General features: G+C 41.6%; 86 protein-coding genes (2 of these 86 running past the window's edge). 38 read left to right on the top strand and 48 right to left on the bottom strand.

Annotated features, from left to right (window positions below; all coding sequences use genetic code 11):
* The 3 genes in view from ABJH64_RS12340 to ABJH64_RS12330 are tightly spaced (at most 21 nt apart) and all read left to right on the top strand, a layout consistent with a single transcriptional unit that may run on beyond the window.
* On the top strand, nucleotides 1-242 hold the end of the coding sequence (locus ABJH64_RS12340; RefSeq protein ID WP_348276574.1) for a YfcC family protein. It extends 1,093 nt beyond the left edge of the window; the window shows 242 of its 1,335 coding nt (coding positions 1,094-1,335); its start codon lies off the left edge, out of view; it ends in the stop codon at nucleotides 240-242.
* Nucleotides 243-263: 21 nt separating this feature from the next.
* The gene (mgrA, locus tag ABJH64_RS12335; protein ID WP_348276573.1) at nucleotides 264-1,283 is read left to right on the top strand and encodes an L-glyceraldehyde 3-phosphate reductase; all 1,020 of its coding nucleotides are present in this window, start codon (nucleotides 264-266) and stop codon (nucleotides 1,281-1,283) included.
* Nucleotides 1,280-2,467, top strand: a complete 1,188-nt coding sequence (locus tag ABJH64_RS12330; RefSeq protein WP_348276572.1) for an MFS transporter — start codon at nucleotides 1,280-1,282, stop codon at nucleotides 2,465-2,467. Before mgrA ends, ABJH64_RS12330 begins: the two co-directional genes overlap by 4 nt.
* Before the next feature lie 108 nt (nucleotides 2,468-2,575).
* Here ABJH64_RS12330 and ABJH64_RS12325 read toward each other — a convergent pair whose 3' ends face one another.
* Complete coding sequence (locus tag ABJH64_RS12325; RefSeq protein ID WP_348276571.1) at nucleotides 2,576-3,367, bottom strand: hypothetical protein; 792 nt, start codon at nucleotides 3,365-3,367, stop codon at nucleotides 2,576-2,578.
* Between the two features lie 198 nt (nucleotides 3,368-3,565).
* On the opposite strand from ABJH64_RS12325, the gene ABJH64_RS12320 reads away from it, so the two are divergent.
* The 3 genes from ABJH64_RS12320 to ABJH64_RS12310 all read left to right on the top strand — a co-directional run bounded on the left by ABJH64_RS12320 (nucleotide 3,566) and on the right by ABJH64_RS12310 (nucleotide 10,987).
* Nucleotides 3,566-4,690, top strand: coding sequence for a histidinol-phosphate transaminase (locus ABJH64_RS12320; RefSeq protein ID WP_348276570.1), 1,125 nt, complete (start codon nucleotides 3,566-3,568; stop codon nucleotides 4,688-4,690).
* Entirely contained in the window at nucleotides 4,690-5,241 is a 552-nt protein-coding gene (locus ABJH64_RS12315; RefSeq protein WP_348276569.1) for a GNAT family protein, read from the top strand. The genes ABJH64_RS12320 and ABJH64_RS12315 overlap by 1 nt, the downstream gene beginning before the upstream one ends.
* A 355-nt stretch (nucleotides 5,242-5,596) precedes the next feature.
* The gene (locus ABJH64_RS12310; RefSeq protein WP_348299608.1) at nucleotides 5,597-10,987 is read left to right on the top strand and encodes a CHAT domain-containing protein; all 5,391 of its coding nucleotides are present in this window, start codon (nucleotides 5,597-5,599) and stop codon (nucleotides 10,985-10,987) included.
* Nucleotides 10,988-10,992: 5 nt separating this feature from the next.
* On the opposite strand, the gene ABJH64_RS12305 is transcribed toward ABJH64_RS12310, so the two are convergent.
* The 18 genes from ABJH64_RS12305 to ABJH64_RS12220 form a co-directional block, all read right to left on the bottom strand.
* Nucleotides 10,993-12,552, bottom strand: a complete 1,560-nt coding sequence (locus ABJH64_RS12305; RefSeq protein ID WP_348276300.1) for a glycoside hydrolase family 99-like domain-containing protein — start codon at nucleotides 12,550-12,552, stop codon at nucleotides 10,993-10,995.
* Nucleotides 12,553-12,635: 83 nt separating this feature from the next.
* Nucleotides 12,636-13,175 (bottom strand): GNAT family N-acetyltransferase, encoded by a 540-nt coding sequence (locus ABJH64_RS12300; protein ID WP_348276299.1) that lies wholly within the window; start codon nucleotides 13,173-13,175, stop codon nucleotides 12,636-12,638.
* A 326-nt stretch (nucleotides 13,176-13,501) separates the two neighbouring features.
* A complete protein-coding gene (locus ABJH64_RS12295; RefSeq protein WP_348276298.1) occupies nucleotides 13,502-14,470 on the bottom strand; it encodes a transketolase C-terminal domain-containing protein in 969 nt (322 codons plus the stop codon).
* Between the two features lie 37 nt (nucleotides 14,471-14,507).
* Nucleotides 14,508-15,359 carry a transketolase gene (locus ABJH64_RS12290; RefSeq protein ID WP_348276297.1) on the bottom strand — a complete coding sequence of 284 codons (852 nt, stop codon included), beginning with the start codon at nucleotides 15,357-15,359 and terminating at the stop codon, nucleotides 14,508-14,510.
* 11 nt (nucleotides 15,360-15,370) lie between these two features.
* Nucleotides 15,371-15,820, bottom strand: a complete 450-nt coding sequence (gene bcp, locus ABJH64_RS12285) for a thioredoxin-dependent thiol peroxidase (RefSeq protein ID WP_348276296.1) — start codon at nucleotides 15,818-15,820, stop codon at nucleotides 15,371-15,373.
* 104 nt (nucleotides 15,821-15,924) lie between these two features.
* Nucleotides 15,925-17,799 carry a M23 family metallopeptidase gene (locus ABJH64_RS12280; RefSeq protein ID WP_348276295.1) on the bottom strand — a complete coding sequence of 625 codons (1,875 nt, stop codon included), beginning with the start codon at nucleotides 17,797-17,799 and terminating at the stop codon, nucleotides 15,925-15,927.
* The gene (locus ABJH64_RS12275; protein ID WP_348276294.1) at nucleotides 17,786-18,397 is read right to left on the bottom strand and encodes a fumarylacetoacetate hydrolase family protein; all 612 of its coding nucleotides are present in this window, start codon (nucleotides 18,395-18,397) and stop codon (nucleotides 17,786-17,788) included. Before ABJH64_RS12275 ends, ABJH64_RS12280 begins: the two co-directional genes overlap by 14 nt.
* An 8-nt stretch (nucleotides 18,398-18,405) precedes the next feature.
* Complete coding sequence (locus tag ABJH64_RS12270; protein ID WP_348276293.1) at nucleotides 18,406-19,092, bottom strand: DUF4377 domain-containing protein; 687 nt, start codon at nucleotides 19,090-19,092, stop codon at nucleotides 18,406-18,408.
* A 12-nt stretch (nucleotides 19,093-19,104) separates the two neighbouring features.
* Nucleotides 19,105-19,836 (bottom strand): SGNH/GDSL hydrolase family protein, encoded by a 732-nt coding sequence (locus ABJH64_RS12265; protein WP_348276292.1) that lies wholly within the window; start codon nucleotides 19,834-19,836, stop codon nucleotides 19,105-19,107.
* Between the two features lie 12 nt (nucleotides 19,837-19,848).
* Complete coding sequence (locus ABJH64_RS12260; RefSeq protein ID WP_348276291.1) at nucleotides 19,849-20,889, bottom strand: LD-carboxypeptidase; 1,041 nt, start codon at nucleotides 20,887-20,889, stop codon at nucleotides 19,849-19,851.
* Between the two features lie 239 nt (nucleotides 20,890-21,128).
* Nucleotides 21,129-22,211 (bottom strand): hypothetical protein, encoded by a 1,083-nt coding sequence (locus tag ABJH64_RS12255; protein ID WP_348276290.1) that lies wholly within the window; start codon nucleotides 22,209-22,211, stop codon nucleotides 21,129-21,131.
* Nucleotides 22,212-22,481: 270 nt separating this feature from the next.
* A complete protein-coding gene (locus tag ABJH64_RS12250) occupies nucleotides 22,482-23,060 on the bottom strand; it encodes a hypothetical protein (protein WP_348276289.1) in 579 nt (192 codons plus the stop codon).
* Nucleotides 23,050-23,553 carry a sigma-70 family RNA polymerase sigma factor gene (locus tag ABJH64_RS12245; protein ID WP_348276288.1) on the bottom strand — a complete coding sequence of 168 codons (504 nt, stop codon included), beginning with the start codon at nucleotides 23,551-23,553 and terminating at the stop codon, nucleotides 23,050-23,052. The genes ABJH64_RS12250 and ABJH64_RS12245 overlap by 11 nt, the downstream gene beginning before the upstream one ends.
* Nucleotides 23,550-24,407, bottom strand: coding sequence for an alpha/beta hydrolase (locus ABJH64_RS12240; protein ID WP_348299606.1), 858 nt, complete (start codon nucleotides 24,405-24,407; stop codon nucleotides 23,550-23,552). Before ABJH64_RS12240 ends, ABJH64_RS12245 begins: the two co-directional genes overlap by 4 nt.
* Nucleotides 24,408-24,581: 174 nt before the next feature.
* Complete coding sequence (locus ABJH64_RS12235) at nucleotides 24,582-25,481, bottom strand: hypothetical protein (RefSeq protein WP_348275837.1); 900 nt, start codon at nucleotides 25,479-25,481, stop codon at nucleotides 24,582-24,584.
* Between the two features lie 195 nt (nucleotides 25,482-25,676).
* Complete coding sequence (locus ABJH64_RS12230) at nucleotides 25,677-26,969, bottom strand: D-alanyl-D-alanine carboxypeptidase (RefSeq protein ID WP_348275836.1); 1,293 nt, start codon at nucleotides 26,967-26,969, stop codon at nucleotides 25,677-25,679.
* A complete protein-coding gene (locus tag ABJH64_RS12225; RefSeq protein WP_348275835.1) occupies nucleotides 26,966-27,352 on the bottom strand; it encodes a DUF423 domain-containing protein in 387 nt (128 codons plus the stop codon). The genes ABJH64_RS12230 and ABJH64_RS12225 overlap by 4 nt, the downstream gene beginning before the upstream one ends.
* 276 nt (nucleotides 27,353-27,628) lie before the next feature.
* A complete protein-coding gene (locus ABJH64_RS12220) occupies nucleotides 27,629-28,567 on the bottom strand; it encodes a GNAT family N-acetyltransferase (RefSeq protein WP_348275834.1) in 939 nt (312 codons plus the stop codon).
* 188 nt (nucleotides 28,568-28,755) lie between these two features.
* Here ABJH64_RS12220 and ABJH64_RS12215 point away from each other — a divergent pair, with 188 nt between their 5' ends.
* The 18 genes from ABJH64_RS12215 (at nucleotide 28,756) to ABJH64_RS12130 (ending at nucleotide 52,158) form a co-directional block, all read left to right on the top strand.
* Nucleotides 28,756-29,568: a polysaccharide biosynthesis/export family protein gene (locus ABJH64_RS12215; protein WP_348275833.1), complete on the top strand. Its 813-nt coding sequence runs from the start codon at nucleotides 28,756-28,758 to the stop codon at nucleotides 29,566-29,568.
* A 5-nt stretch (nucleotides 29,569-29,573) separates the two neighbouring features.
* Complete coding sequence (locus ABJH64_RS12210) at nucleotides 29,574-32,033, top strand: polysaccharide biosynthesis tyrosine autokinase (RefSeq protein ID WP_348275832.1); 2,460 nt, start codon at nucleotides 29,574-29,576, stop codon at nucleotides 32,031-32,033.
* 102 nt (nucleotides 32,034-32,135) lie between these two features.
* Entirely contained in the window at nucleotides 32,136-32,864 is a 729-nt protein-coding gene (kdsB, locus tag ABJH64_RS12205; RefSeq protein WP_348275831.1) for a 3-deoxy-manno-octulosonate cytidylyltransferase, read from the top strand.
* A 120-nt stretch (nucleotides 32,865-32,984) separates the two neighbouring features.
* Entirely contained in the window at nucleotides 32,985-33,794 is an 810-nt protein-coding gene (locus tag ABJH64_RS12200; protein ID WP_348275830.1) for a polysaccharide biosynthesis/export family protein, read from the top strand.
* A 6-nt stretch (nucleotides 33,795-33,800) separates the two neighbouring features.
* Nucleotides 33,801-36,251, top strand: coding sequence for a polysaccharide biosynthesis tyrosine autokinase (locus ABJH64_RS12195; RefSeq protein WP_348275829.1), 2,451 nt, complete (start codon nucleotides 33,801-33,803; stop codon nucleotides 36,249-36,251).
* A 971-nt stretch (nucleotides 36,252-37,222) separates the two neighbouring features.
* Nucleotides 37,223-38,221: a sugar phosphate nucleotidyltransferase gene (locus ABJH64_RS12190; protein ID WP_348275828.1), complete on the top strand. Its 999-nt coding sequence runs from the start codon at nucleotides 37,223-37,225 to the stop codon at nucleotides 38,219-38,221.
* A gap of 9 nt (nucleotides 38,222-38,230) precedes the next feature.
* Nucleotides 38,231-39,541, top strand: coding sequence for a nucleotide sugar dehydrogenase (locus ABJH64_RS12185; protein WP_348275827.1), 1,311 nt, complete (start codon nucleotides 38,231-38,233; stop codon nucleotides 39,539-39,541).
* Nucleotides 39,542-39,544: 3 nt separating this feature from the next.
* Nucleotides 39,545-40,669: a DegT/DnrJ/EryC1/StrS family aminotransferase gene (locus ABJH64_RS12180; protein WP_348299105.1), complete on the top strand. Its 1,125-nt coding sequence runs from the start codon at nucleotides 39,545-39,547 to the stop codon at nucleotides 40,667-40,669.
* Nucleotides 40,670-40,763: 94 nt separating this feature from the next.
* The gene (locus ABJH64_RS12175) at nucleotides 40,764-41,336 is read left to right on the top strand and encodes an acyltransferase (protein ID WP_348275825.1); all 573 of its coding nucleotides are present in this window, start codon (nucleotides 40,764-40,766) and stop codon (nucleotides 41,334-41,336) included.
* 1 nt (nucleotide 41,337) lies between these two features.
* Nucleotides 41,338-42,315 (top strand): Gfo/Idh/MocA family oxidoreductase, encoded by a 978-nt coding sequence (locus ABJH64_RS12170; RefSeq protein ID WP_348275824.1) that lies wholly within the window; start codon nucleotides 41,338-41,340, stop codon nucleotides 42,313-42,315.
* Nucleotides 42,316-43,569, top strand: coding sequence for an oligosaccharide flippase family protein (locus ABJH64_RS12165; RefSeq protein ID WP_348275823.1), 1,254 nt, complete (start codon nucleotides 42,316-42,318; stop codon nucleotides 43,567-43,569).
* 2 nt (nucleotides 43,570-43,571) lie between these two features.
* Complete coding sequence (locus ABJH64_RS12160; RefSeq protein WP_348275822.1) at nucleotides 43,572-44,684, top strand: hypothetical protein; 1,113 nt, start codon at nucleotides 43,572-43,574, stop codon at nucleotides 44,682-44,684.
* Nucleotides 44,671-45,993 carry an O-antigen polymerase gene (locus ABJH64_RS12155; RefSeq protein ID WP_348275821.1) on the top strand — a complete coding sequence of 441 codons (1,323 nt, stop codon included), beginning with the start codon at nucleotides 44,671-44,673 and terminating at the stop codon, nucleotides 45,991-45,993. The genes ABJH64_RS12160 and ABJH64_RS12155 overlap by 14 nt, the downstream gene beginning before the upstream one ends.
* Nucleotides 45,990-47,048 carry a glycosyltransferase family 4 protein gene (locus tag ABJH64_RS12150; RefSeq protein WP_348275820.1) on the top strand — a complete coding sequence of 353 codons (1,059 nt, stop codon included), beginning with the start codon at nucleotides 45,990-45,992 and terminating at the stop codon, nucleotides 47,046-47,048. The genes ABJH64_RS12155 and ABJH64_RS12150 overlap by 4 nt, the downstream gene beginning before the upstream one ends.
* Nucleotides 47,041-47,757: a WecB/TagA/CpsF family glycosyltransferase gene (locus tag ABJH64_RS12145; protein WP_348275819.1), complete on the top strand. Its 717-nt coding sequence runs from the start codon at nucleotides 47,041-47,043 to the stop codon at nucleotides 47,755-47,757. The genes ABJH64_RS12150 and ABJH64_RS12145 overlap by 8 nt, the downstream gene beginning before the upstream one ends.
* The gene (gene wecB, locus ABJH64_RS12140; RefSeq protein WP_348275818.1) at nucleotides 47,754-48,815 is read left to right on the top strand and encodes a UDP-N-acetylglucosamine 2-epimerase (non-hydrolyzing); all 1,062 of its coding nucleotides are present in this window, start codon (nucleotides 47,754-47,756) and stop codon (nucleotides 48,813-48,815) included. The genes ABJH64_RS12145 and wecB overlap by 4 nt, the downstream gene beginning before the upstream one ends.
* A gap of 156 nt (nucleotides 48,816-48,971) precedes the next feature.
* On the top strand, nucleotides 48,972-50,525 hold the full coding sequence (locus tag ABJH64_RS12135) for a capsule assembly Wzi family protein (protein WP_348275817.1): 1,554 nt from the start codon (nucleotides 48,972-48,974) through the stop codon (nucleotides 50,523-50,525).
* 472 nt (nucleotides 50,526-50,997) lie between these two features.
* Nucleotides 50,998-52,158 (top strand): MraY family glycosyltransferase, encoded by a 1,161-nt coding sequence (locus ABJH64_RS12130; RefSeq protein ID WP_348275816.1) that lies wholly within the window; start codon nucleotides 50,998-51,000, stop codon nucleotides 52,156-52,158.
* 430 nt (nucleotides 52,159-52,588) lie between these two features.
* On the opposite strand, the gene ABJH64_RS12125 is transcribed toward ABJH64_RS12130, so the two are convergent.
* Nucleotides 52,589-53,299, bottom strand: coding sequence for a sugar transferase (locus ABJH64_RS12125; RefSeq protein WP_348275815.1), 711 nt, complete (start codon nucleotides 53,297-53,299; stop codon nucleotides 52,589-52,591).
* Nucleotides 53,300-54,033: 734 nt separating this feature from the next.
* Here ABJH64_RS12125 and ABJH64_RS12120 point away from each other — a divergent pair.
* The 4 genes from ABJH64_RS12120 to ABJH64_RS12105 all read left to right on the top strand — a co-directional run bounded on the left by ABJH64_RS12120 (nucleotide 54,034) and on the right by ABJH64_RS12105 (nucleotide 60,062).
* The gene (locus ABJH64_RS12120) at nucleotides 54,034-55,173 is read left to right on the top strand and encodes a DegT/DnrJ/EryC1/StrS family aminotransferase (protein ID WP_348275814.1); all 1,140 of its coding nucleotides are present in this window, start codon (nucleotides 54,034-54,036) and stop codon (nucleotides 55,171-55,173) included.
* Between the two features lie 30 nt (nucleotides 55,174-55,203).
* Complete coding sequence (locus ABJH64_RS12115) at nucleotides 55,204-55,806, top strand: sugar transferase (RefSeq protein WP_348275813.1); 603 nt, start codon at nucleotides 55,204-55,206, stop codon at nucleotides 55,804-55,806.
* Nucleotides 55,807-56,175: 369 nt separating this feature from the next.
* Nucleotides 56,176-58,086 carry a nucleoside-diphosphate sugar epimerase/dehydratase gene (locus ABJH64_RS12110; protein ID WP_348335334.1) on the top strand — a complete coding sequence of 637 codons (1,911 nt, stop codon included), beginning with the start codon at nucleotides 56,176-56,178 and terminating at the stop codon, nucleotides 58,084-58,086.
* 398 nt (nucleotides 58,087-58,484) lie between these two features.
* Nucleotides 58,485-60,062: an FAD-dependent protein gene (locus ABJH64_RS12105; RefSeq protein WP_348275811.1), complete on the top strand. Its 1,578-nt coding sequence runs from the start codon at nucleotides 58,485-58,487 to the stop codon at nucleotides 60,060-60,062.
* A 167-nt stretch (nucleotides 60,063-60,229) separates the two neighbouring features.
* Here the strand turns inward: ABJH64_RS12105 and ABJH64_RS12100 are convergent, their stop codons facing one another.
* The 4 genes from ABJH64_RS12100 to ABJH64_RS12085 all read right to left on the bottom strand — a co-directional run bounded on the left by ABJH64_RS12100 (nucleotide 60,230) and on the right by ABJH64_RS12085 (nucleotide 64,926).
* Entirely contained in the window at nucleotides 60,230-60,664 is a 435-nt protein-coding gene (locus tag ABJH64_RS12100; RefSeq protein WP_348275810.1) for a hypothetical protein, read from the bottom strand.
* A gap of 66 nt (nucleotides 60,665-60,730) precedes the next feature.
* Nucleotides 60,731-61,912, bottom strand: coding sequence for a class I SAM-dependent rRNA methyltransferase (locus ABJH64_RS12095; protein WP_348275809.1), 1,182 nt, complete (start codon nucleotides 61,910-61,912; stop codon nucleotides 60,731-60,733).
* Nucleotides 61,899-63,296 (bottom strand): sodium:solute symporter family protein, encoded by a 1,398-nt coding sequence (locus ABJH64_RS12090; protein WP_348275808.1) that lies wholly within the window; start codon nucleotides 63,294-63,296, stop codon nucleotides 61,899-61,901. Before ABJH64_RS12090 ends, ABJH64_RS12095 begins: the two co-directional genes overlap by 14 nt.
* Nucleotides 63,297-63,306: 10 nt before the next feature.
* Nucleotides 63,307-64,926: an ATP-binding cassette domain-containing protein gene (locus ABJH64_RS12085; protein WP_348275807.1), complete on the bottom strand. Its 1,620-nt coding sequence runs from the start codon at nucleotides 64,924-64,926 to the stop codon at nucleotides 63,307-63,309.
* Between the two features lie 164 nt (nucleotides 64,927-65,090).
* Here ABJH64_RS12085 and ABJH64_RS12080 point away from each other — a divergent pair, with 164 nt between their 5' ends.
* On the top strand, nucleotides 65,091-68,195 hold the full coding sequence (locus tag ABJH64_RS12080; protein ID WP_348299763.1) for a PKD domain-containing protein: 3,105 nt from the start codon (nucleotides 65,091-65,093) through the stop codon (nucleotides 68,193-68,195).
* Nucleotides 68,196-68,356: 161 nt separating this feature from the next.
* Nucleotides 68,357-69,364 carry a UDP-glucose 4-epimerase GalE gene (galE, locus tag ABJH64_RS12075; protein WP_348274318.1) on the top strand — a complete coding sequence of 336 codons (1,008 nt, stop codon included), beginning with the start codon at nucleotides 68,357-68,359 and terminating at the stop codon, nucleotides 69,362-69,364.
* Nucleotides 69,365-69,659: 295 nt separating this feature from the next.
* Here the strand turns inward: galE and ABJH64_RS12070 are convergent, their stop codons facing one another.
* The gene (locus tag ABJH64_RS12070) at nucleotides 69,660-71,294 is read right to left on the bottom strand and encodes a carboxylesterase family protein (RefSeq protein ID WP_348299765.1); all 1,635 of its coding nucleotides are present in this window, start codon (nucleotides 71,292-71,294) and stop codon (nucleotides 69,660-69,662) included.
* A 94-nt stretch (nucleotides 71,295-71,388) separates the two neighbouring features.
* On the opposite strand from ABJH64_RS12070, the gene ABJH64_RS12065 reads away from it, so the two are divergent.
* The gene (locus ABJH64_RS12065; protein WP_348276285.1) at nucleotides 71,389-72,087 is read left to right on the top strand and encodes an NUDIX domain-containing protein; all 699 of its coding nucleotides are present in this window, start codon (nucleotides 71,389-71,391) and stop codon (nucleotides 72,085-72,087) included.
* Between the two features lie 27 nt (nucleotides 72,088-72,114).
* On the opposite strand, the gene ABJH64_RS12060 is transcribed toward ABJH64_RS12065, so the two are convergent.
* The 15 genes from ABJH64_RS12060 to ABJH64_RS11990 all read right to left on the bottom strand — a co-directional run bounded on the left by ABJH64_RS12060 (nucleotide 72,115) and on the right by ABJH64_RS11990 (nucleotide 98,092).
* The gene (locus ABJH64_RS12060; protein ID WP_348276284.1) at nucleotides 72,115-72,681 is read right to left on the bottom strand and encodes a pentapeptide repeat-containing protein; all 567 of its coding nucleotides are present in this window, start codon (nucleotides 72,679-72,681) and stop codon (nucleotides 72,115-72,117) included.
* A gap of 407 nt (nucleotides 72,682-73,088) precedes the next feature.
* Nucleotides 73,089-73,682 (bottom strand): hypothetical protein, encoded by a 594-nt coding sequence (locus ABJH64_RS12055; protein WP_348276283.1) that lies wholly within the window; start codon nucleotides 73,680-73,682, stop codon nucleotides 73,089-73,091.
* Nucleotides 73,683-73,816: 134 nt separating this feature from the next.
* On the bottom strand, nucleotides 73,817-74,950 hold the full coding sequence (locus ABJH64_RS12050; RefSeq protein ID WP_348276282.1) for a nitrilase-related carbon-nitrogen hydrolase: 1,134 nt from the start codon (nucleotides 74,948-74,950) through the stop codon (nucleotides 73,817-73,819).
* A gap of 270 nt (nucleotides 74,951-75,220) precedes the next feature.
* A complete protein-coding gene (locus ABJH64_RS12045; protein ID WP_348276281.1) occupies nucleotides 75,221-77,884 on the bottom strand; it encodes a hypothetical protein in 2,664 nt (887 codons plus the stop codon).
* Nucleotides 77,885-77,940: 56 nt separating this feature from the next.
* The gene (locus ABJH64_RS12040; protein WP_348276280.1) at nucleotides 77,941-78,771 is read right to left on the bottom strand and encodes a hypothetical protein; all 831 of its coding nucleotides are present in this window, start codon (nucleotides 78,769-78,771) and stop codon (nucleotides 77,941-77,943) included.
* A gap of 49 nt (nucleotides 78,772-78,820) precedes the next feature.
* Entirely contained in the window at nucleotides 78,821-79,354 is a 534-nt protein-coding gene (locus tag ABJH64_RS12035) for a DUF4402 domain-containing protein (protein WP_348299767.1), read from the bottom strand.
* Nucleotides 79,355-79,464: 110 nt separating this feature from the next.
* The gene (locus tag ABJH64_RS12030; protein WP_348299769.1) at nucleotides 79,465-79,911 is read right to left on the bottom strand and encodes a hypothetical protein; all 447 of its coding nucleotides are present in this window, start codon (nucleotides 79,909-79,911) and stop codon (nucleotides 79,465-79,467) included.
* Nucleotides 79,904-80,524, bottom strand: a complete 621-nt coding sequence (locus tag ABJH64_RS12025; RefSeq protein ID WP_348275762.1) for a hypothetical protein — start codon at nucleotides 80,522-80,524, stop codon at nucleotides 79,904-79,906. The genes ABJH64_RS12030 and ABJH64_RS12025 overlap by 8 nt, the downstream gene beginning before the upstream one ends.
* The gene (locus tag ABJH64_RS12020) at nucleotides 80,524-81,039 is read right to left on the bottom strand and encodes a hypothetical protein (protein WP_348275763.1); all 516 of its coding nucleotides are present in this window, start codon (nucleotides 81,037-81,039) and stop codon (nucleotides 80,524-80,526) included. Before ABJH64_RS12020 ends, ABJH64_RS12025 begins: the two co-directional genes overlap by 1 nt.
* A gap of 1 nt (nucleotide 81,040) precedes the next feature.
* Nucleotides 81,041-90,523 (bottom strand): T9SS type A sorting domain-containing protein, encoded by a 9,483-nt coding sequence (locus ABJH64_RS12015; RefSeq protein WP_348334739.1) that lies wholly within the window; start codon nucleotides 90,521-90,523, stop codon nucleotides 81,041-81,043.
* 707 nt (nucleotides 90,524-91,230) lie between these two features.
* Entirely contained in the window at nucleotides 91,231-92,511 is a 1,281-nt protein-coding gene (locus tag ABJH64_RS12010) for a cation:proton antiporter (protein WP_348275858.1), read from the bottom strand.
* Nucleotides 92,511-93,209 carry a hypothetical protein gene (locus ABJH64_RS12005; RefSeq protein WP_348275857.1) on the bottom strand — a complete coding sequence of 233 codons (699 nt, stop codon included), beginning with the start codon at nucleotides 93,207-93,209 and terminating at the stop codon, nucleotides 92,511-92,513. Before ABJH64_RS12005 ends, ABJH64_RS12010 begins: the two co-directional genes overlap by 1 nt.
* A 15-nt stretch (nucleotides 93,210-93,224) precedes the next feature.
* Nucleotides 93,225-95,615, bottom strand: coding sequence for a hypothetical protein (locus ABJH64_RS12000; protein ID WP_348275856.1), 2,391 nt, complete (start codon nucleotides 95,613-95,615; stop codon nucleotides 93,225-93,227).
* Between the two features lie 609 nt (nucleotides 95,616-96,224).
* The gene (locus ABJH64_RS11995; protein WP_348335336.1) at nucleotides 96,225-97,478 is read right to left on the bottom strand and encodes an AI-2E family transporter; all 1,254 of its coding nucleotides are present in this window, start codon (nucleotides 97,476-97,478) and stop codon (nucleotides 96,225-96,227) included.
* Nucleotides 97,479-97,660: 182 nt separating this feature from the next.
* Nucleotides 97,661-98,092 (bottom strand): hypothetical protein, encoded by a 432-nt coding sequence (locus tag ABJH64_RS11990; RefSeq protein WP_348275854.1) that lies wholly within the window; start codon nucleotides 98,090-98,092, stop codon nucleotides 97,661-97,663.
* A 365-nt stretch (nucleotides 98,093-98,457) separates the two neighbouring features.
* Here ABJH64_RS11990 and ABJH64_RS11985 point away from each other — a divergent pair, with 365 nt between their 5' ends.
* Nucleotides 98,458-98,718, top strand: a complete 261-nt coding sequence (locus ABJH64_RS11985; RefSeq protein ID WP_348275853.1) for a hypothetical protein — start codon at nucleotides 98,458-98,460, stop codon at nucleotides 98,716-98,718.
* A gap of 139 nt (nucleotides 98,719-98,857) precedes the next feature.
* Here the strand turns inward: ABJH64_RS11985 and ABJH64_RS11980 are convergent, their stop codons facing one another.
* Together ABJH64_RS11980 and ABJH64_RS11975 are read right to left on the bottom strand one after the other, a co-directional pair.
* The gene (locus tag ABJH64_RS11980) at nucleotides 98,858-99,430 is read right to left on the bottom strand and encodes a TlpA disulfide reductase family protein (protein WP_348275861.1); all 573 of its coding nucleotides are present in this window, start codon (nucleotides 99,428-99,430) and stop codon (nucleotides 98,858-98,860) included.
* An 81-nt stretch (nucleotides 99,431-99,511) separates the two neighbouring features.
* Nucleotides 99,512-100,171, bottom strand: coding sequence for a class I SAM-dependent methyltransferase (locus tag ABJH64_RS11975; RefSeq protein ID WP_348275852.1), 660 nt, complete (start codon nucleotides 100,169-100,171; stop codon nucleotides 99,512-99,514).
* A 149-nt stretch (nucleotides 100,172-100,320) separates the two neighbouring features.
* On the opposite strand from ABJH64_RS11975, the gene ABJH64_RS11970 reads away from it, so the two are divergent.
* Nucleotides 100,321-102,588 (top strand): Tex family protein, encoded by a 2,268-nt coding sequence (locus ABJH64_RS11970; protein WP_348275860.1) that lies wholly within the window; start codon nucleotides 100,321-100,323, stop codon nucleotides 102,586-102,588.
* Nucleotides 102,589-103,186: 598 nt separating this feature from the next.
* Nucleotides 103,187-105,604: an ABC transporter permease gene (locus ABJH64_RS11965; protein WP_348274308.1), complete on the top strand. Its 2,418-nt coding sequence runs from the start codon at nucleotides 103,187-103,189 to the stop codon at nucleotides 105,602-105,604.
* A gap of 358 nt (nucleotides 105,605-105,962) precedes the next feature.
* Here the strand turns inward: ABJH64_RS11965 and ABJH64_RS11960 are convergent, their stop codons facing one another.
* A complete protein-coding gene (locus ABJH64_RS11960) occupies nucleotides 105,963-106,949 on the bottom strand; it encodes an LLM class flavin-dependent oxidoreductase (protein WP_348299095.1) in 987 nt (328 codons plus the stop codon).
* An 877-nt stretch (nucleotides 106,950-107,826) separates the two neighbouring features.
* Nucleotides 107,827-110,571, bottom strand: coding sequence for an outer membrane beta-barrel protein (locus ABJH64_RS11955; RefSeq protein ID WP_348276174.1), 2,745 nt, complete (start codon nucleotides 110,569-110,571; stop codon nucleotides 107,827-107,829).
* A 318-nt stretch (nucleotides 110,572-110,889) separates the two neighbouring features.
* Here ABJH64_RS11955 and ABJH64_RS11950 point away from each other — a divergent pair, with 318 nt between their 5' ends.
* Nucleotides 110,890-111,147: a hypothetical protein gene (locus tag ABJH64_RS11950; RefSeq protein WP_348276173.1), complete on the top strand. Its 258-nt coding sequence runs from the start codon at nucleotides 110,890-110,892 to the stop codon at nucleotides 111,145-111,147.
* Nucleotides 111,147-111,917, top strand: coding sequence for a LexA family transcriptional regulator (locus tag ABJH64_RS11945; RefSeq protein ID WP_348276175.1), 771 nt, complete (start codon nucleotides 111,147-111,149; stop codon nucleotides 111,915-111,917). Before ABJH64_RS11950 ends, ABJH64_RS11945 begins: the two co-directional genes overlap by 1 nt.
* On the opposite strand, the gene ABJH64_RS11940 is transcribed toward ABJH64_RS11945, so the two are convergent.
* Both ABJH64_RS11940 and ABJH64_RS11935 read right to left on the bottom strand, forming a co-directional pair.
* On the bottom strand, nucleotides 111,914-112,969 hold the full coding sequence (locus ABJH64_RS11940; RefSeq protein ID WP_348276172.1) for a toll/interleukin-1 receptor domain-containing protein: 1,056 nt from the start codon (nucleotides 112,967-112,969) through the stop codon (nucleotides 111,914-111,916). The genes ABJH64_RS11945 and ABJH64_RS11940 overlap by 4 nt on opposite strands.
* Nucleotides 112,970-113,038: 69 nt before the next feature.
* A complete protein-coding gene (locus ABJH64_RS11935) occupies nucleotides 113,039-113,800 on the bottom strand; it encodes a hypothetical protein (protein ID WP_348276171.1) in 762 nt (253 codons plus the stop codon).
* A 461-nt stretch (nucleotides 113,801-114,261) separates the two neighbouring features.
* Here ABJH64_RS11935 and ABJH64_RS11930 point away from each other — a divergent pair, with 461 nt between their 5' ends.
* Nucleotides 114,262-114,483: a hypothetical protein gene (locus ABJH64_RS11930; protein WP_348276170.1), complete on the top strand. Its 222-nt coding sequence runs from the start codon at nucleotides 114,262-114,264 to the stop codon at nucleotides 114,481-114,483.
* Between the two features lie 56 nt (nucleotides 114,484-114,539).
* The gene (locus ABJH64_RS11925) at nucleotides 114,540-114,863 is read left to right on the top strand and encodes a hypothetical protein (protein ID WP_348276169.1); all 324 of its coding nucleotides are present in this window, start codon (nucleotides 114,540-114,542) and stop codon (nucleotides 114,861-114,863) included.
* Nucleotides 114,864-114,909: 46 nt separating this feature from the next.
* On the opposite strand, the gene ABJH64_RS11920 is transcribed toward ABJH64_RS11925, so the two are convergent.
* Both ABJH64_RS11920 and ABJH64_RS11915 read right to left on the bottom strand, forming a co-directional pair.
* The gene (locus ABJH64_RS11920) at nucleotides 114,910-115,335 is read right to left on the bottom strand and encodes a DUF2141 domain-containing protein (RefSeq protein WP_348276168.1); all 426 of its coding nucleotides are present in this window, start codon (nucleotides 115,333-115,335) and stop codon (nucleotides 114,910-114,912) included.
* Nucleotides 115,332-115,343, bottom strand: partial view of an AMP-binding protein gene (locus ABJH64_RS11915; protein WP_348276167.1) — the final stretch only. Its footprint extends 1,056 nt past the window's final position; only the last 12 of its 1,068 coding nucleotides appear in the window; its start codon lies beyond the right edge, outside the window; its stop codon occupies nucleotides 115,332-115,334. Before ABJH64_RS11915 ends, ABJH64_RS11920 begins: the two co-directional genes overlap by 4 nt.

The following is a 115,343-nucleotide window of genomic DNA, read 5'->3' as shown; positions in this document are numbered from 1 at the left end:
TGCCGCTGGTGACTCCTTTGACAGATCTCTTGGGCATGTCTCGAGAAATAGCTGTATTGACATTTCAATACCCGGCCACGCTGATGGATATGGTAACCCCTACCAACGGAACAATCTTGGCGGTTTTGGCTGCTGCTGATATCAAATTCAACGATTGGGTAGCTTATGTTTGGAAATCTTGGGGTTTAATATTCGGCATAGGTTTGATAGCGGTAATTATCGCCTTATTTTGGGTCGCTTAATCAATACCTCAAACCATTATCATGGATATCAACGAACATAACCCACTGCCTTCCTATCAGCCAGCCGCTGACCGCTATCATCAAATGAAGTACCGCAGATGCGGACAAAGCGGCTTACTTTTACCCGAAATCAGTCTTGGCCTTTGGCATAATTTCGGTCACAATGCCGACTTTACTTTAGGGAGAAAAATACTACGAAGAGCATTTGATTTGGGAATTTGCCACTTTGACTTGGCAAATAACTACGGGCCTCCATTTGGATCTGCGGAGGAAAATTTTGGAAGAATTCTGAAAAAAGACTTTTCGTCCTTGAGAGACGAATTGCTTATTTCCTCCAAGGCTGGTTGGGATATGTGGCCTGGGCCTTATGGGAATTTTGGTTCCAAAAAATACTTGGTCGCTAGCTGCGACCAAAGTTTGCAACGTATGGGTTTGGACTATGTGGATATATTTTACCACCACAGACCAGATCCAGACACCCCTCTTGAGGAAACGATGGGTGCACTCGATCTTTTGGTGCGCCAAGGGAAAGCTCTTTACGTTGGTATTTCTCAGTATTCAGCAGACGATACCGCCAAAGCATACGCTATTTTGGAACGTCTAGGTACGCCACTTTTGATTCATCAACCGCGCTATTCCATGATTGATCGTTGGGTAGAAAATGGTCTGATGGATGTATTGGGTGAAAAGGGTGTGGGAAGTATAGCTTTCTCTCCGCTGGAGCAAGGGCTACTTACGGACAAATACCTCAAGGGAATTCCAGAAGATTCTCGTGCTGCCAAAGATGGTCGATACCTAAAAGCGGCGCAGATTTCTGATGAAAAAATCAGCATGATATCTAAGCTGAATGACCTTGCAATCGGGCGAGGGCAAACGCTGGCTCAAATGGCGATAGCTTGGTTGCTGAAAGATGAGCGAATCACTTCTGTTTTAGTAGGTGTATCAAAGCCTGAGCAATTGGACGATAATGTGGCTGCGGTACGTAATTCAGTTTTCACCTCTGAAGAAATCTCCACGATCAGAGAAATCTTAAAAACTTGAAATCATCTTTAACCGCTAGTAGTGCCCTGATATTGATCGTTATTGCTCAATTTCTGGGTACTTCTCTTTGGTTTGCAGGCAATGCCGTAGCGCCAGAGATTAGCCTTTTACTCAACAGCCCAGGGATTTTAGCTGCTATTACCACTTCGGTACAATTGGGCTTTATTCTAGGTACCTTGGTGTTTGCTTTTTTTTCTATACCCGATCGGTTTTCACCCAGCGATGTTTTCTTTTTCAGTTCGGTTTTGGCCGCGTTATTCAATCTGTTGATTGTCATATTACCTATTCATCTGGGCGTAGTATTGGTTTGCAGATTTATGGTTGGTTTTTTCTTGGCTGGAATCTATCCGGTCGGGATGAAGATAGCAGCGGATTATTTTCAGAAGGGTCTGGGGGCTGCCTTGGGTTTTTTGGTAGGAGCTCTTGTGCTAGGTACTGCTTTTCCGCATTTGCTGAAAGGCTTGGATTTGAATTTTTCCTGGAAGATTGTACTCTGGTGCACCTCAGGGTTGGCAATTTTGGGTGGAGCACTTGTAGGATTCTTTGTGCCCGACGGTCCATTTCATAAAATAAATTCCAAGTTTGACCTGAGTCTTTTGCCAAAGCTTTCAAAGATTAGGGCGCTAAAAAGTGCGGCGTCAGGTTACTTTGGACACATGTGGGAGCTTTATACCTTCTGGGCATTTGCGCCGGTATTGATCGTTTTTCTGAGAGGAAATGAGGCAATGCAGTCCAGCGATAGTTTGCTTTCCTTTTTTGTGATTGCGATAGGAGGAATTTCCTGTGCGATCGGAGGAGTTTTTGCTGAGCGATGGGGAAGCAAAACTGTGGCTCAATTCGCACTTTTGGGTTCGGGGATTTGCTGTCTTATGGTGCTTTTGGTAGCTGGAAGCCCAGACTGGATTTGGATAGGATTGCTTTTGATTTGGGGGGTATTGATTACGGCTGATTCGCCTCAGTTTTCTGCGCTTGTGGCACAAAGTGTCCCGGCAGAATATCGTGGAACGGCATTGACGCTAGTCAATTCCATGGGTTTTGCCATTTCGATTATCAGTATTCAGGTTGCCCAGTTTCTTTTGAAATGGTTGCAGATTGATCAGGTGTTGGGATTGTTATTTGTTGGTCCGCTTCTGGGAATTTTATTTTTTAGGTTTTATGGAAGTTCATTGGCATTAAAATCTTGATACGTGAATTTTTGAATTGTGCCAAGTGTGATTTCCTCTTGCTCTCGGCGGTTTGAACACAAAAAAAGAGGCTTTTTTCAAAGCCTCTCCACGTAAGGTTCTACCGGACTATCGAACTACGTTTTCTAATGTTGCTAAGTAAACCCATTTTTGATCTCTAGAGTTTAATCCTTTGTTTACTGCCTCGCGCTGAGAATCCGTTTGATTCATGTCTTCATAGGATTGCGCATTGAAAAACTGCATGTAATCCTTGTAGATATTCATCGTCAAGTGGGTTGATTTGGCCTCTGATCCTAAAGGTAGCGCTGTTCTTAACAAACTCCAATGGCCCATTAGGCCCTGTTCAATGCGTTTTTGATGAATTGGAAGAAATACTTCCTCCTCTGCTTTTTCGTAGGTATCAAACTGCCCTTCATTTGCTTTCATCAAGTCAAATGAAGCCAGAACACCGGGTTTCATCGGGAAATTGTCTTTAGTTTCCGCTATTTCACGCATATAAAGTCTCATCGGCATATCACGCATAGCGAGTGACTCTTGAAACAATTTGCTGACTTGGACGCTAGTGAGATGTGGATAGGCAATTTTGGTGTATTCTATCATGGATTGCTCATCTAGGCCATTCATCATCTGTACTGGGTCATTGTAATACGTAACCATGATATACTGAAAATCCGCTTGACTTGCGCCTGACTGCAGTGCCCAGAAATCCCAGCCTTTGATTCGCTTATCGCTAAGTGCCTGTCGATAAACTTTCTCCATTAGGTCTTTGAACTCGATGTAATCAAATAGCTGATCATTTTCAACTTTGATAAATTCGAATACCATATACTGCGTTTGCTGAGCCTTGAGACTACTTACCCAAAGCATCCCACAAACAAAGAAAAGTAATAGCTTTTTCATGAATATTAGGGTTTAGGGTTAATTTCGCTTTTGTATAATTTAAATAATTATTTTGTAGATACCCATATTTAAGAGAGAAAATTTTATTATAGCGACTTATTGCCAAACATGATATATTTCAATGGATTGGCTAATAAATGAAGATAAGCTAACATCAGAGGCGAAACATTAGTATTTTAACAATCAAATGGAAAAAACATGTCGGTAATTTCAAGAAGATCTTGGCTGAAAAAAGCTTCCTTAGGAACTGGATTAGTTGCATTAGGTACCTCAGGAATAGTCACTTCCTTAGCTGCAGAAGAAATCAAAAAGTTTAATCCCCGGCCAATGGCAGGCCTTATTCGCTTAGGGTCAAATGAAAATCCCTACGGTCCTTCTGAAGCGATGAGAAATGCAATGATCAAAGGCTTTGACAACGGGTGCCGCTATCCCTGGGGCTACAATGCAGAGCTAGTTAGCATGATTGCTGAGAAAGAAGGAGTGCCTGCAGATCACATCGTCTTAGTAGCAGGCTCTACTGAGGGATTGAAAATCGCCGGAATCACCTTTGGTGGAGGCGGTGAGATAATTTCTTGTAGCCCGACTTTCCTTTCTATGATGAGTTATGCCGAGATCTGGGGCACTGAGATCAACTGGGTTCCACTGACCAAAGACTTGGATTTTGACTTGGAAGAGATTGAAAATCGCGTTTCTTACAAGACCAAGATGGTTTTCCTCTGCAACCCAAATAACCCAACTGGGAAGTTGCTTCCAGCAGATCAAGTCGTTGATTTTTGTAAAACTGTCAGCAAGCAAGCTGTGGTTTTTTCTGATGAGGCCTATTACGATTACATTACCCAGCCTAACTACCCATCCATGGTAGAGCTCGTGAAGAAAGGATATGATGTGGTCGTATCTAGGACTTTCTCCAAAGTATATGGCATGGCTGGAATCAGAATGGGCTACTTGGTGGCTAAACCAGCATTGGCCAAAATGCTTTCCGATCGTGTGGTAGCCAATACCAATATTATGGCGATTGAGGCAAGTAAGGCGGCTTTGCTGGATAAGGAATTCTATCAGTTTTCCTTGCAAAAAAACCTGGAGGCCAAAGCAATGCTTACCAAAACATTAGATGAGCTGAATTTGCCGTACTTAGATTCTCATGCAAACTTCATTTTTTTCCAGTCAGGGAGGGATATCAACGAGTTAAATAAAACCATGCTGGAGAAGGGATTTGTGATCGGAAGACCGTTTGAACCGCTGAATGATTGGTGTAGAATATCTACCGGTACGCTAGAGGAAATTGCTCTTTACAATACTGCTATTCAAGAAGTGCTAGGCTGATGCTTGATCCAAAGTTGACTTTAGAAAGTGATAAATTGCTGCTTAAACCGATTAGCAAGCAGGATTTCCCAGCGTTGATGGAGCTGACGAATGATACTTCCCTTTGGAAATATTTCACCTTTGACCTGAGCTTGAAGGAAGAGTTTGCGGAGTGGGTCAGGCCAGCACTGAACGGTGAGCGATTACAGTTTGTAGTCTGGGACAGGGAAGCTGGGACCGTCCTTGGTAGCACAGCATTTGGTAATTATTCCAAACGAGATGAGCGGATAGAGATCGGCTGGTCTTGGCTAGGAAGGCAGTTTCATGGCTCTGGCGTTAATCAAGCTATGAAATTATTGATGCTTGAGTATTGCTTTGAAACACTCCAACTAAAGCGTGTAGAATTCAAAACAGATGTGCTGAATATGCCTGCGCGAAATGCCTTGAAGAAATTGGGAGCAGTGGAGGAGGGTATTTTGCGAAGCCATACCTTGCTGACCCACAACAGACGTAGGGACACGATTTTTTACAGCGTGTTGGAAAGTGAGTGGCCTGGTTTGGCGCAGCACTAATTTCTGCTTCCGAAGTGAGTCATGGGGAATTATGATAGAAATGCTTTTTAAGGTGTCGATTTTCGAATACCTCACAGCTAGCTTTTTTTTCTAGAAATTAATTACCGTGGGCTTCATCTGCGTCAGATTATTTGGCAGTCTTGCCTTTTTTTAGCTAATAAATTTTAATTTGTGTGGAGTTTTCAGCTTTTTGAGTCAGTTTGTAAATAGCTGAATTCTAACAGGAACCCTGGCATTTCGAGGTGATTTTTTCTCGATGATGATCCAGCTTCAGGATGAACAATGCAAAATGAAAACATGCTCCGTCCTCCTGGTTCAAAAGAAAATTTTATCATTAATCTATTAATTTTTACCTATGGCTACTTTGAAAATCAAGCTTAAAGGACACGATCATTCTTCATTTCACACAGCGGACGACAGTGGGTTTGACCTCTACCAATTTGATCAAGCATACACGGTAGAAAGTCCCACTCGAGGCGACGTGCCCGAGCAGGTACTCGAAATCGATGACTCAAAAATCGTCGAGTTTCAATTTGAGGACGAAACGGTCTGGATGGGTGATAACGAATCGATCAGCACACTTTTTCCCAAGGAAGTCAAGCGCTCTGCTGATGGAGATGAGCTTTTTCTTCCAGATGAATTAGAATCGGATGAGTTGGAAAGGGGAGTTTTCTCCAAAGTTGCCATCAAACTGGTGAAAATTTTTGTCAAAAAGGCAATCATCAAACCCAAGATGATCGTCCTGGCACATAATCTAGAAAACAAGCAATTGGCTTTTTCGGGGGAAGATTTCAAAAAAATCGAATACGGACTTCTAACTGCTTGCTCGCCTGAGTTGGAGTTAAGCAAGCTTACTTTCAATGATGCCGGAGAGGCTCAGCTTGATGTGTCTAATCGCTACCTTCTTTTCCTTCATGGTACTGGATCTTCCAGTTTGGGGTCTTTCGGTGAGTTGAAAGAATCTGAAGAATGGCGAAAATTTGTGGATGAATATGGGGCATACAATCTGATTGCTTTTCAACATAGGACGCTGACGACCAGTCCACTTCAGAATATTCTTCACCTTGTCAGACAGCTTCCTTCAGGGATCAAATTGGATTTGTTGAGCCATTCCAGAGGAGGTTTGCTGGCAGATTTGCTGGCTAGATTTTCCACAGATGCCAAGGGCTTTGATTCGGTGGAAAAGTCACTTTTAGACCGAAATAGTAGAGATACCGACCTCAGCGTCATCAATGAGATAGAAAGTGCGCTGGAAGCCAAAAATATTACGATCCGATCCATGGTGCGAGTGGCTTGTCCCGCAAATGGAACTACGCTGGCATCTAATCGTCTCAATATTTTTCTAAATGTCACCTTCAATTTGGCCGGATTGGCTGTGGGGCAAATCGGCAATCCGATTTTCGTGGCTTTTAAAGAGTTTATCATGGAGGCAGTCGCTTCCAAAGACGATGTGGATGTTTTGCCGGGCCTGGAGGCTATGGCACCGAATTCTCCCTTCATCAAGGCACTCAACTATCAGGCTTCAGAGATTGAAGTTGATTTTCCGCTGTACGTAGTAGGGGGAAGCAGCGAGTTGAGTATGAGTTTTAAGACCTTGGTGGTGATTTTGGGCAAGTTGTTTTTTATGAGGAAAAATGACCTCGTGGTAGATACTGAAAGCATGACCTGGGGAGCCAGGAGGAAGCCGGGGAAGGTTTTTGTGTCGATTGAGAAAAGTGGCGCGATCAACCACTTCAAGTACTTTTCCAATCCCGACACTGTCAAAGCGATTTTGGCAGCTTTATCCGTCGAAGATGGCAATGTAGTAGAAGATTTTGAATTGAAATTAGTTTCGAGTGAGCGCGGTTTTGCAGGGTTGGATTACGGCGCTTACAAGCGAGACGAGGTTTCTGGTCAGCGACCGATAGCCCTGATCATACCGGGAATCATGGGTTCCAATCTTGGTGATCCAAAGAGGGCAGGCAAAAAAGATGAATTGCTTTGGATTAATTACTGGCGTTTTTTGACAGGGGACTTGGTTGGGATGGCTTTGGGGCCAAAAAATGAAACTTCTCTGGCACCGCATTCCTTGATCAAAACTTCTTATGGAGACTTGGGAGAAAAACTGGAGGCGACGTACGATGTGGTGACGTTTGAATTTGATTGGCGAATTCCGCTTAAAGAGAGTGCAGCAAGATTCGATGGGAAGGTGCTAGAGCTTCTTTCTTATAAGCAGCCTATCAAAATTGTAGCTCACAGTATGGGAGGCGTTTTGGTAAGGGATTTTATCGTTTATCATCCCGATACCTGGCAAAAGCTCAATAAGTCCATTGGCTTCAAAGCGGTGTTTTTGGGATCACCGCTCGGCGGATCCTATAGAATTCCTTATGTGCTATTTGGTAAGGATAGCATGATTAAGTTGCTCGGCAAGATTGACATTAAGCATTCTATCAAGGAGCTATTGTCGGTATTCTGCAATTTTCACGGCATACTCAATCTCCTCCCGATGAGTAACAACACCAGTTTGCATGATTTCTCAGACAGGAGATTGTGGGAGAAAATGCGTGAGGCATCCGGCGATGTTTCTTGGCCTATACCTTCTGCGGAGGCTTTGAAAGTATTTGCGGAGCATCAAAAGAAGGTGTTGGAAACCGTGGACTCCATAGACTATAGTAATATCACTTACGTGGCAGGGCAAAGTGGGAAGAAAAATTTCACGATATCAAATCTTGATATTGATAACGGAGAACTCAAGTTCTACGCGACTAATGCTGGCGATGAGAGCGTTACCTGGATGTCGGGAATTCCAAAAGGAATTCACGATAAAAACCAAGTTTATTACGCAAACGTGACTCATGGAGGACTTTCCAACGAACGGAACATTTTTGCTGCGATAGAGGAGCTACTGGTTTTCGGAAGTACAAAAAGACTTCAGAATAGTCTGCCAAAAACACGTGGGGAGGAGAAGGATTTTGCGCCAGTAGAATCTGAGGTTTTTGATATCAGCGAAGAAAATGTGTTGAATACCATTTTGGGAATAGAAGAGCAGGAAGCCAAATGGCAGGAAGAAAAGCCAATTCTCGTCACGGTAAGCCATGGAGATTTGAAATATGCCAAATTCCCAGTGCTAGCCGGACATTTCAAATTCGATGCGATCCTCACCACGGAGCTAGCGATAGACCGTCAGTTGGGCGGTGAACTAGCCAGGCTACATGGCTTAGGATTGTATCCAGGGGATATTGGAACAAATCAGATTGTGTTGAATGAAGATTTTTCTAAAACGACTTTCAGAGGTGGCGTGATTGTAGGCTTGGGTGTTCCCGGTGAATTATCAGGGTTTGCTTTGATGAATTCTATAGAAAAAGGTGTGGCCAGATACCTAACCATCAAAAAGGAATATTCGAACTATTCTAAAGATGGCAGTTCTGCGGATACCGTAGGAATCTCAGTGATAGCTATCGCAAATGCCTTTGGAGGTTTGACCACCGAAAGCTCCATACGGGCTATTATTTTGGGAATTCAGCAAGCCAATAAAAATATACATGCAGCCTATAAAGGCAAGATCAAAGGAATAGAGGAGGTGGAAATCATTGAGATTTTCAATGACAAGGCTTTGGCTATTTTGAAAACCATCCAACGGTTAGAGTGTGACGATAGCCGGGAATTCAATGTGGTGTTCAAAGAAAATGGGCTCAATTACAAACTTGGACGACTTTGGAGAATTCCTTATGATAATGCCAATGATTGGTGGACTCGTGTAAGTGTGGGTCATGAGATGAAACTCTCTGCCACGGATGAGTTTCAAGAAATGATCAGGATGTCCATCGCATCCAACGGAGCCAGCGAAAAGGTAGAGCACATGCCTGCCAATGACAAAACTTTGGCGGTTCTATTGAAGCGAATGACCCTGCAAAATCAGTATTCTCCTGAGATTGCCAAGACAATGTTTGAGTTGTTGATCCCTTATCAATTCAAGGAAGAAGTGAAGCGACTCAGCAATGTCTCTTGGATCTTAGATCCAGCTTCGGCAGAGTATCCTTGGGAAATGATTCAGGAGGATGTGGACGCTGTGCCACTTTGCGTGCATACGGGGATGATCCGTCAGTTGGCGACGATGCAATACCGTCAAAAGTTAGCCCGAGTGACTGATAAAACAGCACTGGTGGTAGGTGATCCCCTGTTGGAAAAATATATGCCGCAGCTACCTGGAGCGAAGAGGGAGGCTGAGATGGTGGCTACTATTCTTCGGAAAAATGAATATCAAATTCAGAGCTTGATCAGTAGCACTGCTGCAGATATTATTCTTAAGCTTTTTTCCAGAAATCACAAAATCATCCACCTAGCAGGTCATGGGGTGTTCAACTATGGACCCAACCGATCCACCGGAATGGTCATAGGAAACGATACTTTTCTGACTCCTGCACAGATCGCCGGCATGAGCTCTTCGGCCGAGCTGGTATTTGTCAACTGCTGCTACCTCGGAGCTATAGACCGAGAAGCAGAGGAGAGAAGCCAATACAGAAATAAATTCGCGGCGAATATCGGTACGCAACTAATCAATAATGGCGCGAGAGCCGTGATCGTAGCAGGATGGGCTGTAGATGATGCCGCAGCCTTGGAGTTTTCGCGTCAGTTCTATGAAAATATGTTTGAGGGATTGGGATTTGGAGAGTCGGTGAAGCGGGCGAGGAAGGAAATCTATAAGAATTTCGGAAAAAGAACGAACACTTGGGGAGCCTTTCAGTGCTACGGTGATCCCTTTTACAAACTGACAGAAGTGGGCGTGTGGCGTGGCAATGAAGATGAGCAATTGGTCTGTGAAGAGGTGGAAATTGAGCTTCAAAATACCTTTGAATCCATGTCCGCCAATAATCACAATCAGGAGAAAATCCTCGCCAGAATTGATGAGATCAACAAAATCATGCAAAGTAGGAACATGCTCAATGATCGGATTCAGGAGCTTTCGGCAAGTATCTATGCCGGATTGCAGGAGTATGAAAAGTCCTGTGCTTGCTACGAAAACCTGATGAAATCCAAGAAGTCAGAATTCACAGTCAGGAGCTTTGAGCGCTACTGTAATACGCTGGCCAAGCTTTCTTTGCAGCAGTTCGCTTCTGGTAAAATTGAATTGAAGCAGGCACTACAGATGATCGATAAAGCTATAGGAGATATCGAGGGACTGGCCAAACATTTCGGGGAAAGTGCAGAGCGATTGAGCCTCCTGGGTAGTTCATATAAGCGAAAAATGCATTTGCTTCGCGATTCTTCTCCAAAGGATTTTTCGGAGGCATTGTCCTTATCTATTCAAGCTTATAAAGAAGCAAGCAAGCTAACTGGCTATAAGGATGCCTACCCGCTGACAAACTGGTTGACTATGGCTCAGATCCAGGTATTGCAGGAAGGGAAAAAGGGAGTTAAACATCTTGATTTGGAGGCTAGAAAGGCTATTCAGAAAATATTTGATGAGAATCAGGCTAACTCCAAAGTGGCCGATGACTTCTGGAAAATGGCCCACCAATCCAGTATTCTGCTCACTCAACTCCTGATGGAGACGACGGCGAGTAAAGACGAGGAATCCAAAATAAAGGCAATCACATCGTCCTATTTAAAATTGTGGGAATTGGCAGGAAATAGAGGGCAGAAAGTAGGAGAGCTAGAGCATTTCGAGATTATTGGAGCAGCACTTGGCAAACTGCCGAATGCAAGAGCAAAAGCGCTGAGTCCTATACTTATGCAAATACAAAAGCAACTGAAGGAGGCTTTGTAGCTCCTTTAGTTTCCAAATACATTTTTGATTGCTTCTAGGTAATCGAAACCATGACCTTCAGTGGGTTCTATGTAGTTACCTTCCAAATACTCGTTCCAGCAGCAGATCATGACCGTGTTTCCGTTGCTGGAACGATATTTTTTGGAGACAGACTGAGCATCTTTGAGCATAGCGGTGAAGGTGTTTTTGTCGCTTCTGACTTGATCTTTTTGTGGTTCGCTAGGAACTCCAGAGGGTTGAGGCCAGGTGCCGCCGGCGGGTCTCATATCCCAGCCCATCGCAGTAGGAACTTGATATTCGAAGTCAGGATCATTTTTGAATTGCTCGCTCCACTTATTCCAATGACCCCAGTAGGTCTCCCTCATATCAGCGAAAGACTTGTTGTCTTTATTCATAAAGTTGTGATATACGTAGGCTGTCATTCCTTCGAAGCCCATGCTCTTAAGCCTTGGCACGTACTCCTGAAGTAATTGCTTTTTCTCGTAGGTTCCACCTTCCCACGGCTTCTGCGGGTTATTAGCTTTCCATTGGGTAGGAAGGCCATAGATACGCTCATTTTCAAGCATTGGGCCAGCAGCTACTGCTATGAATTTTATACCAGGCAGTCCTTCTTTCCGGGCAGTTTCCTGAGAAAGATCCAACAGATCTTTCAGTTTTAGACCATAGTAAGCAGCACGGGATTCTGCATCTTGAGGGAAATAAAAATAGACGATGGGCCGTCCATCTTTTTCCTTCAAGTAATCTCCTCGCTTGAAATACTCATCTATCCATAGCCTGGTGATTTTTTCATGGACTTTGAGGTAAAGGTCTTTGTCAGGTTTCTCACCGGGATAGTTCGCTTTGCGCGCCATCTCATCTGGAGAACCGACTTTCAGCCAGGCCATCCAACGTTCATTGCTGTCGTCGCACCAGTTTAGGGCCCATTTCATTTGTTTTTCTTTAGGCAAACTTGCGTTCACTTCCAGCAAGACGTTGAGCTGTTCTCCCCATTCCACTAGGCCCGGTACAGCGACTCTTCCGGCATTTGCAGCATCTTTGGTCCAGCCTTTTGGGTAGTAAATGGTTGATTGCGGACCAAAGTCCAAGTGATAATAATAATTTCTTCCAAAGAACCAGTCGTATGCAAAAAAGTCAATTCCATAGTTTTTCATGTACTCCAGCTGCTTTTTGATGACCTCAGGATCATCCCTTTTGTAAAAGCCTTTGAGTTCTTTGATAGGTTTTTTATCCAAATAGGGGCCTTCATAAGGATATTTGGCATTGTAAATCCGCCCCTTTGGACCCCAAATACCAGGGTTTTGAAGGCTGGAACAATTTTCTTTTCCTGTAAGACAAGACCAAAAACTGTCGCGATCCACGGCAGGGTCAGAAGAGGTGTTCCAGGAAGGCATGTAGAAAACACCAACCAATTCGTCACCTTCAGCTGCGATCGGGGAAGTTGAATTTTTGAGAGTTGCTTTTGTTGCGAGTGTGGCTGGCCCTATTTCAAGTACGCGAACAGCAAAGAAAAAGACAGCTGAAGTAACCAAAAGGGCTGAAAGAGTATATAGGGTTGGTTTTAGCATGTTTCCTTTCTTTGAAATTTGGAGTTGAAAATGAGAGTTTACATCTGCCGTGATAATTCTTGATGACTAAGAAAATGAAGGGGTTACTTAAGACTTTTTCTTAAGATCTGAATGCCTCGATATTTGGGCCGGAGCTTTTTATAGTCTAAATGATAGGTGAAAAGCCATTCAAACCCCATTTTTCGGTAAAAGCTTTGGGCTTGGAGCTGGGTATCCATCACCTCAAGCCAGATGTAATTTAGGTTTCGTTCCCTAGCTATAGATTCTACCCTTTTCATCAGCTGTGCAGCGATTCCTTTTCCCTGGTATTCTTTGCTGATATAGATGCGATGGAGCTTGAGCGAATTTGGGAAATCGACCAATTCCGGGGACTCAGGATAGCTGTACTTTAGGATGCCGATTTTCCAACCTTCGTAAAAGACAAAGTAGTAATGACTTTTGGGATCATCTAAGTCCTTTTGAAAGGCATCGGGATTGTACATCTGCTCCAAGTACCAGTCCCCAGAATCCGACCAAATATGCTTGTAAGCAGGGATGTAAATTTCCCTCATTAACTCAATAAGCTCTGGCTGATCCGCGAAGGTGAGTTTTTGGATGCTTAAATCTTCTGAGAGGTTAATCATTACTAGAGGTAAGTGTAGATGGGTGGAGGAAGGATGAGTTGATAAGGGATGAATAATCTCGGATAATTCCTATTAAAATAAATATTTTTCAATTGACCTGCCAAAAAATGCAGTTGAGTTTTTTTTGGGTTTTAGAAAAGACTTTTGAAAGTAAAAAACCACTGCCCCTTTCGAAGCTGTGGTTTTATGTATGATAAGATTCAATACCAGAAACAGCTGTTTGTCAAATTAAGGAGTATGATAATCCGCATTCTTGGCAAATACTTAAAACTCCTTTGTTCATTCAGCTGGCGACCGAAGTAGCCGTAGTTTCTGTGTATCTCTAGTTACTTTCTAGCCAATACTTTCTTGGCAGCCGCCACGATATTTGCGGCGTTCAATCCGTATTTTTCAAGTAGCTCAGTCGGAGTTCCTGACTCGCCAAAGCTGTCATTGACACCCACATACTCCATCGGAGCCGGATTATTTCTAGCCAAAGTCTGTGCTACGCTATCACCTAGTCCACCGTTGTATTGGTGTTCTTCGGCAGCTACTGCACATCCTGTTTTGGCTACAGAATCTAGAATCGCTTCTTCGTCTAATGGCTTGATCGTGTGGATATTGATCACTTCAGCAGAGATACCTTCGCTTCGCAAAATAGCTTCAGCTACCACTGCTTCCCAGACCAAATGGCCAGTAGCAAAAATAGTTACATCGGTTCCTTCGATCATTTTCCAAGCTTTTCCTATCTCAAACTTCTGGGCAGGATCAGTGAAAATAGGCCAAGATGGACGTCCAAATCTCAGGTAAACTGGCCCTTCGTAATCTGCAATTGCGATGGTGGCTGCTTTGGTCTGATTATAATCGCAAGGATTGATCACGGTCATGTGCGGGAGCATTTTCATCATGCCCACATCTTCTAGGATCTGGTGGGTTGCGCCGTCTTCTCCTAAGGTCAAACCAGCGTGAGAGGCGCATATTTTCACGTTTTTGCCAGAATAGGCGATGGACTGACGAATCTGATCATATACTCGGCCAGTCGAGAAGTTGGCGAAAGTGCCCGTGAAAGGGATTTTTCCGTTGATAGATAAGCCTGCGGCTATACCCATCATGTTGGCTTCTGCAATTCCTGTCTGAAAGAACCTTTCTGGGAATTCCTTCTGAAAGGCTCCCATTTTCAATGAACCGATCAAATCGGCACAAAGTCCTACCACGTTTGGGTTTCTTCGTCCTGCTTCTAGGAAGCCATCACCGAATCCAGAGCGTGTATCTTTTTTTTCTGTATAGTTGAATTTTAAATCCAAAGTCTTTTCCATGTTTTCTATTAAGTAAGTGGTCTAAAAATAGGCTTGATTAATAATCACCTATAGTTTCTGGTAGCTGCCCCAGCGCGTCTGCAAGTTGCTCATCACTAGGAGCGATTCCATGCCACTTGTGCGTTCCTACCATGAAGTCAACACCGTAGCCCATTTCAGTATGAAGTAGATTCATCACTGGCTTACCTTTTCCACAAAGACTCTTAGCTTTCTCTAGCCCTTCTATGACAGACTTCATGTCGTTGCCCTGCAAGGTGTCAATCACTTCCCATCCAAAAGACTCATATTTAGCTCTAAGGTCAATCAAGTCCATGATTTCTTCCGTAGGTCCGTCGATCTGCTGTCTGTTTAGGTCAATTGTAGCGATTAGATTGTCAACTTTCCAGTGTGCTGCATACATAGCTGCTTCCCATACTTGACCTTCTTCCTGTTCGCCATCGCCCATCAAGACATAGACTGTGCTGTCATCGCCATCAATTTTTTTAGCCTGCGCTGCGCCAATAGCCACAGACAAGCCTTGTCCTAAAGATCCGGAAGCAATTCTAATTCCTGGAAGACCTTCTTCAGTTGCCGGGTGACCCTGAAGTCTGGAGTTTAGCTTTCTGAAGGTGTTCATTTCCTCCGGAGAGAAGTACCCTGATCTAGCCAATGCTGCGTACCAAACAGGTGAGATATGCCCATTGGAAAGGAAAAATAAATCTTCTCCTTTTCCTTCCATTTTAAAATCTGAGTTGTGATTCAGTTGATTGAAGTACAGCGCTACGAAGAATTCTGTACAACCCAATGAGGCGCCAGGGTGTCCTGACTGTACCGCATGCACCATGCGAAGAATGTCTCTACGTACCTGAGATGCTGTACTTTCGAGCTGTTCGATTGTTTGTTTTTCCATTACGGATAGGTTTAATTTAGGATTTGAGCTGTGTGATCTTTTGTTTTTACTTTGTCGATGATTTCAGAGATTTTACCTGACTCATCGATCACAAAAGTGGTACGAACTGTACCCATGTATTTTCTGCCATACATTGACTTTTCCTGCCAAGTACCAAAAGCTTCGTGAACTTTTAAATCGGTATCAGCAATCAATGAGAAGGGCAGTTCTTGTTTTTCTTTGAATTTAATGTGCGATTTTTCAGCGTCCGAGCTCACTCCGAACACAACATAGCCAGCCTTTTGCAACGCTTCGTAATTGTCTCTCAGATTGCAAGCCTGGGCTGTACATCCAGGTGTATTGTCTTTAGGGTAGAAATAGAGAACTACTTTTTTTCCTCGATAGTCAGAAAGTTTGACCGTCTCTCCTGTCTCAATTTTCGCTTCAAAATCTGGGGCCATCTGGCCTACTTCTAGTTCCATGAGTATCTAATTTGTTGATCGTTTGAAATCTAGCTTTGGAAGTTTTCTCTATGTTTATTCCAGAGAGTAGCTGATTTCACTTTGGTTTACTTAAGCCGCCTAATTTAACCAATCGTTCCTTTGTATTCAGCAGTATTGCCAGCTTTATCGGTAACTTTTAATAAAACTTCGCCTTTGAACGGTTCATTGGTGAGCTTCTCCGACCAAATCACTGCTTGTTTGTACTCGTAGCGCATGAGTACCCATTTGCCATTGACATAGGCTTCGTAGCTGTCTATTCCGGACAAGTTGTCGCGGATGACAAATCGTAAATCAGCCGAATTTACCTTGATCACCTGAATGGTAGGCTTGGTGTTGTCTTCCAAAATGGAGATTTCGCCCATGCTTCTTGATCCGAAATTGAGCGTGTCACCTTGCCACTTGCCTCCCAAAAATGACTTGGCGCCCCCGGAAGTATAATATGCGTGTGCGCGATTTTTGTTTCCGGAGTAGCCCGGTACTTCCCAGAGGATAGTTGCTGGATTCCATAGATAGTCGCGGCTGCTGTTCAGCGTTAGCTTTGGCGCGGTGATAGATCCGGACTGGGATACCCGTAGGTACAAGTCATCCAGAACAGTTTCTTTGTCAAAGTTGATCTGCACATGTTTGTCTGAATAGGAAATCTGTTTTCCCGCAGGAATCAGGGCATTAATACCCGGGCGGATCACTTCGGTGCAGATGTCTATAGACTCTGGAATACCAAATTCCATATCCCAAAGATAGGTGCGACTATTGGCATCCTGGTAGGCAGGTAGCATCTCGAAAGCATGTGAGCCAACTTGGAATTTAGCCAATCCGCCTTTCGGAGAGACTGGAGCCTTAATTTTTAGGATGTTATTAAGGTAATCCAAAGAAGCTTTGGAGGGGGCAGCACCGTCATTGACAGTTGACTCCAGATCCTGACCATGGAGCGTAAAGCTGACTTGCCGCTCATTTCCATAGGCATCGATTAGCGATAGCTTATAGGTCTTTTTTGCACCGATTTCAAGTTCCAAATGCCCGGCATGCTCTGACTTGGGTGTGATGAAATCAAACTTTAAGTTCTTTTGGAAATAAAGCTTTGTGAAGCGATTTTGGTGGGTGTACAGCAGGAATTGACGAGTATAATTGAAGTCAACTTTATCCACTGTTTGAGTGAAAAAAGTGCCACTTTCATCCGCTAGCTTGAATACCGGTGAGCCGTTTTGATTGCTCGCCCCATCTAGCTGATCATAGCTGCGGACTTCTATTCCTACTTTACCGGTGATTTTGATTTCATTGGGAAGGCGATAATTCGATCCACTGGCTACGGGGGTAACTTCCAGTCTGGCAAATTTCCCATTCACCCGAGAATCAATATCCAATGGGACAATCGCTATAGTTTGAGGAACTGGAGCGGTTTTATCTAGAATTTCTGCGAAACCAAATAGGAGGGGATCCATCGCTCGATCCAGACTATCGCGGATTTCAAAATGCAAATGTGGTCCTCCCGACCCGCCTGTATTCCCACTGTCGGCGATTCGTTGACCTTGCATGACAGGAAATTGACCTGGCTCGGGGTACAGCTCTAATTCATTGACTTTTGCATCGTACATTTTCTGGCGCATGTAGTCACTGAGCTCTTTGTTGAAGTTGCGCAGGTGACCATATAGCGTGATCATACCGTTGGGATGCTTCAGGTAGATGACATTACCATAGCCAAATGAGGTGATTTTGATGCGATGAACCCAGCCATCTGCAGCAGCCAAAACAGGCACACCTTCCTGACCGCCTGTTTTGAAATCCAATCCTGTATGAAAATGGTTTGGTCTTAGTTCAGAGAAATTACCCGAGAGGTAATTCCGAGTTCCAGGATTAATCGGATTCTTGAAATAGTTTTTATTCACTTCCTGAGCACCTAGCTCAAGGGTGCTGAACAGTCCAAGAAATACGAATGCGTAGGCTAGTTTACTTAACTTCAAAATCCAACAACTTTTCACTTCCAATAAATCCTTCTAATCTGTCGCCGATTTGCACTGGTCCCACGCCTGACGGAGTTCCGGTGTAAATCAAGTCTCCTGTTTTCAGCATAAAAAATTGCGAGACGTACTCGATGATCGTTCCAAATTCAAATAACATCAAGGAGGTGTTGCCTTTTTGTCTCAATTCACCATTGATTGTAAGGTGGAAATCTATGTTTTTCAAATCTTCGAAATCATCTACAGATTTGAATCCGCCGATAGGTGCGGCGCCATTAAAACCCTTAGCAATCTCCCAGGGAAGACCTTTGGACTTGCATTGATCTTGAAGGTCACGAGCCGTGAAGTCTATCCCCAGGCCGATTTGATCATAATACCGATGCGCAAATTTCTTCTCAATGTACTTTCCCTGTTTTGATATTTTCAACACGAGTTCAGCTTCGTGATGAATGTTTTTGGAGAAATCCGGGTAGAAAAAAGGCGCGCCATCTTTCAGTAGTGCGGTGTCAGGCTTGAGAAAAACGACAGGATTTCCCGGAATCTCATTTTTCAGTTCTTCTATGTGAGCCGCGTAGTTTCGGCCGATGCAAATGATTTTCATACAAATAATTAATCTACAGCTTGGAAGGTCATCAGTGTTTGGCCTGCCTCATTCATTAGGTAAAGTTGGTTGTTTTCCACTTTATATCCTCGGGTGTCGATCAAAGCTTGGGAAATAGCTTGCTCCACGGCCATGTCCGGACATGCCTTCATAGTAGTTGCTCCAGGGCCGAGAAGTAGCTTTTGGCCGTCATTTTCCTTGATTTCTCCTCGTACAGAATTACAGCCCATGTTTCCTACGTAGGTTTTCATAGATGCGTCAAACTCAAATGTCAAGGCTGCTTCGGATCTGAATCCTGTTGGGTTTTGGATTTCACCTACTTGCGTCAATTTCCAGATGTTGGTCAAGCGCAAGGCGGGATCAGCTTTTTTGCTCATGACTTCTACTAATTCATAGACCTTAGAAGAAGCATCCGCTGGAGTGGGCTCCGCTCTGTCTGTGACTTTTAATTTGATTTGGTAGATGTTACCAGGCTCATAGTCAAAGCCCTTGATATCACTATAGAAAAGCTCCCAAGCTCCATCAGGATCTAGTTCTTCGCTTTTTTGAATCTGGAGACAAGACATAGGCCCAACCCCTGTACAGGCAACTTTTGAAGAATTGATCCACCAGGTTTCTGTGTTGTTATCCGATTGGGATTCACAAGCTACTGCCCCGAGTACTGTGCTGATTAATAGAAATAGGATTGTTTTCATAGTCATAGAAGATTATTTAAAAACTGGCTCAATGTGTTTAACAAGTTTATCTGTCCAGAGCGTGTACATTTTGGCACTAGGATGAAGGCCATCTGCGGCAAGCATCTCGAGTTCAGCGCCTGATTTTCTGTACTGCTCGGTGATGTCGATGTACGTGACATCGTGATTTTCACTTATAGTTTTGCAAGCCCTGTTATAGGCATTGATCTCTTTAGCGACTTTTGATGCATCTCTATTTTGGGCTTGCGCAAAAGGAGTAACTCCCCAATCCGGAATTGAAATGACGACGACATGATTCGTGTCATTGCCGGCGAAGCTGATTGCGCGCTTCAGCATTGCTTCAAATTCCTTTTCAAAATCTGTCACCGAACGACCCCTGTATTGATTATTCACTCCGATGAGCAAGGTCACCAAGTCGTATGTTTTGCCGTCAATTTCCTCTTTGTTAATACCTTGCTCCAGTTCATCTACAGTCCAACCCGTGCGTGCTATGACTTTTGGCGCAGCCCAGGTATTAGTAGTTTCTGCATTTAGCTTAGTGACCAGTTGGCTGGGATATCGCCCTTCTTCGCTGACACCTTCGCCGATAGTGTAGCTGTCGCCCAGTGCCAAATAGGTGAGTTGATCAGAAGTGCCGGTAGTATTTTTAGTCATCGTAGAAGTTGAATCGTCGGGGAGCATATTCTTTGAGCTGTTGCAAGCGAGCATCCCGAGAATTAATACTGGTAAATAGAAGATTTTCATAAGGTTCCTTTACTACTGAAATACGGAGCTAAGCAGGGAAATGGTTCCTTTGTCCGCATCCATTGCAACTTTCGCACCTACCGGTAGGATGAATTGCTTAGAAATATGACCAATCATCGCGCCAGAGTAGGCAGGAATATTTAAAGGCAAAATATAATCGTCCAACACCTGATCCAAGGTAAGCGATCCGTAACCTCCACCTGGCTCGCAATCAGAACATTGCCCAAAAATAAAGCCTTTGATCTGGTCCAGTGTTCCATTCAATTTTAAGGTGCTCATCATCCGGTCTATTTTGTAAGGATCTTCTCCTATATCTTCAATAAACAGGATGGCGTCTTTGAAGTCGGGATAATAGGGAGAACCTGAGATAGCGGTCAATACGGTCAGATTTCCGCCTAGAATTTTTCCTTCCGCAGTTCCGCTCGTGAGGGTTTGAATCCGATTGGGCTTGACTACCAAATCATCACTTTCTGGGTGTATGTTTTCGTAAGTCATTTTCTCCTGGTCGAAAAAGACCTTCTCAAATTGCGCTACATTGAAGCTATTCCAGCCTCCGGAGCCCATGGGTCCATGGAATGTGATCAGGCCAGTTTGCGCATGAATCGCACAATGCAAGGCGGTGATGTCCGAATAGCCGAGCAATGGTTTGGGGTTTTTAGCGATGTTTTTGTAATCGATCAGCGGCAATATTCTCGCAGCTCCCGAACCGCCACGAATACTCACAATCGCCTTCACTTCGTTATTTGCAAACATTTCGTTTAGATCGGCCGCGCGTTCAGCATCTGTTCCAGCCAAATGTCCGTATCTGTTTTTGAGATTTTCTCCCAACTTAACCTTAAAGCCCAAGGCCTCCAATGCTTCCTGTGCAAACGTAAACTGCATTCTATCCGCCACAGCTGCTGAAGGAGCTATCAGTCCCACCGTGTCACCTTTTTTGATGGCCTTCGGCAAAAGTGTTTTGGCGTCAAAAGCTGCGTGTGCAGTATCAAAAGAAAGTAAGGGAAAAGATGCGGATAGTAGTCCTAAAGATTTGAGGAAAGCGCGTTTTTGCATGGGAAAGGAGGTTGATTTTAAACTGTGAAAATAAGGGATTTTTATTTTGGCAATCATTGCTCAAAAGAAATCGATTCAGATTTACCGTAAAGTTGCCTGGAATATCTCCAGTTTTGGATTTTTAAAAAGCAAAGGAGTAGGGGGAAGGGTTAGTTTTTTGAGCCGAATTTCTACACCTCAGGAAATAAAAATGCCCGATCCAGTTAAGGAATCGGGCATTTGATTAGAAAGCGTTAGTGTTATTTTTTCTTAGCAGTCACAGTACCTATCGGTAGAAGCAGCTCTTCGCCCTCGGCTATATTGATTCCATTTTCAGACATCCTTGACGTACGGGCATTTTGGCTAGGTAAGTCGTATCGCTCACCTACATTTGCTGACCTATAACCCAAGTCTCGTACAGATCCTGCAGTGATTCTACTAAGGGGATTTTCTACTCCACCATTTAGAAAACCTGTCATCAGTTCATTATCCAAAAGATCTTCATCCCAATGTCCATAAGATGTTCCAGGGCGTGTAAATGGATTTCCATTTGCATCAAAGAATGCACCTTCTATTGGAAGTAAACCATTTCCACCTTCAGTTTTCCAGAATAAATTTCCAAAGCGTCCTAGGTAATCTGGATCCACCGCTTGCTCAAAAGAGTCAATTACTAATAATCCTTTTCTTTGCCACAAAGTACCAATGCCCAGAACGTGGCCCATCTCGTGAATAATCACTTCTTCAAATAGATCGGCTTCATCCAAACCTGCCAAGTCTGCTACGTCAAACTCCATAAGACCAGTGATAGTAGTTGCTTCTGGTAGCCGGATAAATCTTGGTCCTGCACGTCCCAAAATTCTACCGGGACCGTCGATCTCTGTAAGATTTACTTCGATGATTATATCATCCAGCACTTGATCAGCAGTGACTAATAGTCCTCCTCCTGGAAATGAAGAAGGGATATCTACCCCTGTGAAATTCGGTTCGTCACCGATGATAATTCGCTCCCATCTGTCCACTGCATCTTGGAACACTTCTCTCTGACGATCTGTAGGAGGAGTGATGTAGCGCAGTTCGATGTTGAATCTAGCTTTGGCAGAAGGCAAACCTCTACTGGACTCGTCGATTTGACCTTCATCACCGAAAGAAGTGGTGATAAAGCCCTCGAGATTGATGAGGTTTGGGTTTGGTGTAGCCTGGAGAATCTCTGCCTCTAGATCGGAGGAGCTCGAGCTGACGGGTTCTGTTTGCATTTCGCTACATGCGGAGAACAATAAGCCGAGGGCTAATGCTAGACCCCAACTTCCCGATGTGCGAGTGAATTTCCAATTGATTATTCTCATGTTGTTTGGTTTTAAGTAACTAAGTGAAACAAATACTAATTTAAACTGTCAAGTAAAATAGTTGAAAATCAGTTATTAGCAAAAAGTCTCATCAAAATTTACGGTTATATGCTAAGAATACAGCCAAATTAAATTCTTTTTCCAATCAGGGCGGAAAACCGAAGACTGGTGAACAAAGCGACCTCAATTCTTAAGGTTGATATTTCCTAGGTTACTTTCGGCTCTTTATTGCTAGAATAGCGGATAAACATAAAATCTAGTTGATTCAAATTAGTTAGCTAGCATGGCTTTCATCTGCTCGATCATAGGCTTCAGTTCTCGGTCATATTTCTTGACTCTTTTTTTCATTTGCCAGTGCATAAACGTGGCTATAGCAAGTGTGAGCGCTAGGTGTATCCCAATTCTAGTGAAAGTCTCCAGAGGCTCCAGCAAGACGAAATAGGAAATATTGAGCGCGATCAAAAGCAAAACGGTATATCCATACATGTGCTTTTTGGCGATTTGGTAGCGATAGTTCAACTTTTTGATTTGAGTTTTCAAATACTCGGAATTGGTGAATCGCTCACTGGAGTCATTGCTGGAGATTTTGGATCTGATCGCTAGTCCTACTACCCAAATCATAGCAATGGCGATGATGTACAAGCTGATTTCTATCCCCAGACTTTCTCTCCAAGGCATAGACCAAAAGAGAAACCCTATTGTTAGCGGCGTGATGATAGCCATGAACCAAAGCTCCCTTCGTTGTTTGGCCTCAGTTTTTTTCATTCCTGCGATCAGGTCCTTGAGGTCAAAATTTACAGGCTGCTGATCTTGCCAAAGTTTCTGAATGTCTTCGAAGTTATTTTCCATGAGGATTGAGTTTTTGAGTGAGGGTTGCTTTGATGCGATTGACTTTTACGGCCACATAGTTTTCGGTGATACCTGTGACATCCGCGATAGTTTTATAGGGGGTGTTTTCTAAAAGAAGCATGGCTATGACACGATCCGTTTCTGTCAGGCTGTTGATAGCTTCGTAGAGTTTTTGAAGTTGTAGTTCCTTTTCATGACTGCTATTTTCTGGATCTACCAGATCTAGTCCGTCTGGTAGCTCCGTATTCATGGGTTGCCTTTTTTCCTTTGCAGAAAAGGAAATAGCCGTATTGTAAGCCACTCGGTAGATCCATGTACTGATATCACTTTCGCTTCGAAAGCTGTCGAGATGCTTCCAGAGTTTGATCAGAATCTCCTGAAATAGGTCGTGAGCCAAATCCCGATCCTTTACAAATCCCAAGCAAAGTCGGAAGATCTTGTCTTTATGGGATTTGTACAGGTTTTCGAAGGCGAGTTCCTTGGTTGGTTTCATTTGAGGAAGTTCTGGATTTGAGCCATAAACCACTCCGGATTGTCCCACATGATGAAGTGATAGGCTGTGGGCGCCATTTCTACCTGCACATTAGAAGCGAACTTGTACTGCAGTTGGAAGTTGGCTTTGACAGACTCAGCCGTCAGCCCGTAATCTTTTGCTGAATACCAAGCGCCCAGCACGAGAGTTGGAGTGTTGAGTGTGGCCAGATTAGAGCGGTAGTCTGTCGTCATCAATTCGTATAATACTTCTGCAAACGTAGCGCGGTCACTTTTCATAGACCAGTCCACCAACTGAGGAACGCGGGACTGCGTAGCGGTCATCATTGACATACCGGCTTCTTGTTGCTTTTCAAAATCCTCGTTGCTCGCATTCAAGAGCATAGTTTTGGTCTGTTTAGCCATAGGTACCATCATCTCCGCAGTGGCAGCCGGATTCATGCCTGCTGAATAAAAGGGGTAGGAGTCGATAATTACTGCTTTGGAGATCAGGCTAGGATATTCATTGGCCAACTGTAAAGATAGAAAACCGCCGAGGCTATGACCAATGAGCGTGACCGGTTTATTGATTTCTTCCAGATATTCGGCTATGTCCACTTTCATTTTTGGGAGAAATCCAGCACTCAGGTCGATGGCAGGCTGGCCCGCAAATCCCGCTAAGGTCAACACATGGCATTCGTTGGTTTTGCTTAATTCGGCGATAGTTTCATTCCAGACTTCACCTGAGGATGCCAATCCTGGTATCAATAGGATAGCGGGACCTGAGCCGGATACTTTGACTTGGAAAGAGGATTGGGAAAAAGAGGAAGAAACTATTCCCAAAAAGAGGCAGTAAAGAACTAGTGTTTTTTTCATGGTTTATGTTGTTTTATCCTTTAGACCATGAGGTGATAAATTCCTTACAGATTTTTAAAAAAAAGTTTTATGATTTGTTTCAGGTAGGGGAAAAATATCTTTCGAAGATTCAAACCCCAGGTTTCTTACAGCCAGTAAACCCGTGAGAAATAGGTCCCTGATTCAAAGCGAACGCTAATCAATCATTTCAGTTCTCATTCTCACAGGTAGTGATTTTTCAATGGTGATGCGTTGCGACAGGCTTAGATTTTTATAGGTTTTTTTAAAAAGCTCGGTAGATGTTTTTTCTTTTTCCTCCATATACATCTGAGTGATTTTATTGTTGAATGAAGAATAGGTAGCGTAGGAAGATTGACTTGAGTAGGTTAGGTAAATGCAAAAGGTAGCTGGGTTTTGAGTCAGTAAGGTTTTCAGGGAGTTGAGCAGGTTTTCTTCAGTGATTTCTACTTCATTCAAAAGCCATTTGTTGGTAGAGGTGAGCTGAATAGAATGAAAGATACAAGGCTCTTGTCCATCCTCCTTTTGTATGATCTGGTTTAGCAGTGAGGATGTTTCTTGAAGGCTGGTATTGGCAATAAAAAGCAAGGTCAGGGTTTTAAGGTAGGGTCGGTCAAAGTCCTTCGGTTTAAGTAATGTAGTAAACATTAGCGCGATCTGATCTGCATGAAACGAAGAGTTTTGGGAATAGATTTGCTGTAGTTCAGACTCTAATTCGTTGATCACTAGTGTAGTGTCACCCCTGTTAAAGTTCGATTGACAGCCTGTGTAGTAATCAGCAGGAGTTATATTGAGGAAAATTTTTGTCATTTCATCCGGTAAAATGGTGAAATGATCCCTTGAACTTCCTACCTCCTTAAAGAAAGAATAATAAGCTTCTCCAGAATCATCGGCTAATTGTCCCGTTTGGATGAGGTAGCTTTCTATACTGTCTAATTTTGGAAGTAAATCTATTCCATTGCTAGCAAAATTGCTTTCAATACAGGATAGGCGTATCGCCTCTTCTGCCTCATTTTGCTGAGCCAAAGAAGCAGTAGAGTAGAGTAAGCTAATTAATGCGATTGCTGCAAATCTCATGTTGTTGATAAATGAATATGATTATCCGCTTTTCTACCAGTAAGGTGGAATAAGCAATGTAGCAAATGTTAAACTTTAGAATTGAGGCCGCTTCGGTCATCGGTCTTCCAACCAGGTAAGCAAGGAATACAAGGTGACTGGCATTATAGCGGATAATCATACTACTTTATAGTTTTTCCTAACATTCACTAACTATCAAATCATGTCCCGCAGCATCAGCATTACTTTTTCCATTTCCCTTCGTACCTCCGAAGCTTTTTGAGGATAGTTGGAATTCATAAACGCAAAGCAATACAGCTTACCACTTTTCCCTTTGATCAAACCTACCAGACTATGATTGTTACTCATGGTTCCGGTTTTTGCAAAAATGTAAGGTTGCTCAGCTTGGTAGCTGGTTTCCAGGGTGCCAGTTTTTCCGCCAGTAGGCAAAAGCTCGAACAGTTGCTGATCTGGTATCATTCGATAGATTTTCTCAAAAAGAGCCACCATCGTTCTTGGTGTAAACAAATCATGTCGGCTTAGTCCCGATCCATCCACCCACTGGGGTTCGTCCGGTAGGTCGTAGAGGTAGGTTTTGAGCATATATTCAATTGCTCGCTCCGTATCCAAGCGTTGAAACAGCCGATCCGAAACCATCAGCATGAGTTGCTCTGCCAGGAAATTGTCGCTTTCCAGCATCATTTCCTTTAGTATAGGAAAAACGGGAGTTCCCATTAGAATCTCATGAGTTGCGGGCAAGCTATCAGGCTGGTAACTCCATTTTTTGCCTGTGGCCGCTGTCGCAAGGTCCACAAAAAGCTCAGGAGTATAGATAAAGGGGATAAATTCTTCCCGTGCTCTGAAGTTGTTGGGGTTGTAATAGAATCTGTTGCTGTGAAAATCCCGCTCCAATTCTCGGATTGTTCGCTGAGTGGGGAAAACCATGGATTGAAAACTCTCAGGAAAAACTGACGGAGCATTTCCCACTTTTTTTACCTGTACGAGATTGCCATAGATGGGCAAGGAAGTTCGTTCAGCCGAATAATTATAATAGTAATCATCCCACTGCCAGCCATAGCCAAATGCCGGCGACATCATATTTGCGTCAGAAAAAATGACTTGCTCGAAAGGCGCGATAAGCTGAGCGATGTTTGGCTGGTCAAACTTCTTGTAGTTCCAGGTAGGATCACCTGAGCCCCAGATTTTGATCGAATTTCCTTCTCGTACATAGCGTAGAGTCTGCGTGCTATCGCCTAAAACTACCAAGGAGGAAAAAAGCGTGAAAAGCTTGGTGGTGGATGCAGGGATAAATCGCTGATGGCTGTTTTTCTCAAACAAAATCATCTGCTCATCCAGATCATAGAGCATAAACCCGGTGAGATGTCCGTCGAAAAAACTAGATTCACCCAGTGCAGATTCCAGTTTGGCAAATTGATCCCTACTGAGCTGCGCAAAGGAAGCACTGCACAGTACTATGCTTATAATAAATAGCAAACTGAATTTTCTCATAAATCTTTAGAGGTGGAAGCGGCTAGAAAAAGTAAAATCCATCCTGCTATGAAGGCTAGTCCACCAAGAGGAGTAATAGCACCCAGCCATGTGATTCCTGTGAGGGAAAGGATATAAAGTGATCCAGAGAAAATAAGAATTCCAAGCATGAGCAAAAGCGCAGCGGCGCTGAGTTTTTTCCAGGTGGGCCTGACCAAAGCTAGAATTCCGATCAGAAAAAGTGCGAGTGCATGATAGAAATGGTACATGACTGCCGTTTCGAAAGTCTCTGTTCTGCCCGTTTCGATTAAAATATCTTTTAGACCATGGGCGCCAAATGCCCCTATTCCCACTGCAAACGCTCCAAATATCGCGGCTGACTGTATGATTTTCTTTCCTTGCATGTTAATTAATTCTTTTTTTTATCTACCCCGAGTAGTCTAGAGTACCCCATTTTGCCTATACTTCCAGTCAATTACACAAATGTAAAACGGCTATTTTACTAACGTTTGATGGCTATTATAAAAATTCACTCTTCCTAGCATATTACCCTACCTAGTCGGTCATCAATTAATAGGCATGTATCTTTAATATTATATTCAAGGTAGAATCCTTCTAGTTAATCATTTTTTTAACTCTTCATTCTTGCCTACCTGGATAGTTAGCTTTCAGAATCAATTCTAGAAAACCTCCAAGTCCCCCAAACTCCAGGCCCAAGGCATACTCAGGACATTTTCTTGTGTGGCCAATTTGCGAAGCGTGACCTCGGGACCTACCGACATCACTGGCAAATGACCTAGCTCGATGGGCAGTGTGTTTTTGACTTGCAGCCCTGAAAAGGAAGTGAATCGCACGCCTTCGTTTTTCTGAATAGTTTTTAATCGGATATTCAGTTGCAGTTTTTCATTTTCTCCGAAGCTGGAAAGCTGAAAGAAATCTACTATTCTGAGCTCTTTTCCAATTTTCCCATTTTTGATTCTATAGATTAGGAGGTAGGTTTCTCCATCGCTGATAAAATGGTATGGAAAAAGGGGGCAGTCCACGTAGCGCCAGCGAAGATAGCCAGGTGCTAGGTTTGTCCGGATTTCATCAGCGCTAAATTTGTCATTTTCTATCTTGGCCAAAAGTGTAGTTAGGCTTGACCAATCGCTTAAAGGAGATTGATTTTTGCTTTTACCCAAGTGTAGGTTGAAGTACATTTTAAGCGGAAGTTTCCCCCACTTTTGCCAATCCATTTTCAGGTATCCTGGCATACTTTGAGCATTGGGGGTGTTGTAGATCAGCGCCACGCCGTCCTCCTTTAGCTTTTCTGCGAGGGAGAGAGTTAGGTTTTTGAAAAGGCCTTTGCCTTGATGTTGCGGGTGAATAGCTGTGTCAACTGCCCTGCAGGCTGGAATAACTTTTTCCCCATGTCGGAATTCCCATCTCAAAAATACACGCACACCACAGAGAAAACCATTGTCTTCTGCCAGCAGCATGGGTGATTTTCCAAATGGGTTTGTCTGATGTTTCCAAGTCCATAGTTCTTCAGACTTTGGAGTCAAACTTTCCCCCAGAGATGCCTTCAATAAGTTGATTATAGCGGGTAAATCGTCGTTGGTAGCCTGTCTGATTTGCATAGGTTGAAGGTAGGAAGAATTTTTTACAGGGAGGTGGAGGTTGTTGGTTGCCGAGGTTTTGCTGGGTTTTTATTGAAAAAATAGCAGGGCAACTAGGAAGTTACTGTTTTCCAGCTTCCAGTAGATTGGTACTCTTGGTACTAAAGTATTTTTATATATTTGACCCGAGCTAACTTTACGCTTCCAGAATGAAGAAAATCCTTTTTATTGTAAGTATTGTGGTCTTTGCGACGAGCTGTATCAGCAATAAGCGAATCACCTACTTACAAAACTTACCTGATAAGACACCCATAGAACTGGAAGAATTTATCCCCTATGCAGAGGTAGATTACGAATATATTTTGCAGCCTTATGATATAGTAGAGATAGATTTTGCTACGAATGATCCTGAGTTGATAGAAGCGTTTTCTTTCCAGTACTCTCAAAATATGGGAGGAATGGGAGGCGGCGGCGGCGGTGCAGGTTCTGACCCTTTGTATTTTAGAGGGTATTCTATCGATCAAAAAGGAGATGTGGAAATTCCGAAACTAGGGAAAGTAAAAATAGCTGGAATGACTGAGGAAGATGCGAAGGATAAAGTGCAGGAAGAGATCAACAAATTTTTCAAAGAAGAGATATACGTCAAGTTGAGAATCGCAGGAATCCGATATACCACCCTAGGTGAATTCAATTCCGTGGGCGTGAGTATCATCTATAAGAATAGAGCTACAATCTTTGATGCTCTGGCTAATTCTGGAGAAACAACCCTTTTGGGAAAGAAAAATAAGCTATTCATCATCCGCCAATACGATGGAGGCACCAAACTTCATCAGATCAATTTGAACGATAGATCCTTACTGGCTAGTCCGTTCTATTTCATTCAGCCTAATGATATCCTGTACATCGAACCAATGAAAATCAGGCAATTTGGTAATGCAGATAACTTGACGGCTTCCTTGGCGCTTATTGCAGGTTTACTAGCTTCCACGCTATTAATTATTAATTTGGTGACGGGTAATTAGTTGATATGGAGAAGTTAGACTTAAGCCAGTTAGATAACGAAGAGAAAGCGCTGGAGATCAGGTATGTGATCGCCAAATACATTCGATATTGGCCTTGGTATGTGCTGTTTATTACTTTGTTTTTGATCCTTACTTTTTTGTTTCACCGCTATACCGTGGATGAATACGAGGTGTCTGGATCTATGATGATCAAGACGAATACATCCCCGGAGGCACGTATTCTGGATAGATCGAATATTTTCTCTACAGGCATAAATCTGGAGAATGATATCCTACGACTTAAATCCAAGGGATTAGCACGTGAAGCCTTGAAAAAGCTTCATTTTGACGTTGAGTATTATGCCAAGACCAATATCAAAGCAATTGAATTGTATGACCGTTCGCCCATCCGGGTGGAGGTAGATTGGAGCCATATACAGATGGAGGGAGTGCCGGTACAGTTAGAAATTCTCTCTGCAAATACATTTAGGCTAGCCAAAGAAGAGGTAGGTTTTATGGATTTCAACTCAGCAGTGGCAGCTGGAGATGAATCTATCTACGATAAAACCTATGAATTTGGAGAGCCAATTGAAACAGCCAGGTCGAAATTTACGGTTCATCTAGTCAATCCGGGCAGAACAAATGAGCAAGTGGTATTTAGGCTACGTAATCCAAACGCCTTGGAAGATTCCTATGCAAAATCTGTTCAGGTGAATTTACAAAACGAGTACAGCTCCGTCCTTCGCCTGAGTACTACCACCACTGTAGTAGAGAAAGGAAGAGACTACATCAATGCCCTGATGGAGTCTTACATTGGGTTTGATTTGAATGAGAAGAATAAAATTCAGGAAAACACCCTGGCATTTATCGAGGATCAGCTTGGGTTGCTGGAAGATTCTCTACAGCAAAAAGAGAGAGAATTGCAGGATTTCAAAGTTAGAAACAAGCTTCTCGATGTCTCCGCAGAATTTTCCAATATTCTTGGCAAAATGAATACGCTCGATGAGATGAATGCTGAGATAGATTATCAACTGGATTATTTCGAGCAGATTCGCGCGTACATGGTGCAAAAGAGCAAGGATTTTTCTGATGTGATAGCACCATCTGTCATCGGTATTCCAGATCCCTTACTTAATGGGCTGATTCAAACCTTGGTGACACTTTCGCAGGACAGGAGAAAGCTTTTGGCGACGGTAAATGAGAACCATCCAGAGGTTATTAAAATTGACGTGCAGATGGAGAAAGTGCAGGATGCACTTTTCGAAAACGTAGTCAATTTGATCGAAAACACAAAGCAGAGAAAAGCGAGTATTCAGCAGGATATCCGTGTGTATGATGCGGAATTTGCTACACTTCCTGAATCCGAATCAGAGTATTCAGGGATTTTCAGAGAATTCAAGTTGAGAGAATCGCTTTATACTTATTTGCTTGAGAAAAGGGCAGAAGCTGGAATAGCGATGGCTTCCAACGTGTCTGACAATGCTATCTTGGATGCGGCTAGACGTGGAACCCTGATCTTTCCTAAGAAGCAGCAGAATTATGGATTAGCGATAGTTCTCGGGTTTTTACTTCCATTTGGTTTTGTGGTAGTTCGAGATATTTTCGACGAAACGATCAAGGATCAGCGTGATTTGAAAAAGCATTTCATGATTCCCCAGCTAGGTATAGTTGGGTATAGTCTGAAAGAAACCAATAAGGTAGTCCTAGATTTCCCTAAATCTGCCGTAGCAGAATCCTTTAGATCGCTGCGTTCGGCTATTACCTACTTGGCCAGTGGGAAACAGACCAAAATGATTTTGGTGACTTCTTCCGTGTCGGGAGAAGGGAAAACATTTACCTCTCTGAACCTTGCTTCTGCCATGGCTCTGAGTTCTAAGAAAACCGTTGTGGTGGGCGGTGATTTGAGACGTCCCAAGCTAGCGTCCTACTTCGGTGAGACGGATAGAGTAGGTTTATCTACTTATTTGATAGGTAAAATAGAAGCTGAGGAGATTGTCATGCCGTCAACTCATGAGAATTTATGGTTTGTCCCATCTGGAGTTATTCCACCAAATCCAGCAGAGTTATTGCAGACTCCCAGGCTCACTGAGTTTTTGGATTACCTGCAATCGCGCTTTGATGTGGTTGTATTCGATACGCCGCCTATGGGATTAGTATCAGAGACGATTGACTTGATGCGTCTTTTTGATATTAATCTCTACGTAGTGAGGCAGAATTACACAGTTAAGGACCACTTGGTGATGATCAATGACCTTTTCAATAACAAACAGGTCAAAAATGTATATGGAGTTTTCAACGGAATAGTCAATTCTGGTTATCACTACGAAGGCTATAACTATGGCTACGGAAATACCTACTTGTATTCTCAGAACAATAAATACATGTACAATTACTACGGAGATGACTTGGAGAATAAGAAAAAGAAGATCAAGAAAAGCCAGCGAAATATCTTTGAAAAATTAGGCAAACTGTTTAAAGTGAAGTAGTTGGAAGTTTGAGAGACTTGAGATGAAGACATTTATAAATTTGTAGATTGGTGAATTAAAGGCCAATCCAATTGAAGACGAAAAAACGATTATAGTTTAGCTATGCTTACGATTGCTGCATTAATACCTGCTAGATATGCATCTACGAGATTACCTTCCAAGCTTGTTCAGGAGTTAGGTGGTAAATCAGTGATTCAGCGTACTTATCTGAGTACCCTTCAAACCGGGGTTTTTGACGAAGTATGGGTGGTGACAGATCATCCGGAAATTAAGCAACAAATAGAATCTATAGGTGGTAAGGTCTTTGTCAGTCAGAAGGAACACGAGAGTGGATCTGATAGGATAGCTGAAGCGATGGAATTGGTGGATGTGGATATCATCGTGAATGTGCAGGGCGACGAGCCATTTCAGGACGAGAAATCATTGAGGGATTTAGTTTCAGTATTCAAGGATCCTAGAGTAGATGTAGCTTCCCTCAAAACCAAAATATCCTCTGAGGAGGCTGAAAATCCCAATGCGGTGAAGGTAGTAACTGATCTATGGGGTGACGCGCTTTATTTTTCCAGATCGAAGTTACCTTACAACCGTGAGTCTGTGCAGGAAGTCACCTACTGGAAGCACATCGGCGTCTATGCCTATCGCAAAAATGTCCTTCATGACTACACCAGCCTTCCCAAAAGCCAGTTAGAGGCAATAGAAATGCTCGAACAGCTCCGCTTATTAGAAAATGGCTATAGAATCAGAATGGTAGAAACTGTCCACCAAGCTATTGCTATAGACACCATAGAGGATTTGGAAAAAGCGAGAGAATACCTTCATAATAAGAAGTGAATAAACGTCAAATTCGCAATAAATACGATGTTTATTGTCAAATTGATAAAATGCTCAACATTTTAAGGTTAAATGTTTAAGTTTGCGCAGATTTTGAAGAGATATACTAAAAAAACATATATGAGGAAGTTGCTGAAAGGTTTTTCGTTTTCCCTGATATTTTTTACGGCGTTCGGCTGTATTTCAAATGAGAAAATCATCTACTTACAGAATTTGGAGGGAAATCAGCCGATTGCGGATGGAGATTTGATCAGCTACGAAATCCCGGAATACAAGCTTCAGTACAACGATATCATAGATGTAAATATCCAAACCGTAGATGATTTGATTGAATTCGGATACAACAGTAGGCCAGTCCAAGCTAATGCCAATATGGGGAATGTTTCTGCTCAAAGTGGTGGAGATATCTATTACATGACTGGTTTCTCGGTAGATCAGCAAGGAAATATCCGCCTTCCCAAAGTAGGAGATGTTCAGGTAAAAGATAAAACGCTGGAAGAGGTCCGAGTCACCATAGAAGAGAACATGAGAAAATTCGTGAAGAGCGAATTATTTGTAAAGGTCAAACTAGGTGGAGTAAGATATTCGGCAATAGGTGAGTTTAGACGACCTGGCAAATTCACTGTCTTACAAGATAGAATGACCATTTTTGAGGCAATTGCCAATGCTGGAGATTTAACTACAGTGGCGAAAAGAGACGAGGTGTTATTGATCAGACAGTATCCTGAAGGAACAAGATTGCATAGAATTAATCTATTGGATAGACAGATTGTGGCCTCACCGTTCTACTTTATTCAGCCTAACGATCAGTTGTATGTTGAACCTATGAAGGTCAGAGAAACTGGTACAGGTGAAAACACAGCTCAGACTTTAGCCTTGGTTTTTGCAGGAATATCTTCTGTAGCACTCATCCTTAATTTACTCAAATAAGATTTTATGTACCCGAATACCCCAAATCCTTCTAATTCTGGGCAGAACCCATTTATGGTACAAAAGGAGGATGAGATTGATCTGAAAGTCCTTTTATTCAACTACTTGCAGTATTGGGTGCTGATCCTTGCTTGCATGTTTATTGGAGTACTCGGAGCTTTTCTTTTCAATAGATATGCAACGAATGTATTTAAAGTTGAGTCTAGCATTCTCGTGGTTGATGATAAACCCAGCTTAGGTACGGATTTATTCGAATCTTCAGGCCTAGGGATGCTTCAGGGAAAAAGTAACATAGAGAATGAGATTGGAATTTTGAAATCATTTTCTCTGGCAGAAGAGGCAGTCACTGATTTGAACCTGAATGTACAATACTACAAAGAGGGTTTTGTCTCTACGACCCAAATCTATGACAAGCTCCCAGTAATGGTGGCGGTTAATTGGAAGGAGACTCAGCTAGTAGGTGGTAAATTTAGAATTGAAGTCATAGACGAAGATTCCTTTGAATTGAGTGTTGAAAATGATGAGTTCAGGATCTTCAATCCTAAAGACCCTTATTACAAAACCTTACCTGAGGCATCACTGTCTCTTCCTAAATCCATTTATAGCTTTGGTCAGGAGGTCAAAGGCGAGAATTTTTCTTTTACCATTAATCAAATAGCCTCCCTGTCAGGTGATGTAATTCTATTTAATCTAGTGGATACGCCTTCTCTGGCGTTGAAATACAAAGAAGAGTTAGCTGTCTCGCCAATAAATAAGCAGGCTTCTATTTTGACCTTGAGCTTAGAAACTCCAGTAAGAAGACTAGGCGAAGATTACATCAATAAGATCATGGAGGTCTATCTGGCGCGTGAACTTGATGAAAAAAATAGAGCCTCGGAAAACACCGTTAAATTTATTAATGAGCAGCTTTCCGGGATTTCTGATTCCCTTAGGTTTTCGGAAAATAAGCTTCAAGAATATAGAACTGAAAATAAAGTTTTCAATCTATCCGAAGAAGGAGCTGTGATTTTTGAGCGCTTGCAGGAATTGGAGAAGGAAAAAGGGCAAGCTGAAATCAATTTAAAGTATTATCAGACTCTCAGAGATTATTTATTGTCAGACCAAAGAGGGGAGATGATGGCTCCTTCGGTAGTAGGAGTGACTGATCCTCTGTTGAATTCCCTGGTTCAGGCCTACAGTGAGTTGCAAGCGCAGCAAGAGAGGCTTTCTGCTAACTTCACTGAATTGGATCCTTCGGTGCGAGAGAATGCCACCAGGATTCAGAGTACAAAGAGACAATTACAAGAAAACGTAAATTCAGCCTTAGCTAATACCAATAACTTGATCTCTGATCTCAACGGTCAGATTCGCATGCTTGATATTGATATTAATTCTTTGCCAGAAACTGAGCGTAATTTGATAAGCATTCAGCGTCAGTTTACCATCAACGAAAATATCTATATCTATTTGTTGCAGAAAAAAGCTGAGGCTGAGATCACCAAGGCGGCCAATATGCCAAAGAACTCAGTGTTGGATTTTGCTAAAGCTAGTCAAACACCTGTGGCACCTAAGAGATCTTTAAATCTACTTATTGGTCTAATCTTAGGGCTGATTTTGCCAATTGGCTTTATTACCATCAAGGATTTCTTGAATACAAAAATTGAGGATCCTAAAGAGTTGGAAAACCAGATTAAGGTTCCATTGATTGGCATGATAGGAAGAAATAATTCCGAAGATGCCATCCCTGTTTTGAATAATCCTAGATCTACAGTGACGGAATCCTTTAGGTCCCTTCGGGCAGATATGACCTACTTGAGTCCAAATAGGGAAAAACTCACCATTCTTTTCACTTCTTCTATATCTGGAGAAGGAAAGACTTTTGTGTCCATTAACGTAGCCTCTGTGTATGCCCTTATGGGCAAAAAGACAATCTTGATAGGGCTAGATCTTCGCAAACCAAAAATTGCTGAGGATTTTGGGCTTGCAAATGACAAGGGGATGAGCACTTGTTTGAGTACGGATACTCCTTGGCAAGATGTGGTAAAAAGTACCGGGCACAAGGATATGGACGTGATCCTATCCGGACCAATACCGCCAAACCCGGCAGAATTGCTCTTGCAGGATAAGTTTGGGCAAATCATGAAAGAGATCAAGGAAGCGTATGATGTAGTGATTTTTGATTGCCCGCCAGTAGGCTTAGTTTCTGAGACTAAGGAACTTTTTGGTTTTGCTGATATCAGCTTTTTCGTATTCCGCCAAGGGTATTCTATGAAGGGTAATTCACAGATTTTGAATAATCTGGTAGAAAAAGGCGGGGTGTCCAAGATTTATGGAATTCTAAACGATGTGCACATTGATAAGGGGTATGGCTATGGGTATGGTTACGGTTATGGCTACGGCTACGGAACTAACTCCTATGGATACCACGAGGAAGTGCAGCTGCCATGGTGGAAGCGAGCGATCAGGAGAAAATCCTGATTCATTTAAATTAGTGACTAGGTTGCTTGTCATTTGGCGATAGAGTTAAAAGTAATTTATAGGTGAAAAGCTGTTTTACTTTAATTTAGCTTATATATTTTTATGTATATCCGCTTTGTTAAAAGCAAACTGGGATAAGGTTAATCCAGATGAACATCGGGAAATTGAGGCCACGTCACACACAGATCTTCGGACTTCTTTCCAGTTGAGCAAAAGGATTTTAGGTACGTCAATGATTTCGAAGAGTTATTTCATTTTATTATAATAATAAGGCAGGTACTTCATTTACTACAGAAAAGCTCCACCAATAGGAAGTATCATGTTGGTATCATGGTATATCTTGCCTTTTTATCATGTTAACTGTCTGTAAAGCTGAGGATCACATTGGAATTTGGTTGATGAATTAGTTCTGACTCCTTTATGGATTCCAATTCTGTGAGTTTTTCTTACTTTTTTCTACAGCTTGTGGAATTATGCAACACAAGCTAAATTATAAAACCTCAGTAAATCAAAGTCTTATGGATTGGTTACTGTATTGCTGAAGGCAAGTCGCTTGTAAAGAGTTCTATGATTTGAAATGCAGATTACTTTATATGAAAACTCTGTTGAAAAATACTCATATAAAATGAGTACAAAAACTACTCACATGCCTATCTTTGCAAGCTAGAAGGGGAAAAATGGCACCAAAAATTTAATTTTTGGCATTATTTGATCCTTTTTATTTTAAATTCTGCAATACGGATATAATTAACTTTTTCGTGCAGATGTCAAGCTAAGTGCCTTAACTAGGAGGGATTTGAACTATAAATAGCTCATTTTTTTCTCTCCTCAATGGGACTGAAAGGGCGAAGCTGTGAAATGAATTTAAGTTTTAACTAGAGGATTTTAGTTAGCAGCTTGTTTGACTGAACTTAACTAGCTGATCCTAAAGAATTACAATTTTTCCTGTCAAGTGTTAGTAATTATTCTAGATGTCTGTAATTAACGTTGTCCTCTCTGGAGGTGTAGGTTCTAGGCTATGGCCGCTCTCGCGCAAGTCACAACCCAAGCAGTACTTGCCTATTTTTGAAGGAGAAACTTTATTTCAAAAAACTGTCCATAGAAACAAAGAATTTTGTGATCAGGTGATGGTAGTTGGCAATTGTGATAATTACCTGCTTTCACGAAAAGATCTAGACTCAGCTGGGATACATGGATACATTGAACTGATTGAAGCCTGTCCTAGGAATACTGCCGCAGCCATTGCCTTTGCCGCATTTGCCACCCAACCGGAGGATATACTTTTTGTTACTCCTTCAGATCATTTGATAGAGTCTGGAAATGATTACCAGTTGGCTGTGGCTAGAGCGTTAAAGCTTGCAGAAGAAGGTTACGTAGTAACTTTTGGATTGAAGCCAACCAAACCAGAAACGGGTTTTGGCTACATAGAGGCGAATGGAGAAGAAGTTAAAAGCTTTCGTGAAAAACCAAATTTGGAAACTGCGGAAGAATTCTTGAAGGATGGCAATTTTTATTGGAACTCTGGAATGTTTTGTTTTCAGGCAGGAGTATATCTGAAAGAATTGAAAGCATTCGAACCTAAACTCTATGAGTCATCCAAGATCGTATATGAACAGGCTATTGAAGGTAAATTGGATTTTGATTTATCGATGAAAATTCCTTCTATCTCTGTCGATTATGCTGTCATGGAGAAAACCAAGAAAATCAAAGTTGTTCCCTCAGAATTTGCCTGGTCTGATATGGGGTCATTTGAGTCTATATATACTTATTTGAAGAAAAAAGGACATCCGATTGACAGGAATGGTAATATGGTCTTTGGATCAACTATCCATACAGAATTTGTAGGATTAAGAAACACGATTTTTATATATACTAATGATGCTGTTTTAATTTTAAAGAAAAACAAAGCTCAGGATGTAAAGAAAGTTTTCGAGAAATTGGAGTTAACTAAACCAAGATTAATAGATTAAGAGATATAGATGCTTACAAACCTAGAAAACAGTAAAATTGCAATCATTGGTCTTGGCTATGTAGGCCTTCCATTGGCGGCGGCATTTGCCGAAAAGTACAAAACGGTAGGATACGATATCAATGCTGCAAGAGTAGATCAGTTGCAAAAGGGACATGATAGAACCTTGGAAGTGGCTGATGAGGATTTGCAGAGAGTTCTGGTGAAAACTGGTTTGGAATTGGATGAAAGAGGACAAGGACTTTTAATTACCGACGCCATACTTCCTGTGACTTCCGCGAATATTTTCATAGTTACCGTCCCAACTCCTACAGACAAGCACAATAGACCGGTACTGACTCCTATGCTGAAAGCCTCTGAGATGATAGGCAAGGTGTTAAAAAAAGGAGATGTGGTCATCTATGAATCTACCGTCTATCCAGGCGTGACAGAAGAGGAATGTGTACCGATCTTAGAGAAGATTTCTGGCTTGAAGTACAATGAAGACTTTTTTGCTGGTTACTCTCCTGAGCGTATCAATCCGGGGGATAAGGAACATACCGTCACCAAGATTTTGAAAGTAACTTCCGGAAGCACTCAGGAGGTAGCTGAATATGTAGATCAACTTTATAAGTCAGTAATTACAGCTGGTACCCATAAGGCCTCCTGCATCAAGGTAGCAGAAGCTGCCAAGGTGATAGAAAACTCCCAACGAGACATCAATATAGCTTTTGTAAATGAGCTCAGTAAAATATTTAATTTACTGGATATAGATACCCAGGAAGTACTGGAAGCTGCAGGTACCAAATGGAATTTCCTTCCCTTTAGACCAGGTTTAGTCGGTGGTCATTGCATCTCCGTGGATCCATTTTATCTGGCCCAGAAGGCCCAGGAAGTAGGTTATCACCCGGAAATTATTTTGGCAGGACGCAGATTAAACGATTCCATGGGTAAGCATGTGGCCACGGAGACCATCAAGCATATGATGCGTAAGGATCTGAAAGTGATAGATTCCAAAGTTTTGATTTTAGGATTTACCTTCAAGGAAGACTGTCCGGATGTGCGCAATACCCGGGTGATAGATATCTATCAAGAGCTTAAATCATTCGATATGGATGTCTGTGTATATGACCCTTGGGCTGATGCGGCGGAGGTGAAACATGAGTATGGTTTTGATATCATTAATGGTGTGGACAAGCCTGTATTAGCAGACTACTCTGCAATTATTTTGGCAGTAGGTCATAAAGAGTTTAAGACTTGGGATATTAAAAAATCTGATCATCAGGTAGTTTTTGATGTGAAGTCTGTTTTAAAGAAAGAATTGGTAGATTCTAGATTATAAATTATGAGGGTTCAAATGGTGGACTTAAGGTCCCAATATGATTTAATTAAATCTGAGGTAGATCAGGCTATTCAGGAAGTAATTGATACCACAGCCTTTATCAATGGGCCTCAGGTAAAAGAATTTTCTAATGCCTTGGCTGCCTATACTGGAGCTAAGTATGTGATCAACTGTGGAAATGGGACAGATGCGCTACAGATAGCCATGATGGGCTTGGATTTTCAGCCTGGTCAAGAAGTGATCGTACCGGCATTTACTTATGTGGCTACCGCGGAAGTGATTGCTTTGCTCGGCTTAAAGCCGGTGTTCATAGATGTACTACCTACCACCTTCGAGTTGGACAACACCCAGTTGGAGTCAAAGATCAGCTCCAGGACTGCCGGGATAGTTCCGGTTCATCTGTATGGACAATGCTCTAATATGGAAGCGATTCTGGAGATTGCACGCAGGTATCATATCAAAGTAATCGAGGACACCGCCCAGGCGATAGGGGCAAAGTACACGTTCTCGGATGGCACCGTGCGTCAAGCTGGTACGATGGGCGATGTGGGAACTACCTCATTTTTCCCATCCAAAAATCTCGGCTGCTACGGGGATGGTGGAGCTATGTTTACCAATGATGAGAAGCTGGCAGAGAAGCTGCACATGATCGCCAATCACGGGCAGAAGAAGAAATACCATCACCACATTGTGGGGGTCAACTCCCGACTGGATACGCTTCAGGCCGCTATTTTAAATGTAAAACTGCAGCACCTGGACCGCTATTCAGCCTCCAGGAATGAAGTAGCGGATAAATACGACGAGGCATTTGCCGGACATGCACATATCAAAATCCCGGTGAGAGCAGCGAATTCCACCCATGCCTTTCACCAATATACCGTTCAGCTGGAGGGTGTGGACCGGGATGAGTTGAAAAGCTATCTGGCTGGAAAAGGTGTTCCAACCATGGTTTATTATCCACTTCCCCTGCATCAGCAGGAGGCATATAAGAATTTGGGATTCGTGAAAGGTGATTTCCCGGTAGCAGAATCACTTTGTGAAAAAGTGCTGTCTCTGCCCATCCATACAGAGATGAGTGCCGATGATCAGGAATATATTATCTCAACTATCCATAGTTTTTTTAACTAAACCCAAGCCGGAGACCCCAGCCCCTGGGCTTTAAGATTAGCCCGCAAGGACTTGGGCCCGGGCAATCAGGACTTAAACCAACAGCTATAATCAAATGAAGAATTATTTCGCACATGAAAGTGCCTACATAGACGAGGGATGTGAGATAGGGGAAGGCACCAAAATCTGGCATTTCTCCCATATCATGCCCAATTGCAAGCTAGGTAAAGGCTGCAATATTGGACAGAATGTAGTCGTCTCACCACAGGTGACGCTGGGTGACAATGTGAAAGTGCAGAACAACGTCTCCATCTACACCGGTGTGACTTGTGACGACGATGTATTTTTAGGTCCTTCCATGGTATTTACCAATGTGATCAATCCTAGAAGTGCGGTAAACCGCAAAGCGGAATATGCCAAAACGCATGTAGGTAAAGGTGCCAGCATAGGTGCCAATGCCACTATAGTCTGCGGGCATGATATTGGTAAGTATGCCTTCATAGGAGCTGGAGCCGTGATCACTAAGAATGTCCCGGACTACGCGCTGATGGTCGGTAATCCGGCCAGACAGATGGGCTGGATGAGTGAGTACGGATCCAAATTAATTTTTGATGAGCAGGGAAAAGCTGAGTGCACGGAAACCGGAGCCCAGTATCAGCTCACTAATAATCAGGTAATCAAATTATAAGATGAAGAATTTCGCATTGATAGGTGCTGCAGGGTACATTGCTCCTCGGCACATGAAAGCAGTGAAGGACACAGGCAATACCCTGCTCGCTGCTTATGATAAGTTTGACAGCGTGGGAGTGATGGATAGCCACTTTCCCGAGGCTGATTTTTTCACGGAGTTTGAGCGCTTTGACCGTCACGTGGAAAAGCTGAAAAGAACGGACAAGAAAATCGACTACGTCAGTATCTGCTCGCCTAACTATCTCCATGATTCCCATATCCGCTTTGGACTCAGAGTAGGAGCAAATGTGATTTGTGAAAAGCCTTTGGTTCTTAATCCTTGGAATATAGATGCGCTGTCAGAGGTGGAGAAGGAGCATGGAACCCGGGTATTCAATATCCTGCAACTCCGACTGCACCCTTCCATCATCGCCCTGAAAAAGAAGATCGAAGAAGGTCCTAAGGATAAGATCTATGACATAGACCTGGCGTATATCACGTCCAGAGGACATTGGTATTATACTTCCTGGAAAGGTGAGGTAAGCAAATCTGGCGGTATCGCCACCAACATAGGCGTGCACTTCTACGACATGCTGACCTGGGTATTCGGGGCGGTGAAAAAGAACGTGGTCCATATCCATACCCACGATCGGGCTGCAGGATATTTCGAACTGGAGAGGGCGCGGGTACGCTGGTTTCTGAGCATCAATGCAGACACCTTACCGGATGCGGTCAAGGCAAGAGGTGGAAGAACCTTTAGATCCCTCACCATGGAAGGAACCGAAATAGAATTCTCTGATGGTTTTACAGAATTGCACACCCATAGTTATGAGCATATTCTGGGAGGGGACGGCTTTGGTTTGGAAGAAGCAAGACCCAGCATTGAGATCGTACAACATATTAGACATGCGGAACCTGTGGGTCTGAAGGGGGATTATCATCCGTTAGCAGCGAGTGAATTGTCAAAGCATCCATTTGATAATTATAGGAATAAATAATTGGACTCAAAAATATTTAAAGATTCTTATTTTAGGAATATCATATCATTAATGACAGGTACGGGTGTAGCACAGCTTATGCCAATATTATTATCTCCTGTATTAACGAGGATTTACAGTCCGTATGAATTTGGAGTCTTTGCATTTTATTTTAGTGTTTCTTCAATTTTAAACATAGCTTCAACTGGCAGGCTAGAACTCGCTATTTTAATTCCTGAAAAATCAAAAGAAGCTTTATTAATTTTAAAATCCTCTTTTATTGTCATAATAGCTATTTCATTTTTGGTGTTATGTTCAATAATTGTATTTCATAACTATCTAGAAGAGATTTTCAATGACAAGATAAATGTTAATTATTTTTATTTACTTCCACTAAATATTATAGTTTATGGTATGTATCAGAGTTTAAATTACTGGTATAATAGAAATAGGCAGTTCAAAAGGTTGTCTTTAAATAGAGTTTTACAAAGTTTATTTACACTAGGATTACAAATTTCTATCGGGCTTATTTTATATAATAGTGCAATTGGACTTATATTAGGCTCTTTGATTGCACAGTTTGTAACATTGATTATGTTTTTTTATTCATTTATTAAAGTGGAGCGTTTATTTTTTTATAGTACTAAATTAAGAGATATTTTTGAAACAATTAGAAAATATAAGAAATTTCCATTAGTTGATGTTCCAACAATGTTACTTAATTTAAGTGCAAATCATTTGCCTAATCTATTTTTCAACATAGTTAATGCACAAGTTTCAGCGGGAAACTATTATTTCAGTCAAAGGATCTTGCAGGTTCCTGTTACACTTTTATCTGCTTCAGTATTGGACGTATTTAAAGAAGAGGCATCGAGTAACTATAGAGTAAATGGCGAGTCTATAGTGGTATTCAAACGTACCTTTAAACTATTGCTTTACTTAACTGTGGTCCCATCTATCTTTTTATGGTTTTTTATCGAAGATTTATTTATACTAATTTTTGGCGAGGAATGGGCAATTGCAGGGAGTTTTGCTAAAATTTTAGTGCCATCCTTAGCTCTTAGATTTATTGCAAACCCACTCAGTTATATGATTTATATAGCGCAAAAGCAAAATATTAATTTTTTTCTAATGTTGTTCCTTTTTATATCTATATTAGGAGTGTTTTTATTTGATCTTAATACTATTAACATAGTAAGTATTATTTCCATTGTATATTGCCTATATTATATTCTGAATATTTATATTTCAGCAAAATTGGCAAAAGTTTTATAAACATGAAAAACATATTATTCATAGGTTACTATTTTGAGCCGTATCCTGGAGTTGGTGCTAAAAGAATTTCATATTGGGTTAATGAATTAAATAGAGTATCTAATGGTGAATTTTTTCCAACTATAATTACTGCAACGGTGCCGACAATTGAAGTGGCTAATAAAACCTCTAAATTTAATTTAATATTTTTAGCAGATGACAAAAAGCCAATATTTAATAGATACATAAACTTTGATCCAGGATATTCTTGGTACTTTGCTTTAAAAGAATACTTAGATTCTTTGGATCATTTTAAATATGAGTGTGTAGTGCTTTCAGGCAACCCTTTTTTACACTTCTATATATCTCGTTATTTGAAGATAAGATTTAAAACAAAAATAATACTAGATTTTCGTGACCCCTTTGCTAATAATCCATTATTTATAAATTCGATATTAATAAAAAAACTTATTAAAAAAAAACTAGAACAACTATATATAAGTTATGCAGATTTAGTTATTTCTGTCAATAAATATTGTTTATCACTATTGGAAATTAATGATAATTCTAAGTTATTGATTATAGAAAACGGATATGATGAAAGAGTTATTTCTGAATTAAAGCCAATCAACATAGATATAGAATATGTTAATTTTATATATACCGGTAAAATTTCAATAGGAAGAAGTCCTAAGTTTTTCCTAGATATTGTTAATTCAAATAAATCATTCAAAGTTCATTATTTTGGGGAGGATAGCTTATTACTCCCTTTACATGAAAACATAATAGATCATAGTTATAAAAGCTACCGAGATGTTCTATCTTACATCAATGCATGCGACTTTTGTATTGTTATTTCTTCTGGTCTTACATTTGAATCAACTACAAAAGTGTTTGATTATATTGCACTGTCCAAGCCTATAATTGTATTTTCGTCTAATTTGATTATAGAAGGCAGTTTATATGATCTTAGTGAAAGCTATAAGGATATTTATTTTTTTAATAGTATAAATTCTGAATTTTTAGCTTTTATTGCCAACTTTAAGCCAAAAGATATAAGCCTTGACCCTATTAATTACTCAAGATTGAATGGTTTGAAAATTTTAATAAATAATATTAAGAATGTTACTGGGTAATTTATTGACATTAATTTCTATCATTGTTTTAAGTTACTTCTGGTATCTTGATGCGCTTAGAAGTAATTTTATTTTTACCCCAATAAAATTGTTTATATTAGTTACTTTTTTGTATTTGATATTACCTTCTATAATTATCCCAAATTTTTTTCCTGTTAGTTTATTTTGGTCTTACAATTCTGAATTAATTGAAAAAAATCATGCTGTTATACTCATATTTATTATTTTTTTTTTACTTCCTTATAGATTATTTTCAAGATTTAAATTTCCTGAAATTAATTTTAACTTTAATAATAATGCTTTTCTTTTATCTATTTTTTTTCTACTTATTTCAATTATTGTTAAAGCCTATATGATAAATCAAGGTATGTTTTTTATTGAAGACGAAAACATGATTGAGTTAAATTCCTTGCCTAGATTTGTAAGATTGTTTAACAATCTCCATTTATGGGGCCTAATGATTTTTACTATTTCTTATTTTAAAAATAGATTTGTCAATAAATTTAGTTCATCTGTTATTATAAATTATTTATTTTATTTTTATTTTATTTTCACTCTCTCTATTCCCTTATTACAAGGAAGACGTTTTGGAGTTCTTTTTCCAATAATTACAGTTCTTGTTATTTATTTATATTACAATCATGTTAAGTTTTCAAAACTTTTAAAATATGGTACATATTTATCATTAATTTTCTTAACGATTACAATTTTTCGGCAAGCTCAAATTTTCTCAATTGCCAATACCTATACTTTTAACCTTTCTACAATATTTGCATCTATTCAATTCCTAGATATCGATTTTTTAATTGAAAGTTCTTTAAGTAGAATATTTAATGTTTATGTAAATTTAAATCGTGTAATTGAATTTAGTTTTGACAATACTTATACTCCATTTTACAATCCTTTTAGACTTGCTTTTACCGGACTTATACCTTCATTTCTATGGTCAGATAAACCTAATCTTTCAATAGGTAATTCCCTTGGAAAAGAATTGGGTTTGCTTCATTCTAGTAATGATTTGATTGGGATAAATGTTGGTTGGATTGGAGAAGGATTTTATCATTCTGGAATATTCGGTGTTGTGCTTGCTGCTTTGTTATTTTCTTCTTCAATTGTAATTTTGGTTAAAATCTTCAATAATAGATATGATAGTGGAAAAGTCGTTTTATTAATGTATGTAATTTTTTTGATCTCTGGGTACCAGATGGAACTAGCTTTTAGCTTCAATAGCTTTTTTAAGGGATCTATTTTTCTCATATTTATATTGTATATATTGAGCAAACTACCAAATATTATATTTAAATCATGAAAATATTACTAATTAGTAATATGTACCCTGATTCTAATAATATTAGATATGGTATTTTTGTGAAAAATGTAGTTAATGATTTGAGTAAGTCTAAGTTTAATTTTTCTTTTATAGTTATGTATAAAAATAATTACAATTTATTTTGTAAGTTATTTCTTTATATAAAGTTTTATATTAAAATATTTAAGTCTCTTTATGATAGTTCAATTGATCTATATTATTTTCATTATCCTACTTTTACACTTTTGCCTCTATTAGTTTTTTATCCAAAAAAAGTAAAAATTTGTATAAATTTTCATGGATCTGATTTATTGAATCCAAGTTTTTTTAATGTTTTTTTTAATAGGTTATTAAGTAAGCTATATAGTAGAGTCGACGGGGTCATTTTTCCATCTCAATTTATGCTTAATGAATTTATAAAAAAGAATTTTTATAATTCTAATCTATTTGTATCTCCTTCTGGTGGTGTAAATACTGATATATTTTATCCTAAATGTTCAGTATATAATTTTGATAGGCCTTTTCGTATTGGATTTGCTGGTAATATATCTAATTCTAAAGGGATTTGGATTTTAATTAATTCTTTACCTTTTCTAAGTTTTAATTTTCAATGCTTTATTGTGGGTGATGGGAAAGATAAACCATCAATTATGGAACACGTTAGAAGTAGTACTTTCTCCGATAAGATTTTTTTTATCGATACACTCTCTCAGGAAAAATTGGCTGATTTTTATAGATTTATAGATGTTTTTGTTTTTCCAACTCTACTACCTGAAAGCTTAGGATTAGTTGGATTAGAATCTCTTTTTTGTGGTACTCCAGTTATCGGATCTAATATCGGAGGTATAAGTGGGTATTTGGTGAATAATGAAAATGGACTAACTTTCAACTCAAATGATTATAACTCTTTGATCTCTGCTATCAATACACTTTACAATGATAAAATTTTGTACAATAATTTATCATTGAATAGTTCTATGTCCGTACAGAATTTCTCTCATTCAGTTACAAATATAAACCTTTCTAATTACCTTAGCAAAATAGTATATGAATAAAATATATTCATTATTAAATGTTCCTTGTTATGATTTTCAATCAGAAAAAGAGATTACAATCCATTTGAGTAATTTAATTGTAGAGAATAAGGGCGGTTATAGTGTTGCTATAAATGCTGAAAAAATTCTATCCTTTAATGAAGATTTAGAAGTTAATTTAATAATATCAAATTCAATTTTACCCTATGTAGATGGATTTGGAGCTGTTATTGCTTTTAAGTTTCTATATAACATAAATACAATCAAGATTAACTTTCCTATTATTGCACTTAATACTGCGTGTTCTCATAAGTTTCCCATTTTTATTTTGGGATCTACTGAGAAAAATAATCGTAATGCTTGTATAAATATTGCTAAATTGTTTCCTGGTATTTTAATTTGTGGGAGATTAAATGGTTTTTTTGATTCTATTGATGAAGTGATAAATCAAATACACGATTCTAAGCCTAAGTTGGTCTTTCTTGCCCTTGGGTCTCCAAAACAGGAACAGTGTGCTAATGAATTATTGAAATTTTTCCCCCACACCTTTTTTGTTGGATGCGGTGGTGCAATTGATATTCTATCTGGCCAAAAAAAACGAGCACCTGAATTTTTTATTGACAATGGACTTGAATGGTTATATAGATTATGGAAAGAACCGAAAAGGATTAGACGTCAGATAAGGCTTCCTTTATTCTTATTAAAGCTTATAAAATTTAAACTATCATGATAAAAATTCTTACTATTTTAGGTGCTCGTCCACAATTTATTAAAGCTGGATCTTTAAGTAGAGAATTATTGAATTACTCTAATATTCAAGAAGTTATTGTTCATACTGGTCAACATTATGATTCTAACATGAGTGATGTTTTTTTTACAGAAATGAAGATTCCCACTCCTAATTATTTTCTTGATGTTGGTGGTGGATCTCATGGCGAAATGACAGGGCGTATGATTGAAAAAATTGAAAAGGTTGTTATGATCGAAAATCCTGACTGGATGCTCGTGTACGGTGATACTAATTCCACACTTGCAGGTGCAATTGTAGCATCAAAATTGCATATTAAACTCGCGCATGTGGAAGCTGGATTAAGAAGTTTTAACATGAAAATGCCTGAGGAGATTAATCGAATTTTAACTGATAGAGTTTCCAACTTACTTTTCTGTCCAACTAATGCCGCATTAGACAATCTTAAGTTAGAAGGTTTTGATAATATTAATTCTACTATTGTTAATTCTGGAGATATTATGTTAGATGGAGCTATATACTATGAAGGATTTGCTAAAAAACCTTTAAATTTTGGATTTTCAGATTTTATATTAGCTACTATTCATCGGGCTGAAAACACCAATAACATAGATAGACTAATATCTATCATAGAAGGTTTGAATGCTATTGCAAGGCATAAAACTATAATTTTACCTGTCCATCCTCGTACCAAAGCTATCATGAAAGAGCTCGGACTTGAAATGAATTTTGTATTATTAGATCCTGTAGGTTATTTTGAGATGATCTGGTTAATTAAAAATTCGACTATGATTATAACTGATAGTGGTGGTTTACAGAAAGAATCTTATTTTTTCAAAAAACCTTGTATAACTTTAAGGGATGAAACAGAATGGGTTGAGTTAGTATCTGGTAGATTTAATGTTTTAGTTGGGTCTGATAGCGCAACTATTTTTGATGCTTATAAGAATTTTGTATTCTCTAATGACTTTAATGGAAACATTTATGGTCATGGAAATGCTAGTAAAATTATTTTGGATAATCTGCTTTCATATTCCTAATTCTCTTTTGTTTATTATGTTTCTTTCATTTTTATGAGGTACTGCTTAGTTTCTGTATCGTTAAATAGGTTGATGAATCTGTTTTTTTTTTATTTTATTTTTTCTTTTGGCATAGCTCAAGGTTTTTGCCAAAGTATTCCATCAAATTTTTACTCATTGGAGGAAAATGCCAGGCGAAGCCAATTACTTGATTCTCTTAATCAGCCTATCTCATTCTTACTCAGACCAATTTTAGCAGATTCAAGCCTATATCCTTTCTCAGAGAAGCTGGTCGATAGCGATATTTCTATTCGGCTATCGCCAATTATAAATACAACCCGTATCAGTTCCAAAAGACCTTTTGGTTGGGGTGATAATGGAATGATTCCCAATCCTGGTTTTCAGACTTATTTCTCTGGAGGAGTTGAAGTGAAATACAAGTTTATCAATTTAACCTTGCGGCCAGAACTTGCATTGGCTCAGAATAAGGGATTTGAAACCAAACTAGATCAATTCACCAACACAGAAATATCGAGTAAATATGTTTATTGGAATAGAGGAGATTTCCCTGAACGATTTGGTGCGGGCTGGGTAGTTAATCCTTGGTGGGGTCAATCAAAGTTATCCTTCCAATACGGAGCTTTTGAAATAGGAGCAGCTACTGAAAATATCTGGTGGGGACCTGGACAGTTTAATGCATTGACATTTTCGAACAATGCGCCTGGCTTTCCTCATTTAACTCTGAACACAACAAAACCTGCTAAAACGCTAATTGGAAACTTTGAAACTCAATTGATCATTGGGAAACTCAATAATTCCGACTATGATCCATCACAATACCCTGAGCTGAACTCTGAATACTTTAGACCATTTTCCGGTGATTGGAGGTATCTCAATGCTTTGATGTTATCCTATAATCCCAAATGGATTCCAGGACTTTTTGTTGGATTTACGAGAACGTTCCAACAATACAGAGAATCGATGGGAACAGGTTTTTTAGCTTATTTCCCGGTTTTTGAAGGTATAACTAAAGTAAATTATGGTTTTGATAATGATAGCAATGGTCAAGATCAACAGATTTCAGTGTTTGGAAGGTATGTGATTCCAAAATCCAAAACGGAACTATATTTTGAGTTTGGTAGAAGGGATCATGCCCTAAATTGGCGGGAATTTACCCTGAATCCTGAGCATGCAAGAGCATATATTCTTGGCTTTATTCAATTATTTGATCTCCCGACTGCCTCTAAAATGATTCAGGTGAGGGGAGAGATGACTCAGCAACAAGAATCTATAAATAGATACATTAGGTATCAAGGGCTAGGTGGCGGATCAACCTGGCATACACACGGTCTTGCCAGAGGCTTTACTAATTATGGACAGCCTCTTGGCGTAGGAATAGGAGTAGGATCAAATGTTCAGACTTTGGAGTTTTCACTCGTAGAAGGGGTTGATAAAATGGGTATTCAGCTCGAGCGCTTAGCGAATAATCAAGATTTTTACTACAAGGCTCAGCTTCAGGATACAGAACGCAAACCCTGGGTCGATCTCTCTCTTGGTTTTCTCTACGACAAGAAGTTTGATAGGCTACTTCTGAGTTCAAAGCTGCAAATCATACATGCCCGTAACTATCAGTGGCAACTGGCTCCGGAGAGTACTCCTGATTTCCCCAAAGGTGAAAACCTGACTTCTTTCCTGGCGCAGACCAGTTTGATTTATTTCTGGAATAAGTAAGGGGGATAACCTTAAAGTTACGCAGAGGTTGACGTAGAGAATCGCAAAGGATTAGTTTAGTCAATTTACTCATAGTAATTGAATTGGCCTGCCAAGTTTTTAGAACCTGGCAGGCCTTTTTTTTAGGCTCTGCTGTACAATGTTCGGAATCTTTATATTAGAAGCTTTTTCATCAAACTATAAATCTGAGATCTAGGAGAAAATCGCCACATTGTGTACTCGCGCCACAACTAGCGGGTAAATTCTTTAGTTTATTTTGAGGTTTGTTTAAAATTTATCTCTTCAGCTTAGTATGATTGGCTTTTTTTCGAAGTACCTTTTATGCTTTTCAGATAGCTATCTAATAATTTTATGCTCACTTTTTTGTATAATGAATTGCCTAATAAAAGCTTGATTTTATTAATTTATTTTCAACGGCAAGGCAATTGCACTATTTTTTTCCTAAATTTACATCTCATAAAACTGGTGAATTATGTTTTTTTTATATGCCACGCTTACTGCCTTTTCGGTAGGTTTTTTGGTTACTCCCATCTTAATTTCTTTTCTTAAGAGATTCAATATCGGAGACCATCCAGGGGGAAGAAAGATTCACTCCTCATTCATTCCTTCTATGGGAGGAATCTCATTTGTAATTGCTGCTGCAGTTGCTTTGGCCATCTGGGGATGGCAATTTCCACTTCCCGATAGCCGCTACATTTTAGGAGCTATTCTATTGATGTTCATCGTAGGTTTGAGAGACGATTTGGTTGCACTTAGAGCTTCGAGGAAGCTTTTGGGTCAATTGGTTGCTGTTCTGCTCGTTGTGGTTGTTGCTGATGTGAGAATCCGCGGTTTTCATGGTTTTCTCTTTCTAGGTGACTTTCATATCGTTGTTAGTTATCTTTTTTCAGGTTTCGTATTGCTCGCACTGACTAACGGGTTTAATCTAATAGACGGATTAGACGGCCTGGCAGGAACTATAGCAGTGATCTCATTCGCCTGTTTGGGAACTTGGTTTTACTTTCAGGGTGTGGAGAGTTATGCATTAATTTCCTTCACCTTTCTTGGAGGTGTTTTAGCATTTCTAGCTTTCAACTGGCATCCTGCCAAACTTTTCATGGGCGATACCGGGTCGCTAACCTTAGGGTTTACGCTTGGGACCTTGATTATTGCCTTTATGGAAATCAATGAAGGTTTGCCTCAAGATTCATTTTTGAAGTTTGAAGCTACTTTTGCTGCAGGGGTGGCTTTAATGATGTTCCCCCTATACGACATGGGAAGAGTTTTTATCAGGAGGATTTCACAGGGAAAAAAACCTATGAGTCCGGACAAATCTCATGTGCATCACTTTATGATGAGAATTGGTTTGAAGCATGATCAAGTGGCTTTGATATTGGGAGGGCTTCAACTTAGCATTATTGCGTTGGTATTTTTGATGCGGGATTTTTCGGATAATTTAGTTTTACCAATAATCGTGGGAATTTCCATGTTCCTTGGTTATAGATTGGATACTATTACGGTTAAGTACCTGAAGAAAAAAGTAGCTATGCAGCCTAGGGTATTGGAAGTTCGACCTGTTAAGCCCCATTCCAAATCTAAAATCAAATTGAACAAAGAGGATTTCAAGGAGTCTTCACCTATAGATTTGAATTGATTTAAAGTGTGTGGTTATCCGCACCAGGATCCCAAAAGCCTTAATTCTTTGTTTTTTTGCCAGAAGTAGGGCGACGGAAGACCGAAGAGCCCTCATTTTTTGAATTACCCCAAAACCTAAAATGCTTTTGGATCTTCACTGATTAGGTAGGGGATGTAAAAAGAACAAAGGTGTATGGTTAAGAGCCAATAGGAATATTCGAAATGGTACCAATCCCCTTAGCTTCTTTATTAGCTAGGTCGGAAGATCGTTGACCGAAAGGCCCTCAATTCATAAGTTTGATATTTCCTAAGTTAGGTTTGCCTCTTAACTCTTAGGAAAGCAGAAATACAAAAAAGTCAAATCTATACGGGGATTTACTGACTTTTCTTGGAAGTTATTTCAAATAATGGTGTACTTTCTAATGTTGATTTTTTAAAGGAAAATGCTGTCAATAGGCATTTTCATCGCCAGAAAATATAGTTATGGCTGTCATCCAGATTAGCTTCAAGTCGAAGTTTACACTCCAATTTTTGATGTAATACATATCTAACTTGTACCTGAAGTAGATGGAATTTGGAAGTTCGGTCTCACCTCTATAGCCTTTTGCCTGTGCCAAACCTGTAATCCCAGGTTTTACCAGATGTCGGTTCCTATATCCTTCGATGATCTTTGCATTTTCGTCATTCTGTGATAAAATGAGTGGTCGAGGTCCCACGAGTGACATATTGCCATAGATTACATTGAAGACCTGAGGCAGCTCATCAATACTGGTTTTTCGCAAGATTCTGCCCACTTTGGTCACCCTGGGATCATTTCTGGTAGCCTGGGTCAAATCCTCCTTATCATTGATTGCCATAGATCGAAATTTATAGCAATTGAAAACGGTGTTGTAAATACCACCGCGTTTTTGGGTGTAGAACACTGGTCCGGGAGAATCAAGTTTTATTAGAAGGGCTACAATCGGAAATAACCACCAACCGATCACAAGCATTAGTCCTATAGAACAAAAAAGATCAATGAAGCGCTTGATGCTTAGATTATACCAATTTAGTTTTTCGGAAAGTAAATTGTCTTCCTGATTGTCTTCCTGATGAATGCCTGCATTTCGATCAAGTTGCCGTTTTTCGGACAGAGTATCGGAATTGGATATTAGTTTCAAAAGTAGAGAATTGCTGTGCGGGTAAAGATCACTATAATTCCAAATTTTTCAAAGTGGCATAGATTACAAGGTGATTAAAACTTGATAGGATTATCTGCAATGATGCCAATCACCTTAAATTCTTTTCCAATCAGTTCGGAAGGGCGAAGCCCGGTGACCGAAGCGGACCTGAATTCTAAAGTCTGATATTTCTTCTCTTACTTTTGCCTCTTTACTGATAAAAACAGCATTGCAAAAAAAATCAGTTTTACCCCTTAGACTTTGTAGGTTTTCTCGGCTTTATGTCCGTAAAATAAGGTTAGAAACAGGTAGTTTTTTGAAGGTGAGAAAATAGTCTTTTCATATATTTTTAGTCCTTCACATACCAATTTTTGTTGTTTGACTGAAAGTTGCGAAAAAAAATAAGTTTTTTTGAAGGCAAATTTTTCACCTCATCATGTTTTAGTTTGAAGTATGTGTTGCTTTTATAAATAGAAGGATTGTGGAAAAATAGTTATCTGAATTTTCCTGTGCGTTTCTATAAGGTTCTAAAAATTAATTGTTTAAAAAATAACTAAATAGGCAAAAATAATGAGGTATGAATTGGAGTTTTTTGGTTAACTGGCTATGAAGTTGATTTTTCGAGTCTAACGAACAAACAATTGTTTGGTTTTAGAGGTCTTATTTGATACAGAGGCGATATGGTGGTTTAATTATTGTATCGTATATTTTGACAGTCTTAGCATATCTATTGAATGGCTTTTCACATCCCTTTATCTTTTCCGGTATTTAATGGTAATGAAAACTTATACACCCAGAAGGCTATAAGTTCTGGTCATGTGGCTACTCATGGCCAATTCATCAACAAGTTTGAGTGTAAGCTCACCAAAAGATTAAAAACCCATCAATCCGTAGCCTTAAACTCAGGGACATCAGCGTTGCACCTTGCATTGATTTTGATGGGGATAGGACCGGGAGATGAGGTTATTTGCCAGTCCTTCACTTTTTGCGCCTCTGCTAATCCTATAGTTTATCTAGGAGCTAATCCGATTTTTGTTGACAGTGAGAAGGATACCTGGAATATATGCCCAGAACTACTCGAGGACGCGATATTGAGTCGTATATCCAAGGGTAGAAAGCCAAAAGCTATAGTAATGGTACATTTATTTGGTATGCCTGCCAAAATGAAGGAGATACTTGAGATTTCAATAAAATATGAAATCCCTGTTTTGGAGGACGCTGCTGAAGCGGTAGGGAGTAAGTACGATGGTAAATCTTGTGGATCTATTGGGCAGGTTGGTGTTTTTTCATTCAATGGCAATAAAATTATTACTTCAGGGGGAGGCGGGGCATTGATTTCTAATGATGCGACGCTTATTCAGCGTGCTAAGCATTTAGCCGCTCAAGCAAGAGAGGATTTGCCTTTTTACCACCATTTGGAAATTGGATACAACTATAAGATGAATAATTTGTCAGCTGCGATAGGCCTTGCGCAGTTGGAGCAGTTGGATGAGTTTGTGAAGAGGAGAAGGGCAATAAACAAGAATTATAGGGCTTTGTTAGAAGGATTACCCGGAATTCACTTCCAAACAGAATCACTCGATTCATTTTCGAACTACTGGCTTACAGCTATAGTCGTGGATGAACAGAAGACTGGATTTTCAAATACTAAGCTGAAAGACGCATTATTTAACAGAGGCATAGAAAGCAGGTTTTTATGGAAACCGCTTCATACGCAGCCGATTTTCAATAGGACTCCGTATTATGGAGGTAGCCTCTCCGAGCGTTTATTTGAAAACGGGCTTTGTCTTCCAAGTTCCTCCAATTTGACACGGGAAGATCAGGAATTAATCGTTGAAGTGATCCATAATGAACTCAGTAAAACATTCCAGTAGGTGATTTATCGTAATGTAATCAAACGAGGTATGGATATTATTCTGGCCTTTTTGATGTTTTTAATTCTTTTGCCGATTTTTTTATTCTTGTTGTTAGTCTTATCTATTCATCATAAGGGTTCGCCTTTTTTTTATCAACTGCGACCAGGAAAAGGGAACAAACCATTCCAGATCTTGAAATTCAAAACCATGTCCGATCTGGTAAACGAAAAAGGAGAGCTACTTTCCGATTCTGAACGTATTACTAATTTTGGGATGATGGTGAGGAGGACGTCTTTGGACGAAATACCTCAGTTGCTTAATGTACTAAAGGGAGATATGAGCCTGGTGGGTCCTAGACCATTGTTGAATGATTATATAGTCTTGTATTCCGAGCAGCAAGCAAGGAGGCATGAAGTAAAACCTGGTGTCACAGGATGGGCGCAAATCAATGGGAGAAATGCTATTTCTTGGGAAAGGAAGCTCAATTTGGATGTTTGGTATGTAGATAATGAAAGCTTTCTCTTAGATCTCCGGATTCTTTTTCAAACCCTATTTAATGTAATTATTGGAAAGGGAGTTACTCAACAAGGTCATGTTTCCATGGGGAGGTTTAAAGGGAATCGTGATCAAAATCTACTAGAGAAGAGCTGATAGTTTGGGGGATAAACCAATTGAATTGATTTTTTAAAAAGGATTATCTGCTATTATTTTAAGGAATTTAGATTCTTTCCTTGTTTGGTTTTGAGACTGATGACCGAAGTGCTCACAAATTTTAAGGTCAATATTTCTTCGATTGCTTTTACTTCTTTATCGGTAAAAAAGCGGCTATTCATATTTTTTGAAACTTAAAATTTCCTTGCTACACACATTTTATTCTTTCAAAGCTTGAAAAATGCTAAATAATCGTGTTATATTTTAATTAGAATTTAGGCATAAGCTAGAAAAGTGGTTAATTTGTAACTTAAATCAGTTGTTTGAGTAAGAGTAATTTTAACTTGACTATTTGAATATACTTCTACTATGAATTTTTTGACTCGGTTGAAAATCCTTCCACGATGGATAATTGCCACCCTTGATTCTTTGATTCTTTTTCACTGCGCCTTATTTGGGTATTTGGTTAAGTTCAATTTTGAACTGGTACTAATAGAACAAAATGATGCATTTGCAGGGAGCGTTACCTTTATGGTTGGGGGCTTGTTGGTGATGCAAAATACCCGGAGTTATGAAGGGATTGTTCGGCATACGGGTTTCAGAGATGGTTCTAATATATTCAAGACTGTTCTCATAAATTTCATTCTCTTTTTAGCACTCAATTTCTTTCACGGTAATTTCCTAAATGACAGGTACTTACTACCTACATCAGTATTGATTATTGCGAGTCTTTCCTCGCTTTTTATGCTGATTTTTTACAGGCTGCTTGTAAAGGAGCTTTTTGTGTACCTTAAAAATGGGATTCTGGTTAAAGAGCTCAAGAATGGTATCATATTCGGAGCCGGTGAAGCAGGGATCATAGCACAGGAAGCTATCAAGCGGGATAGCAAAATCCTTTTTAACACCGTGGCATTTTTGGATGATGACCCAAAGAAAGAAGGGAAAAACATCGACGGCAAGCGTATATACAAAGGTTTAGATGATCTGGAGAAGTTGGTAAATCAATTTGGTATTACGGAATTGATCATAGCGGTAAGACATCTCACAGTTCAGCGTACAAATGAAATTATAGATGAATGTCTCCGATTAAAAATTTCGGTTTCCATCGTTCCCCCGGTAGATCAGTGGATTAATGGAGGATTGACGGCTGGAGCTATCCGAGAAGTGAAAATCGAGGATCTGCTAAGTCGTGAACAAATCATCCTGGACAACCCAAGAATCCATGAGGATATACAAGGGAAAGTTATTTTGGTGACAGGGGCTGCTGGATCTATTGGTTCTGAGCTTTGCCGGCAGATTTGCCATTATGAGCCTAAACTGCTCATTTTATTTGATATTGCAGAGTCGGCTCTGTATGATGTGGAGCAGGAATTTAAGGAAAATCACCCGAGCTGCCCCATCAAAATTGTGCTTGGTGATGTTCGAAATAAAAAGAAAGTCAAAGAAATATTTAAAGCCTACAAGCCACAAGTTGTTTTCCATGCAGCTGCATATAAGCATGTGCCAATGATGGAGAAATACCCTGAGGAAGCTATTCACTCCAATGTTTTGGGTACTAAAATCCTGGCGGATATTTCTGTTTTGGCGAAAGTTGACAAGTTTGTTTTTGTGTCAACTGACAAAGCTGTGAATCCTACTAATGTAATGGGAGCGAGCAAAAGAGCTGCTGAAATGTATGTTCAGGCTTTGAATGAATACCTAGAGCAAAATCACAAAAGCTATCATACTAAATTTATCACAACGCGGTTTGGTAATGTGCTTGGATCGAATGGATCTGTGATCCCACTATTCAAAAAGCAAATTCAGCATGGTGGCCCAATTACAGTGACGCATCCTGAAATCACTCGCTACTTCATGACTATTCCCGAAGCTTGCCAGCTGGTATTGGAAGCTGGTATCATGGGCGAGGGTGGTGAGATTTATATCTTTGATATGGGAGAGCCTATCAAGATTCATGATTTGGCCAAAAAGATGATTCAACTATCCGGGAAGAAAGTGGATGAAGACGTAAAGATTGTTTTTTCAGGTCTTAGAGAAGGGGAGAAGCTTTATGAAGAACTCCTAAATGATTTCGAAACGGTGAAAATCACGCACCATCCAAAGATTAAAATTGCCCAGGTTCCTCCTTCTTCTTACCATAAAATCGATGGTCAGATTGAGCTTTTCATGGAGTTAATCAACAAAAACTCAGAAAATGAGCTCGTCTCTCAGCTTAAGGTTATCGTGCCGGAATTTATTTCAAATTCCTCTAGGTTTGAGGTGCTTGACCGGTTGAATTAGGTCAATAGCTTTGGAGTGATCCCTTGATATTCGCTATTGCCCAGCAATTCACTCTTTAGTTCTCCCAGTTAGGCCTGCATAATAAAGGAAAGATATTTTGGGTTATTCTATTATTTCTCATTTCAGCTAAGCAGATATTTGTGTCTCAAAGACATTTTCCATACTCACTTTTTCACCTGTAAATCGACTTTGTCTTAATTCAATCTGACAATTTTTGGAGGTTTGAGATAGTCTTACTTTTCACAACCTAGTTCGATTTCATTTCGAAAATTTCCGCAATTCACTTTTCCTAAGCTGGCAAGACTGCCACTGATCATTGAATACTGATCACTTTTAAAGCTTCTCATTTCAGAAAGCATTACCTTTGCCCTTCACATTTAAGGATAAATACCTTACCCATGAAAAAAGAATTCAACTTACAGTTGAGCCCAGAGGAGGCTTACGATCCTGTCCTTTTTCAGGAAGTAGTTCGGAAGAAAGCTGGTCTTCCAGCAAGTGTCTCTGATACTTTTGCGCGACAAGTCAAGCGATCCATAGACGCTCGAGGCAGAAGTGTAAAAGTGAATGTGCAGGCCGAGCTTTTCGTCAAAGAAACTCCTCCTGCTCTTCTAGACCATCAGCCGGAATATAAAAACGTAGGCAATGAGGATCCAATTATTATAGTTGGAGCAGGTCCCGCTGGTCTTTTTGCAGCTCTGCGTGCCATTGAATTAGGTGTTAAGCCTATTCTTATTGAACGCGGCAAGGATGTAAGGTCGCGAAGAAGAGATCTCGCAGCCATCAACAAAGCGCACATAGTCAATCCCGATTCTAATTATTGCTTCGGTGAAGGCGGTGCAGGTACTTATTCCGATGGGAAACTTTACACCCGATCCAAAAAGCGCGGTGATATCCGCAGGATCATGGAGATCCTCGTGGCTCATGGGGCTACAGAAGAAATCTTGGTTGACGCCCATCCCCATATTGGAACTAACAAACTTCCGAAACTCGTGGAAGACCTTCGGGGAAGTATCAAGAATTTTGGTGGAGAAGTTCTCTTCGAAACTAGAGTGGAGGATTTTATTTTGGAAGAAAATGAAATGAAGGGTGTAATAACTCAGACTGGAGAGAAAATCCTAGGAAGAGGAGTGATACTCGCTACAGGTCATTCTGCACGGGATATTTTTCATTTACTGCATAGAAAAAGTATGGTCATAGAGGCCAAACCATTCGCACTTGGAGTGAGAATAGAGCATAGCCAAAACCTCATTGATAGCATTCAATACCATTGTGGCTTGGATAGGGGACCTTACCTTCCTGCATCTGCGTACTCGCTAGTTCACCAGACTGAATTCAAGAAAAAACAGCGGGGAGTATTTAGTTTTTGCATGTGTCCAGGAGGATTTATTGTTCCAGCTGCCACTTCTCCCGGTGAATTGGTAGTCAATGGCATGAGTCCGAGTCGCCGTGATGGGAAATATGCCAACTCAGGAATTGTGGCCTCTGTGGAGCTAGAAGACTTGCCTGAATACCAAAAGTTTGGCCCCTTAGCAGCGATGGAGTTTCAGGCTGAAATAGAAAAAAGAGCCTGGGAAGCTGGAGGTAAAACCCAAGTTGCACCTGCACAGCGCATGGTAGATTTCGTGGAAAAACGTGTCAGCTCAAGTTTGTTAGGGACTTCCTATCAGCCGGGTTTGAAATCTGTGGAAATGAGGGATGTACTACCAGATTTTATTTCTGAGAGATTGGCCATGGCATTCAAGGCTTTTGGGCAAAAAATGAAGGGGTACTATACCAATGAGTCCCAATTGATCGGGTTGGAAAGTAGAACTTCCTCACCGGTTCGTATTCCTCGAGACCGTGAATCTTTCGAACATATTCAGATCAAACGCTTGTATCCATGTGGAGAAGGTGCAGGCTATGCAGGAGGAATCGTCTCTGCAGCAATGGATGGAGAAAGATGTGCCGAGCGATTGATCGCGACATATGTAAAATAATCCTTGTCTTGAGACGAATAACCATTTACCCTTAAGTCACTCTTCATACGCGAACAGCGGAAAAAAAGAAAGGGCGGATCAAAATCCGCCCGTTTATTAATTCGATAGTTAGACACAACCAGAGGCAGGAATTTCAAAGCTCAAATCCAAAACTCCAAATCACTTTTTTACCCCAACCAAACTGACCAAGGAATTCTGCTTAGAATAAGTAACAAACCTATGGCATACATCATATAGATGCTTCGGAATCTTCCACGAGATGCTCCTGGTTTTTTAGCGCGGATATAGCCTACGCTGATCACGATAATCGCGATAATATTAATTAAAGGATGCTCCAGCGCAAGTAACCTCGCCGCTGGATCGGACATCGCCGAACCTGATTGTAGCATTTCCAATCCCAATGGGCTGATGAAATACAGGATCAAGCCAACTAACAACTGGACGTGAGAAAGTATGAAAGCGATCAAGCCGATTTTCCTATCCTTCTCTGTAAACTCACGGTTGGAAAGGGCGCCGATAAGCATGTAAATAATGACCACTACCAAAGCTAGCAAAGCTAGATAGGCAATTCCTGAGTGTAGATGTTGTATTCCAGTGTACATGATGTGTATAAATTAGTTAACGAAAATAAGGCAAAAGACTTTAATTCTTGCGTCTAACCCCTGATTTTACTCTACAAAAAGCACCAGGCCTTTCAGATATTCTGTTTCTGGGTGGAAAATATTGACTGGGTGATCGGCTGGCTGAGTGACTTGATGCAGGACTTTCACTTTTCTTCCACATTCTAAAGCAGCAGCTGTGACTGTGTTGCGGAAGAGTGCCTTGTCCACTACCTGGCTACAGGAGAACGTGAAAAGAATTCCTCCTGACTTGATTTTCTTTAAAGCTTCAGCATTGAGTCGCTTGTAAGCTTGGACAGCATTGTGTCTTGCTTTTAGATTTTTTGCAAAAGCAGGTGGGTCCAGGACTATCACATCGTAATCATCACCGATTTCACGGATATACTTGACCACATCAGCAACCTTGGATTCATGTTTTCCTTTAATCTCAGGATTCAGCGCCACGTTTTCTTCTGTAAGCTCTATTGCCTTCGGCGAAATATCCACCGAGTGAACTTCGGATGCGCCTTCCTTCAGTGCCAAAACCGAGAAACCACCCGAATAGCAAAAGGTGTTCAACACTTTTTTGCCTTGGGAATAAGTTGCGAGAAGTTTTCTGTTTTCTCGCTGATCGATGAAAAAACCTGTTTTCTGACCCTTTTCCCAGTCGATTTTGTAAGTCGCCCCATATTCTTGTACCAAATCTGTTTTTGGCTCGCCTAGCACCCATTCATTGGAAGTGATCCCCAGGTTTTTTGGCAGCGTCTCTGCACTTTTATCATACACTCCAGAGAGTTGATTCCCATAGGCATTCTTTATTGCTTGGGCTATTTCAGCCAGATGTGCATGCATGCCTAGTTGATGTGCTTGAATCACCGCTGTTCCATTGTAAAAATCTACGATCAATCCAGGTAATAAATCTCCCTCTCCATGCACTAAGCGATAGACGTTGGTTTCATCATTGTCCGTGAGTCCCAGGCTTTTTCTCAGGGAAAGTGCTGAAGCGATTTTCTCATTCCAGAAATCCTGGTCTATTTCTCTTTCTTCAAAGGAAATAATCCTCACCATGATAGAGCCTTCGGCAAAATGACCTATTCCCAGAAACTCATCTTTGGCAGAAAATACGGAAACCAGCTGCCCATTTTCTAGCGATGAATCTTTTTGGAAAATAGCCCCTGAGAATACCCAGTGATGCTTTCTTTTCAAGGAAATCTCCTTGCCGTGTTTGAGTATGATTTTAGGATAATTCATGATTGACTTGGGGTTTGTTGGGGAAAAGGAGGCTGCCAATTAGCATCGCTATGCCACTCGCTACCAATCCATAAACATGAGAGTAGATTTCAGGCTCTAGGCTATCTACGATCAAATAGGTAAGCATTCCTACGATCATGGCCAGCATAGCGCCGATTTTGGAAGATTTCTTCCAATATAAACCAGTGGTGAGGGGAACGAACAGAGATACCAACATCAAAATAGAAGCTCCGGCTACTAGCTCGTAAATGTTGGAATCCTGAAGAGCCATCCACACTGCCAAGATTGCCACTCCGAGTACACTGAACCTAAGCGTCCAGAGGAGTTGCTTGTCAGTGAGTCTGTCTTTGAAAAGGGGTTTGATTAAATTCTCAGAAATCAGTGCTGCCGGAGCAAGCATGCCCGAACTTGCCGTGCTCATGATAGCAGAAATTAAGGCGCCGAAAAAGATGATTTGCACCGGCAATCCTCCATGTGCTAAGACCATAGATGGCAGCATCAATTGTTTGTTTTCTAAGTAGAGTTCTGGGTACAGGGCTTTTGCGCCCAGCGCAATAAATAAAGGCAATAAGCCGAAGGTAAGGTAAAATCCTCCAGCTAAATAAGTGGAATGAACGGCTACTTTTTCTGATTTGGCGGACATCACCCGCTGGTAAATGTCTTGGCTGGGAATACTTCCCAAGCCTATAATTATCCAGGCGCCGAAGTAATTTATCCAGGAATCGAAGCCCGCGTCTGGGAAAAACTGGAAGCTCTCCGCGGTAGCTGAAGCTAAAATTACATCCACGCCACCTGCGTCTTTGGTCACCAAAACTGCAACAACTATCAATCCCAGTACGATCATAATAGTCTGAATAAAATCAGTGATGGAAATCGCCCACATACCGCCCAGGAAAGTATAGATGACGACTATACCTGCAGAAATAAGAATACCCTCAGGAATACTGATTCCCGTGACTATTCCAAATAACAAACTCAATGCGACCAGTTGCGCGGCGACATAACCAAAGAAAACCGGCACCATGAAAATTGTGGATAGGAATTCAATTTGTTTGCCGTAGATTTTTTTGAAAACATCGCCAATCGTCAGCACACCCATTCGGTACATAGGACGTAGGTAAAACATCCCAAATAGTACCAGACAAAGCGCCCCGCCAAATGGATCTTCGATCACTCCTTGAAGTCCTTCTTCCAAGTAAACAGATGAAGCTCCGAATATAGTCTCAGAACCAAACCAGGTGGCAAAGAGGGCAGAGGCGGAAAGAAATAAAGGGAGCGAACGACCTGCCAAGACAAAGTCATTCGATCCCTTTACGAATTTGGAAGCCCATGCCCCTACGGCGATGGTGATCGCCAGATAGATTATGATTGCGGTCAGTAGCAACTATATGAGGTTACTTAGTTGCGTACATTTTCTCACGCAAGGCTTTGATTTCCTCACTTTCCAAGTAATCGTCGTAAGGCATCCTTCTATCGATGGTGCCATTTGGAGTGAATTCCACGATTCTGTTGGCAGAAGATTGTACAAAGGCGTGGTCATAGGAGGACATCAATACCGTGCCGGTGTAATCGATAATTGCGTTGTTAAATGCAGTGATGGATTCCAGGTCCAAGTGATTGGTAGGTTCGTCCATCACGAGAAGGTTTGGATTCTGCAGCATCATCTTGGAGATCATACAGCGTACTTTTTCCCCTCCTGATAGCACGGAGCACTTTTTCAAAGACTCTTCTCCTGTGAAAAGCATCCTTCCCAAGAAAGTCCTCACGTAAGCTTCTTCCTGATTGCCAGAGAACTGTCTCAACCAATCGATCAGCGAAAGATCAGATTTAAAGTACTCCGAATTGTCATTTGGTAAATACGCTTTGTTGATCGTTACACCCCATTTGAAGCTCCCTTTGGATGCTGGGATATCCTCCATGATTACCTGGAAGAATTTATTGACGGCCTGCTTGGTCTTAGAGATAAAGGCGATTTTATCACCTTTGTCCACCATCAGATTTACATCGGTGAAGTACGTAACTCCATCAGCTTTCAACTCCAGATTTTCGGTCATGAAAATCTGATCTCCGGCTTCTCTTTCAGGTTTGAAAATGATGCCAGGGTACTTTCTCATGGAAGGCTCGATCTCGTCGATGTTCAACTTTTCGATCATCTTCTTTCGAGCTGTGGCCTGCTTAGACTTAGCGACGTTAGCAGAGAATCGGTCGATAAATGCCTGTAATTCCTTTTTCTTATCCTCAGCCTTCTTGTTGGAATCAGATCTTTGCTTCAGTGCGAGCTGAGAAGATTCGTACCAGAAGGTATAGTTACCAGAGTAAATCTTGATTTTCCCAAAGTCAATATCTACGATATGGGTAGAAACAGCATCCAGGAAGTGTCTATCGTGAGACACTACGATCACCAAGTTTTTGAAATCAAGTAGGAAGTTTTCCAACCACTCGATGGTCGCTGCGTCCAAATCGTTGGTAGGCTCATCGAGAATCAGGATATCGGGATTTCCAAAAAGTGCCTGAGCTAGCAATACTCGTACTTTCTGATTACCGGCCAAGTCTTTCATTTGCATGTAATGCAAATCCTCGGTGATACCCAAGCCAGAGAGAAGAGCAGCAGCATCCGATTCTGCATTCCAGCCGTCCATTTCAGCAAAGTCAGCCTCCAATTGAGACGCTCGAAGCCCATCTTCTTCAGAGAAATCCTCCTTCATGTAGATGGCGTCTTTTTCCTCCATAATGGCATACAGCGTCTTATGCCCCATGAGGACAGTTTTCAGCACTTCCACCTCATCAAAGCCGAAGTGATTTTGGCTCAAAACAGCCATACGTTGACCAGGAGTGATGCTGATCCCACCGCTGGTACTTTCCATTTCTCCAGAAAGGATTTTCAAAAAAGTTGATTTTCCTGCGCCATTAGCCCCGATTACACCATAGCAGTTGCCTGGGTTGAACTTCAGGGATACTTCGTCGAAAAGTGTCCTTTTGCCAAATTTGAGTGATAAATTATCTACTGAAATCATTCTCTGTTGCTCTTTTTTTGAGGCGCAAAGATAGGGATTAAATATTGGATGAAGGAGGTAATTGCAAGCTTTTGGCGTACCCGAAGCAGGCTTTTTGTTCGGCGGGAAGTATTATTTTGAACAAGTGTCTATATTGAGGGATTATATGTTATTAAAGTTTCTGAATGGAAAGATTTTACCGGGTATGTTTACTTGTTGTTGTTTGGCAATTTTTTGCACTTAACGCCTTTGGACAAATCTCAACCATTGGAAAGGAGTTTTGGGTGGGGTTCATGGACAACAATCGGATTCTCCCGGGAGCTCCAGATCGGGCTGTTCTAGAAATTGCAGCCGTGGAAGATGCGACTTTTACCATAGAATATCTAGGGCAAACCAGAACCCAGACACTCGTCAGGGGACAACGATACAATCTGAATGTGGATTCCAGAGATATAGATTTGCACCACAGGACTTCTGGTAGGATAGAAAATAAGGGGATTTTCATCAGTTCCTCTGGCAATTTATCTGTGTATGCTTTCAATGAGCGGGTAAGAAGTGCTGACGGAACCGTCGTGCTTCCAGTAGCTGCACTGGGAAAGGATTATTTGATTACATCTCACTTCGAAAGACTCACCTTTCCGGTAGGCTATGATGGCAATATTGATAATGAAAGTAGCCTTTTGGTGATCGCCACTGAGGATGACACGGAGATTGAAATTACGAAGAGGCAGAGTTCTACGCCTATCACGATCACCTTAGATAGAGGTCAGAGTTACCAAGTCCAGGACCGGTATGATTTGACGGGTTCCAGAGTACGGGTGATCGGCGATGATGCCAATTCATGTAAGAAAATTGCAGTATTCGGGGGGAATAAATGGACTTCTGTGGGGAATTGCGGTGGGGCAAATGACAATCTTTTTCAGCAAGCCTATCCTATCACTACATGGGGACAATCGTATATTCATGTGGGCTTGGAAGGGCGAACATCAGGGGAGCTGGTGAAAGTTTTGGCTTCCGAGGACAATACTGAAGTATTCGTAAATGGCGTCTCGAGAGGCATGATTAATAGTACAGCGTTTTTGACATTCAATTTCGATGTAAACGAAACAGTATCAATTACTTCTTCCAAGCCGACTTCTGTGACTGTTTTTGCAAAAAGTCAAGAATGTAATCGGGTAGGTGATCCCAAATATGATCAAGGTGATCCTTTTATGATTTCTTATAGTCCCAACGAGCAATTGCTTAAGAGTGTCAAGTTCTCGGCGCTTTCTCTAGGGTCTATAGAGGCGCACTATGTCAATATTATAGTGCCCGCAGGTGCCCAATCTAACACAATACTCGATGGTACTGCGATAGGTGCGTCTTTTTCGCAGGTTCCTGGAAATTCTGACTTTTATTTTGCACGAGTTCCCATTTCGTTTGGGGTGCATGAGCTGACAAATCCTGAGGGTTTTATTGCTTACGTTTATGGTTTTGGCTATTTGGAGTCATACGGATATACCGTGGGTGCGGCACTGGATAATTTATCTTTTGACATCAAAGCTGATTATAGTTTCGAAGTAGATGGCGAGCGAATAGCCTGCCTAGATAATGAAGGAACGTGGAGTATAGCTCCTGAAAATGAAGTTTTTACGTATTTTACCTGGGATTTTGGAGATGGCTCTTTGCTGCAAGAAGGTAAGGAAGTCACGCATACCTTTGTTCAGCCGGGAACTTATGAAGTGACTGTCACCGCCTCCATCAGTGCCAATACCTGTGATCAGCAAGAAGATGAAACGTTTATAGTTCAGGTTCTGGAGGCCAAGGCAGAGTTAGTTGGAGAGCAATCAGTTTGTCCGGATGTGGAGGAGTTAATTTACAAATTGGTTTCCCAGGAAAACATAAAATCGGTGAATTTTGAAATCGAGGGAGGGACGATAGTTCAAAATTATGGAGATTCTGTATTGGTTAATTGGGGCCCGGCAAATCCTAATGCTAAAATCACCGCGACGATCATAGGCACGAATGGATGTCTGGTCTTACCTCAGACATTGAATGTAGTGATTAACCAAAAGTTGGATGCAGCGGATGTAGTTGGCAACTCTGAGGTGTGTTTTGACCCGATGACTACTCATTTTTATAGCGCGCCTAATGCGTCAGCTGGTCGAGGATATGACTGGACTGTAACAGGAGGAGTGATCGTATCCGGAAAAGATCAGGCGACTGTGGAAGTAAGTTGGGATCAACCCAATGTGACTGGGACGGTTAGTTATTTGACGTATAGCTTGATAGATCAGTCGTGTGCTGGTACCTCAGAGGTTTTGGAAGTGAACGTACAGGAAGAATTCAAAGCTACTGTGAAATTGCTCGATCAGGTCAAATGCTTTGGGGAAAGAACTGGCAAAATAGAACTGGACATTCAGGGAGGTGTGGCGCCATTCAATTTTCTTTGGTCACATGATCCATCTGTAAATTCCGCAATCGCAGAGAATTTGCCGGTTGGAACCTATACCGTGACGGTGGTGGATAAGTTGGGCTGCGAGCAGAAGTTAGAAAACCTGCAGATCACCGAGCCGCCTCTGCTCGCACTGTCGTCCATTAATGTAGCAGGGGTGAGTTGCTATGGCAAAAAGGATGGAGTTTTGAACTTGTCAGTCATTGGCGGGACGCCTCCATACCAAGTTGAATTGGATGGAGAAAAAGTATTTTCTGGTCTTTTGAATTTGTCAGATGTATCCCAAGGCAAGTATGATTTGGTGGTGACTGACCAAAATGGTTGCACTATTCCGCTAGTTTTTGAAATCACCTCTCCGGCAGCTTTAGAAGTGGACGTGAGACTGACCAAACCAGCTTGCCCGGGTGGGAGCAACGGTGAGTTGTTTGCGTTGCCGGAAGGAGGAAATGGCCCTTATGTTTATCTATGGGATTCCCAAAATGTAACCACAAATACTAATGTGGGACTTGCCAAAGGAACTTATTCAGTTTCGGTCGTAGATGCTTCCGGCTGCGTGAGTCTAGGATCAGGCATGGTCACTGAAAAAGCCCCCGAAGTGAGAATGCCTACTGGGTTTGATCCATCTCAGGATGGAGGAGTTTTTCAGGGCGTATCGAATTGTGAGATCAATTTTAACCTTTGGATTTATAACAGATGGGGGCAATTGATCTACAGCGGTGGGGAAGGCTGGGATGGAAGTGCGAATGGAGAAAATGCGCCGACGGGAACCTACACCTACCTAATGCAGTACAGTTTCCCATTAGAGGATGAAATACAGACAGTGGAGAAGAGGGGTAGTTTCTTGCTGGTGAGGTAGCTTGAATCAGCACCTTCCCGCCATGGACTTTTTAGCCGGATTTGGCCTTCAATTTTCTTTTTCTGTCCAACCTGCTACTTTTTTATCCTAACTCATCGTCGAAAACGATTCTATAATCCCTGCAATTGAATAGTTTTACCCGATCAAACTTTTAAACTGAAATGAAGAAAATTTTAATCACTGGAGGTGCCGGATACATTGGTTCCCACACCGCTGTTCAATTGGTGCAGTCAGGTTTTGAACCAATTATCATAGATGACCTGTCCAATTCTGAAGAAAAAGTGCTGGATAGACTCGAGGAGATTTTAGGTAAAAGATTAACATTCTACAAAGGAGATTGCAGTGATGCTGGACTTCTGAATCAGCTAGCAGATGAGCATGATCTTGCTGGAGTAATTCATTTCGCGGCATTCAAAGCAGTAGGAGAGAGTACCGTAGATCCTTTGAAGTATTATCAGAACAACATCGGTTCCTTAATGACCATTTTGGCATTTATGAAAGCCAGACAAATCAAGGATTTGGTTTTTTCATCCTCCTGTACGGTATATGGTCAGCCGGATGTATTGCCCGTGACTGAAGCAACTCCGCGCCAAGACGCCGAGAGTCCCTATGGCAACACGAAGAAGATCTGTGAGGATATTTTAGTGGATTTGGTGAAAAGTAAGCCTGGAATTCGAGTGATTTCTCTGAGGTATTTCAACCCGATTGGCGCACATCCAAGTGGAAAAATCGGAGAGTTACCGATTGGAACTCCTGCTAATCTGGTTCCCTTTGTAACTCAAACAGCTGCTGGGATTAGGGAGAAACTAACTGTTTTTGGAGATGATTATGATACGGTGGATGGATCCTGTGTTCGGGATTATATCCATGTGATGGACCTGGCAGATGCCCACGTGAAAGCTCTGGCCTATTTGGGTGAGCAAAAAGAAAATTTCTACGATGTTTTCAACGTAGGAACTGGGAACGGCAATACGGTATTGGAAGTCATTAACACCTTTGAGAAGGTGAATGATCTAAAGGTGAATTTCGAAGTCGGTGCCAGGAGGCCTGGTGATGTGGTGAAAATCTGGGCCGATACTGCCAAAATCAATTCTGTGCTCAATTGGCAACCCAACTATTCACTTGAAGACTCACTCCGGGACAGTTGGAATTGGCAGAAGTCACTCTAGTCAAGTATGCGCATTTAAGTATCGTACTAAGTTGCGAGTACATCTCACTAAGATTACTTTACGAAAAGAGGCTGTCTCAAAAGTGCTTTTTGTCAACTCGATCAAAGACGTAATGCGGTATCATGTGCTGCAAACGAACTTCGAATCTACTCGGGCTGACAATTTCAGACTCATTTGAGAAAGCCTCTTTTTTTTGATAGTATCGGGAAATTGAGGCCATTTCGGTCACCGGTCTTCTGTCCTTATGAGCCAGAGAATTTTCACTACTGGCATCATTGCAGACATACATCTTATCTTATTTCAAATTTCCGTAATACTTATCGTGAAACCGGTACCTGGCATCTTCTGAGGCGTTGATAAGTTTGCTTTCTGTATCGATCACGAGTACTGGCGGAGTGGTGTCAGCACCATTCACGGCCTTCCATTCAGGTTGACCGTCTCCATTTGGATTTCCAGTTTTGATGAAATTCGCAAAGTAGTTCATGAAGGTCGTTGAAACTTTGTAGTCATCGGGAGTCCAAGCAAAGACATCGACTAAGGGCAAGTTGCCCATGGCGTATTCTATCTCACAGGCATGTGGTGCACCTATGGGTTCAGGTGCTTTTGGTCCCCCTTCCATAGTTCCTCCAGCCAAACCAGTGGTCAGCTTGGCATTTTTCAAAGGAGGGCGTAGTTTGCTGTACAAATACCGATATACCGGCTGATTGGAATTTTTCGCATGAAGATCCAGCCATTTCCACGTAGAATAGGAGATAAACCGATCCGCAGCCAGATTAGTAGCTGACCATTCTACCTGGCCTGCATCTGCATGTGGATGAAGCGCGAGTACTTCTTCATAATCATTAGGATAGGTCTCTTTTACTTTGGCTATGAACGCCTCAGGGGTGAAAGGCGCACCTTGCATAAATGCCGCTCCTGGAATTTCTGCAGAATTCCAACCTGCCAGAAGGGGAACCATCGCCTGTTCCTTGGCTTCAAATATTTCCGGGAGAGTCTTTGGGAGAAAATACCCATCAATTACTACGGGGAATCCGAAGCGTTTGGACTCGATATAAATGTCATATACATCTTTGGTCGAAAGGGCGCGCATTTCTTCAATGCTTTGAATTCCTGCATTGGAAACAAATTCAGCCCCTTGTTTTTCTGCCTCAGCAAGAGACGTAGGTGCTAAAGTTGGGTTGATTCCAGCGCCACTTTCCCCAATAGCGCCGGCGATTAGATTTTTGGCTAGGGGAGAAGCCATCTGATAACTCACCGATATGGAACCAGCCGACTCCCCTGCTATGGTCACTTTTTTGGGGTCACCGCCAAATGCTTCTATATTTTCTTGCACCCATTTTAATGAAGCAGCCTGATCCATCAAACCATAATTTCCAGAGGCTTTATAAGGACTTTCCGCACTTAAGTGTGGATGTGCTAGAAAACCAAATACAGCCAAGCGGTAATTGACAGTAACCACTACAATTCCTTGTTTGGCCATAGCCTCACCGTTATACCTTGGTTCTGAGCCATCACCCGCCACAAAACCACCTCCGTAGAAATATACTAAAACAGGCAAGTCCTTGGTGTTCCGGTCGGCTGGAGTCCAGACATTCAGGTAGAGGCAATCTTCGCTCATTCCGTCAGATTTGAAATCCATATCCCCAAAAACTGGAGCTTGAACCGCTCTAGGGCCGAAATTTTTGGTTTGCTTCACTCCCGACCAATTCTCCATTACTTGGGGTGCTTTCCAGCGTAGGTCGCCCACTGGCGGCTTAGCATAGGGAATTCCAAAAAACTTTTGAACGCCCGATTTAGTGTCATAAGAACCTGCTATGAGTCCATTTTTGATTTTTGTTTGCACTTCAAATGAGTTAGTATGCTGAGCACGAAGCGTGTAAGATATACTTACCAGTACAGCCAAGAGGAAAGTTTGAATTATTCTGAGCATAGGTTTTTAGGTTATATTGTTTCTATTTGAAACAATAGTAGGGGCTTATTATTGGAAAACCTATTTCTTAACTTAGTATTTCATAATTTTACCCATGCCTTTTTCTGAAGTTGACTATCTCCCCAACCTTTCTTACGACTCAGTGATTTTTGGTTTTTCTGGTGAAAAGCTCAAGATTTTGATCCTGGAATACCACAACATGAAGACTTTTGCTCTGCCTGGAGGCTTTGTGAAAGTAGATGAACCCCTTGATGCGGCGGTGAAGCGAGGCTTATATGAGCGGACAGGACTGGAAGAGATCTACCTGGAGCAGTTTCATACTTTTGGCTCTATGGAGAGGTTCGACCCCTCGGTAATGCGCAAAATCCTAGAGGAGCAAGGCCATTTTTTGGACGATCATTGGATTCTGGGGAGGTTCGTGACAGTGGGGTATTACGCATTGATCGACTATGAAAAAGTGGTTCCCAAGCCTGATCAACTTTCTGATTCAATAGAATGGTACGATTTCGATGAGCTTCCTGAGTTGATGATGGATCACAATGAAATAGTTAGAAAAGCGCTGGAGCATTTGCGTACGCATTTAGATCAGAAACTCCTGAGCTTCAATTTGCTTCCCGAACTCTTTACCATGAAGGAGCTGAAGCAGGTGTACGATGCTATACTAGGAGAAACCCAAAACCGAGCGAATTTTCAGCGTAAAATGCTAGGCCTGAATATATTAACTAGGCATGAGAAATTGTACTCAGGAGGTTCGCATAAGGCACCGTATTTATATAGCTTCAAGAACACTTAGTAGGTCTCTAGGCCTTTGATTAAAAAATCACCCAACTCTGATCCCATGGTTTTCCAGTAATCCAGGCAAACCCTCCATGTCAAATCTTGCTCCTTTGATGCGGTTTCTTTCTGGATCTAGCCGGAGGTGATGTGTATTTCTGAAATCTACTTTGTCTGCTTGTGTTTGGTCAAAAGTAACACCAATTAGATCTGAGCCTTGGAAATCTGATCCTGTTAGGTCAGTCTGGGTAAAATCAGCCTCTGTGAGTCGGCAATTGATGAACTTAGATTTTTTGATTTTCAACGTGTAAAAACTACAGTAATCAAGCTGGCAATTTTGAAAGCTAAATTCCAATAAAAACGGATTGCTGGTGTGAAAGTGTATTCCCAGCATTTTGCAGTCCACAAATTGAACTTGCTGAAAAGACACACCTGAGACTTTCACATTGCTCATGTCACAGCTTTTGAAAGTGCAGTTTTCAAAGGAAGTTCCCTTCAAATCCAACGTAGAAAAATCACACTGCTCGAAGGTACAGTCTTCATACTCTGCTAAGGCTAACTGCCCTTTCGTGAAATTGAGGTCTTTGAAAAGTTGTTCGGAAAATAATGGCATAGTTCAAATTTAGCTTGACAAAGAGAACTGTTCAAAAAAAATCTATTTATGTCTATTATTTAATTTTTGAATTCAAATCCTGTGAGTTTGCATTTTTATACAATTCCTGTCAATACCCCGTCAGGTTCAATCGTTCAGTTAGTGGAATAGGCTTTCAGGTTTTCTTAACTACAGAACAACACCTATTCAGTCAATGGTTTTCGGTTGTAAATCAATGATTTATAGAATTTTCCATTAAGGCGGATGGTGAACTTATTAGTTCGCCATTAAATTCATCCCAAAAGATGAAAAGCGTGACTATGTAACTGTGGCTGAGAAGCTAGGATTTGACCCTAATAATTACTGAAGGAGGATCACATGAAGTGGTTTTTGAGAAATAGGCGCGATTAGATTGAGAATTAACCCCATCAATCTCTAGGCGGAGTAATCATAATATGTGCTCTATGTGTACCAGGATCCATAATCCAAGGCATTCCTGGAGCGCTAGGCTTCAATGGCAAGCCGGTAGTGGCAGAAGTGGCCCATGGCAAATACACCACATACCGCAAGTAGGTATCTGACACCTCGCCTGTAGTGGTATTGTAGTTTTCAGCATCTGCCGTCAGTACGAACAGGGTTGAGCCTTCCTTTGGCATTTTGAGCTTGCCGCTTTTGGCCTCTTCCTCTCTCATGTCAAAAATCTCCTGGAAGCTTTTACCCTCTTTTTTGAGTTCTCTGCCTCTTGCCATGAATGGCTCCAGGTCAGCCGCGTAGCAAGATACACTGAAGCCTTTTCCGTTAGGATCATCAGCTAGACAGATCATTCCATTGCTGCCTCTTTGCAACTCTACCAGCTCTCCCTTTAGATCATATCCCATCACCGTGGCGTCTTTTTGCTTTTCTTCTGGAGCTGCCAAAACCGCAGTTTTTATCTGCACTTCCTTGGTTGGAATGGATGCATTTTGGGAAAAAGTAGGAGAAATTGCTGCGCAAACTAGAGCGATACAAAGGATGACTTTCATGGCTTTCAGGTTTAGTGACGGAGGAATTTACACTTTATATGTAAGCTAGGCAACCGTAAATGTCGCCTTATGAAGTATTCCCCTCGTTGAATCAGCAAATACAACGTAGGATCAAGTGGTATAAGGAATAGCAGCTAGAAATTCAGGGACCAAACCCCGGCTTTGCCTGCGGGAGTTACAGGCAGCATAGTATTGTGCAGCAAAACTATCGGCTGACCATCTGAACCTATATCCCAGAGATCACCCCGGAAAAATACATTCATTCCAACTTGAGCTTTGGTATTTTTGATTTGGGAAGGGAGGCTGTATTTTTCCCAGGCTTCAATCGTAGTTATGTTTCCAACATCTTCCAATTCTACCATTTCTGAGACTTTTTTTCCGTCATAACCATTCCATTTTGAGGTCATAGAATGATTGCCTGTGCAAAATGATGAAACCAATATAATCTCAGCAGATTCGTTGATCGCATTGATATAGGATTCTTCGTGCCAACTATCATCGCACAGTAAAATTGCTGTTTTCCCAAAGGGTAAATCAAAAATCGGTAAGTTCTCAGGGGTCGCTGCTGTGAGGTAAGGGTCTTCTTTAGAATTTGGAAAGGCTTTTAGAATAGGACTTCCGATTACTTTCCCATCAGGCCCAAATAAAAAAGAGGCATTGTATAGAGGACCGTTCAGTTTCACAAATATTTCCCCATTGATTACCGTCGGCTCGGGCAAAACAATAGATCCAGCGGCGATGTAGGTTTCGGTCTCAAGTGCAAGTTGGCTAAACGTATCGTAGTACGCTGCCAGCATTGCCTTTGCTTTCATTCTGAAGATAGAGGACACCTCTTTGTTTTCTTCGTCTCCAGTTTTGAGGTATCCCAAAAAATAGTCGAAGGCATTGCTATAGATCATGGTGCTGATCACCTCATTCAGCGAGCTTTTTTCTGCGAGGCTATGTTTTTCTTTTATGAGTAAGAGCCAGGTGCCTATATATTCTGGAAAAACAATTAGGGTGTTTTTCTTTAGGAGATTTTCTGCATCAGCCGCTACTATATATTCACTAATTTTTGCCTGGAAACTCTGCTGACTGAAATAGTCAGTAACCTCCATAAAGGGCTGGATTCCAACAATGTTGCGTGTTAATGAGTCTGAAGGGTTAATTTCCTCAATCACTGAAAGGTAGGTTGTAGGATAGGGCAGGGGGGTATTTCTCCCAGAAAAAGACCAAATCAGCCAGATGAAAATGGTAAGGATAAAAAGGGTAATAAACTTTCTGATCATTGGCCGAATTTAGTGATAGCTATTCTACATACCGCATGATTTTGGGAATTAGCTTTAGTTATTTGATTCTTGAAGGTGAAGCATTGGTAGTTTTTGACTTTTCTCTGTCAAGAATACCTCCTAATTCTGCTTGAAGACCTTTTGTGAAACTAGGTAAGGGTTTTGCATGGGTAGCACTGCTCATTTCTTAGAGCCCATAAGGTCGAAACAATGCTACGATGCCAAGAATGTCAAAATGGGTAGTTCAGTGGGCTAAGTGAAACGTCCATTTCATTTATTTTTTTCAGGAATAGCCACCGGAGGAGTTTTAAGAATGAGATTCATTCCTTCCAAGTAATCGCCGTCTGCAAGTGCTTTGATCTCGAACGTCAAAATACCAGGCTCTGAACTTGACTGCATAAATTCCAACTGCTTTGGATCTACCTGAAGGGTGTATTTTCCAGGTAATAAACCATAAGCATAATAGCTTCCGTCGGAGAATGTACGAATGACTTCCAGGTCCTCTTCTCCTACTTTTTGCAAAAGTAAACGTAGCCCTCCTTGACCTATGGTGGAGCCATTTTGCTCTAAAAACACTGAGCCATCGATGACTCCCGTTTGATAGAGCGGAATGTCTATTGCTTTGAAGCGATTAGGCTCTGCGATGAAGCTAAAGCTTTTGACCTTGGGTGCGAGATTAGGATTTGGAAGTGCAGCGGGATCGATGTCTAGTCGATATTTCCAATAACTCTGCAGCTGCATGATACGAAGTAGGCCATCAGATCCCAACAGGATATTTGCAGATCGATCTAGACGTACGGCCTTAGCAGGTATGATCTCTTCACCTTCGTCAAAGCGCTCATTTTCATTGGTATCTACAAATAAGCGAACGGTCACACCAGAACGAGTAATTTGATCCCGGTTGCTTGGAATGACAGTTTTGCCTAATGGATCATAAGCCAGCGAGCCGCTGAAGCCTTGCTGAAGCGAGTGCCCCTCAGTTCGTTTACTAAATTGGGTGGAGGATCTTAAGGACTTGAAATCAATCAGGAAACCCACCTGGAATTGGGATTGGTCAATAATGAGCTGCCGATCATAGCCTATAGTCAGTCTTCCGGTTTTGAATAAAGTCTGAGAAAGTAAAAAACTAATAGATTCTGACCTATCCAGCAATGTAGAGTACCGGTATTGTCCTCTTAAAAACATCCCTCTCACATACACAGGAATTCCGGGAGTTCTTGGTAAAGTGTAGGTAACAGAAGAGGTAAACAGTCCAAATTGATTTTGTGTGGGATCCTCGCTGATCAAGATCCCTCGTTTTCCTCCTCGGTAATTTAGTCGGAAAACTACCCGACTAACTTGGGTATTGAAGTCCACTTGGTAATTGTTCACACCTATTCCAGTATCAAACCAAATTCTCTCGCCTGTCAGTCGTAAGCCACCAAATTGACCTAACAGCCGAAATGGAAAAAATGTATTGAAGTTGGCGTCTCTAACTTGACCTCTGAAATTCAGCGCTGAATTGGGGTTATACTCGGTATATTGGGCGTTGAGGCTGGTATTGCTAGCGTAAAACACCGATCCGGTAGCTCGGTAGTAGCGATCTGGTAAGGCATCGATATTTAGTAGATACTGCTGAAAAATACGCGCAGAAAGGCCAAAAACAGGATAGACTTCCTGATCTCCAAAGAGCTCTCCTCGATCAGCTCCAGCACGCACTGTCACTGCATTTGTCAAACCGTATGCTATATCAGCATGAGTGACTAACCCATCACTCAGACTATCTAAAGCAAACTGAGCCACGCCAGTTTGGAAATTATACCCTACAAATCCTTTTGGTAGAAAGCTAAAGGGGACTTGGATCTGGCGTTCCTGAATGATTACCTCGCCTGCTGGTGTGTAGATTCTGGTGCTCAGCCGAACTGTTCCGTAAGTGACCGGAGCATTAAATCGGTAATAGCCGACTTCATCTGCACGGGTAAAATCTACTAATTGTCCACCGATGAGAAGCTCCACTTCAGAATCAAGGGCTGTTGTTCCATCGATCACAAAGGTATCCAGCTCGAGTCTGGGGATGACTGGATTATTGGTGATCGACACGCCCACTAGATTGGCACCGTTCGTGAAGCTGGTGGTGCTTACCTGACCCACTGAGATACTCGCCAGGCCCACATTTCGCTCTGGCTGCAAACCTCCAGGAAGGACATATCGCCAGCGAAGTCCGGATAAATTGCTCAAGAGGTTGCCTTGATTATAGTTACCTTGATAGGTTCCTTGCAAATCGCCCCCTAGGAGTTCCATGCCCAAGTTGAAGGCCATACCGAGGTTATTTCCAAGATTAGTATTGGTGTAATTTAGGTTGTAGTCAAAAACGCCAAGTCCTACACCTTTTCGCTCTCTGGGATAAAGTAAGGGTACGGAGTTTTCACTTTGATTTTGTCGATTGTGGAGCTGCTGACGAATCGTTTCGCGTTTCTTTCTTTCATCAATCGGCAGGGAGTATTCTGAGACCATACTCACACTTAGCGCATAGGTGTTGACGGTAAAAGTGAGACCAAAAACTTCCCTAAAATAATCTGGATGTAAGTAGAGGTCAAGTTCGCCGATGTAATACGTGTCGGCATTTAAGGTTTTAGTCTTTCCTTTGATGGTAAGTTCATTGGTGACTGGATCGATGAGCCAGTCATCATTTTTGGCAGGAAAAGCACCTTGAAGTCCCTTACCAGAACTTGTTTTTTCATTAGGTATATAGAGTAGGCTCAAGACTTCTCCAAGGGGAAGGAATGCCACATCTCCAAAAAATACGCCGTTGAGATAGACATTGCCTACTGCAGGATAATTAAAATTTAACAATACTTCTCCATCCGGCTCTTTTTGTGCAAAAGCCGATTCAATAGTGAGCAGCACAACCAAGAATATCCCCAAAGAAATCGGGAAAACCTTTGTTACTTTCATTAGAGATTCACCAGGTGAGATGGATGGAATGGGTATTCCTTTGAATTTGGCTGAGCTTAGTTCAGCTGTACAGAAGTAGTTGAGGTGACGGGCTGAGCCTGAACAAGATCACCAGAAGGGATGTCACTTCTTTTGGTCTCATAGACAAGGCTGAGGGAGTATTCTCCAGATGGGACATTTTCAGGGAGTTTCATCTCTATAGCTCTTTTACCAGAGAAATAGAGCGCAACAGTTTGACCTTGTTCTGCAATCGTTTCGCCTTTCGTGTTTTTCAAAGTAGCTGTCACACTCCCTATAAATGGAGAATTACCTAGTGTTTCAAATGAAGGCACAACCCTAAGCAGACCTGCTGATTGAGCCACTTCTATTTCATCGATTTTCAACCCAGTAGTCACTGCACCTACTTTTTGGAATGCTGCGATCACTTGGTCAAATTTGAAATTCACTCGTGTAGAAACTCCTTCTTGGGTTGTTTCTTCCACATCCGCCGTCTGTGCGTTCGAAGTGACTTTTACTCGGGTGAAATAAGTACCTGCCGCAAGAGTGCGATCTGGTCTTACTTGTAGTCTTACAGTTTGCTGCTGCTGAGGAGCAAGGATAAAGGTTCTCGGAAATGCTCTTATACGCTCATCTATACCATATTGCTTAGCTCGAACACTATCAGAGTACATCATGGTAAGATTTCCAAGCTCATCATTTCCTGGATAGCCAAACAAGAAACTGACATTGATTTCTTGGGGTATATCACTTGGATTTGTGATGAATACAGAGCCTATTCCGTTTTGATCAATAAATATGGTCGTAGGAGCGATCGAAATCTGGGCAAAAACTAAATCAGTTTTCGTTAAAATCACCAAGCTAAGAACAACTAGTAGAAATTTCTTCATGAGAATAAGGGAAATAGCCGGCAGGAGTTCCCGCCGGCATTTGATTTAATTAATTGTATTCCACATCGATGTTAAATGTGCCTTCATAGATGCCAGTAGCTTGAGTGGCTAGAGCAGGAATAGTACCTCCTACCCAAAGAAAATAAACTCCTGAAGCTAAAGTTACTGCTGAAAGACTAGGTACAGCGGAAGCTGCTGCCTGATCTGTACTGAGTGCAGCTCCAACCACTTCTGGAGTCATTACCATCGTTGCTACTCCACCCACAGTTTCAGTGAGCGTTACTGTAGCATCATAAGTTACAGTTACTGGATTATCAGCTCCAGTCAAGTCGAATCTAGCCACGTTAGTTACAGTACCTGTGTTTGCATTTGCAGTTCCATTAGCGTCCAAAACCACTGGTCCAGGTGTGCTAGCCGAAAGTGTTCCAAAGGCTATTTCACTTTGTGTTCCATCAAGTGTGATAGTTAAGTTCGCAAGTACCGTAGCCGATGCTGGTGCAGTTGCAGTTTTTTGCGCATTTGCCATGATTCCCAAGCCCATTACCAATGTAAGCGTTAGGATAGTTTTAATTGTTGTTTTCATTTGTTTGTAAATTAGATAATTAAAATTTGTTTTTGTTTTTTTTAGAATTGGATTGATTTTCTTTGAAATACTTTGTTTAAGCTCGTGTCATAGGTATAAGATTTTTAGGTTTATGGATATTCTATTTTAATGGAAATACCTGAAGTCATAGGAATCCCGAGCCATGCAGAAAGAGTCAAGGGTCTTGGATTCATATTTCGAATAATGGGTCCTGACTGATTAATTACTACAGTTCGTTCGCCCTCTCTAAGTAGATATGACTCTTCGAAATTTGAGGTTCCATTATTCAGGAAATACGATTCCAGTGGGGGTTCTACCGCTCTAGTAGGATAGTGGATATCTAGTAAAAGCGCTAGATTTTCAGGCGTATTTATCTCAATCCAATAGATAGCTTTGGATTTTTCCCAAGATCCTCCTTTCATTGGATCTACGACTTGAGATTCTAGGGTGGTACCAGCCGGGATTTCCAAATTGATCGTGACAAACTGAGCCTTCGCTGTTTGAATTCTAAGCAACATCAACATCAGGAGCGCTATGTAAAATCCTGGTTTAATCATAGCTCGAAAAGGACACATTAATGGTAATCTGAGCGGAGTAATCTCCTGCTGGAACTGCTCCCACAGGCCCCAAACTTCCATAAATATAAATATAGGCAGTGCTCTTATTTCGAATCTCTGTACCTGTCAAAGGAGTAGGAGGAGGGCCGGGAGCGCCTGCGATTCTTCGGTTGACTGGGAAAGTAATGTTGGTGAATCCAACTGGCAATTCGATCGCCCCTGCTTTTCCTGCCAGTTCATTTCCAGGAAGTAAATTATTATAAGCCATTTTGACTTGGAAGGGGATAGTAAATGCAGGATCATCCACGAAAGTCATAAATAGGGGAGCATCTACATCTACTGTCAAATCAAAGTTTTCAGGCGCTTCTATACTGAAGGCAATCGCTTGATTGTCCATCAAATTGATGTCCACACGCGTACCAGAGGTGATGATCGGCTGTTTGAGATTAAAATTCAATTCTGGAGCAGCGATCACAGAGTTTAACGCGATGTCATCGCTTCCAGTCCAGGTACTGAAGCTGATTCGCTGCGCAAAAGATGTGGGCATAGCAGAAAAACAAAGCACTACTAGCAGCACTGTAACAATTGGGCTATATGTAGCTCGAATTTGCATTAGATATATTCGAGTTCTATGGTGAATTCGGATTGATAAACCCCAGGAAGTGCCGAGCTGAGATCTAGATTTGCCCCTAGCCAGACAAATAAAATACCTTTGTCACTGAGACTTATAGTTGCTTCACCTCTATCCAATAACGCGCTCTGGATCTGAAGATCTTCAAAGGCTGCGCTGAGACTATACTCTGCTTTGACTTCACCAAATCCATCGTTAGATTCTACTAAGGTTTCTCTCTGTAGAAAAGTGATTCTGATTCTTGCAGTTGGGTTTCCGATGATTTTAAACATCCCGGCGTAGGGACTACTTATAGGAGAAACTAGGATACTATTTTCCTCTACCACAGGAGCGATAAGATCTATGTTTCTGATCGTCAGCATCTGGAGATTATCTGTCACCGTTGCTGTGGCATTTACGCTTAAGGATGCTTTTCGAGTATCATCAACAGTCTGTCCGATGCTGATATTAACTACACAGCCAGCTAGCACTATACCTAGGAGTAAGCTTCGAATCATATCAATTCTTAATTAATTTTTGACTGACCTGGTACTCCTTAGTACTTAGTCTAATAATATACATACCCGCCGGTAGATCGATTGCTGCTGGGATCCATTCCACTTCGGAGATTCCTGCTTTGTATATTTTGCCGGGGAAGCTACCTACTACTTGACCAAACATATCAAGGATTTGCACCTCTGCCTGCTGTGTTTCTGGCAAGTAGAATCTGATCTTTGTGGCTGACTGGAAAGGATTCGGCACTGGGCTAAATAGCTTTGGAAGATCTGGTAAGTAACCGATTTCATCTCCAGTTTTTGAACTGATAAATAGGGTAAATGGTCTCTGAGGCTTGTTGGCTACCGTTCGAGCAGTAGGATTCACTGCTCCGATCGCATAAGGAGATTCAAATAGTATCGCTTTAGGTAAATCGAGTGGATTCTGGAATTTTCCACTTCTGGCATTTGGCTGCTTTGGCGCTTCAAACGAGAAAGTATGAGCGGATTCCTCACGCATGTTGATAGCTTTCTGAGAAATATGATCCATCAATATCACCGTCACATTTGATGGTAAATCAGCTGGTAAGGTCCAATCTAGCAAGTAACTTCCATTGACCGCAGCACCATTTTTGGAAGCTGCCAGGTGAAGAGGGATTACTTTTTCCTGCTCGTCCAAGGGAGCCTGGTGATTGATCACCAAGGGGGTCTGAGTTTTAAGTGAACCGAAGGTGTAGAGTAGCAACCAATCTTCGGCCAGAGACTCCAGTTGGAAGGCATCTTTTGGATCAGTCTCTGCTTTTCCGTCTTCACCAAAACTGATAAAGGATTCAGCAGAGAGGTTCTCACCAGCAATTCTTAGGTGGATGGTTGGGGTAGGTGTTTCTAATTTTCTTCCAAAGAAAGACGAGCTGCTGAGTATCTTGGCTTCATTTCCAAGGGTCAATGAAGGACTGGCGGCATTTGCATGAACCCAAAACCCTTGATATGGAGCGATAAAGCCATTTCCAAGATTTCCGACACTTCCATTCCAAACCAAAAAAGCTTCCGATGCAGGATCCCAAACATAGATACTTTGGTCTAGGTTGGTTTTGGTCCAACCGCTCACAGCGTCCCAATCCAGGGTACTTGCCGTAGGATTTGCTATCAAGTTGAACCCTTCATCAGCTTGGTTTACTTCAATCAAAGTATCCGACTGCGCAAGTAGATTAGTATCCCTTGGGGTGAAAGTCACCTGAAAATCGAAAATTCCGCTCGCCAAATTCGCTTCTGATCCCGTGATACTCATGGTGATCGGTAAGGCATCGGTATAGTTGCCTGTTGCTGGACTAGGTTTGGAAGCACCATCGAAAATATAGAAGTAGTGGCCCCTTCCTGCAGGTACTGCATCCGATATTCCGGATGGTTGACGATATCCTTGGAGGGTAGTTCCTTTGTCAGTTTCATCCCACCACAGTAGGTTTGGCTGAAGCGAAGGATTTGTTGAACCAGGGAAACCTTGTGTTTCAAAACCAGCCGTCATTGTAGCATACGTGCTTCCTATTGGCACGCCTACCGCTCTCCAGCCTTTAGTTCCTGTAAAAGTTTGCCTGGATTCCAACCGAGGGTTGGAACTGCTTCGATTTACGTAAATGGCTCCAGCAGGAAGGATGATTTTACTACTAGCCCCAGTGGTGGTGAATGATCCTGAGGCTAGGATTTCCATTGTTTTCGTGGCTGGTAGTGTCAGGCTGAATGGATTGTTGAGAATGACTGGAGAGGAGATAGGACTGATATTTCCAGTCACGCTCAGCGTAGCATTGATGGTTTTGGTACCAGAACCAGTGAAGCTGAGGTTCGCAAAATTACCAGCGCTGATAGTTCCAGATGTGGCTCCATTGAAGTCCACTGTACTGTTAGCTCCTGGGTTAAAAGTGCCTGAATTGTTCCAGTTACCAGTGACTTGAAGTAGATACGCATCAGAGATGGATAGGGTAGCACCAGATTGTATCGTAAGGTTTCGGGACAAACCGCCGGCGATTCCAATTACTGGACTAAAAGGAGTACCGCTTGGTATGATCACGTCGGTGGTTAGCGAAGGAATTCCCCCGCACCAGTTAGTTCCATCATTCCAATCAGTACTTGTCACTCCAAACCATGTTCCAGGCACACAAGTGCCAGTCGCTACAGTCAATATTCCCGTTCCTGTCGTCCCAAAATAGTGTGAGATTTTATATTGTGCAGCAGAAGCAGTACTTCCATACGTACCCGCAGGCTGATTTGCCCCGCCCAGCGTAACAGTGTTTGCGGTATGATTGACATTGAGCAATTTGGCCACTGCGCTGCCACCAATGGAAAGATCCTCGCTCACTGCGATGACTCCTGCGAAAATTTTGTCGCCACCACCTAGGAGTTCGAGGTTGCGGTAAGTCAACGCTGGAATTGTCTGGGCTGAAGGTGAACTAAATCGAAGTTTGGCAGCCGATGCATTTTGAGTTCCGCCGCTAGCGAGGGTAAGATTGCCTGAGGCGATTTCTACAGTTCCTTCAGTTTGTGGGGCAAAAGTGGTTGTGCCAGAAGTATTTCCTATAGTTAATTCGTGATAGACTCCATAGACGACTTTTTGTCCACCACTTGCTCTGAGATAACTCACAGCAAAAGTCCAAGTACGAGCTCCAGGAAGTGGTGAAGCAGAGCTGTTCGTAGTTGTCAGCAGTCCTGTGCCAGAAGTGGTTAGATTTCCTGATAAAGCATTATTTCCCATTTGTAGCGTTTGCGTAGCTGGGATAGTAAGCTGCCCACTCATGGATATGACTGCACCGGCAGTTAGGACATTTGTGGTCCCTAATGCCAACGTCATGTTTCTCAATCCGGCACCTGAAGTCTCTCCACCAGTAGTTTTATTTCCTCCCAAATAGGTTAGGTCATAGGTGTTATTTCCTTGAATAGTGCCAGCAAAAGTGCCATCAGTTCGTTCGATGGAAGAATTTGCACCTAACGTAATATTACCATTGGAATCTAGCGGACCATCTAGGAGAGACAGTTTTCCTGCAATAGTACTAGGGTCGTCAATAGAAAGTGTGCTATTGGCTTTATCTACTCGGATAGAATAGAAATTATTTGCGCCGCTACCAGAGATGAGTTGGTCTTCGTCAGAATTATTGAAAATCACCGTGCTGGCAGTTCCAGGTAGGAAAGTACCATCATTGGTCCAGTCACCTCCGATAGTGATGGTTTGGGTTCCTTGGATTGCCAGCGTAGCACCCGATTCAATAGTCATGCTTTGCACATTGTAATTAGAACCGGTACTAATCACAGGAGAGAAGGGAGTGCCCGCCGGAATGACTACGTCAGTAGTAGCATTAGGAACCGAACCTCCACACCAGTTTTGGCCTGAGTTGTAATTAGAACTAACATAGCCCAACCAAATTCCAGGCGTGCAGGTGCTAGTAGTCACGTTTAAAATTCCCGTTCCTGTTGCTCCGAAATATTGAGGGACTTTGAAAGTTGCCCCAGAAGCGCTAGATCCAAATGAGCCATTTGGTTGTCCTGCAGTACCTAGAATTAAACTTGCCGCAGTGTGGGTTACCGAAGATCCTAATTTGGCGATGGCAGTTCCGTCAATAGTAAGTGTTCCCGAAATCGTGGTCGCTCCACTGAATGTTTTATCGCCGCTTCCCTGAAGGATCAAGTCTCCATAAGTGATCACAGGGATAGCTTGGGTTGCCGATGCGCTAAAGTTTACTGTAGATCCTGATCCAGATACTGTTCCGGATGCTTTAGTAAGGTTGCCAGATGAGATTTCTATTTCACCACCTGCAGAAAAAGGGTCAAGCGTGGTCGTTCCAGAAGTATTTCCTATCGAAAGAGAATTGTAAATTCCATAAGAAACACGTTGGTTTCCAGTGGGGGCAGTATAATTTACCGCAAAAGACCAAGTTCTACCTCTAGGGATTGCTGGGTTCACTGTACTTGCAGTTTTCAAAGTTCCCGTACCCGAAGATGTAGTCGTATTATTCAGCGCATATGTTGACATATTCAGACTCATCCCAGCCGGGATAGCTAATTGAGCCGAATGAGTGATGTTGGACGTTGCAGTGATTTCATTAGCAGAAACCACATTCAGCGTGATATTTCGAAGTCCTGTTCCGGTGAGTTCGGCGCCTGTATTTTTACTGTTTCCAGTATAAGTTACATCATAAGCTGTCGCTCCTTGGATCGTCCCTGTGAAAGCAGTGCTTGCTCCGGTGGTTCCACCTCGTGTGATCTGCGTATTTGCAACTACTGATAGTCTCGTGCTAGCTGTTAAAGTACCCGAAGTCAAAAGCAAAGAATTGGTTAGGGTCAGATTTGAGTTTAGAATCACCTGATCATCGGAAGCTTTCTCCAAAATCAATCGGTAGATCGATGTATTGGATGAGCCTCCAAAACTTTGATTTCCAGTGCCTTTGAAAGTTACCCGTCCTTGGCTAGGAGTGAAGGTTCCATTATTGATCCAATTGCCAAATACTTGAAGATCAAATGCTCCCGAAAAGGCTAAAGTTGCCCCTGCTTGGATCGTGATATTTCTAGCAATTGCCCCAGCTGATCCGATAATTGGCTGGTTTGGCGCCGAGGAAGAAATAATCACATCGGTGGTAGCTGTAGGAACTGCGCCGCACCAGTTTCCAGCGTCGTTCCAATCCGTGCTTACATACCCAAGCCAAAGTCCGGTGGTACAATTACTGCTTGCGACGGTGAGTATTCCTGTGTCTGTAGCCCCAAAGGAGGAGCTTATCTTAAAAGCTGCTCCAGAAACTGAGCTGCCAAAAGTTCCATTTGGCTGACCGGTCGTGCCTAAGATGAGGGAATTCGCCGTGTGGTTGACATTCAATAATCTGGCGATTACTCCGGAGGCAATCGTCAAGCTTCCTGAAGTACTAGAGGTCGCAGCAAATGTTTTATCTCCAGACCCGTCCAAGATCAGATTATTGTAAGTTATTCCTGGAACGGACTGAGCTCCTGCGGCAGAAAACCGAACAGTAGAGCCTGTGGAAGTATAAGTTCCAGCAGCGCTAAAGTTTCCAGAAGCAATCGTGATTTCTCCCCCATCTGTCAGGGGTGCTAAAGTGTTTGTACCTGAAGTATTCGATGCAGTCAGGCCATTGTAGCTACCCCACACGATCTTTTGGCCCCCAGCAGTTCTGGAGTAATTGACCAGAAAACTCCATGTTTTCCCCGCAGGAAGTGGAGTGGTGGAGGTACTTTGCGTGGTCAAAGTCCCCGTTCCTGAAGTAGTTAGATTAGGATTTGCAAGTGCAAAAGAGGACATCGCTAGGGTGTTTCCTGTCGGAATAGTCAAAACTCCAGTATGTGTGATTGTACTGGCAGCAGTGATTATGTTCCCAGAACTGAGGCTTAGGGTGATGTTTCGAAGTCCAGTACCGCTTAGTTCAGAACCTGCAGTTTTGTTTTCCCCTGAATAAGTAACGTCGTAGGCATTTGCTCCTTGAAGTGTCCCTGTAAAAGTGGTTGGTAGCAAAGCAGTTCCAGCCCGTTGGATTCTTGAATTAGCAGCCATGGTCAAATTGCTGCCCGCAGCTACTGTTCCTGAAGTGAGAAAAAGACTATTAGACACTTCAGTGGCGTTTGTAACCGTAAGGGTTGCCCCATTTGTTACCTGGATGTTGTAAAAGTTTTTGGCAGCTGCTCCACTAATGGTCGATGGTCCAGCATTGAATAGGAAGGTACTTGATTCAGCGAGGAAAGATCCTGCATTCGCAAAGTTTCCAGCTAAGCTGTGCGTAAAAGTTCCGCCTTCCAAAGTTGCACCCGATGATATGGAAAGATTACCTGTGATAATGGTGGCCCCAGTTAGTGATTTGACCCCTGTACCAGAGAGTATGATATTTCGAAAATTACTTGCGCCGATTAAAGCATCCGTACTTCCAGCAAAATTGACGGTAGAAGTACCTGCGTTGAATGTTCCAGCATTAGTCCAGTTGCCATTTACAGTTAGTGTAAATGCCCCGCTTACTGTTAAGGTTGCGCCAGTTTGGATTTGAATACTTCGAGTTACGGCTCCATTTGCTCCTATACTCGGTTGATTCGGTGCAGTAGCAGGAATGGTTACATCAGTAGTGTTTGTCGGTACTCCACCGCACCAGTTGGTAGGTTCAAACCAATTCGAGGAGGTGGTGCCCAACCATTCTCCATCTATGCAAAGGGATGTGACATTGATGACTCCAGTTCCAGTAGTGCCAAAGAACTGGCTGATTTGATTGGTCGCTGCGGAGGCTGTACTTCCATAAGAACCCGTAGATTGAATGACATTGTTAAGTAGGAGTGAGCCAACAGATCGGTTAGTATTTCCGAGCTTAGCCACTGCCGTTCCACTTATAGAAAAAATCCCCTGGATTTGAGAATTGGTCGAAAGTGTTTTATCTCCACTTCCTGCCAGGGACACATTATTAAAGGTAATTCCAGGAAGCGTTTGAGCTGCGGCTGCATTGAAAACTACGGTAGATCCTGTGACGGTGTAAGTTTGCCCGGCAGTAGTTGTAAAGTTTCCTGAGCCAATCGTAATATTTCCTTCACTTGCCTGGGCTAAAGTGACAGTTCCCGAAGTTCCCGCTACGACTAACCCTGCGTAGGTTCCAAAGACAACTTTCTGAGATCCTGTAGGATTAGCATATCGGACTAAGAAACTCCAGCTTAATCCTGCTGGAATTGGATTAAGACTTGTGTTGCGGGTGCTCAAAGTGCCTGTTCCTGAAGTGCTTAATCCGGGTTTAGTGAGTGGGAATGTACTCATATCCAATGTGATCCCAGCTGGGATAGTCAAAAGTCCAGATAGGCTGACGTTGCCAGCTGCTGTCAAAGTACTACTCGCATTCAAAGCCAAATTCACATCGCGAAGTCCTGTGCCCGAGATTTCTGAACCCGTGTTCTTGGATCCTCCTTCATAGCGCACATCATAATTATTGCTTCCTGCGATAGTTCCGGTCATTCCTGTGGACGTACCTGTACCTTTTCTAATAATAGAGGAGCCTTCTCCCATTGTCAAATTGCCAGCAGTAGCGAAGGTGCCAGCGTCAATCGTCAAAAATCTGGTAAGAGTCAGCGCACTGGAAGCTGATAGGCCAGTGGAATTGTTCAGTGACAGATCATAGAAGGAATTGCCAGTCGCTGAGATAGTTTGAGCGGTGGTTCCATTAAAAGTTATCAAACTAGTTCCCGGAGTAAAAGAGCCTGCGGAACTAGTCCAGTTTCCACCAATTGTATGTCCGAAAGACCCAGCCGAGAAGTTATTCGTAATCGAGATGTTCCCAGAGGCATTTAAAATTCCAGTTGCGGTTTTTACTCCAGCTCCGCTGAAAGTTAGATTGTTGAAATTGCTAGCTCCAATGTTACCAGGATTTGCCCCGTTGAAATTGATGGTTGATCCAGCTGCATTGAAGGTTCCGGTCTTAGACCAGTTACCTCCTACAGCATGAGTATATGCGCCCGAGGTAAAATTCCCAGGAATTGAGACATTGCCGGTGAAGGTAATAGCGCCTAGTGCTGTTTTTGCACCAGTACCTGAGAAAATCACATGCTCAAAATTCGAAGTGCCAATAGAAGCTGCACTAGATCCATTGAAATCTATCGTAGAACCTACAGCATTGAAAGTTCCTAAGCGAATCCAATTACCTGCTACTTGGTGAGTATATGCGCCCGGGGTCCAGCTTGATCCAGCATCGATGAGCACATTCCCTCCAACGGAAATCCCATTGGAAGCTATGGAAGAGCTGCTTCCTTGAAAGGTTAGATTTCCGCAAATGGTGGTTGTCTCTGATGTAAATGTCTTTGTGTCTGATCCACCGATAGTCAGGACGCCATAGTTTACACCGCCAATTGTTTGATCCAAATCTCCATCGTATTCTACTATGCTAGTGCAAGGAATCGTGTAAGTGCTGTAGTTTTTTGGGAAGTTATCAGTTCCGCCGACATTCAATTTCAATCCTGCCCCAAGGCTAAATGTTCCACCAGCGGATCCTCTATCCAGAGTGAAACTAGCTAGATCGAGATTCCCTTGGTTGATAAGGAGATTCCCTCCGATCGCCACATTTCGCTCCAAACTGATGGTGTTATTGCCAGAAGAGCCTGTATTTTCTATCCTAATGGTATTTGCCGAAGCAGGGAAGTTTGAGTTTGAGGTCTGATTGCTACTTCCGTTGAAAATATAATTAGCATTAGCATTGAAAGTTCGAGTACCTGTGGATCGCACATGACCAGTAGCGCCTGAGGTGGCGATTCCATCTGTGGCTCTGATTCCTAAGGTTGCTCCTGAATTGATGGTAAAGTTGCCGTTTCCTCCGAAGGTAGTGGAGGCCGAAGAAGTTTGCACAAAAGAATTCGCCGCAATATTCCAATTGATTTGGTTGGACACTGTGCCTCCAGAAGTGAAAGTTTGAGTAGGTCCGGCTCCTGCAAAATTAATAAGTCCAAATCCCGATGCTGTCTCAGTGATAGTCCCACCTGTGTGGATGAAATCTCCATTGATAGTTAAGGTTCCACTGATGCTATTTGATGCAGATAATAGATTTGTCCCACCAGATTGTATGTAATCTCCGAGGATTGTAATATTTCTGTTACTCCCATTTCCAACAGCGAAATTGCCACTTATTAGATTTAAGTTGCCTGCTATTGTATAGGCGTTCCGACTAGTATTGATTCTCCCAGGGCCAGTGTTGGCAATAGTCAGGTCACCGGAAATACTTATGGGATTGAAATTAAAACTGCTATTAGGTATGATCTCAAATCGTACGTTAGCAAAATTTTGGCCTAATCCGGTAGCAGGACCATTTAATCTTAATAGTGAACCCGTGTTCCAAGTAGCAGTGGGAATTCCTGATGAAGTAGTTCGCGCATGATGGTATTCAGAATTCGGCGAAAAGGAGATTTCTCCAAGATTGGCTCCATTGATAGAACCGTTTAGATTGGTGATTTTGCCATTTACGACCAAAGTATTACCCAAATTTGTCCCTGGCAAATTGATGTTTCCATTTGTAGCCAAGATTAGTTCGCCGTCAATTTGTGCAGACCCGACGTTTGATGAACTATTGGCACCAATGTTAATTCTTAATCGATTACTTGTACCGCTTAACTGAAGTGTAGATCCAGAATCCACCATAAGGTCAGTTCCCACACCATTGGTTATACTTAGATTTACGTTGGATGTAGCAGTATTATTTAGGTTGAGCCTTGTATTATTGGTAATAGTCAGCCTTCCAATGGTTTGACTCGCAGAAATGGTTATCGATACAGTAGTTCCGGAGTTGAAAATTAGCCGATCATTAGTGTTGGTAGAAGTTCGATTGGGAGACCAGTTAGTGGAAGTTGCCCAGTTGTTGTTCGTATTTCCAGTCCATGTATAAGTCGCCTGCCCATAGGATAAACTTGAAAAAAGTAAAAAGAATAGCAGGCCAAGACATAATATAAGTTGTCCGGTCTTAAATCTCGTCTTCGGTTTATTGCCTAGACGCAACGCCTCGTATATTTTTACCAAGTATTTTTCAAAATAAATATTTCACTCCTGCTTATTAGCAAGTCTGAAGTTTTGGCGAAGCAAAATTCCTCAAGGGGTTGTAATAAAGAGGTCGAGATATAGGGTGGCTATTATTAGGGAACTCTCGAACTCCGAAGTAGTGCAAAAAGTTTGATTTGAACAAATAAATAATTTTGGGTGAATGGCTCATTCCCTGCATGTTAATCACCTTTACTTTTAAGTTTAGTCTAAGGAGAGAACCGGGTAAAATCTCATCAATTCTTTAATATTTATCTATAATTTTTGTGTAAAACCCTGACTATCATATTTATAGCCAAAAAAGAATGTTTTAACTTCAAAAATTTTCATTCCAAATGCAGTTTTATGCCAAATATAGAAAAGTCAATTCTTTCCTACTTGCTAGGTTATTTTGAAGATAGAAGCGCTATTTCTATTTGATCTATACTAATTTAATTTTGGCTTGGCTAACTTTTTTATCAACTTATTTCATGTTTTTTTTACCAAAATTTGACGAGAAGCTTATAGTATTAAGTAAAAAGTTGTTTAACTAATGTTTTTGTAAAAATTAGCTTACAATAGAATTGTCCTTTTTAGACTAGAGTTTTCCTGTGATTTAAGGTTTTTACACAGCTAAAAAAGTGTTGATTTGGGACAACTTGTTGAAGAAACCGCCGCGCTCTTTTGGTGTGCCGCTAGATTTTCGTCAACTATTTCCCCGCCTTACTATCTTCCTCGAGTACAGTAGGCACCTTCCATTTGACAGTTCCTACTGCCTTGCTATTCGCCTGATCTATAGCTTTTGAAGATCTTTTCTTTTCGTAGATCATCGCAAAAGTCATAATCAGACTAGTTCCTATTATTACAAATAGAAGTATTCCTGGCTCAAACGTAGCCACTTGAGCTTCTACCGGAATACCATAAAATAGCAGGACGGTAATCAATCCTCTCGGCGCTATAAATACCTGAGGGATAATGTCTTTGCCTTCAAAAATCAATAACATAACAAGACGAATACCATAGATGGAGCCTATCAAGAGCGAGCTGATCAAGGCTACTTGCATATCGAATAAAGAAGTAATCGCTATGGTCAAACCGAAAATCACGAAGAAGAGCGTTCTTACCACAAAGGCCGTTTCGGCTGTAATTGTATGTAGCTCATGGTAGATCTGATGTGCTTTGGCATAATCTAATAAACTGGAAAGTTTGCCTTTAAAGAACAATTTCATGTTGGCTATCACCAATCCGAAAATCAAAATGATAATCAGAGAAGAGAGGTGCATTTTCTTACCCACTGCATAAAGAAGTAGCAATACGGCAATTAATAGGAATAGCTTGACATTGCTTTTGATTTTCTGAAAAACCAAAATGATCGCGTAGCTGGCAATAAGCGAGATAGCGACTGTTAATAGGAGGTTACCACCAAAACCTACCAACCCGGTGTCTTCGGCAGGATTTAATTTCCCGGTGAGGAAATAGAATAGCATGATCCCAAGGATATCTGAAAATGTACTTTCGTAAATGTGAAACTCACGTTTTTTGCTCTTAAGTCCTGCCACGCTAGGAATGATGATCGCACTAGACAATATCGAAAGTGGTGTTGCATAGAGCCATGCGGACTGCATACTCATTTCAGGGATGTAGTAATACAGGATGTTGGCCGCTGCCCAGGTTGATAGCAGTAAACTGATCAATGCTATCGCCAGGGACTTGAGGATGGGTACTAGTTTTTCTCTCTTCAGCTCAAGCTCTAAGGCAGCCTCCAATACGATCATGATTAATCCTACTATGCCTAATACCTCTAAAATTGGAAAAAAATTGATAGGCTCCGAGGTGAAGTATTGAAGAATGTACTGCAATATAATCCCCAATGAAATAAGCATCAGCACTGCTGGGATGTTAGTCCTTTTGGATATTCCGTTGAATAAAAAGGATAAAATAATAATCACCGAAAACTCAATGATCAGATTATAGGAGGATACAATTTCCATTAGGAGTTAAATTTTTCAGTGGAATTGATTTGAACATCATGCGCTACTAAGAAGTTGGTGAAATCTTCATGTTTTGCACCTTTCACGAGGGTGTAGTGTAGCAAGAAAGTATTTTCATGTTGTAGAGATTTCAGAATGATAGGTTTGCCTAAAACTAAAATAGGGTGATCGAAAATTAAATTTTGCAACTGCTCTTTAGAAAGTTCAGATTTCAGGTAAAGGGCACGTTGTTGAATATTGGTATGATTGGAGATCAAAGTGAATCCCGTGTGATCAAAGGAGCTGAACCAGACCCATCGCTCACCTTGGTCTGTACTCAGGACTAATCCCAAACTGCCGATTCGGCTGATTTTACCTTGAATTTTCCCGGCTTTCACCAACGTGTCAACTGCAAACAATGGACTAGATCGGATAAAGAGGCCACTGATGTAGTTGCCAAGTTGTTTGTACCCAAAACCAACCACCAACAGCACGAGAAATCCGTGAGTCAAGGGGTCTAGCGCCACAAAACCTCCAATGGCTATGATCCATGCAACAGGCTTGTAGAAAAGTCGAATTTTATAAACAAGGGCTAAATATTTTTTATCTATTCGCTTGTTTTTAGTGTATCGAGTAAATCCAAAGTATGCGAATGTGATCAGGATGTAAATCGCTGATACAATGAGGATTAAAGCGAGAAGATCGTTCCAATGATTCATAGGGCTATTGGGAGATTAGGCGAGTAATTCTCTGTATTTCAATATGGAATAGAGATCTTGACGTACCGTGTTTTTGACGATAAGATATCCATTGGTATCTCTGTCCAGCACTCCAATATTCAATAGCTTACGTACAGCAGGCTTAAACTCTGTTTCATAGCTCTCGCTGAACAAGTTTTTGAGTTCCAGATCACTACTGTATCCAAAGAGCAGGCAGTTTTTCAGAATAAGAAGTTCGCTGATCGATAGGAAGTCGTTCAGATGAGTCTCTTTTTCAGTGAACCGAATAGAACCATCTTCCTGCACATCTGTACAGAATATCCAGGCTTGAAGCACCGCTCCAATGTTAAAGTTGAATTTTTTTGCCAACCAAGTGATTTTCTTCTGGAGTTGAGCTTCGTTCATAATGACGCCATCCTTCTCATAGATTGTCCGGTGAGAGGCACCGTGTCGTAGCATGACTGCTCTGAAGATAGCGTCTGAACTGGCGAAGTTGGTGTCAAGGAGGTTACTGATGCCTTGAGAAAAAGACATTCTAGAATCTAAATGTACCCGTAGCGCATGCGTCATCCCGATGACGACAAACACTTGAGTTGAGCTAGAACTGATGAAATCGACCAAAGTAGCAGCGTTGGTGAGAAGGGAATGTTCATCGCTACGCCATAGATGCAAGTCATCCAACACTAAAATAGGTTTGGAGTTTCTGACAGATCTTTTTACAAACGCCAATACTTCTCCAAGATTCCTGTTCATTTTGAGTTTTCGACCCTCTATACTGATTTCGGCACCTGGACTTAGATGGTGAACTTCGTTTGACTTGAATTGATGAGAAACGTACTCCAGCAGCGTAGATTTGCCACTCAAGGGATCACCTAGTATTGCCAAGGACCTACTTTGACCTTTTTTCCAATTATTTACGGTTTTGAGTACTTCGTCTTCATGAGCTTTTCTCTTGACCAAAAACAAATCACCAATGAAGTTTTTGTTTAAAAATAACGAGTGGTAATGGTCGGGAGCTTCTTTTTCATTTCTTGTTTCTAAAATCTCCAGCGCAATCTCCAGTTTTTGATGCGGAGTTTTTTCTTTGACCTCTTTCACCTGCTTGCCTAGATTAGTGAAGAGGTGTGTGATTTTATACCAAAAGGAATTGAGTGAACCTTGTTTGGTAGAGGCAAGTCTTGTGAAGTTGGTCTGGAAGGGAACCTTAAGATACTCTTCCTGCTGGTATATTTCTGTTACTTTAAAGTTCTTTGCGAGCTCAACTTCAATGTAAGCAATGAGTGCTGTGCTCTGTCTGATCGCATTGGTCTGCTGCGCTGTGATTGCAGAGAGTGCGGCTATTTCAGCATCACAACTAACGAGCTGTTGTGTCTTTTTGGCTACCTGCAGACTGCTTTTGATCTGTGCCGCCACATTCAATAACTGAGAATAGGTAGCTTCCTGTAAATCCCACAAATCGGTGAGGTAGGGTAAAATTTCGTAGTCAAGCCACTTTTCTGAAGATTTACGAAAATCGATTTTCCTAACAACCATATTACCACCTACTGTGCTGATTGGTACGGAGAGCGTTGGGAGTTTGTCCACCGAATCTTCCAAGTGACGGAGGGTGTTTTCCGACCGAACTTCTAGTCCTACTCCGAGCGAAGTCAATTCTTCAAAAGCCTTGATACTGACACTCACCTGATCCAAGTCAGTCGTCTTTTTCAATTCTTTAAGGCATTCCTCACCCTTAGTTGCAAATAGGCTGTTGGTATTCTGGATATCGATTCTCAACTGAAGAATCATATTCCGGATCAAGCCATATTCTGCTATGGTCTCATTTAGACGCTCGTCACTTTGGTCTATCTCGTCAAATTGGCTGCATAGCGTATCAAACTGGATTTTATAGGTATTCCAAGGATTTGCAAAATGCTTAACTGATTCTAACCTTCTTTTCAGAATTCCTGGCTTCTCTTGCAGCGCTTTTCGTTCCTGAACGAAATAGTTTAGTGCTGTCTCCAGTTCAGTAGTTAGAAGGTTTTGGGATTTTTGAAAGTGCTCTTCCAGTAAGGATTCAGTGACTAATTCTTCCGCAGCTCGGAGTTTGGCTATGCTTAGCTGAAGCAGCACATCACGGAGCAATAGTGCTATAGATTTGAATCGATCTGGGTATGAAAAATGAACGAGGTAATGATCTGCTCCAGTAATGTCGAGCGGTTTGTCTGAGGTCTCGAGGAATGATTCACCAGCTTTGATGAATGATTTAAGTAGAGATTTCCCCTGAGTGAAAAGGTAAGAATAAAGTGTTTCGGCAGAATTTTGCTCCGACACATCTTTATTAAAGCGCTTAAATTCACTTAAATACGAATCCAAAACGGCACTCTCAGCTTCAATTGGCTCTGGAATAGAAAGGTTGTTTTCGTTCATGCGCAATGAATATATTAATCAAAGAAACAGAAAAAAGAGGTCAGGCTACTAAATTAATTTACATCTGGACTCTTTCCTTAATTGAATAAGAGGATTATCCGCAACCTTGCCAGCACCCAAAATCCCCTTGCTCATCCGGATGGAAGTCCAAAGACTGGTGAACCTAGGTGGCCTCAATTTTTCAGCTATTCAAATCCTATCATGCTTTGGGCTCATGACGAGTTGCAAAGCGGATGGACTTTGGGGAAAGTATGATTATCCAATATGCTACTAGTATAGAGGAAAAAGCAACGTATGAAATGTTGAACCTAAAGATTGAGGGTGTTTCGATCAGCGGGTATAGGTTTCAAAATCCGATAGCAGAGAATCTAAGCTGACTGGTATCAATGGGGAGAATCAGATAGAACATAAGCGAATTAGTTTATTTTTTTGTAGGGATAAAATATAAAAAAAATGCTTGGTCCTCCTCATTTTTTATCCTGTGGTCTATTTTACGACTAGTGAAATAAACATATTCGAGTTGACTAGAAGGATTGATTTCTGAGCTATTAGGCTTCGATTACTTTTTTCTTGCTACCCAGCTCGATGAATCAATGGGAGGATTAATCGTTAGTTGGAGGAGATTTTCGACCATATCTTTTCTCCCCATTGTTTTAATTTCCCAGGCTCCTCATCCTCAGATTTAAGATCATCCTCTCCTAACAAATACCCAATCGGCTGCAAAGCTGGAACCGCATCACAGATGATTTTGAAGATTCCGACTAAAGGAATGCTTAGGATCATACCCGCTACTCCCCAAATCGTCCCGCCCAGTACTACTACCAGAATAGTGACAATCGGATTGATGTTAACTTTGCCTCCCACGACGTAAGGTTGCAGAATGTAGCTTTCGATAAACTGAGCCAGGAAGTATGTCACTGCCACTCCAATAAACATGGATAATTCACCTCCGGAAATCGCCGCCATTGACATTGCCAATACTACTCCGATGACGTTGCCTATATAAGGTATCAGTGAGAGTACAGCGGCCAGGATACTGATCAAAATAGCATTGTCAATTCCGGAAATACTTAAGCCTATGCCATAGATCACCGTCAAAAAAGCTATGAGAATCATTCTTCCCACTAAGAAATCTAAAGCAAGTTGGATCGTATCGCCAAGTACCTTTTTAGCATCTTCTAAATTTTCTTTCTTGAAAAAATTGAGAATTGATAATTTGAGTTTGGTGCGATAGTATAAAAAGAAGAACAGGTAGATCATTGCCAGTAAGCTGTTGGTCAAAAAGCCGAAAAAACCCATCACTACCCCGCCTACATTCGAAAGCACACCAGAAGGGATCTTGCTGAGGAGCGATTCAGTGGAGCTAGTTGAAGGCTTATCGACTGGCTTTTCTCGATTTTCCGAAGTTGAAAGCGATTGTTCTTTGGCGTCCGTAGCAGTTTCGTTTTTCCTTTCGCTTTCGCCAGGAAATAGTTGATCGATATCTTCTTTGAATGAAAAACCGGTGGCCTCACTTACATAGCTCTCTATAGATTCCAGTCCACTTTTGGTTTTTTCTTCAATCTCAGGCCATTTATCTGAAAATTGAGAGATCTGGAAAGATATCAAAGCAAAAAAAGAAAGGAATGCTACGAAGCTCAGCAACACACAGACAAAGGAAGAAAGCCCGCGGCCCAGCCCCCAGTTTTCCAATTTTCTAGCCAAAGGAATACAGATGAGCGCCAGCAACACACTGATAGTAATGGGAATCAAAAATCCTGTCGCAGACATGATTCCTGTAATGAAAAAGTACAGGCCTACTACTAGTAAAGTGAAAAAGATCAGAATTTCTTTTCCCTGAGTATTTTTGTCGGTATTGGTCATAGTGGAGTTTTATGTTTGAAAAATTATGCAACAACTACTCCGTAAACGAAAACGTGATAGAGTTAAGACAGTAATTTTTGAATTAAAGAGTAATAGATTGAAAGGCCTACGCTTGCAATTCTCCCACCAGACTACAAAGATTGATGGGAGGAAAGGAAGAAATCTAAGCTGTTTAAAAGCTATTAATATTCCATCACTTTGTGATCATCAAATCGCTTGGTTATTTCTTGGATCTCTTCATTGACCTCTTCCCAAGCAAATTTATACTTCTTATAGATTGCCTTTTGATCGTCTTGTGATTGAGCATTTTCAAATTCTGATACGTAATTTCTCAGAGAATCTATGCTGGTTTCTATAGCTTCGATTTCAGGCTTGAATTTATCGTAATCGTGAGCTTTCCGCTCCATATCCGAATTTTTCAGCATTTCAAATTTCTTTTCTAATTCAAGCTGCTCTTCTCGGATATCATCGCTAGAGAGTTGGAAAATAGTATCAAAAGCGTTCTCACCTGAGCTGGATGAGCTAGTATCATCATTTCCTGTAGTGGAATTTGAATCACAAGAAAATAGTAGCATCGATGAAAGCAATAATCCTAATAGTAGTTTAGATTTCATGGTATGATTTTTTACAAGTAGGAGGGGAAAAACCATGCCGATGCGCTGAATTCATCTGAAAGCTAGCATGTGGAAATACAGAAATAATCCTTTAAGATTAGTCTAATTGCTCTTGTCAGCACTTCCCTTTGCTGGAAAAATCATTAAATAGGCTGTCTATATCAGAGTTTTGAGTTGGATTTTTTCGAAAAACTATCCCCACTTCGAGAGCTTTTTTCCCAGTTATGGTTTGCATTGAGATCACTTTTGAAAGCTTGTTAGGACCTTAAAGACGGTAAATGACCATCCAACTTCAGTTTTGAAAATAGAAGATCAGAAGGAACAGCTATTGCTCCTAGTTGGATATTCACTAAAAGAAAACTACTATGAAAAACGATAAAGAGAAATCCAATTTGACTGAAGAAGACTTCCAAGCCTTGGGATCGAAAAAGAAGAATCTCCGAAATGACGGAGGTGATGACGAGATGCTTAGAGATAGAGTAAAGCCGGCTGACTTTGCAGCCAAAGACCTGGATATTCCTGGTGAAGAGCTAGATGATGCCCAAGAGCGAAGAGGGTCTGAGGACGAGGAAAATAACCACTATAGTCTTGGAACAGGACACAACGAAGACGTAGATAAGCGATGAGTTGTGAATCACCAGGAAGATCCCATTGGACTAGTTAATTTGATCAACTAGCCCATTGGCGATCCCTAAAGCCTTTGCTTGAGCATCTTAACTGGAAGCTGTCTCAAACAAAGGCTTTTTTTCTGAAGTTCTTACGATGTTATTGTGATTTTAGAAACTCCCTAAATTCATCCGTGTTGAAATTGCTCATTCCTTCCTGATAGAAGACAATTTTCCCTTCGGGATTCACTACCATGGTGGTGGGGATAGATTCGCTTTGAAGGCTTTGATTCAATCCGAAACTGGCATGAGCGGTGGGGAAAGTCCAGCTTTTACCCTCAATAAAACTTCTACTTTTTTCGATATCGTTATCAATCCCAATCATCAGAAATTCCAGGTCAGGTTCATTTTGCACAGATTTATACAACTCCGAAATATGCGGCATCTCGGCACGACAAGGTCCACACCAGGAAGCCCATAGGTTGATGAAAAGTGTTTTGCCTTGATAGCTTTCCAAGTTAAGTTGCTGACCATCGAAAGTCATGAATTTACCTCTGTAGTCGAATTGCTGGTCGGTGAGATCAGGGATTTCAATTTGGGGTTTGATCAAGCCAGTGGAAAGTAGCACCGACTGCAGACCGCCAATCACCACAGGAAGCAATCCTGTAAAGTATAGAAATGCTACTGCACTCAGCATGATTCCCCAGCTTTTGATTTCTTTTTTCCAATCTATCTTCATTTTTGAATTAGGATTTATGATTTGCAAAGTATTCGCCGACTTTTGAGATATTTTTGAGCTCGAAGGTTTTGTCAGCTAGTATAAGAGATTTTGAAAAGAAGTAGGAACAGATTTACTCATCTCCTTTTGAAAGCTGCAAAACACAAAGTTTTGAACAGACCTGGATGGAGTTAGGTGATCGACGGTAAGGCAAAATAATTTTTCTAAATACTTACCAATTACAATGCTTAGCCTATTTTCAGAATAGTGTTGTACTTGAATTCCGCTGCATTTGTTCGGGCCTTTTTCAGAAAAAGTCCCTACGACCAGGTATCCATTTGGATTTAGGTTTGCGTGAATCTTACTCAGGTAGCTATCCGCTTCTTCTGAGCTGAGAAAATGAAAAACGGCTCTATCATGCCAGAAATCATATTTCTCCTCTGGTTGATACGTTGTGATATCTGCGACTATCCACCTTACCCTAGCTGCTTTTGGCCCGAGGCGTAGTTTTGCTTTATCAAGTGCTTTTTCTGAAATGTCCAAAACGGTAATGTCCTGATAACCTAGTGAAAGTAAGTTGTCCACGAAAAAACTATCTCCGCCACCACAATCGATGATCTTTGCATCTAGGGGGATCTTGAGCTTTTTGAGAAAAGCTAATGAGGTCTCAGGTTTTTCTTGAAACCAGCTGACCTCAGATAGATTTTTGGTTTGATATATATTCTCCCAATGAGATTTTTTTTCATGCTTTTGCATTGAATGAATAGGTGTAATGAGAGATTAAAAATTCTCCTCAAAATTACTCTCACATTCCCAGACGCTTAGTGACATCTCTCACATTTCATCCTTTCACTCTACAAAAGGAGGCTTAACTTGCGGCTCAAATCAAGAGTAGATCACCCAATATCGATATGAATTACGAAGTACAAGTAGCCGCCGAACTCCAAATCAAACCGCATCAAGTAGATGCCACTGTAAAACTTTTAGACGAAGGTGGTACGGTTCCCTTTATTTCCCGATACAGAAAAGAAGCGACTGGGGAACTGGATGAGGTGCAGGTAGCGGCGATTCGTGATCGTGTTTTACAGTTGCGAGAGTTAGCAAAAAGAAAAGAAGCCGTATTAAAATCGATTGAGGAGCAGGGGAAATTGACTTCAGAACTGAAGCGTAAAGTAGAAGCTGCTGAGACGATGTCAAAGCTGGAAGACATCTATTTACCTTACAAGCCTAAGCGAAGAACTAAGGCAACTATCGCAAGAGAAAAAGGCTTGGAACCACTCGCTGAGCAGATTTTTGAGCAAAAGTCTATTGATTTGGAAGCGGAAGCGGAGAAGTTTGTAGATGCTACCAAAGAGGTGAATTCATCCGAAGAGGCCCTACAAGGAGCGCGTGACATCATGGCCGAGTGGATCAATGAGAATGCGGAACTCCGGGAAAAGATGCGAAAGCTATTCCTGAATGAAGGTGTTTTTTCTTCGAAAGTTTTGCCAGGAAAAGAGCAAGAAGCCATTAAATACAATGACTATTTCGAATGGTCTGAACCCATAAAAACCGCTCCTTCTCACCGCGTGCTAGCGATGAGAAGAGGTGAAAAAGAACTTTTTCTAATGCTGGATTCTGTGCCAGAAGAAGCCTCTGCCATCGATCTAATGGAGAAGATGATGCTAGCCGATGCAGCAAATTCCTCCGTTGAGCAAGTGAAATTGGCGATCAAGGATTGCTACCGAAGATTGCTCAAGCCAAGCATGGAGACGGAAGTTCGTCTTCTAACCAAGAAAAAAGCGGATGAGGAGGCGATAAAAGTGTTCACTGAGAATTTGCGTCAGCTTTTATTAGGTGCGCCTTTGGGAGAGAAATCCGTACTGGCGATTGATCCGGGATTCCGAACTGGTTGTAAACTGGTTTGCCTCGGACCACAAGGGCAATTTTTACATTACGAAGCTATTTTTCCCCATGAAGCTAACCGCAGAAGTCAGGAAGCTGCGATGAATGTGAAAGGCCTGGTGGAGAAATATAAGATCGAAGCAATAGCTATCGGGAATGGAACTGCTGGTCGGGAGACCAAGGCTTTCATCAAAGGACTTGGTTTGCCAAAATCAGTCATTATCACCATGGTCAATGAATCCGGAGCATCGATCTATTCAGCGTCGGATGTAGCACGTGAGGAGTTTCCTGAGTTGGATTTGACAGTAAGAGGTGCTGTTTCTATCGGGAGACGATTGATGGATCCGCTGGCTGAACTCGTGAAAATCGACCCGAAGTCCATCGGAGTTGGTCAGTACCAACACGACGTGGATCAAAATGCATTGAAAAATGCACTCGACGACACGGTGATGTCAGCCGTGAATGGAGTAGGCGTGGAGGTGAATCTCGCTTCCAAGCAGCTGCTGACTTACGTGTCTGGCTTGGGACCAACTTTGGCTCAGAATATTATTGAATACAGAAATGAAAACGGTCCATTCAAGAGTCGGGCACAGCTAAAGAAAGTACCAAGATTAGGTGATAAAGCTTTTGAGCAAGCGGCTGGTTTTTTGCGAATCAGCAAGGCAAAACATCCGTTGGATTCTTCAGCCGTTCACCCGGAGCGCTATGCTTTGGTGGAGCAAATGGCGAAAGATGTGAACGCTTCAGTTTCGGATTTGATGGGTTCGGAAGACTTGAGAAATCGGATTTCTTTGAAAAATTATGTGTCTGAAACGGTTGGTTTGCCTACGCTTCAGGATATTTTGAAAGAACTTGCCAAGCCTGGAAGAGATCCTCGTGAGACCTTCGAAGTTTTTGCTTTCGAAGAATCTGTAAATAGCATGGCTGATCTTAAAGTTGGGATGAAGCTTCCTGGTGTAGTGACTAATATTACCGCGTTTGGGGCTTTTGTCGATGTGGGTGTTCACCAGGATGGTTTGGTACACTTGAGTCACTTGGCGGATCGATTTGTTAAGGATCCAAATGAGATAGTGTCGGTCAATCAAAAAGTGCAGGTGACGGTGATGGAAGTGGATATTCAGAGGAAGCGAGTAGGGCTGAGCATGAAGTCAGATCCTTTTGCAGAGCGAGTTAGAGATTCCAAGTCTCGAGTAGCGGAGAAAAAACCAACAGCTAAACCAGAGAGAAAAATACCTGAAGGCTCAATGGCTGATAAATTAGCAGCGTTGAAAGGTAAGTTTGGCGGCTAAGGTTTTTTAGCCGCGAAGTGCGCTGACATGCGTAGAGAAGGCGCGGAGGAGTTTGGTTGTCCTGCTTTTCCGGATGCTGTACATCGTTTTAGTTTTTTTACCATAAAGAACCAAAGGATACAAAGGTTTAGTAGTCAAGCGGTTCAAGGTAATTTCCATTTGGTGTACCCTAGCGATGAAAGTTTCCTTGAGATGTTTTGAAAATGTGAGTGGAGACACTCCCCAGGGTGGAATATTTGGTCGAATTATAACGACAAATTCTGCTTTATCAGGTGGAGTTCACTCAACACTTTATAATTGCGTTCGCCCGAATGCGAACAAAAATGTTCGGAGAAAATTAAAGCTTTTAGCTTAAATCTGCATTTACGGCAATAGAAGCTGCTTTTTTTCTGGATTATTTTTCGCTCAAGAAGTTTAAAATGGACTTGAATAGCAGCTGTCTCCTAACTGAAATTTGTCACATGGAGCATCCTGCATAGCTATAGTGATAGGCATGCTGCTGTATTCGGCTGCAAATAGCCTTGGACTCCGCTTAGGCTGACAATTCCAGTCCTTTTTGAGAAATCCTCTCGGCATAACCAAAAGAACATCAAATACTATGTGGAAAACCTACTCTAAAATAGCCTGGCGTAATCTCAAAAAAGGCAAGCGCGCGACTCTGATCAATATCTTTGGACTGACGCTGGGAATTACAGCTGCATTTTTACTTTTCACGGTCGTGAGCTACGAGCTGAGTTACGATAGTTTCCAATCCAACTCAGACAGAATTTACCGAGTGGTGACGCAGGATGAATTTTCTGACGGAATGAGTTATAATCCTGGAGTGGCGCCCCCGATACCCGATGCGTTGAGAGCGGATCTGTCTGGAGTTGAGGCTGTGGTGCCGGTGGTGAATTCTTCGGTGTTCGTTTCCGTTGAAAATGCAGTCACAAATAACGGCGAAAATAAGTTTATCGTCGATGATGTATTTTTTACCACTTCTGATTACCCTTCACTTTTTGATGTAGAAATTTTGGCGGGGAATCTAGCAAGTCTTGATGAGCCGGGACAGGTGGTGCTTACTGAGACCGAAGCCAAGAAGCTTTTTGGAACCTGGGAGAATGCATTCGGGAAAACACTTCTTTTGTCAAAACGGGTAGAGGCGACAGTAGGAGCAATAGTCGCGGAAATTCCTGACAACAGTAATTTCAAGTTTACTATGCTGGCTTCTTACCAAACTTTGAAAAGCAATGAGAAGGTTTTTGATTTCGATTTTGAGGAATGGGGCAGTTTTGGAAGTGATTTTCAGGTCTATGTGAAGCTCCCAGAAATGGCTGATCCTACCGGCATTGATCAACAACTCATTGCTTTTTCGGAGAGAAATTACAAGGATCGAGGTACTTCCAAAAAGTCTTTCTTTCTACAGGCGATGGCCGATATTCACTTTGATAATCGCTTTGATCCGATCTCTGGGGAGCTGGTTCGAAAGGCCACTATTTATACTTTGGCGCTGATCGGCGTATTCATTCTGATTATGGCTTCTATCAATTTTGTTAACCTTTCCACAGCTCAGGCGATCGGTAAAAGTAAGGAGGTTGGCATTCGAAAAGTAATGGGTGGAAGCCGACTTCAAGTAATTGGGCAGTCCTTCGGTGAAACTTTTATGGTTGTGTTCATCTCTTCTGTTTTCGCTACTTTGGCTGCTACGATTTTGTTGCCTTACCTGAGTAAAGTTGCCGAAGTCCCAGAATCTATCACTTTGATTACACCCACCTTTATGTTGTTTTCTTCAGCTATAATTGTTGGCGTGACGCTACTTTCAGGGTTTTATCCAGCGTTGATTTTGTCGAGCTTTCAGCCTATTCAGGCATTGAAAAATAAAATTCAGGTAGCTCAAATCGGCGGAGTTTCCCTGAGAAGGAGTTTGGTTGTGTTGCAGTTTGTGATTGCGCAAGTTCTAATGATCGCTACGGTGATCGCGGTAAAACAAATGACAGAGATTCAACAGGCAGATTTGGGCTTTTCGAAGGAGGCAGTTTACTCTTTTAACCTTCCTGGTGACGAAGCGAATGATAGTAAATTGGATGTGCTCAAACAGCGTCTGAAGTCGATTTCTCAGGTCAAAAGTGTCAGTATTTCCAGCGATGTGCCTTCTTCCAATAATAATTGGGGATCGAATTTTTGGTTTGACGATATCAGGGAAGACGTGCCGTTTATGGCTTCCCTGAAATATGGAGATGCCGATTATTTTGAAAATTATGGGCTTCAATTTGCAGCTGGAGGAGGTTTTTCTGACAGCGATACGCTAAAGGAAGCTGTAATCAACGAAACGATGGCTAAGAAATTGAATCTGGGAAGTCCAGCTGAAGCCATCGGCAAACACATCACGATAGGTGGAGGTGGTCCTTGGATGACTATTACAGGGGTGGTGAAGGATTTTGCCCAAAACTCCCTTCGGGAAGAGGTTAAGCCATTTATCATAGCCACAGAAAAGGAGCAATACGGTGTGGTAGGATTAAAATTAGAAGCAAATGCAGGTCAGGAAACGTTGGCAAGTATAGAGGAGGAATTCAAAACTATCTATCCAGATGCCATCTATTCCGGGCAGTTTATGGACGAGACGATTGCAAATTTCTACCGAAGAGAAAATCAGTTGGCCCTGGTCTATAAAATCTTCGCAGTGCTTTCAATCGTGATTTCTTCGATTGGCTTGTATGGTTTGATTTCTTTTTTGGTAGGTCAAAAGTTGAAAGAAATTGGGATCAGAAAAGTGTTGGGTGCTTCGATTCCGCAAATCACGTTTTTGCTCTCAAAAGAATTTATTTACCTCGTACTGATAGCCTTTGTCATTGCTGTTCCACTGGGGTATTACTTGACTGATCAGTGGTTGCAAAATTTCTCCTATCAAACGGCTGTTCCAGTTGGCTTGTACGTGCTGGTGATGGCTGTATCGCTAGTGATCACCGGCATGACGGTAGGGTATAGGGCTGTGAAAGCTGCATTGGGAAATCCAGTGGATAGCTTGGCGGATGAGTGATCGAATATGCGTTCATTTCCCGCAGATCATCGCTGATTTATAACGTAGATGCTAAGATGAATTGGGAATTAATCTGCGAAAATCCGCACTAGTTATCCGCGTAAATCCGCCGGTAACTTTGAAAAAATTAAATTATCTGTAGATCCGCTTTGTCACTAGTGAAGAGCCAAAAGCAGCATGGGATAGGGTTCTAAAGAATTTCGGTCACTTCGGTCACCGGACTTCTATCAAGTAGAGCACAGGAATTTGGTGTACTGTCAAGGTCACGGATAATCAGATTAACTGTAAATGATTTGTGCTTTTCAAAATCAAACCATTAGACCTTCCAGGTTTTCAATTCCTGGAAGGTCATTGATTTTCACGCTAACACTTCAGCAGTAATCTCCAGCGATCTCAAACGCTTTTCTGGCTCGTAAATGTTCGTTGACACCATCAGTTCATCCACTTCTACTTGCTGGAAAAAGCTTTCAAATTGTGGTTTTAGGCTTTCTTTTGTCCCAATAAATGTGCAAGCCATCATGTTTTGGATGGCTGCAGCTTCCGGCTCTGACCATATTCCCTCCATGCTTTCTACTGGCTTTTTCATCGGATATGATTTTCCCCGGATGATTCCCAAAGCAGTTTGGTAAAAGGAAGTTGCCAAATAATGTGCTTCGGCATCTGTATCGGCCGCGATCACATTTACACAGGAAATAAAGAATGGCTTAGCCAAATTCTCAGAGGGCTGGAAGTTTTCGCGGTAATAGCGTGAAGCATTGATCAGATAGCCAGGAGCAAAGTGGCTGGCAAACGCATACGGCAGACCTTTTTGCGAAGCCAATACCGCACTGCTCATACTCGAACCTAAGAGATATATAGGTACTTCGAGCCCTTCAGCTGGGAATGCTCTCACTTTTGAATCTAGGTTTTCTTCCGAAAAATACCGCTGCAAATCATCCAAGTCACTTGGGAATTCCTGCACAGATTCATGTCTGCCTCTTCGTAAAGCGGTGGCAGTGGTTTGGTCAGTCCCAGGGGCGCGTCCAAGTCCAAGGTCGATTCGATTTGGATAAAGCGTTGCTAAGGTTCCGAACTGCTCGGCGATGATTAATGGGCTGTGATTTGGTAACATGATTCCACCTGATCCCAAACGGATTTTGGAAGTTCCATTTGCCAAGTAGCCAATTAGAATCTGTGGAGAAGCACTTCCGATGTTAGCCATGTTGTGATGCTCTGCGAGCCACATCCTGGAGAAGCCGAGTTTTTCAGCATGCTTTGCTAATTCCAAACTTCTTTCATAAGCGTCTTTGGCATCATAATCTTCACGGATGATAGCCAGATCAAGAAGAGAATAGGGGCGGGTGATTTTCACTTGTGGGGTGTATTTTTAGTTTCTTTTCTAAGGGAAATAAGGCTAGGAAAGTTTCGCAAATGCGCATTTGTTGGTTCTCTGAAATTAAGTTGGCTCATTTTGAGGATTTTGAACCCCATCATCGAACACTTCTGAGTTCCTTACATGGCCACTTTCACCTCAACTTCTATCCTATTCGCATGGCAGACTATTTGATGATTTCCATCGCTACAAGCTAAATATAACAACCAAAATTTAACACTTATGAGCTCGACAACGATGAACCCTAATGCTAGTATTCAAGCATGTGAACTTTGTATTGATGCATGTATGGCCTGTATCAAAGCATGTAGCGATAGACCTGGAATGGAAGATTGTATCAAATTCTGTGAAAGGTGCATAGACGCCTGCAAAGATTGCATAGCTGCTGCGAAGAGAAGTACAGTAGATAGTGCGCTTGCTATGCAGCAGTGCATTGACGCTTGCTATGCCTGTGCGATTGAATGTGAAAAACATGAACATGAGAGCTGTAAAAAATGCGCAGAAGCTTGTAGAAATTGTATTGCAGCATGTGAAGCGCTTCTAAGTTAATATGATTATTAGCTTTTCTACCAATAAGGTGGATTAAGCAATGTAGCAAATGTTAAACTTAAGAATTCAGGCCACTTCGGTCACCGGTCTTCCAACCAGCTAAGCAAGGAATATAAGGTGACTGGCATTCTTGCGGATAATCATATAAGTTAATAAAATGCGGCTGTGTCCTATCTGCTGCTTGTCATATTGAGCTAATTCGAAATATCCTCATACTTGCTGTTAATGGTCTGAAATGGCAGTCCTACTGTCAATTTCAGACCCCCTTTGCGACAGCTTGATTTTTTTGATAGTCATAAGCTTAATCGTTATAAATCTCATTATAGTCATCCATGCCTGTGCCCTTGTTAAAATGACGTATATCAAAGGAGAAGGTGAGCATAAAGTAACGCTGCATGACATTGTTTTGCCCATCTTCCACATAGGCATCGGTCACATTTCTATAGACACTTCGATTTTGTCCGAGGAGGTCATATACGTTGAGGGAAATTTCACCTCGCTGATTTTTGAAAACTTTTTTCCCTAGACTCATATTCATCAACAGAACGTTCGCGTCAAATCCTTCAGACAGTCCGGTATTGAGCTGATGATTGACATCGAGTCGATAAATAAATCCTTCCCAAATAATCCAGCTCAAATTCAATCTTGTACGCTGATTGAAGTATTCATTATTCAGACTGGTATTTAGCGTGTTTTCTACATTATTGAAAGAAACTCTAGTAGATATATTGAAGTCAATCTGATCTGATATGTTACTACTCAATGAGATGCCCGTGCTGATTCTATTCGAATTGTTAAAGCTTAATTGGTTATTGACCTGGCCTGGTCGCTTGGTGTTGCTATATCCGCCACTAAGGTTGAAGTTTGATTTCAGGAAGTCCACCGGAATTCCATAACTCACCCATGATCTAAAGTCTTGGTATCCGTCCAGATTGACAGGCCGGAATAGCTGAGAGCCTTTTTCCAGGATAATCCCTCCTGGTAATTCTGTAGCCTCTTCGGCGGTGAAGGTGCTATTCGATACTGCATCGTTTACCACATTGTATTGAGCGAATACAAACCATGAGCGATCGTTTTCAGGATTATTGCTGCGGAATCTAAGCCTAAGTCTGTTGGAATACGATTGGTTCAGGTTTGGATTACCGGTTCGCAATTGCAGGGGATTTGAGTTGTCGATTACGTTTTGCAGCTGCTCTACTGAAGGGGCATCTACGTCAGTATCGTAATCAAATTCGAAGTTGGTATTGTCAGAGAGCTCGTAGTCGATTCGGACAGTAGGCATGAAGCTTTCAAAAGTCCGATCTATCGTACCCACAGCTGGGAAGAGCTGCTCGTTTTTCAAGTTTGCATTCTGGTACTCAAGTTCAGTTTGGAATTTGAATTTTTCCAATTGGTACTGGTAGCCAAGCTCTACTTCTTGCCTTAAATACTTGCTTTCGAAGGAATTACTCAAGGTAGTATCCAATGCAAGATCAGGATTAGATATATCCTCATTAAGAATGTCGAATGTCAATTGATCCGAATCATTGAATCTATTGCCAATCTCGTATTCCAGCTCCATCTGACCATTTTTTCCTATGGGTTCGGTGTAGGAAATACCGGTTTCCCAGTCGGAACCGGAGCGGTCACGGGTGATGTTTTGATTGATGATTTCGGAACGCTCCTCTGGTTGGAAAAAAATATTTGTTGCAGTTCTTAAGGCATTGTCATTGTTTTGGTGGCTTCCCGTATTTGCACTGAGTGTGATCGATCTTCCTTCTTTGTTGAACTTGTGGCTGTAGAACAGTCGATGAAACATGTCGTAATCTTCGTTATCAGCCGTTCGAATATTTTGAGTTTGGTTTAGAGGGCCTTCAGCATTGGTGCTTTGTCCAAAAAAGCCTGAGTTTTCTGTTTCGAAATTGGCTGAAATTCTAGGTCTATATAAGATTCGGTTTCTTTCATTGATGTTGTACTCCAGTCTCATATCGAATCTATGGTCTTGTCGCGTTCTTGTTTCTCGGCTATCCTCTGTATAGATCTGGTCAGAATTTGCTCCGGTTACATACTCGCGGATTAGATTAGATTCATTCGTATTCTTTCGGTGATTGTACTGGTAGCTTCCGCTTATTTTTATTTTTTCGCCCCAATTGTCTGAGTAATTGATACCAAGAATATTGGTGGTAACTATACCATTTTGAGGGCGGTTATTGCTTTGGGCATTAGCATCACTGGAATAATCCAGGACGTTGATGTTGTTACTGAGCCCGGTAAAAGTGATGCGTTGGTCTTCGTTGAAAGCATTCACGCTGGCTCCGGCGAGGTACCGTTCATCGGTGCCATAGCCTATGGTTGATTTCCCAAACTGACCTTTTCTCTTATCCGGTTTGGTGATGATATTGATGGTCTTCATTCTCTCCCCATCATCAAATCCGCTGAGGAGAGCCTTGTCACTTTTCTGATCAAAGATCTCTATGCCTTGAATCACCTCGGCTGGTAGATTCTGCAAGGCAGTATTTACATCTCCACCAAAGAACGGCTTTCCATCTACTAATACCTGAGTGATCACCTCACCCTGAGCTTGGAGGGTTCCGTCTTGAGAGATAACACCTGGCAGCTTTTGAATGAGGGTCTGAGCACTGGCATCTTTCATGGTTTTGAAAGCATCAGCATTAAAAAGTGTAGTGTCGCCTTTCTGCTCGCCTTGGGCTCTGCGGGCACTGATCGTCACTTCGTCCAGGGCTGTTGCCTCTTCCTTGAGACTCAATACTCCCAGGTCACGATCTTGTGTAATAGAGACTGATTTAAATAAGTCTTCATACCCCAGGTACTGAACTTTCAGTAAGTACTCCCCGCCTTTGACACTTTTGATTTCGAACTCGCCGTCCAAATCCGAGATCATCCCATCCACCTGTACAGAATCTGGAAGGTTCAGAAGCAAAATGGTAGCATTTGGAATAGTGATCTCCTTACCGGCTTCTTTCACTCTTCCTTTAATAGAAAAAGTCTGAGCTAAAACTTGCGTTGCAGATATTAAAAAAAAGAATAGGTATAGGCAGTATTTCATAAGCATGATTGATTTGAAAGCTTTTGTAAGAAGCTTAATGTCTCATTTATAGAGAGCTATGTGTTTTCTGAGTAGGGAAAAAACCTGCCGCAAAGAAAAGGAGATTACACCAAGATAGTGAGCGATAAAAGGCTAAGCGGTCTTATTGTTTACTGAATAGTAAATGAACCTGAGCATGGGATGGTTCCATAGGGGTGAAATTTCAAGGGTTTTGTATTGGTTTGACAATTTACGTCAGAATACAATGTTGATTTTTGCAACATGTTTATGTTTATAAAAACAACATTTCTATCTTAGCTGATGTTAAAAAAATGGACTATGGAAAATCAAGAAAAGATCAGCATCACTACAAAAACCTTGGCCTCAGGAAATTGCCAGGTTAAATTTTTCATCGAAGACGAGTCAAAACCTCAGTATGGGTATTTGCTAGTCAATGGACCTAAGCCAGTAGGAGAAATAATCGATGAAATCAAACAGCGAATGGAAAGAAGAAAGAGCAGCTCTTTGAATTTGAATCCTTTCTTTCCTGTACCAGCTACCCCAGAGGATCATAATTTTTACTTGTTCTCCGCATGATACACTTGGCGTCAAATCTCCGGTTTTTGCGTAAGCAAAAAGGCATCACCCAAAATGAACTAGCAGATCAATTGGATGTGCAGCGTACGATGATTTCCGCCTATGAGGATGGACGATCTGAGCCAAAACTATTAACTCTCGGCAAGCTAAGTGACCTGCTTGATGTAGGTTTGGAGGAGCTTTTGAACCATGATATAGAAGGAAAAGGGAGAAAGGCAATCCAAAAACGGGGGGTGAATATTCTCACTATAGCCTGCGATGAGCATGACAAGGAGAATATCACGCTGGTAGGGCAGAAGGCATCAGCAGGTTATCTGAATGGGTTTGCTGATTCGCAATACATGGAAAACCTCCCTCAGTTTCATATTCCCACACTTTCAAAGCAAGTAACCTATCGGGCTTTTGAGTTGGCCGGGGACTCTATGCTGCCACTGACTTCTGGTACTATCGTGATAGGAGCGTATGTGGAGCAGCTGACAGATATCAAAAGTGGAAAAACGTATGTGCTTGTGACCGAAACGGAAGGGGTGGTGTACAAGCGGATTTTCAATTACCTGAGTGATAATGGCAAACTCTTCCTGGTCTCTGACAATGAGCAATACAAACCCTATGAAGTGAAAGGGGAAGATGTGGTAGAGATTTGGGAGGCCAAAGCATTTATCAGCACCGACTTTCCAAATCCCGGAGATAAGAAAAAACCATTGACCTTAGAGGATCTGGGGGAAATGATCTCGGATATCCGGGCGGATTTGAGAACGTTGAGGAGTTAATTTCTTTTTAGTTCCGCGTTTGCTGGCAGGTTGTCACTGAAGGTTTGCCCAAACCAGCTCTTTCCGCCGTCGTTGGACCCAAAGGAAAATCCATAATTGCTACCTGCTTCATAAATACTGAATAGGGTAGAATACAAATAGGTGCCATCGTATTCTCCAGTTCCTTCGCCTACTTTCTGGTCAAAATAGTAGTAGTCAAAACTGAAATGAGCTCCGTTTTGCTTGATAAGAATATAACCCATTCTGACGCCATTTTCCCAAAGCCACCATTTTCCAGAATAGTCAAATCCAGCTTGGGCTGGTTGATCTGCTATGGGTTCATCAGTTAACTCCAGGTTGTCATAGATCTCGGTTCCGTTGGGATTATCTTCCCGGAGCGTATTGATGTCTTCAGCTGTTAATTCTTGATTAGTTGGCTCCTGATCCTGATAGTCATCATAATTCTCGTCAGTAGGCCATAGCCCCAAGATGAGCAGTGCTACAAATATTCCCAAGATCCATAGGTAATTCTTCGCCCACCAACTTTTGGTTTTTGGTGGCTTAGGTGGGATAAATGCTCTTTTTTCTGATTCCTTTTTTTGGGGTGGGATGATTTTCTCCAGGGATTTTGCCAGTCTTTGCACATCACTTCGCCATCGAGGGATGGTCAGTTCTGCCCATTGGTAGTCTGCTAGTGATTTGATATTGTCAGGCAATTGAGAAGCTGAGAGCTTCTTTGCGTCCTTTACCAAGACTGGAATGACCCTAGTGTCTTCCATCGCTAGCGCCATGGCTACCTCTTTCCTTACCCAATCATCTTCCTGAAAAAGCCGGAGATTGCCATCCGCATCTTTCACATCTATCCAAGATTCCCCAATGAGTACTAAGACCACTGCACTTTGAAAAAGGGTTTTTTCTATTGCTTTTGCAAAATTCAACCCAGGCTCTAGTGTCTCTATATCGAAGAAGACGCGATCGGCGCCAAATATATCTTCGAGATTTTCCTTGAGGCGACTCGCCTCGCTCTGCGTGTCGCTCTGTCTGTAACTAATAAAAATTTTGTTCTTTTGCATAAAAAAACCTGATTCGATCTAGCTAAAGTTAAGCGAATCAGGTTCTTAATTGCAATAGGACAGTTTTTTTTATTCCTCAATCAAGTTTTCAAAGCCATCTTTTATCTTTTGAACTGCATCAAAGGTGCTGTCAACATTGATGACTCCTTTACCTAGTTCGTGCCAGTAGCCATCTCCGCACTCGATGTACTCTCCACGGGTTGTACCAGGAGTTTCCTTCGCTACCTCATAGTCGTAGTCAGGAGAAAATACCAGTTTCAATAGTTGCACTGCATATTCCCAGTTGATCGTACGGGACTCATGCTTCAAGGTAAAAATGGCTTCTCGGCTAGAGAAATTCATCGTGATAGCGCAATCCGACGTTTGATCCTGCGTGACCTGTCTATACCTAACAGTAAGTGGAGCTTCCTTCTTAGAAGTCTCGTAAATTGCCTGGATTACATCCTGAGCCAGCATTTGCCAGTGTTCTTGATTGACAGGAGCTTTGGATTGTCCAGGTTTGCCCTGGTCTATGGCGGATAGCACTAGGCCACCTTCTTCAATATTCCGTCCACTCCATTTGGTTTTCTCATATTCTATGGAGACCACTTTTTTCCAAACTGGATCAAGTTTTCCCTTGAAACTGAAATCGTCATTTAAGGTGAATCCTTCGTCGAGAATCTCCTCCTTTGTCAAGTCCTCACGGTCGGTGTAATGCAACTCTAGTTCTGCGAGTAATTCTGAATTACTCCAATCCAGAGATAATCTGTACACATGACTATAAGGAGGAGGGACGATTCCTGAGTCGAATTCGATTAGTATTCCGCTTGTGCGATCGTTACTCTTTTTCATTTATTTAGTAGGGTTTTTCAGGGTCATCCCAAATACAAATGGATGAAAATTAACCTGGTATTTATCCTGCTTACGTTGGATACAATAGCTCAAGGTAATTTCATCTGTTGTTTTTCACTTTGAATCGAATAGCTAGCCAGCAAATAGGCTTTCTAGCTGGCGCATGAGAAGGATGACAAGTTTATCTGCTACAAAAGTACTCCTTTATCACCTGACATACTAAATGATACCCTGCTGAGTAGAGAGTAGTCTATGGTTTTTTTAGAAAAATAAAAGTGCTTTGATTGAATTGCATCTGAGGAATGCGATGTTCTGTTCTCAATTTGTGGTATTTATTTCCATTCCTAGGACATAACTACTAGAGAAATCACATATCAAACGCTCTCAGTGTTTATTTAGCTAGGTAAAATAGGTTAGCATATCCTTTGTTTTTAGAATATGGACTAACTAATCCATAAACCATGAAATTCTTAACTAATCTCAATCCCGTCTATACACTTAGCAGAATCACACACTATTCCGAAGGTTTGACATCCTTGGTTGCTGGTTCTTATGTGCTTTCACTTGCCTTAACCAAGAAAAATGTTGGGTTGAGACTGGCGCTGGGTGTAGCCGGTGGATATTTGATTTTGCGCAGTGGATCTAAGTTGAGTTTTGGTAAAGCTATGGATGAGCTAGGGTAAGAGGAAAATCTTCCTAGCTACCTAAATCAGCCAAAAACCTAAAATCTAACTGCACTATGCTCACATCTGGTAATTACAACACTACTCCATTTTTGGTATCACCAAAGATTTCAAATGAGATAGGAACTCATTCCTTTTTTCTCATGAATCTCCTGGCGATGGGGAATAAAAAAGATGAAGATTCCCCTCGAGAACACCTACCTGAAGACGAAAATCCTAACAAAAAACCGCAGCCAGTCAGAGATCCCGATGACAAAGACACGGAAGACGTAGAAAAAGAGGATTATACTTCTGAAGGAAATAAGCGGTATGTGAAGCAACCTACCCGACAAGCTGACGATCCCTATCTCCCTGGAGAAGACTTGGAAGAAGAGAGTTAAGCCTTATGATATAGGCTTTTATGATAGCGTATAGGTGAGATACAGTCTATTTAAGTTTGATACTTATTTGTTTTGGAGTTCCTTCTTTGACCGTGAAACTACATTTCTCAAAGGACGGAGCACTGAAGAGTATCGAAGGGTCATTAGAAAAGCCGAAACTTTCTGTTGGAAATCCAACGCCATTTTTTTTCATTTTTCCATCTCCATCTTCATCATGCAAGGCTGATATGGCATAAGTTCCCGCTGGGATATCAGTAATACTACCTTTGGCGGTTTTGTTGGAAATAGAAAGCTCGAGAAATTTGTAAGCCTTGGAATCATCTTCCGGAAAACCAGTTGATTCATTGAAGACCAAAACCAGGACCTTCCCACTATTGGATTCCAGGCCAACAATATTGATTTCCAATTTGGAAGATTTGGTAGGAGTAAAAAGTAATGAGGCGGTTACAAATACAGAAAGTAGATAAGTCATTTGTTATT

The sequence above is a fragment of the Algoriphagus sp. genome (genome assembly GCF_039969895.1).
Taxonomy (GTDB): domain Bacteria; phylum Bacteroidota; class Bacteroidia; order Cytophagales; family Cyclobacteriaceae; genus Algoriphagus.
The sequence above is the reverse complement of the archived record's forward strand: the minus strand, read 5'-3'. Positions and strand labels throughout refer to the sequence as shown.

What these genes read in the sequence shown, in the direction of transcription:
- ABJH64_RS12295 (WP_348276298.1), bottom strand. Translation starts at nt 14,470, where the DNA reads ATGGAAAAGACTTTGGATTTAAAATTCAACTATACAGAAAAAAAAGAT.
- ABJH64_RS12245 (WP_348276288.1), bottom strand. Translation starts at nt 23,553, where the DNA reads ATGAAACCAACCAAGGAACTCGCCTTCGAAAACCTGTACAAATCCCAT.
- ABJH64_RS11935 (WP_348276171.1), bottom strand. Translation starts at nt 113,800, where the DNA reads ATGAAAAAGAGTAACGATCGCACAAGCGGAATACTAATCGAATTCGAC.
- ABJH64_RS12050 (WP_348276282.1), bottom strand. Translation starts at nt 74,950, where the DNA reads ATGATCAGAAAGTTTATTACCCTTTTTATCCTTACCATTTTCATCTGG.
- bcp (WP_348276296.1), bottom strand. Translation starts at nt 15,820, where the DNA reads ATGGAACTAGAAGTAGGCCAGATGGCCCCAGATTTTGAAGCGAAAATT.
- ABJH64_RS12230 (WP_348275836.1), bottom strand. Translation starts at nt 26,969, where the DNA reads ATGAGAAAATTCAGTTTGCTATTTATTATAAGCATAGTACTGTGCAGT.
- ABJH64_RS12300 (WP_348276299.1), bottom strand. Translation starts at nt 13,175, where the DNA reads ATGATTAACCTCTCAGAAGATTTAAGCATCCAAAAACTCACCTTCGCG.
- ABJH64_RS12175 (WP_348275825.1), top strand. Translation starts at nt 40,764, where the DNA reads ATGAAGAATTATTTCGCACATGAAAGTGCCTACATAGACGAGGGATGT.
- ABJH64_RS12145 (WP_348275819.1), top strand. Translation starts at nt 47,041, where the DNA reads ATGAATAAAATATATTCATTATTAAATGTTCCTTGTTATGATTTTCAA.
- ABJH64_RS12150 (WP_348275820.1), top strand. Translation starts at nt 45,990, where the DNA reads ATGAAAATATTACTAATTAGTAATATGTACCCTGATTCTAATAATATT.
- ABJH64_RS11950 (WP_348276173.1), top strand. Translation starts at nt 110,890, where the DNA reads ATGGAAAATCAAGAAAAGATCAGCATCACTACAAAAACCTTGGCCTCA.
- ABJH64_RS12070 (WP_348299765.1), bottom strand. Translation starts at nt 71,294, where the DNA reads ATGCTCAGAATAATTCAAACTTTCCTCTTGGCTGTACTGGTAAGTATA.
- ABJH64_RS11920 (WP_348276168.1), bottom strand. Translation starts at nt 115,335, where the DNA reads ATGACTTATCTACTTTCTGTATTTGTAACCGCCTCATTACTTTTTACT.
- ABJH64_RS12310 (WP_348299608.1), top strand. Translation starts at nt 5,597, where the DNA reads ATGGCTACTTTGAAAATCAAGCTTAAAGGACACGATCATTCTTCATTT.
- ABJH64_RS12100 (WP_348275810.1), bottom strand. Translation starts at nt 60,664, where the DNA reads ATGTACACTGGAATACAACATCTACACTCAGGAATTGCCTATCTAGCT.
- ABJH64_RS12080 (WP_348299763.1), top strand. Translation starts at nt 65,091, where the DNA reads ATGGAAAGATTTTACCGGGTATGTTTACTTGTTGTTGTTTGGCAATTT.
- ABJH64_RS12020 (WP_348275763.1), bottom strand. Translation starts at nt 81,039, where the DNA reads ATGATTCGAAGCTTACTCCTAGGTATAGTGCTAGCTGGCTGTGTAGTT.
- ABJH64_RS12160 (WP_348275822.1), top strand. Translation starts at nt 43,572, where the DNA reads ATGAAAAACATATTATTCATAGGTTACTATTTTGAGCCGTATCCTGGA.
- ABJH64_RS12055 (WP_348276283.1), bottom strand. Translation starts at nt 73,682, where the DNA reads ATGAAAGTCATCCTTTGTATCGCTCTAGTTTGCGCAGCAATTTCTCCT.
- ABJH64_RS12265 (WP_348276292.1), bottom strand. Translation starts at nt 19,836, where the DNA reads ATGAAAATCTTCTATTTACCAGTATTAATTCTCGGGATGCTCGCTTGC.
- ABJH64_RS12195 (WP_348275829.1), top strand. Translation starts at nt 33,801, where the DNA reads ATGTACCCGAATACCCCAAATCCTTCTAATTCTGGGCAGAACCCATTT.
- ABJH64_RS12270 (WP_348276293.1), bottom strand. Translation starts at nt 19,092, where the DNA reads ATGAAAACAATCCTATTTCTATTAATCAGCACAGTACTCGGGGCAGTA.
- ABJH64_RS12155 (WP_348275821.1), top strand. Translation starts at nt 44,671, where the DNA reads ATGTTACTGGGTAATTTATTGACATTAATTTCTATCATTGTTTTAAGT.
- ABJH64_RS12115 (WP_348275813.1), top strand. Translation starts at nt 55,204, where the DNA reads ATGGATATTATTCTGGCCTTTTTGATGTTTTTAATTCTTTTGCCGATT.
- kdsB (WP_348275831.1), top strand. Translation starts at nt 32,136, where the DNA reads ATGCTTACGATTGCTGCATTAATACCTGCTAGATATGCATCTACGAGA.
- ABJH64_RS11990 (WP_348275854.1), bottom strand. Translation starts at nt 98,092, where the DNA reads ATGAAATCTAAACTACTATTAGGATTATTGCTTTCATCGATGCTACTA.
- ABJH64_RS12260 (WP_348276291.1), bottom strand. Translation starts at nt 20,889, where the DNA reads ATGCAAAAACGCGCTTTCCTCAAATCTTTAGGACTACTATCCGCATCT.
- ABJH64_RS11975 (WP_348275852.1), bottom strand. Translation starts at nt 100,171, where the DNA reads ATGCAAAAGCATGAAAAAAAATCTCATTGGGAGAATATATATCAAACC.
- ABJH64_RS11955 (WP_348276174.1), bottom strand. Translation starts at nt 110,571, where the DNA reads ATGAAATACTGCCTATACCTATTCTTTTTTTTAATATCTGCAACGCAA.
- ABJH64_RS11925 (WP_348276169.1), top strand. Translation starts at nt 114,540, where the DNA reads ATGCTCACATCTGGTAATTACAACACTACTCCATTTTTGGTATCACCA.
- ABJH64_RS12255 (WP_348276290.1), bottom strand. Translation starts at nt 22,211, where the DNA reads ATGAGAATAATCAATTGGAAATTCACTCGCACATCGGGAAGTTGGGGT.
- ABJH64_RS12250 (WP_348276289.1), bottom strand. Translation starts at nt 23,060, where the DNA reads ATGGAAAATAACTTCGAAGACATTCAGAAACTTTGGCAAGATCAGCAG.
- ABJH64_RS12320 (WP_348276570.1), top strand. Translation starts at nt 3,566, where the DNA reads ATGTCGGTAATTTCAAGAAGATCTTGGCTGAAAAAAGCTTCCTTAGGA.
- ABJH64_RS12225 (WP_348275835.1), bottom strand. Translation starts at nt 27,352, where the DNA reads ATGCAAGGAAAGAAAATCATACAGTCAGCCGCGATATTTGGAGCGTTT.
- ABJH64_RS12130 (WP_348275816.1), top strand. Translation starts at nt 50,998, where the DNA reads ATGTTTTTTTTATATGCCACGCTTACTGCCTTTTCGGTAGGTTTTTTG.
- ABJH64_RS11930 (WP_348276170.1), top strand. Translation starts at nt 114,262, where the DNA reads ATGAAATTCTTAACTAATCTCAATCCCGTCTATACACTTAGCAGAATC.
- ABJH64_RS12045 (WP_348276281.1), bottom strand. Translation starts at nt 77,884, where the DNA reads ATGAAAGTAACAAAGGTTTTCCCGATTTCTTTGGGGATATTCTTGGTT.
- ABJH64_RS11985 (WP_348275853.1), top strand. Translation starts at nt 98,458, where the DNA reads ATGAAAAACGATAAAGAGAAATCCAATTTGACTGAAGAAGACTTCCAA.
- ABJH64_RS12210 (WP_348275832.1), top strand. Translation starts at nt 29,574, where the DNA reads ATGGAGAAGTTAGACTTAAGCCAGTTAGATAACGAAGAGAAAGCGCTG.
- ABJH64_RS12325 (WP_348276571.1), bottom strand. Translation starts at nt 3,367, where the DNA reads ATGAAAAAGCTATTACTTTTCTTTGTTTGTGGGATGCTTTGGGTAAGT.
- ABJH64_RS12095 (WP_348275809.1), bottom strand. Translation starts at nt 61,912, where the DNA reads ATGAATTATCCTAAAATCATACTCAAACACGGCAAGGAGATTTCCTTG.
- ABJH64_RS12120 (WP_348275814.1), top strand. Translation starts at nt 54,034, where the DNA reads ATGGCTTTTCACATCCCTTTATCTTTTCCGGTATTTAATGGTAATGAA.
- galE (WP_348274318.1), top strand. Translation starts at nt 68,357, where the DNA reads ATGAAGAAAATTTTAATCACTGGAGGTGCCGGATACATTGGTTCCCAC.
- ABJH64_RS12060 (WP_348276284.1), bottom strand. Translation starts at nt 72,681, where the DNA reads ATGCCATTATTTTCCGAACAACTTTTCAAAGACCTCAATTTCACGAAA.
- ABJH64_RS12000 (WP_348275856.1), bottom strand. Translation starts at nt 95,615, where the DNA reads ATGAACGAAAACAACCTTTCTATTCCAGAGCCAATTGAAGCTGAGAGT.
- ABJH64_RS12105 (WP_348275811.1), top strand. Translation starts at nt 58,485, where the DNA reads ATGAAAAAAGAATTCAACTTACAGTTGAGCCCAGAGGAGGCTTACGAT.
- ABJH64_RS12085 (WP_348275807.1), bottom strand. Translation starts at nt 64,926, where the DNA reads ATGATTTCAGTAGATAATTTATCACTCAAATTTGGCAAAAGGACACTT.
- ABJH64_RS12275 (WP_348276294.1), bottom strand. Translation starts at nt 18,397, where the DNA reads ATGAAAATCATTTGCATCGGCCGAAACTACGCGGCTCACATAGAAGAA.
- ABJH64_RS12180 (WP_348299105.1), top strand. Translation starts at nt 39,545, where the DNA reads ATGAGGGTTCAAATGGTGGACTTAAGGTCCCAATATGATTTAATTAAA.
- ABJH64_RS12025 (WP_348275762.1), bottom strand. Translation starts at nt 80,524, where the DNA reads ATGCAAATTCGAGCTACATATAGCCCAATTGTTACAGTGCTGCTAGTA.
- ABJH64_RS12185 (WP_348275827.1), top strand. Translation starts at nt 38,231, where the DNA reads ATGCTTACAAACCTAGAAAACAGTAAAATTGCAATCATTGGTCTTGGC.
- ABJH64_RS12305 (WP_348276300.1), bottom strand. Translation starts at nt 12,552, where the DNA reads ATGCTAAAACCAACCCTATATACTCTTTCAGCCCTTTTGGTTACTTCA.
- ABJH64_RS12040 (WP_348276280.1), bottom strand. Translation starts at nt 78,771, where the DNA reads ATGAAGAAATTTCTACTAGTTGTTCTTAGCTTGGTGATTTTAACGAAA.
- ABJH64_RS12010 (WP_348275858.1), bottom strand. Translation starts at nt 92,511, where the DNA reads ATGGAAATTGTATCCTCCTATAATCTGATCATTGAGTTTTCGGTGATT.
- ABJH64_RS12030 (WP_348299769.1), bottom strand. Translation starts at nt 79,911, where the DNA reads ATGATTAAACCAGGATTTTACATAGCGCTCCTGATGTTGATGTTGCTT.
- ABJH64_RS12170 (WP_348275824.1), top strand. Translation starts at nt 41,338, where the DNA reads ATGAAGAATTTCGCATTGATAGGTGCTGCAGGGTACATTGCTCCTCGG.
- ABJH64_RS11995 (WP_348335336.1), bottom strand. Translation starts at nt 97,478, where the DNA reads ATGACCAATACCGACAAAAATACTCAGGGAAAAGAAATTCTGATCTTT.
- ABJH64_RS12190 (WP_348275828.1), top strand. Translation starts at nt 37,223, where the DNA reads ATGTCTGTAATTAACGTTGTCCTCTCTGGAGGTGTAGGTTCTAGGCTA.
- ABJH64_RS12220 (WP_348275834.1), bottom strand. Translation starts at nt 28,567, where the DNA reads ATGCAAATCAGACAGGCTACCAACGACGATTTACCCGCTATAATCAAC.
- ABJH64_RS12290 (WP_348276297.1), bottom strand. Translation starts at nt 15,359, where the DNA reads ATGGAAAAACAAACAATCGAACAGCTCGAAAGTACAGCATCTCAGGTA.
- ABJH64_RS12240 (WP_348299606.1), bottom strand. Translation starts at nt 24,407, where the DNA reads ATGAAAAAAACACTAGTTCTTTACTGCCTCTTTTTGGGAATAGTTTCT.
- wecB (WP_348275818.1), top strand. Translation starts at nt 47,754, where the DNA reads ATGATAAAAATTCTTACTATTTTAGGTGCTCGTCCACAATTTATTAAA.
- ABJH64_RS12315 (WP_348276569.1), top strand. Translation starts at nt 4,690, where the DNA reads ATGCTTGATCCAAAGTTGACTTTAGAAAGTGATAAATTGCTGCTTAAA.
- ABJH64_RS11940 (WP_348276172.1), bottom strand. Translation starts at nt 112,969, where the DNA reads ATGCAAAAGAACAAAATTTTTATTAGTTACAGACAGAGCGACACGCAG.
- ABJH64_RS12215 (WP_348275833.1), top strand. Translation starts at nt 28,756, where the DNA reads ATGAAGAAAATCCTTTTTATTGTAAGTATTGTGGTCTTTGCGACGAGC.
- ABJH64_RS12110 (WP_348335334.1), top strand. Translation starts at nt 56,176, where the DNA reads ATGAATTTTTTGACTCGGTTGAAAATCCTTCCACGATGGATAATTGCC.
- ABJH64_RS12065 (WP_348276285.1), top strand. Translation starts at nt 71,389, where the DNA reads ATGCCTTTTTCTGAAGTTGACTATCTCCCCAACCTTTCTTACGACTCA.
- mgrA (WP_348276573.1), top strand. Translation starts at nt 264, where the DNA reads ATGGATATCAACGAACATAACCCACTGCCTTCCTATCAGCCAGCCGCT.
- ABJH64_RS12005 (WP_348275857.1), bottom strand. Translation starts at nt 93,209, where the DNA reads ATGAATCATTGGAACGATCTTCTCGCTTTAATCCTCATTGTATCAGCG.
- ABJH64_RS12035 (WP_348299767.1), bottom strand. Translation starts at nt 79,354, where the DNA reads ATGAAAACAACAATTAAAACTATCCTAACGCTTACATTGGTAATGGGC.
- ABJH64_RS12235 (WP_348275837.1), bottom strand. Translation starts at nt 25,481, where the DNA reads ATGAGATTTGCAGCAATCGCATTAATTAGCTTACTCTACTCTACTGCT.
- ABJH64_RS12200 (WP_348275830.1), top strand. Translation starts at nt 32,985, where the DNA reads ATGAGGAAGTTGCTGAAAGGTTTTTCGTTTTCCCTGATATTTTTTACG.
- ABJH64_RS11965 (WP_348274308.1), top strand. Translation starts at nt 103,187, where the DNA reads ATGTGGAAAACCTACTCTAAAATAGCCTGGCGTAATCTCAAAAAAGGC.